The following is a 113442-nucleotide window of genomic DNA, read 5'->3' on the forward strand; positions in this document are numbered from 1 at the left end:
ATCGTCCACTTTTTTCATAAATGAGCCTGTAAATTTGTCTAGCTGCTTAAAAATGACTTCAGGGCTGAATTTACTTACGACATCGTCCACTTTTTTCATAAATGAGCCTGTAAATTTGTCTAGCTGCTTAAAAATGGCTTCAGGACTGAATTTACTTGCGATTTCGTCTACTTTCTTCATAAATGAGCCTGTAAACTTGTCCAGCTGTTTTAGAAGCGTCTCCGGACTGAATTTCGTGGCGATTGCATCCACCTTATTCATGAATGATGTTGTAAACTTATCCAGCTGGGACAAAATTGTTTCTGGACTGAACTTTGCCGCAATTGCATCCACCTTACCCATGAACGATGTTGTAAACTTATCCAGCTGTTCCAGAATCGTTTCTGGACTGAACTTTGTCGCAATTGCATCCACCTTGCTCATGAACGATGTTGTGAACTTATCCAGCTGTCCCAGAATCGTTTCTGGACTGAACTTTGTCGCAATTGCATCCACCTTGCTCATAAATGATGTTGTGAACTTATCCAACTGTGTCAAAATCGTTTCTGGACTGAACTTTGTCGCAATTGCATCCACCTTGCTCATAAATGATGTTGTGAACTTATCCAACTGTGTCAAAATCGTTTCTGGACTGAACTTTGTCGCAATTGCATCCACCTTATTCATGAACGATGTTGTAAATTTATCCAGCTCTGTCAAGATTGTTTCCGGGCTGAATTTTGTGGCGATTTCATCCACTTTTTCCATGAATGATGAAGCAAATTTGTCCAGTGCTGTCAAAATCGTTTCTGGATCAAACATGCTTGCAATATCACCTGTATTTCCTCCAGCTGAAGGGGCTGCTTTATCGGGTGAACCTGAGCTTCTCATGCTGTCAATTCTTTTCTGCAATGAATCCAGCTTATCTGACACCTTGTCATTAATAGCCAGCTCTAATTTGTTGTCTTTTCCTGTTAAGGCATCAATACCTGCTGAAATGCGACCGACTGTTTTCATGACGTGATCAATCACGCGTATCGTAACAGAGTAACCATTTTTAAGTGCAGTTTCCATATAACGCTGTATTTTTTGCACAGCCGGCGAAACTTGATCTTCTGCACTCAACACGATCGTAAAACCTTTAAAACCTGCAACGAGCTCTCTTAATCGTTCAAACCTTTCTGTTGCTTGATCACTAGCGCCGATGTTAATAGATACGGATGCCGGCAATCCTTGCAATTGAGTTTGAACCTGCTGAATGACAGCGCTGGCGTTATCCTCAGCTGAAATGGAAATCATTTGAGAACCAAGCTTTTTCTTTAGAGATTTTTGTATGCGGTCAATAGTTCTTAAAATAGTTTTACTATCTTTTCGTATATCGATAGCGCTTTTTCGCTGCACCATTTTTCTATATTTTTCAAGCGCTCTAAATCCATTTTGTACCTTTCTTAATTTTTTGCTTACACGGTCTTCCATATCAAATCTTGCTGTCAGCTTGGCCAATTACGATGCCCCTCCTTTCTTTGCTTGTTTTTCAAGGAGATCCAGCTTATACCCGATCAGTCCATACAGCAGTGCCTTAAAATTTCTGGGCGCTTCGTAGAGCGCTAATAAATCTGATGGGGAATAGTGAAGCTCGTGCATCGCATAGTAGAGATACACGGCTTCTTTATGCCCATCTTTTATTAGTTTTTTGCTTCTTCTTCCAGGTCTTCTAATTCATCTTCGAATCCATTAATCTCAATCGCTTTGTTGAGCCAGTTTGCGTATTCGCCTCCTACAGACAGGACACGTTTCGCAACTTCTACCGGGTCAGCCGTTTTGTAAGCTTCTCGAAGATCTTTTGAACGGAAGTCAGGGTAAACGGTTGATTCAACTGCGATTCGGGCATAAAAGCGCTGGCTGTCTAAATCCTTTACACGGCCTCTGCCTTTGACATTTTTATACGTTGTTGTTTCTTTTTCCAATTCATCAATGCGCTCCGTCGTAATCGCTTTAAAAATAAATGGCACGACATTCCCTTTTTTATCAACAAAACGCTTTGAGATCGGCACTTTGATTTCCTCAGCTTCAATTGTTTTTCCCGGCATAAAAAAGGAAAGATCATATACGTTTTCGTTCTTCTCGCTCATGTAAAAAACTCCCTTATCTTTTAATTGATTTCATCATGTAAAAAACAGACCTTTCTGAGAAAGGTCTGCGTATGGCTTGTTCAGCTTTGATTAAAACGTGTCAGAAAGTTTTTCAGGCACGTCGAAGTCTTCGAAGGTAAATGGAACTTCTTCCTCTAGCGCTTCTGAATCGACATCAAGGCTTGCGATTTTGGCAGAGTCAAAGTTGACGTCGTACAGCGTGACTCGCTCTGTGCCTCGTCCGGAGGACTTATCATCCAGCACAGCTTGCAGCGTAAAGTAAGGATCACTGCCTTTTTTGACGTAGTCCATCATCAGAATCACGAATTTTGATGTGACTTTATAAAACGTTGCTGTTCCAGTTCCGTTTGCCCCTGTTGTTTTATGGCCTGTCATGCGGCGGCCCATAATGTTTACTTCAGACTTGTTTTTCTCCACATTTGCTTCAAATGTTTTGATATGCGCCATTTCTTCGCCATCGAGAAATAAGCGTCCTTCTTTACCTGAAATCGTGTTTTGTGCTTTTAATGCCATATTAGTTTACCTCCACATTAAAGTAGAATTTTTCTGCTGCGTCGACAGGCTGTACAGCCAGGTCAATCAAGAAACCGTCACGGTCTTCATTCATTGAAATTGTAATATCTTCATCAGAATCAAAGCCAGTGATGCCGCCAGCATCCTGAAGAGTTGTCATGTATTGCGTGATCATCGTTTTCACGTATTGAAGTCCGTCTTCAGACGCCGGAATATCGCTTCCGCTTCCTTTTCTTGATTTAATTAAGGCTTTCAGCTCGCGTGTTAAATCATTATTCACAGCGTCCAGGACACGGACGATTTTGTTTTTCGCAAATTTTTTGTTTTTCTCAGCTGTGAACGTAACGAGTGAGTTAATGTCCTTTTCTACGCTGACAGATTTATCGCGGGCGTCAAATGTGAATAAAAATTCGCCTTTGCCCAGGCGTTCAACTATCGTATCGTGGTCAAGGCGGTGTAACACATCAACGGCGCCTTCGTACTCTACAAATGTAAGTGATTGATTAAAGGTTGCTCCTGCACTCGCTCCAGCTACCCAAGCTGTTGCTTTGTCCGGCGTAACTTCCGTGCCATCTTCCAGCAGTACACCTTCTGTTACGTTGATGATACCTTCATAGTCACCGGCATAATTGGCTGTGACCCCTTGCACTTTTTGTCCTTGGCCGTCGCGAAGGCGCTTAATGAAAGCAGCAAATGTCGCCTTCAGCTGATCACCTTCCGCAACAGGCAGCACAATCACATCAAAGTTCTCCGTTTCAGCCGCGGCTAAGAAATCTGTATAGTCGGAGTTGACAGGAGCTTTATCCGTACCGCCGGATAAACGGATTCCTGCAGATGCATTCAGTGTCTCAGCTGAAGTGTCTCCTTCTGATCCAGTGAGCGGAATCGTTGAGGACAGATCGCCTGTTCCAGTAAAGGTGACATAGCCGTTAGCTGTTAATTCTTCAGCCTTTTTGACAGTTTGTTTATCAACCTCTGATTCATCCATATACGTTGTTACATCAAAAGAAGCAGCATCCAGCACATTTGGATTAATACGAATGATAATGTCATTTCCTTTTGTTCCGCCATATACCGCAGTGGCTTTGACGCCTTCAGCAATATCAGCAGACGCTCGGACACCTTCGGTTAGACGGTACATCAATACCGTTTTCGCATTCTTCTTTGCTTCACGCAAAAGCAATAAAGATGGATCATCAATACTGAGGCCCACTTTTTTGTTGAGATCCTCAACGCTGGAAATGGAGACGAACGTTTTCGCTTCGCCCCAGCTTGATGCGACCGGAAGTGCGACTGTCCCCCGTTCACCGAGCGACACCCGCTCCTGCGCTGTCGTTTTAAAGTTAAAATAAATGCCTGCACGTTCTTTTTCTTTGCCTGTTGTAAATGTTCCGCCATTCATGATGACATGACCTCCTTAGTTAGAAATGTTTGAATCAATTGATTGGCTTCTGATTTCGTCATACGTGTTTGATCCACGCCAAATAAAGCCCCCTGAAGGATATCCGGCTTAACGCCGAACAACTCCTTCGCGTGCTTAATCAAATCCGCTGTATCAAAAAGAGCTTCCCGGCTCTCTGTATGTACAGCCTTCTTCTGTTGTTTGTTCTTTGCCACCGCTTATTTCACCCCACTGTTCATGTCAATATCCTGTAAGACAGGCTGTTCTGTTTTGTGATAATAATATCGGCTGCTCCACCTGATCACCATGACCGCCTCGCCCCTGTCTCCTATCCTTGTCTCAATTCGGGTAATGCGAACCATATCCCCCGTCTTCTCACCGGATTCACTGAGCAGCGGAACCATATTTCTCGCTTCTCTGATAGCATCTGCGAGCCTGTCCGCTTCATCCAGCGCCTGAACGGAGTCATGATGAAACAGCTTCACATTGAGACTGTAGGTTTTTTTAAATGTGGAGACCGTATCTGTTTCCTCGAAAACAGATGGCGATGAGACGTATAACGACGGCACCTGAAACTGATCAGGCAGCTCACGTTCATAAATGGGAACAGACCACCGGCTGTACAAAAACGCCATGATCGATCCTGTTTCGCTGTTCATCCTGCTCCTCCTTTACAGATTCTTCAGCCACTGGCGCAAGTTGCTTTCCAGCGATTTTTCAAACAGCTGTTCATATAAAAGCAGCGCATGATCCCAGTAGCTCGTACCCGGGATCCATTTTCTCTTGAGCGCCATTCCCGTTGAAGCCGCGGGATCATAAATAAACCGCGAGCCTTGGAAATGCCCCGGCACCCATCTCACATCTTGTTTTGACGTCCAATGGCCGTCATTAAGAAATGAGGCGTAATCAAGCTGTGTACCCACCTCAAGCGAAAGCCCGCCGCTTTGCACAATCCAAAGATTGTCTTCTGCGCCTTTCTCGAACGAGCTGAGCAGTTTTTCTGTATCAATCGTTTGTGTGCTGATGAGTTCAGATTGGACGATCTCCAGAAAATCTTGCCCGCACTCCTCAAGCCACCGGGACGCCTGACGTGAAAAGCCGCCTGATGCCGCTTTTTTTAATGACGTGTTTAGCTGTTTCAGACCCGCTATTTTCATAGGCTTTCATCCCTGACCGCGATGACTTCCCAATGATGATGTCTGATCCTTTTCGGCAGCTTTAGTATATATTTATGATTCTCCCACATGATTTTATCGTTCACGCGGATGTCCGCTGACAACGGAAAATGGACGAGAAAGCTGTGATATACAGTTTGATCCGGCTCCTCCTGGATCAGCTGCTGCGTTTTTTCAGAAAAATAGCAAGGGACATCTTGTTCATCGGGTGTGTCCGGATATGAAATCACCGGCTGCAGCTTATCTGCCGGAATCCCGAATCGGCCTGCAGATAGCGCTTGCGCCGCTTCATGAAAAATGTCGCAGCGGTGAATGAGCATCTGCTGATAGCTCATAAAGACCTCACCTTCAGTCTGGAGGATTCAGGGACGTAGCCCGGTATGATAAACTCTTCAAGCAAATGATACACCTCTGGCCGCTGAATGCCGCCTTCTCCGGAAACCGTGTACGAATAATCCCCCATTTTTTCAGACTGGTAGCTTGATGAGGCTGATTCATCGCTATTTACAAGCGCAAAATACTGGGCAAGCTTCAGCAAAGCCAATTTCGCCTTGTCGGGCAGCGGGTCATAAACGCTGTCTTCAAAGCAGTGGCCCGTGATGAGAGCCGCTTCCGCTTCCGCCTCAATGATATCCTGCGCCAGCAGTTCTTCCGGCCTGTTTTTCACCCGATCATAGACCGAATAGGAGGCTACGTCAGTCGGTTCAATGAGCATGAGCTGACCACCCCGTTTCTATTATTCTTTTACGTTAATTAATTTCGCGCAGGCATCCTCTTCCTCAAACTTGCTGTCCAGCTTGGCCGTTAAGACAATAATGAATTTACGGGAGCGGATGTCTTTGTCGACTTCAATTCGGATATTGCGGGAGAAGCCGAGAATGATATTTTTCGGATGTGTGAGAATGATATCAGAAGCGTCATATTGCGCGTCTCCCTCACCGACTGTGTACGGCTGAATATTGGATACCCCTTTAACTGGTACGCCGAATGCTGTTGATAAACCACCCTGAACAGCCAGATCCCCAAGGTTTGTCTGGCGGTCAGCCACACGGTCCTTCCATTCAACTTCTAAGCCGTGAGACGTATAGAATCTGAATTCCTGAGGAATACGCAAATATTTCGGCGGAACAGCTTTTAAGCCTTTCTTGAATGTCGCTCTGGACAGTTCTTCACCGTTCATGTCAACGATGTGGGACACCGCTTGTTTGCGGATGCCGTCCAGCTGCGCCAGATACGGATCAGCTGATGCTGTATCGCCGTTTACAATCAGCTCTTCAATATCAACGGCTGCGCGCTCTGCTAAAATTTGCATGATCGTCTGTTGTAGGCCGTCTTTTTCAATATTGTTTTCAAGTGTGTCATACGTAATGTTGATTTCCGCAATGACTTCTTTCGTGTTCAGCTGGACAGTGCTTGTCGTTGGAACTGTCAGCTCGTCGTTTGACAGTGCTTTACCTTCTTGAGCAGCCCGCAGAATACGCTGGCCGAATCCGATTTTCTCAAATTTTTGCGAGTCATTTTCCATTTGAATCACGCGGGATTCACTGAAAATGGTCGGCGTGTTTTGCACCATGCGGATAAAAGCCGATGCTTGCGCAGGATTCATAAGCCCGCCGCTTTTTAAAGCAGAAAGCGACATTTCCGCTTTCCGAATGATCTCTTGATTTCTCAATTGATTTCCTCCTCTTTGACTGGTTTACAGCAGTCCGCTCCAGATTGATTTTTTAACTTGCTCTGTATTGCCGCCCGCATCGTCCGCTGTCTGCTTAGATGCGCCTCGCGCTTTTTCCAAAGCCTCGATTCGCTCAATCAGCGGGGCGAGCATGTCCTCAACGAGCTTTTTCAGACGCTCGTCATCACCCGTCTGCTCCGGCTTTTCCTCCGTGTCTGTGTTTTTTTCAATCCGCTCAAGCCGTTTGAGCAGAGGGTAAAGCGCATGCTCGAATGATTCTTTCATGTCTTCTTTTCTCATTTCTTCAGTCTCCTTCCCTGTTTTGTCAGCCAGCATCTGCTTGAATACACTGAAAAATCCCGCCTTTTCAACCGGTTCTTCCTCATACACATCGGCAGTGCCCGCCATGCTGTAGCCGGTGATAATTCCAGCCTTGATCTGTTCCCACACCTCGTCAGACGCTCTCGTCACGAGCACCCACGAACCCTTTGCAATCTGCTTTGACCCGATCATAAACTCATCAGGCGCCACATATGACTCGACCACGACGCCAGTTCCGCCCTCAAAGCTGTGATTGATATCAATCTCCCGTGCCTCCGCGAGAAAGCCGTGCGCCGCTTTTTCAATTTCCTCAGCGGTCATAAAATCGCCGTGGGCATCAGGAACATCAGGCTCATACACGATTCCGTACACGAGCTTTTGTTCATCCTGCTCACTTTTTGTAAACAGCCGAACCTTTTTTTCAAATGACGGAGGTCCGGCTGACTTCGTAAAGAAAAATTCTGTCTGGTTAGCCGCCTTGTCCACATAGCTGACAAAGCTGATTTTGGCATTTTTTAATTCCCGCGCCACCTGCTTGATTCACCTCCCTTCAGGACGTTTTGATGTCTTCGATGCTTTCTTTCAGCTCCTGCATGAGCGCAGTCAGGTTTGTCTTTTCCGCATCCTGTCCTGCAGGCCGTTTATAAATTTCCTCAGGCCACTCCTCCAGCGTTTTTCCAAGCACCCGTCCGGCAAGGTCGCGTAAATCATTCGGCGAGACTGCTCCGGCTGTAATAAAAGGACCGAGCACTTTCGCAATCTCAAGCGGATCACGAAAGTCCGGTCCTTTTAATGTCAGCCTGACGTCATGAATATTCAGCTCCGGCAAAAGCAGCGTGTTCAGTTTATTCACGAGCGTTTTTCGCTCCGGCTGAAAGACCTGCTCTTCCGTAATTTTTCTAGCGGTATCAGCTGTCGCCCGGTTGTATTCCTGAGCCTCGCCTGTATACAGCGGCGGGAGGCGGAACGCCGAACGCAGCTTATTTCTGCTTTTTTCATCGTATTCTAGAAACAAGGCGTCGTTTTGCAGAATTTCCGCCAAGGATTTGATTTCCACTGACACCGGCGTAATATCCTCGCCTCCATGGAGATCCTTCTCTTTTGCGATTCCTTCCGCTTCAATCAGAAGAAATTTATGCGCGTTTTCCACGCCTTCAAGATCATTCATGTACTCTTGCAGCTCCCGGTAAGAAGTTTCCGACAGCATCCCGTTTTCCACTGTGATGGCAGCGGGTACGTGACGGCCCTGCTTAAAATACATAAAATTGAGCTCTTCCGCTTTTCGGGCTCCGTATAAGTTGACAATATTGCCGACCCAGCGGGGCACGCCGTATACACCGCTTCCGATTTTGAGGTGAATGGCTTCATTCGCTTGATACTTTTCTGCTAATGTGTTTACATATTCACCAGTGCGCATATCCATTTTTCGCGGATCGCCGTATTCCTTGAAAAATACTTTCTTTCCATTGATCATCTGCACATATTTTCGGAAGCGTTTTTGCCTTTTGATCCTTTTCATTTTCCCATTTTCTTCATATGCAAATGAGACCTCAACAGGTTCACCGGCTCCGCATACACGCATATTTTTCACATCTAAATATTCAATGCCGGCCGGTTTTCCCATCCCGTCGCGAAGCACTTCCATAAAACCGTTGCCTGTTTTTTCTCTGTCTTCGATGGCATAGCCTAAAATCATTTCGGCTGATTCGTCAAAGTGAAGGCATTTATAAAAGGCTTCAAGTCTGGCCCATTCATTTTCCGCTCTTTTCTTTTTCGTCTGATCAACGTCACTTGCGTTAACATCAAACGTGTACTCAACATCGAAACCAAAACCTGTAATATTCACTCTGTACGCATCAATGCATTGCTGAAGAATGGTAGAGTATTCAGCAATGGTTTTGAGCTCGATGATGTTGTAGGGCGGTGCGATAATATCCTCTCCGTACAGCTCAGAAAAGTCATCTTCATAGATTTGCTTTGTCTGAGGAGCGGCGGCATTGGCTTTGAACACAGTCGCTCTGACTGTTTGATTGTGCATCATTTATGACCTTCTCCTTTCCCGGTTCGGCCGGATTCGTTTGTGTGCTGTCTCTTTCATATCAGCAACCTCATAGTCATCAAGCGCATACCAAATGGCAGAAAGCGTATGCGGGTCAATCGTGAATTCATCCTCTATCAGCGCGCCGTTTTTATCTTTAGCATACGTTAGCGTCTTGAGCTCATAGATGACATTTTCACAGCGGTCCGAACAGAAGATCTTTTTGAATCGTTTCACCTTTTTGGTGTATTGAAGTCTGGAGCCGGGAAACTTTCTGGCTCCGACCATCCGAAACCCCTGCTGGCGGAAATATTGGATGCTTTTCGGCTCAGCAGAGTCGGCTTTGATCAATTCTTGTGTGTCAATAAACTCACGAAGCTCCTCAGCCGTCCTGTCATCTGTCATTTTGTTTTGATAATACTCCCAATAAATATAGAGGTATTTTTTTTCAGGGTCGACAGCGAGCCGGACGACGGCATTGTAGGATTCCTCGAATCCAAAATCCATGCCTGTGCGAAATATCGGCTTGCTGATGGCTGCGATGCGTTCTTTTACTTGGCCATGCGGGAGCACCTCGAACTGCGGCAGCACTCTGATCCCATTGACGCCGAATCGCCCTTTCCGGGCAATCCGGTACAGGTCAGGATCATACACCTTGAGCCCGTCGAGCTGTTTCACATAGCTTTTCGGGAGAAAGAGGTTGTCATTTGCTGTGGAATGATGATAATACGTATCCCCCTTAACAATCGTCCTCTTTTCGTAAAGTTCTCTGTCATCAAGCACAAACCGTTTTTTGCGTTCATCCCGAAAAAAATGCCGGTACGTCCAATTGGAGGTGCCGACGGGATTAGTGGTGCAGATCATATGAAGCTTCAGTTCAGGGTGGCGAAGACGTCCGATTAATTCCTTAAAGCCTTCATACTTCACTTCTGAGCACTCTTCTATCCATATTAATGAAATATTATGAACTGATTTCAATTTCGCCGGATTGTCCATTCCTTTGAACATGATCCGGCTGCCGTTTTGAAACCGCAGCTGCAGCGGGGAAGAAAGGGATGCCACAGCCTTTGTGAGGCCGAGCTCTTCGATCACCTCTTGAAACAAGGCAAAGGTCGAATCCCGATGGGTATCGAACACCTCGCGGATGACAAGGGCCGTCCGTTTTTCCTTCAGCAGCTTTAACACGATTTTCAATGCCGTATGATAGCTTTTGGATGAGCCGTAGCCGCCGACGAGAAACTGGTACGTCTGCTCCCAATTGAATACATAATCTTCGAAATGAGGGTTGATTTCTTTTACAATCATGGCTTGGCCTCTTTTCGTTTGATCATGATTTCAATCGGCTCTTGGCTGTCATCTTTCTCCGCTTTTTGTTTGGCAAGCTTTAATTTCTCATTTTCAATTTTTTGTTTCAATTGATCCGGAAACAAATCAAAATATAAGGACAGCTTCTCGAGCGCCTTCATTTTATCGGCAAGCTTGATGGCGATGCCTTCTTTGCCGAGCTTCGCTTCCGTCACAATGGTACCGTCAACGAGCCCGGAATCTTTGACATCGACAAAGCTGATTTCCTTCATAATCGGATTATCATCTTCATCAAACAGTGGTCCCGATTTTCCGACAGCCTGGACCTCTTTTTTTCCGAAAGTCACATAGTCCGTAATATCCGCAAAAGCGATCTTGATATAAACCTGCAGCACGTCCATCGCTTCAATAAACATTTCATTGACCATTTCTTTTTTAATGCGTCTGATTTCAGCAGCGACCTTCTCATTCTTTAACAGCCGGCTGCCCGTCACATGGGCGCTGTCCGGAGAATAGCCCGCTTTGATTGCTGACTGTGTGGCATTGAAGCTTTTGACGTAATACAGGCAAAACAGCCGCTGGCGTTCATTTAATTCCTCATTGTCTATCCTGCGCTGTTTTTGTTCGTTTCTGGTTTCAGAAAACAAGGCTTCTTTCCATTTGTCTTGTTTTTTCCAGATGCCGATTGTTTTCGCGGAAACGCCGATTTTGTCGGCGATCGCCCGATTTGTGATCTTTCCTTGATGTTGTTGATAGATTGCTAATGCTTGTTCGCGCTGTTGTGTTTTCATGCTACGGCATCACCGCCACCTCCAGCATGGATGTCTATTCATAAAAGCGGCTGTTCTTGCCAGCCGCTTATGTGTCATGCTCTATTCACTTATAGGTGGCAAACGTATGACAAGCTTTCAGGCAAGCGATCGATTCATTTCCTCCTGCTGTCTTTGCATCTTTACGATCGCCCGTTTGATGGTCGTTTGCACAGTCGATTTTTTTACACCGAGAAGATCAGCGATTCGTTCATAAGAAAAGCATTCTACCTTATGCAGCAAAAACATTTCTTTTTCTCTGCCCGTTAACAGGGATAACGCTTCTTGGATTCTCTCTCTGTCTTCTTCTGATACCTGTCCGTCCGGCTCAACCATCATCGTGCTGGAAAATGATTCGATGATTCTCGGATCCTTGATCATCAGCCGCTGGTAGGCATCACGCCGGTCAATCGCCCGTCTGATGCCAGGCTGTCTTCCTTTTTCAAGCCATTCTGTTACATATTCAAGATCCGTGATGATATTTCTAATGATCTTTTTATCCTTCAGCTCCTCAGCTGAAAGCACGGATTCATCTGCTTCAGCGAGCGGTTTATATTGTGTTCTTGTTTGTTTTAGCGTGCGTTTATATTCAAAAAGTAAGTCTTGCATTCTATGATCCTCCTCATTTTTGGCAATAAAAAACGGACACCAATCAACGCACAAATGCTGTGCAGTTGATCAGTGTCCGCAGGCTTTCCGTCTTGGACGTATTCAGTTTTCGCTTTAATTTAATTTGTAGCCGATTTCAAATTCCACGCGGGCAAGGTCTCCCTTTCTCGTTTCGACGAGCGTTTTTCCATGCTCCGGCGCTTCTGTGATCCATGCTTCTTGCTTGATGCCATCTACAATGATCACTCGGATTTTTCCGTCCTCCAGCTGGCTCTCCAGCGTGATAGAATCAATATTTAGCAGTTTTTTAGGATTGATCATGTTTCTTTTCCTCCCTTTCCGGTGCAGCGCTTGTTTTGGCTTTTTCTAATAGCTGAATAATGCGCTCCTTTGAATGAACAGAATTCCCTTTCAGAAAATCAAGAGCTGCTTTAGACGCTTCCAGCAGTTCAGGCGCAGCCGCCATCAAAGCGGCATTGCTTCTTTGCGAATAAGAGCTGAGGTCAAATACAGCGGCGATCAGCCGGCCGTTTGAATATGGGAATCTTTCTTTTTCTTCTTCACTGTACGCTGAATAAATATAGATCGGTTTCGTATCCCCGCACGGGACAGCACGCCACGGCGCCGGGCTTTTCTCTGCTTGTTTTGTTTTTGCCAACACTTTCACTTCCCGTCATCCTTATACCATTGTTCAATGTTTTTTTCTGTTCGCTTCGCCCGAAACAGCAAAGCAATTAGAGCAGTCAGCTGTTTAATCATGGACATTCTGCCTCGCTTTTTCCGCTGTCAACATTTGCTCCAGCTTTCGAATAACCGGCGTTAAATCAGTGCCGGACCGGCAGTTCGGACATGGATGAAAAACGGCTCCAATTTCGGTAGGCTCCACAATGACTTTCTTTGTTTGACAAAGCTTGCACATTATCTGACACCCTCCAATCTATGATTCAGCTCGTACGCTGCTCCTTTGATAATCACTAAATAGTCGCTGCACATTTCGTAGATTCTCGTGCCGAGCGCTTCATCGACCCGTACAAGTGTTTCAATCGTCAGCTCGCTCGAAAGCAAAATTGGTTTATGATTTAAGTAGCGGTAGTTAAGTACCGAATACATTTGCTCTAATTGCCAATCTGTGGCGCGCGGTTTGCCATTAACCGGTTTAAACAGATCATCTATGAACAGTACATCTGCCTGCTTCATCCGGCTCAGCTTCGCTTCCAAAAGGTCAAAGTCATTTTTTAGATCGGTAAAGCCTTCCACGAACGGAAAATAAATGACCGGCACATGGCGTGTTCTCATTAATTCATTGGCAACAGCGGTCAAAAGGTGCGTTTTCCCTGATCCGGGCTGTCCTAAAAGGGCAATGCTGTTTTTCCGGCTCTCCTTGATTTGTTCATAATCGGCCACATACTCTTTTGCGCATTCAAACGCGTCTTTTATGGCCTGCGGCTTTCCCTGCGTGCGGAATTCTCTGAAGCCCAGCTGTCTGAAGGCGTGAGTAATCTCGCTGGCACCGAGCAGCCGCTTCACTTTCCGTTCTGCCATGCAGCTGCACATTGTCCAGACTTCCAGGCCGTTCTGCCGGATGAGATAGCCTCCCTGATCCTTGCATCGCGGGCAATCATACCGGCTTGCGTCTGATTCGGCCGGTTTGTCCGCCAGTAATGGACGTCTCCCTCTTCGCAGCTCCTCTAAAATTTGCTCGATTGTTCGTTTTGTCATGTCTTTCCATCCTTTCATGTTGAATTGCGGTATTGTTTTTGGCCTGCTGCGCTAAAAATCGGTCTTCAATGAATTTTGAGCAGTAGCGAAAGGCCTTGATTGTTTCTGAAGCGGCGGTTCGCCGGTTTTCAAAGGCTTGAAAGCATTCCTCAAGCCATTTGATTGTTTGTGTTACAGGAACACCGATGGCGACAATACGGGCGATGGCTTGATAATCTCTGGAGGAAGGATACACGGTGCGTCCTTCTTGAGCCGAACGTAATTGTGTAAACCGCTTCGCAATGTGATCCACTGCATCATCAGCAGCAGTATTTATATTTGTTTTATCTTTATCTGAGCGGACGTCTGTGTCCGGTGCCTGCGGCGAAAATGGCCGTTCCTTTATGCTCCGGTGTGCAGTTTTGTCCGATCTGAAGCTGAATTTTTTGGAATGCTTTACAGAAATCATCAGTCCGTATGGCGCGCGGACAGCTTTTATGTACTCATGGGTTTCGAGAAGTTCCAGCCATCTTCTGACGGTTTTCTCACTCACCCCGAAAACAGCCGCCATTTCTCTCGCTTTTAACGGCTTATGACCGAGTACGATTCCCCAGCTTACGCCGTCTTTTTTAATTTCTTTTGTTGTTGCGCTGATGAACCAGAGAAACAGCCATAGCGCCGGACCAATTTTGTCATAATGTTCTGAATTCAATAACCCTGAATACGTAGGAAAAGGATAGCTTTTATCGGTTTTCATTGTATGCCGCTTCTCCTTTTAACATCATGTATGTTTGAAACTGTTCTTGCGTTTCAAAGTGGAACACCGGAAGTCCGCATGCCGTAAACGAAATGGTGCCGCCAGATTGTCCGAGATGGCGCTGATCTATGGGATTTTCACTAAAAACAATTTGGATGGGATACATGTGATATCACTCTCCTGATCTGTTTTGATACTTTTCGTATCAACTGTTACCAAGTATAAACGATACAAACTGTATCATCAAGTTATTTTTGATACTTTTTTTATCATAACTTTATTTTGATACAGATTGTATCTATAATCATTAGTAACTTAGGGAGTTTAAAAAAGAGAGGTCATAGTATGATAGGCAGCAGATTGAAGAGTCTCAGAGGGAAAAGGACACAGGAAGAAATCGCATCTCATATCGGTGTGTCGCGGGCACGATATTCCCACTATGAAAACGGGCGAAGCGAACCTGATTACGACACACTCCAAAAGCTGGCTGATTACTTTCAAGTAACGACTGATTACTTATTAACAGGGAAAGACAAAAAATCCGATGACGATATGTTCTCAGATCCCGACTTGCAGGTAGCATACCGTGATATGCAGGATTTTTCCCCAGAAAGCAAACAGCAAGCCATTGAATTTATCAACTATTTAAAAGAAAAAGAGAAAAACCGGAAACCGAAAAATAAATAAATATTTCTCTGTTCTCTAAAACATATGAAAAATAGACCGATATAAAGAAAAAAGTGTTTATTTTTTTAAGAAAAGGGAAAGATTTCAACACACTTTCCAGTCCTATTAGGGCTTTTCTTTCTCGCTAAAAACAGAACACACGTTCGAAAGGGAGTATTCAATTGGGCGATTACTTATCACATCTGGAGGAATACGTAAAAAATTTATACAGCCGGCTGGGCATCACCTCCCCCCATCACATTGACATGCTGAAAATCGCAAAGGATCTGGATATTTGGGTTCATTTTGAGGATATGGGGAGCATGATGGTTAAATACGATGGCATGTACAGTATCGTATTGAATCAAAGAAAATCACGAGAAGAGCAATGGGAGGATTTTGGCCATGAACTGTGCCACGTGTTAAAGCACGCAGGCAATCATTTTCAAATGAACAAGCTCTTCAGGGAACTGCAGGAATTTCAGGCGAATCAATTTATGTACCACTTCTGTGTGCCAACCTTTATGCTGTTGCAGATGGAACTGCCGCAATGGAGAAGCCAGGCGCTTGCCACAATCGCGGGGGTATTCCGAGTAACAAAGGAATTTGCTGAAAAAAGGCTTGAAATGTTTGAACGGCGTAAAGCAGGTATTCAATTTCAGAAGCGGCTCGCTTACTTATTATCACACAAGCGGCCAAATGTGTACGAGGAAGACGATCAGCAGCACTTGCAGGTCGCTGAAGAAAAAGCGTTATATCATATCGGCAAATATAGCTGATCAAACACGGGCTGGGAATATAAATCCTCAGCCCGGCAGAAAAACTAACATTTTGACATTGGGGGAACTGTATTATGCACCCACATAGGCGCCGGTTTAAGGTGAGGCGCAGGCCCGAACGCAATCGGAGCGGGAATATACCTGAACTCGCCCCGGCCGTCAAAAGCTTCACCATGAGCCCATCTGCCTTGTGAGCTTTCATCCCCTCTGGAGAAGTTAAACAGGTCATAGGCCACTTCCCGCTTTTCGAGCTCACGCGGGAATGTCGTTGGAACGACAATATCCCGTTCTCTTTCTTCCAGCTCTTTAATGGCCGCATACCACATATTTTGATGATAAGTATCCCTTGCAATCAAAAATGACAGCATATCCCTTACTCCAGGATCATCGGTCATCGCATACAGCCGGGTCACCTGAAGGCGCCCTTGTGATTCCGCATTTAAATTTGCGCGGAAATCCGCCAGCAAATTCCCGCTTGCAATAATGTATTTTGCATTCCATGGATAGCCCTCACTATCTGCTGGCATTGCACCCAAACCGGACACAATCGCATGCTGAGGATTCATTCCTGACATCACTGCTGCAATGGCGGGGTTGCTTTTATAAGCATCCTCCTGTACATCGGCTGGTGCATTATCCAGAAGCCTGGAAATCATCGTCGCCAACATTTCTACGTGTGCAATCTCTTCAGTACCTACGTCACATAACAAATCTTTATATTTGGCGTCCGCCCTGCAGTTAAAGCCTTGAAACAAATATTGCATCATGACACTGATCTCACCGAATTGGCCGCCCAGTATTTCCTGAAGCTTTTTTGCATAAACAGGATCGGGACGTGCTGGCTTTGCTTGATATTGAAGCTCTTTAATATGATAAAACATATTCATTCCTCCCTACACTTTCGCACACCCCCAGCGTATGAAGGAATAGGCCGATCGTGCAGGTCCCGTTATATCTATTCATAAAAGCCAAGCTTAACGGCTTCCACATATCGATAAAACAGATCGTTTTGTGTGTAACTTTCTTCACGGCAGCCAAAATTGCGGAATAACGCCTTTCGCTGTGCCGTGCTTACTTCCAATTGCAGTCCCATTTCCCTCTTCGTCCGATTGACAATATTTTTCGGATGGACACCTGCCAACCGGTCTTTCTCACTGGTGAGCTCGGCGCTAAAGCCCGCTTCATTCAGCTGCTCACAAATGCGCTTGGCTTTTTTACGGTCCGCGCCTCCGACCAATGTATGCGGAGTTTTTGGATCATGATACCCATGAAATGCTAATGCGTAATGGTGGGCATTCACTTTTTCTAAAGCCAGCGGCTCGTCAAAACGAGTGCATGTCAGGTGCAAGGAACGGTTGTTTCGCTGCTTCACACCTTCGAACAAGTAAATGGAACATTGATCGGAAAATGCCCGCACCAGCTCACTGACGCCAGGCTCAATTCTGCCGCCGTGGGGACCGAGGACGATAAACTCACTTTCTTTTTTCTCCTCATAAATAATCCGGTACTCCGATTCAGAAGCAGAAAGGGCTGCAAAGTTGTCATACATATCTTTCATTTTGAATGCTCTCCTTTACCAGTCAGCACCAGTTTACTCTACTCACCTATGTATGAAAACCTTTTTTATAGTATGATTTGATAGAATACGTATTAGGAGGTATATCATGGGATTTATTGATGGATTACTTGGCAATGCGTCAACTCTGTCAACGGCTGCGGTGAAAGAAGAGCTAGGTCATATTTTACTCGATGGTGAGAATGTCGATGCCGCGTTTAAATTGGTTCGCGATTTAATTGTCTTTACTGACAAGCGGCTTATTCTTGTAGATAAGCAGGGAATCACAGGAAAGAAAACGGAATTTCAATCGATTCCGTACAAAAGCATTTCTAGATTCAGCGTGGAGACTGCCGGCCGCTTTGACCTTGATTCAGAGTTGAAAATTTGGATCTCCGGCGCAGAACTTCCCGCTGTCTCAAAGCAGTTTAAAAAAGACGAAAGCATTTATGATATTCAAAAGGTTCTTGCCGCAGTTTGTATGTAAGAAAAAAACGGAAGCTTGGCAGCTTCCGTTTATTGATTACAGCTTTTCCTCTATTTTCGCTTTCGTTTTCGGACCGTAAATGCCATCTGCCGTTAATCCGCTGACAGACTGAAAACGTTTCACGGCATTTGCTGTTTTCGGGCCATAAACGCCGTCAACGCCGTGATTTTTTGCTCCTTTATCAGGGTAAAAATAAAGGGCAGCTAAAGCAGTCTGCACCTGCTTTACGTTTGTCCCTTTCGTTAGCGGGCTTGTCACTTTGATCACTCCCGATGGGAGCGGATAGGAAGACGCGGCATGGCTTTTAGAAGAAGTTGCCGCCTGAGACAGTTTAATCACCTGTCCGACTTTGATGTGATCAGGGTTGGTGATATGATTTATGCTTTGCAGCGTTTTCACACTGACACCATGTGATGCGGCAATCCCCGACAGTGTATCGCCTTTTTTCACATGGTATTCAGACGCCGAAGAAGAGGCTGAAGCCTTTTTCGCTGACACGACTCCGTTTAATTCCTTTTCAATTGCCGCCTTCACTTGATCCCAGCGCCCCTCTGATAAAATACGATGTGGGCAGTACTTTCCGCTCCAGTCCTGATGCTTTCTCACCCGGTCTATTCCCCAGCCGCGCTCTTTCAAAAGCTGAGCGACGAAAGAAATCGCCAAGGCTTCGGCCGCCTCATATTTTGGCCCTCCCGATTTGCTGTAGCAAATCTCAACGCCGATTGATTTGCGGTTTCCTGTACCGTTTGTGCCGTCACCCGTGTGCCAGGCGTTTCGGTTTAGCGGCAGACCCTGAATCACCTCTTTATCATCCACCGCAAAGTGAAAGCTTGTCGAGCTGGTGTTCCCAATCATATAGCTGATTTCATTAGCCGCTGACGCATCGTTTGCCGTGTTGTGAATGGTAATATATTCAGCGGACATTGCATTGGGGCACTTCAGCGCGTATTTTGCTTCAGAAACTAAATTTTTCTTCACTTGAATGCTCACCTATCATCTCTCCTTTTTATTTTTTCATAAATAGGTGGCATTCGTAGGACGAAAAGCTCATATCATCCGTCACCGGTTTATGGATAATTGTGTTAAACTGAAGTTCGATAGGAGGGGGATAAGATGAATACGTACTTAATGCTGACAACGAGAACAGATCAATTCAAACAGAAACATGTAGCCGGCCACTATGAATTTTTGGATCGCTTACAGGCAGAAAAGCGCTTAAAACTGTTCGGGCCATTCAGCGATGCCACAGGCGGAGCCTACGTCATCGAAGCAGGTTCACTGGAAGAAGCGGAGGAAATCGGACATGCAGATCCTCTGGTGACAAGCGGATCTTCTATGCTGACCATAAAAGAATGGAAGCTGAAATAAAAAAGACCCCTGAGGGTCTTTTTTGTCATCATCATGTTTGATTGCGTGCCGCAATGTGGAATGTTTTCCCCTCTGTGTCTGCTGTTTCTCCTGCATGGACCATCACCTGAGTAAAGCTAAACCCGATCGCAACGAGCAACAAACCTGACATCCATTTAGATTTCATATAAACAATCTCCTCTCTGGATTTGTTTTTGTGCGTGCACCATTTTCTCATAAAATGAAAGTGCTTTTTCGGGCTGTCCATTTTCTATATAGAATTGGGCAGCATCATGCGCCAGCTCTTCAATATAAGGATACAGCATATGTTCTTCAAGAAATTGAAAGGTGTGTGAGACTGATTCTGTGTCAATGTTTTTTCCGTATAACGCATGTAAAAATTGAAAAAGCTCCACGAATAATTCATCACTGTATTGACGGGCGATTTCCAATCCTTCACGATACTGTTTTTGCGCTTCGGCATCATTTTTTTGTTTATACAGAACCTGTGTTAAAGAGTAGATAGAATGCGGAAGATTATCGAACTTTTCCGACTTGCAAATAGAAACAGATTTCTCAAAGTATTCGGCTGCCTTTTGCAGTTCACCCATTTTCTCATAGCAGTTGCCGAGGTTGTACAGGGCAGAACTGATCAAGCGGGGATTGCCTTCTTTCTTTGCAAGGTCTAAAGCCAGTTCTAAGTGGGGCAATGCTCTTTCTGGATACTGCATATCATCATAATTTCCTGCAATAACGAATTCACATTGGATTCTGCGGACGGTGTACGTTTCATACATTTGGTACGTTTCTAATGCCTGAACGGCGTAGCTCATCGAAACATAGGTTTGTTTTAAATTGTAAAAAATTTCAGCCATTTTAAAAGCGAACTCGGCCTTCTCAATATCATCCGAGACGAGGGCAAGATTCTTTTCTGCCCGTTTATAATACATCATGGCACTGACAAACATTTTCTGCTTAAATTCATACATTCCTCGAAAAAAATTAAAGTAATACTCAAGAAGCCCTGTCAGCTTGTACTGATTCCCTTCAATGTCTTCTAATAATTCTGAAAACTCTAGCTGCGACGTGTCCTCTCCAAAAGGCTTAATGTAATCCAGCATGACACGATGTCTGAACTCCATTAAAGAATAATACAGCAGCAAATCTTGATCTTCTTCCATATCCTCGATTTCTCTTTCTACTTCGAGCTTGACCCGTTCGGCTTCAGCAACGTGGAACTGCCGGATATGGGTATACCATTCATTAATTTTAAGCCCGACATAAGAGGACGGAATCGTCTGCTTCATCCTCAATTAATCCCCCCTTTTGAGTTACCCGAGATATGTCATATTTTATCATATTTACAAGAAAAAGAAGAACGCAAAAAGACCGCAATTGTCGAATTTCGGCTAACCGCAACAAAAAAGCGCGGGTTTTTCAAAAACCCGTGCTTTCTTTTAGTGAAAACCGACTTTGTTTCTTTCCATCCAGCTTCCCTGCCGGCTTTTTCTTTGCTCTCCTGTCATGTCTTTCACCATGGTTTCAATATGATGATTCCCTTCTTGGTGCCATTGAAGGGCTGAAGATACATATAATTCTCCCAGCTGTGCAAAGGAAAAGCCTTCTGTAAGCTTTGCGGCGTTTTTTATTTCTCCTTCACTCAAAAAGATGTCAAAGCCTCTCATTTTCATATATTCCAGCCGCAGCTCTTCATCCGGAAGCCCAATTTCATAGGCACGGTCAAACCGTCCTGCACGATTCATCAACCCTGGATCGATCTCTTCTGGATAGTTTGTCGTGCCGATGAGAAATAGCCCCTCTTTTGATGTCGCGCCGTCCAAAGTATTGAGAAAAAAGGATCGCACATCCTCCGGCATTGAATCTATATCCTCGATGACCAGAACTGCAGGAGCGAGGCGTCTCGCTGCCTGAATGACTTCTTCTATTGTCTCGCTCGACGTAAATTCAGTAATTTGCCAATAGGCAACAGGTGCATCGATACTGCCTGCGATCGACTTCACTAATGTCGTCTTTCCGTTTCCAGGAGGTCCATATAACAGAATGCCGCGCTTGTAAGGGATGTCATACGTTTGATAAAACGATTTATCACTATGAAAAAACTGATCAATTGATCTGTATATCTCTTTTTTCAATAGCGGATTCATGATTACCTGACTCCGCTGAACCTCTCTGACAATGGCTTCCTGCTCTCTTGAAGTCCCTCCATCTCCATCTGTAAAAACGGTCACTTTCCGTTTGCTTTTTTCCCAGAGACGCGGTCTGACTCCCTCCAGAAAGGCACGCATTTTTTCATCGTTAACCGCAAACAGACAATCAAAACTCATGATGCTCCCATCTTGAAAATATGGAATTCTGGCAAAAGCAACTCCCTTTTCAGGATACGCGTATACACTGTTTCTTATAGACTTATGGACTGTATAATCCGGTTCTTTTTCATCTTCATCGTAAGCAAAGGTTTTCTTTTCAAGCTTTTCAAATATATATGCCACATGCTCAGGCTCCAATGAACCGCTGCGGACATCTTCTACAAGAAGCTCCCAGTATTCCGTGTTCGGGTCATCACTGGCATAGAGCTCATAGAATACACCGTATTGATCATAAAGCGTCTCTTCAATACGTGTGATAAGGTAACCGAAAGTGCTGTAGCCCGCCGCAGCTCTTTCATTCTCTTTTTCTTCGTACTGATAAATGAAAGGTATGTTTGTCATGTTTATACTCCATTTCATGTTTTGTGAACGTTATATATACGATTGACATAGCATTTTGTTTCATCCCACAGCATATTACTTGTGAATTGATAACCGTTGATATAGGATTTCATTGCACCATTAATTTTTTACATATGGAGGAGATCATATTGAGCCAATCCAATCAAATTGTCAGCCATTTTTTATCCCATCGAAACGTGACCAATGAGCTTGCTGAAAAAATCAGCAAAGACCATTACGGCTACAAACCGGCTGAAACGTCAATGTCAGCGGAAGAGCTGGTCAAACACATTCTTACGTCTTTCCACTTGTTCGCAAATGTCATTAAAGAAGGCAATGCTTCACCATTTCAAAACAAGCAGGAAGAAACAGAAACAGATCTCAATGTTCTGGCAAAAACATATACAGAAAAAACGGCCGCTATTCTTGAACAGCTGACTGAAGAGCAACTGGACAGAGAAATTGATCTGACAGCCACTTTCGGCAGAAAAGTCACAGGCAGCTCACTGCTTCAGCTTGCAATGGAACATGAAATTCACCATAAAGGCAACCTATTCGTTTATGTGCGGGAAATGGGCCACACGGAGCTCCCTTTCTATCAGCAGCGCATGTAACACAAACGAGAAAAAAGATACCTGTTTAGGGGTATCTTTTTTTTATGCCTCCGGCTCACTTCCAGATTTCGTCCAGACACTCATTATAGGTCAAATGAATAAAGATATTGAGCAAACCAAAATTTCAAACAGCTAACGTGCAAAAATTCAAAACATTTAATTGATTAACGTGACCTAATCATATATAATCTGATAAAAATAGTCGGGTTTTCAGGAGGCCTTTATCATGAGTGTAAGCATCATATTGATGGGTTTGTTTGTCGGAGCCTTAGTCGGATTGACGGGAGTGGGCGGAGCGGCCTTATTAACTCCTCTTTTAATTGTGCTTGGAATTAATCCTTCCATCGCGGTCGGTACGGATCTTGTATATAACTCGATCACAAAGCTGTTTGGCGTTGCCTCCCATTGGCGGCAGAAAACGATTAACTTTAAATTAGTAAAATACTTAGCCATCGGCAGTATTCCGAGTGCGTCCCTAGCCATTGGCATACTGCATTTGTTCCCCGCCTTTCATCAGCATCAGGAAGAAATTATTAAGCATGCTCTTGGCTATGTGTTAACACTAGTTGCCATTTCAATCATCGTTCGTTTGTTTTTGGATAGAAAACTGCGCCCGAACCGCTGGCAGCTGATGCCGCTTGAAAATAAGCGGGCGCTAACGATTCTCATTGGTATCGTGTTTGGGTTTATCGTTGGATTAACATCAATCGGTTCGGGGTCATTATTTGCAATCGCCATGATTTACTTATTTAACATGAAAGCGTCACAGATTGTCGGAACCGATATCGCGCATGCTTTTCTTCTCGTTACGGCAGCAGGCATTTTGAACGCAAGCTTCGGAAGCGTAGATTATATGCTGGCAGCTAATCTGCTGCTTGGCTCAATTCCCGGTGTGCTGATCGGAAGCCATCTCTCGCCTCGATTCTCTCCGCGTCCGCTGCAATTTATTATGGCGTCCATCATTTTGGTCAGCGGCTTAAAATTGATCTAATGAAAAAGGCTATCCTCCGGAGGATAGCCTTTTTCATTATAACGTCACACCCGATTTAAAAATGGCAAGTTCCCTGAAATCATTTTTTTCATGGTTCACAAGTTGACCGCTAGCCACTTCAATCATATAGTGGATAAATTCCCGCAGCACAAATTCCTCATGCACATCATCCTCAGCTAAAAGACCTGCGTTAAAATCAATCCAATGCGGCTTCGCCTCGTACAGCTGGGTGTTTGTCGCTACCTTCACTGTCGGGACAAAGGTGCCAAACGGCGTGCCTCTCCCCGTTGTAAAGAGGACAATTTGGCAGCCCGCCGCCGCCAATGCGGAGGAAGCGATCAAATCATTTCCTGGCGCGCTCAAAAGCGTCAGCCCTTTTGTCTTGAGCACTTCGCCGTATTTCAAGACATCTGCGACAGGAGAAATCCCCGCTTTCTGCGTGCAGCCCAGCGATTTATCCTCAAGCGTAGAAATGCCGCCTGCTTTATTGCCCGGTGAAGGATTTTCATACACCGGCTGATCATGTTTTATAAAATATTGTTTAAAATCATTGATTAAATGGACAATCTTATGAAACACTTCTTCATTGGCAGCCCGCTGCATCAGGATGGTTTCCGCACCGAACATTTCCGGGACTTCCGTCAGCACCGTGCTCCCTCCCTGTGCGATGATATAATCTGAAAAACGGCCAAGCAGCGGGTTTGCTGTTATGCCGGAAAAACCGTCCGAACCTCCGCATTTCAGCCCGATTTTCAGTTCGGACAGCGGAATATCTTCTCGCCTATCCCCTTTGGCCGATTCATGAATCTCCTTCAGTAAAGCAATGCCTGCCTCCATTTCGTCTGTCACCGACTGGGATTCGAGAAACTTCACCCGATTCAGGTTCACGTCCTGCAGCGCTTCCTTCATTCCTGCCAGCTCGTTGTTTTCACAGCCAAGCCCTAACACCAAGACACCGCCGGCATTTGGATGGCGAATGGCATTCAGCAGGATTTGCTTCGTATTTTCGTGGTCGTCGCCAAGCTGCGAGCATCCGTATTGGTGTTTTAACACGAGCACATTATCGAATGGAGCGATATTCCCCGTTTCTCTGACAAAACGCTGGAGCATTTTTTCAGCTATCCCATTGACACAGCCGACAGTTGGCACAATCCACAATTCATTGCGTACACCGGCATCTCCGTTTTCCCTTCTAAATCCTTTAAACGTCTTGTTCTCATTTGAGTACGGGTTTTCATCAAATCTCGGTGTATAGCTGTATGTTTGGATATCAGACAGGTTTGTTTTTGTATTATGGACATGAATATGCTCTCCGATCGATATATCTTGTGATGCATGCCCGATTGGAAACCCGTATTTGATGATGCTGTCGTTTTCTTTGATAGGCTGAAGCGCAATCTTGTGGCCTCTTTTTATATCATCCTTGACTTCAATCGACATGCCATCCGCATTCAGCCGCTCTCCTTTCTCGATATCTCGCAGAGCAAGAAGGACATTATCTTGTTTATGAATCTTTATACATGACTTCATCGTACCTCTCCCCTTTGTGTACAGCATTGTTCAAGAGCCCGCTGCATGCCCAGTTCATGAATATGATTCAAGTAATCAGCAACTCTCTCACTCAGCCTCGGTATCTCGTTGAGATTTGCCCCCCACAGCCGCTCTTCGCCTAACACCCTTGAGGCGATACGGAGCATGTCTCCATTCTCCTGATTCCACACCTCTTTGAAAAATTGAAGAACAGCCGGATCATCCTGCAATTTCTCGTTTCCCTGATAAAAATACAGAAGAGCGCTGAAAGAAAACACCAAGCGTTCAGGAAGCTGTCCCTTCTGTTCAGCATATTCCTGAATGGTCGGCAGGTTTCTCGTTTTGAATTTGGAAACAGAGTTCAATGCAATGCTTTCTAGATAATGCTTAATATAAGGGTTTTTGAAACGGTTCAGCACATCATCAGCATATTGAGAAAGCCTTTCCATTTTTAAAACAGGAAGAATGTCGTCACTGATCATCTCTCTAATAAACTGCCCTACTTCCGGATGCTCGACAGCATCCCGCACAGTTTTCAATCCGTATAATAAAGCAACTGGCGTCATTGCCGTATGAGCGCCATTTAAAATTCTCACTTTTTTAATCCTGTAAGGGGTCAGGTCGCTGACAATCTTTGTATGGAGCCCGGCAGCTGCAAAAGGCAGTTCTTCCCCAATCCAATCCGGCCCCTCAATAACCCATAAATAATACTGCTCCCCCACAACAATCAGTTCATCCTGATAGCCCAGCTCCGCAGTGATCTCACCAATGCTGTCGACAGGAAAGCCCGGGACAATGCGGTCTACTAAACTATTACAAAACGTGTTGGCATCATGTATCCACTGTGTAAACCCTTCTTCCAGCTTCCATAGATCTGCATAATGAAGAATCGTTGCCTTCAACTTTTCTCCATTATTCTCGATCAGCTCACATGGGATCAAGACACAGCCTTTAGTCTGATCTCCTTTAAAAGCTTTATAGCGAAAGTAGAGAAACGCAGTTAATTTCCCAGGGAATGTTTTTTGAGGCCGATCCTCTAAACGATCTTTTTCATCACATACGATACCGGCCTCTGTGGTGTTGGAAATGATAAACCGCAGCTCTTCGCTTGAAGCCAATTCTTTAAACGCTTCATAATCTGAAAACAGATCAATTCCGCGGCTGATTGAGTTGATAATCATATGCTCGTTTACCGCTTCTCCGTCTTTCATTCCCTGTAAAAAAAGCGTGTACAAACCATCTTGCTGATTTAACCTTTTGATTTTTTCTGACCCTCTTGGCTGTACAACTGCGACGCTCCCATTAAAATCAGTGTGTTGATTCATTTGATCAATCTGCCAATCGACAAACCCTCGCAGAAAGTTTCCTTCACCGAATTGGAGAATTTTTTCCGGATACTGAGTATAGTGATCGTACACGTTTTTATTGAGCTTCTGCACCTTCATTGCCTCCCTCTCTCATTTATGCACACGTTAACATTTTTCCGTATAAAGAATGCCCACTGAAAAACGGGGCATCACTTGGTCAATTGTCTAACTGAATCACGCACCATAAACGCTGTATTTTCCATGATTTTTTCCGCTTTTGTTCCCGGCTCGCTGATCAGCGACAATAGTTTTTGCGCGCCAAGTACGCTGATTTTCTCTACTGGACGCTTCACTGTTGAAAGCCTTGGCGTAATGTATTGCGAAAATCCAATATCATCAAAACCGATCACTGAAATATCATCAGGGACGCGCAGCCCCTTTGCGAATATCGCATTCATCGCTCCGATTGCCATGTCATCATTCGAACAAAAGACAGCAGTTGGAGGATTCGGCAGCGCCAGCAGCCGCTCCATCGCTTGAAAGCCGCTTTCCATATCGTATTGCCCTTTGACACTGTATTCATGTTTGATCGGAATATGATGATGAATCAGTGCGGCTAAGTAGCCTTCCTTACGCTGATGGGAAGATTTAAAGCCTTCGATTCCCTCTATGATGGCGATGTCTTGATGTCCGTTCTTAATGAAGTATTCTACAGCTTCCTGAGAGCCTTCTTTGTCATTGGACAAAATATTCGTAATGCTGCGGTCATCAATATCGCGATTCAGTACCACAAGCGGGATGTTTTTTTCTCGAATATGGTAAATAAAAGAATTATCAATGTCACTTTGGCTCATTAAAATGATGCCGTCATATCTCATCGGCGTAACGGAGTCATAGTTTTTCAGATCATCGATGCCGCGCACATAGAGATTGTAATCCTCACTTATGGCTTGGTTTACGCCTTTGATTGTGTCAGCAAAGAAGCTGTGTGAAGTTCCGTTTGTGATGCTTGTAAAGAAAAGCCCGATCGTATGTGACTTTTGCATCGCCAGGCTTTTCGCGTTTACATTTGGTGTATAGTTGAGCTGTGCTGCGAGCTCCAGTATTTTTTTCTTCGTATGTTCTTTGATATAAGGACTGTTGTTGAGCGCTCTGGAAACGGTTGTGTGAGATACGTTTGCGAGTTTTGCGATATCTTTTATGGTTACCATCTAATTCCCTTCCTTATCATACCGGCTGCGATTATTTACTGTATATTGTATCATCAAACATACCGCCTCTCCCACTATATTTCCAGATTAATAAGACACCGGATTCTCCGCTTCTGTTCCTGCTGGTTTGCCGATAATCGGACGGACAAAACGAATAACAGCTAGTGAAGCGAAGACAGCTAACCCTCCGGCAAGCAAAAATGCTCCAGAAAACGTGCCCGTTCGATCAACAATAAAGCCGGTTAAAGCCGGGCCGATAATTCCTGCCGTATTGGCAAGGAAATGCATAAAGCCGCCTACAGAACCAACATTGTTTTGGTCAACCACATCTTGAATGACAGCCCAATAGATAGCGCCTGTCAAATAGAGAAAGAACACTGATAAAGCGACAAGTGTAACAGCGCTTGCAGTAGTTGTCACAAGCCCGGCCAAACCAATCAGGACCGCTGATGAAAACAAACATGAGACAAGCACAACCTTGCGCGAGAACAGCACACCTTTTCGTGTTGTTTTTTTGTACACATAGTCAGAAACAAATCCCCCCGCTGCAAGGCCGATAAAGCCTAAAATCCACGGAATGACCGTGATGACACTCATCGATTCAACACTTAGTCCCCGCTCTTCAACAAGGTAGCTCGGAAACCACGTCAAAAAGAAGAAGAGGATGTAGTTGTAAGCGAAAAAAGCAAACGCCGTAAACAGGACTGTTTTTTGCTTCAGGTAAAAGGTGAGCGGAATTTTTTCTCCAGGAGGCGTTTCTGCTTTGATTGCCGGTGCATCCCCCATCGCTACTGGCGGCTTCTCTTTGACAAACTTGAACCAGAGCACTGCCCATATTAATCCAATAATCATAATGAGAACGAAGGATACTTTCCAGCTGAACGCGACTGCGATCATGCCGACGATCGGGCCGGAAATGGCTCCCCCGAGCGGCGTTCCGCTGTTGGTCACACCGACAACGGACGCCCGCTGAGTCGGCGGGAACCAGTTATTCACCATTTTGTTGATGGTCGCAGACAGCGGGCCTTCTCCCATTCCGAAGAGGATGCGTATAATCAGCAGGCTGACAAAACCAAAGGCGAGGGCGACTGCTCCGCTAAACAACGACCAAACGACCATAGCGATAAACAAGGTCATCTTTGCCCCGTAGCGGTCAGATGCCACGCCCCCAAGAAAGTTAAAAATGGCATAACCAATCGAAAAACTGCTGAAAATCAAGCCCATTTGCGTGGCAGATAATGTGAGATCATCCTGAATAAAAGGAGCTGCAATGGAAAGCGCCGAGCGATCCAGGTAATTAATCACTCCTGCCAGGAACAAAAAAAGGATAACGGGAAGCTTATCTTTTGAGAACATCTCAACCTCACCCCTATGTTGGTTCAGCTTCTGTTGCGCTGCTTTCGTTACACGCCTGAATAAGCCATAAATCCACCATCGACAGGAACGGTGATCCCGGTGACAAAACCGGAATAGGATTCATCCGCCAGCCAAAGAAGTGTGCCGAGCAGGTCCTCCGGTTTTCCAAAGCGCTTCATCGGTGTTCCCGCAATAATTTTGTTTGAACGTTCGGTTAAGGTTCCGTCTAGATTGATCAGCAGATCATGATTTTGTTTTGTCAGAAAAAAGCCTGGGGCAATCGCATTGACCCGCAGTCCGGTTTCGGCAAAATGAACGGCCATCCACATCGTAAAATTATTGATCGATGCTTTGGCGGCACTGTAAGCAGGAACCTTCGTCATGGGTGAATAAGCACTCATGGAAGAAAGATTAATAATCGCCGGTGAATCAGCCTTCAGCAGCTCTTTTCCAAACACTTGAGAGGCCAGAAACGCACCGGTGAAGTTGGTGGAGAATACAGTTGAAAAGCCCCCCTCATCCATATCAAAAAAGGATTGGCCTTCTCCCGCTTCTTCATATGTCTCCACATCGGTTATCGCGTCAGGATGATTGCCGCCAGCCCCGTTAATTAACAGATCGACAGAGCCAAGTCGGCCAAGGATGTCCTCCTTTGCCTGCACAAGTGAACCCCTGTCCAGCACATCCGCACAAACAGAGCATGCTGTGCCGCCAGCCGCCGTAATCTGCTTCACGACCGCTTGGCCTTTTTCAGCCGTCCGATTCAATATCGCCACCTTCATGCCATGGCGGGCAAGCTCCCGGGCCATCGCTGAACAAAGCACGCCGCTGCCGCCAGTGATGACAGCCGTTTTACCAGCCAGGTTCTCATGCAGCGGGATCATACTTCCACCTCTTTTTTTGCCATTGCTTCATATGCGTCCCACAGTCCATTTAAGTACATGATGCCAAGGGCCCGATCGTATAGACCATAACCCGGGCGGCATTGCTCGCCCCAAAGATGGCGCCCATGATCCGGTCTGACATATCCTTTGTAATCCTGCTTATGCAGTTCTCCCACCACGCCTTGAATGTTGATCGAACCGTCTTTCGTCAGGTGAGATGTTTCAATAAAATCGCCATTCTCAAAAATTTTCACATTGCGAATATGTGAAAATGGAGCAATGCCGGCATACGTCTTAGCGATTTCTACCATGTTGTTAGCCGGACTGGCTCCCATTGAACCTGTACATAAGGTGATGCAATTAGACGGTGAATCTGATATCGCCCTTAGTCTCTTATAACTATCCTCCCCTGTGATAATGCGCGGAAGCCCGAAGATCGGCCAAGGCGGGTCATCCGGATGAATAGCCATTTGAACACCGTGACTTTCTGCAACCGGAAGAATTTCCTTCAAAAAGAATGATAAATTGTCCCATAGCTGTTCTTCATCAACCGTTCTGTAGGCCGCAAACAGCTCTTTGATCCGGGCTAATTTTTCGGGCTCCCACCCCGGCAGTGTCATGTCAGTTGCTTGCTCCATCGTCTGAATCAGCTCTTGGGGCTCAAGGCTCTCCACCTTGGCCTTTTCAAAAAACAGAGCGGTTGATCCATCTTCCAGCGGCCGGAACATATCCGTGCGTGTCCAATCAAAAACCGGCATAAAATTATAACAGATCACTTTCACGCCAAATTCTGCAAGATTGCGGATGGTTTGTTTGTAGTTTTCAATATACCGGCTGCGTTCATCGTTTCCGAGTTTAATCGCTTCATGAACATTCACGCTTTCTACAACTTCAGCATGAAAACCATAGGATTGAATATATTCGGTCTCGGCTCTGATTTCTTCTTTTTCCCACACGTCGCCGACAGGTTTTTGATGGAGAGCCCAGACGATGCCTTTGACTCCGGGAATTTGCTTCACGTGTTCAAGTGTGACTGTATCGTTGCCTCGGCCATACCATCGAAATGTGATATTCATGTGTACACCTCCGGATTCAGTCGATTAATCAAATGTGATAACGGCTTTCCGCACCTGATCTGGATGCTCCTTGATAAACTGAAATGCATGATGGACGTCATCTACGGAAAATGTATGGGTCACCAGCCCGTTATGCGTTAACTGTCCTTTATTCAAAAGCTCTACCACCTTGGGAAACTGATTGGTCTGCAATCTCGATCCGGTTATCGTAACTTCTTTTTTTGTAATCGGCAGCTGAGAAACTTGTGCCGCTCTTTCATCAAATCCAAGCACAACCACATGTCCCGCGGGAGAAACGACCTCAACTGAAAGCTCAAAAGTCGCCGGCAGACAAACAGCATCAATGACCACATTGGCCCCTTCATTCCCAGTCCATTCCCGGACTCGCTCAGCAACATTTTCTGTTTGGGCATTCACGACAGCGTCGGCACCGTTTTCTTTCGCAAATGCCAGCCGCTCGTTGTTCAAGTCAGTCATCATGACGGCAGCTCCCGCCAGCTTAGCCATTTTTAACACACAGATCCCGATGGGCCCCGCTCCCTGGATCAGAACGGCATCACCTTTTTCCACCTGGCCTCTCCACACTGCCTGGGCGCCTATCGTGTAAGGCTCGGCCATGACCGCTTCTTCCCAAGGCAAGTCCTTTGAGACAACGTGAAGCTGCCTTTCCGGAAGCACAATATATTCCCGCATGCCGCCATCCTCATGTACGCCAAACACAGAAAGCTTGGCACAAACATTCGGGCGCCCTTTGCGGCAGGCGTAACACGTTCCGCAATAGGAAATCGGCTCAATCACAACGTGGTCACCGGCTTTTAGGCTCTGCACATTCGCACCAACTTCCTCCACTTGTCCCGTTACCTCGTGTCCGATGACTCTCGGGAGGGTGGCGAGCGGGTTCGTGCCATGATAAATGTGCATATCTGAGCCGCAAATCCCGACTCGCTTGACTTTTACGAGCACTTCATCATCCCTTGAAAGAAGCGGCTTCTTCATCTCCGCAGTCACCAGATCATATGCTTTTCGCACTTGAACCGCTTTCATTTTTCTCACCTGCTTTTTAAGAATTCATACACGCTCCGAGCAATTGATATGCCGTGTACCTTATTTCTTTCTTCATGCAGCTGCTCGATCTCGCCGGGTACATACACTCTCTCGACTCCAGCAGCCGGCGGTGACTGCTGCAATTCATTGAGCATGGCATCCATCTGCTCTAAAAACGCATCCCGGTCGGTAAAAAAGGAAGGATTGATCGCGCAAACGTAATGTCCCAGCTTTCTTTTTTGATCAAGACCGCTGTACATTTTGGCGATATGAGGGCCAAAAGCCGCGCCCGCCAGCAATCCGGAAAACACATCCACCATAATAGATAGTCCATAGCCTTTCGGGCCGCCGAATGTTGAAAGGGAGACGACCTTGTAAGGATCGGTTACTGCTTCTCCGTTTTCATCGACTCCCCATCCCTCAGGAATGTCTTTGCCCTCTTCACGGGCCTGCAAAATCTTCCCAAAGGCCACTTTGGATGTCGCCATATCTAGGATAAATGGTTTTTTATGCTTAGCCGGGACACCGTAAGCAATCGGATTTGTCCCTAAAAAAGGTGACCTCCCCCCAAATGGAACAACGATACTGTCCGTATGCGTCATTGCCATTCCGATCAGCTTTTCTTCAGCTGCTTTTTGCACAAAATAGCTTAGCGCTCCGCAATGGCTGCTGTTTACAGCCGTCACCATGCCGACTCCGTTTTTCTTTGCCATGTCAATTGCACGGTCCATCGCCATATCACAAATCACATGGCCGAAACCATCGTCTCCGTCAAGCACGCCGGTCACAGGCCCCGTTTCTTTAAAAACAGGATGTACTTTAGGATTGATCCCTCCCGCCCTTAGCCTGTTCACATAATGTTCTGTTCGCAGCACACCATGCGAATGTACGCTGCGCAAATCGGCGTGCACGAGGACATCTGCTATTTTTTCAGCGTCTCGTTCATTCAAATGGGCACCGATCAGCTTGACCCGAACGAGCTCCTTTGCTTCTTCAGCCGGTATCGTTACCGTTTTCAATCAAGTGCCTCCTTTCTTTTCAGTTCTTCGGGCACTCCTGAGCGAAAACCCTTACAAATACATCATATTTACAAATTATTTTAAATATTCTTTATATTGCGTTGTCAGCTCTTTTGATGAAGATCCTGAACGATCTGTGCATGCTGCTGGTCTGTGAGTTTATAAAGAAAGCCGATAATGATCATCGCTAATGCCAACGCAATGGCCGGATACAGAAGCAGAAGCGCTTTGATTCCGATTAGCGCCTGTGCTGTCTGGACTGCATTCGGCACATAGCCGATAAGCCCCAAACCGATTCCCGAGAGAAAACCGGACAATGACTGAGCAAGCTTTCTGGAGAAATTAAAAAGTGAATATGTCGTTGCTTCTTTCCGTTCACCGGATTTCCATTCGCCATAGTCAATAATATCGGAGACAAGCGCCCACGTGATGCCATTTGGGATACTGATTCCGATAAAGGCGATACTGGCAAGAATCGTAAACACATAAACGTTTGATGGCAGCATAAAGTTGATCAGATCCGCTGCTACACTGATGCCGAAGCCGATCATTGCCGTTCGTTTCTTTCCAAACATCTTGACGAGCTTTGGCAGAAATACGACGCCCAAAAAGGAAGAACCGATAATAATAAAGTTCATATAAGCCATTAATTCAACGTTGCCCAGGTTATATTGTGCGAAATAGACTAGCATGGCGGATTTAATGTTGTATGCAGAAATTGAAAAAATCGTCATCAGGACAAGGGTTAACAGCGGTTTATTCGTGATAAATGTTTTGACGACAGATGAGAGTGTTAATTTTTCTTTTGGCGCTTCCGATATGACAATGCGCTCTTTGCAGTTGCGGTAGCAAATATAAAACCAAATCACGCCGAGTGCGGCGAACAAGCCCATGACCACCGGGTAGCCGACCTTCGGATTATCAAACTTGACGAGCAGCGGCATTACGGCCACACTTGTGATAAACAAAGCCCCAAGTGATCCGATTTGGCGGAAAGTCGAAATAGAGGTCCGATCCTCAGAGTTTTGAGTCATCGCTGCCCCTAATGAGCCATACGGAATATTCACAAATGAATAGCCGATGCCCCAAATCATATAGGAAGCATATGCATAAATGAGTTTTCCAGTTGTTGATACATTGGGAGACAGAAAAATAAGAACAGTAAGCACCGCAAGCACGATGCTGCCGATTAATAGATAAGGCCTGAATTTCCCCCGTTTGCCGATATTTTTGCGATAATCAATAGATGAGCCGACAATTGGATCTGTTATCGCCGCAAACAGCTTGCTGACTAAAAAAATGCCGCCGGCCATCGCAGCCGGGATTCCCGCTACATCAGTAAAATACTTCAATAAATAAATCTGGCCGAGATCAAACATAAAACCGTTGCCAAAATCACCAAATCCATAGGAAATTTTCTCTTTCAATGAAAGCCTTTTCTCCGTTTCGATCGACACAACCTTATTTGCCAGTTCAGTTCGCATCTTCCACCTCTGTGTCTTAAGAATTTTCGGGTAGTGGTCCGCTCAGGGTGACACTTGATCGCGATGCTGAGCGGACATTTGGTTACACGTTTGCTTTCTCTTCTTGAAATTGAAAGTAGTGTTTCGCATTGTCATAGCAAATTCCCTGCACAATGCTTCCCAGAAGCTCCATATCTCGCGGCACTTCGCCGTTTTCCACCCATTCCCCGATCAAATTGCAGACGATCCGCCTGAAATACTCGTGGCGCGTATAGGAAAGAAAACTTCTGGAATCTGTGAGCATGCCGATAAAGCGGCTGAAAAGCCCGACGTTTGACAACGCTTTCATTTGATCGAGCATCCCGTCTTTTGTATCGTTAAACCACCAGGCTGTGCCGAATTGTATTTTTCCCGGGGTAACACCGTCCTGAAAACTGTTGATCATGCTGGCGATGACATAGTTATCGTTTGGATTAAGTGAATATAAAATCGTTTTCGGCAGCTTGTTCTTCATCTCAACTGAGTTCAGCAGCTTGTATAAAGGCTTAGCAATTTCTTCATCATTCATAGAATCATAGCCTGTATCAGGCCCAAGTCTCTTCATCATTTTTGTATTCGTGTTTCTTAAAGCGTTGATATGAAACTGCATCGCCCAATCGAGCTCCGCATACAACCCGCAAAGAAACTGAAGCGTATACGTCTTAAATTTCTTCTCATCTTCATAGGAAACCTCTGTTCCTTGTAATCTGTCAGAAAAAATCCGTCCCGCTTCCTCTTTTGTCGTTTCGGCAAATACCATCGAATCTATCGCATGATCAGACACTCTGCCGCCGGCTGAGTGGAAGAATCGCACCCGTTTTTCTAACGCCTTTAGAAACTCATCGTAGGTTGTAATTGAAATGGCTGCGGCATCTTCAAGTGCCTGCACCCAATCTGGGAAGCCTTCACGATTGATCTCAAGTCCCTTATCCGGCCGAAATCCGGGCAGCACGCTGACAGGAAAATCTTTGTCTTCTTTTAATAATAGATGGTATTCAAGAGAATCGACAGGATCATCAGTTGTGCAAACGACCTTTACATTTGATTTTACGATTAAATCCCTTGCCCCGAAGCCTGCTCCTTGAAGCAGTTCATTCGTCCGTTTCCATATAGCCGGCGCGGATTGCTCATTTAAAATCTCATAAATTCCAAAAAAACGCTGCAGTTCTAAGTGAGTCCAATTGTAGAGCGGATTGCCGATCGCCATCGGCACGGTTTTCGCCCAAGCCATAAATTTCTCCTCATCAGGCGCATCGCCGGTAATGTATGTCTCTTCAATCCCATTGGCTCTCATGATGCGCCATTTGTAATGGTCTCCATACAACCAGGCTTCTGTGATGTTTTGAAATGTCTTATTTTCATAGATTTCTTTCGGGCTTAAATGGCAGTGGTAATCAATAATCGGCATGTCTTTTGCATAATGGTGATAGAGGCTGACAGCGGTTTCATTTTTCAGCAAAAAATTTTCGCCCATAAAGGGTTCCATGTCCTCACCGTCTTTCATTCTATTTCAAAATGTTAACGTTAACATTTTGATTTATTTTTATTTTACCTTTATATTCTTCTGGGATCAATCTCTTTTTTGAAAATGAAATGTTAACGTTAGCAATAAAAACAAAAAAAGACATTGCCGGAAAGCATCCCGAAAGGAACACTTTTGGCAATGTCCGAGTTCACAAAAAGGATTAGTAAGCCAGGCTGAAAAGTCCTTTAATGTGAGTTAAGTAGCGTACGTTACTTGCTTCTTTCATCAAGGAAGCAGGAAGACCTTTAAGCGGTGTAGAATTTGCACCAATGATGGCAACCGCGTCTTTGCGTCCGAGGCTTGCAAGTGTACCAGAGTTTACTGGCTTGAATGTTTCAAGCGTTTTGCCTTCTAAGTAAGCGAATAGGTTGTAACCGATCAGCTCACCCATTTGCCATGCGATTTGTGCAGTTGGCGGGTATGGACGGCCGTCTGGAGCGAAGTAAACTGCGCTGTCTCCAGCAACGAATACATCTTCGTGAGATGTAGATTGCAGGAAGTCATTTACTGTCGCGCGTCCGCGATTCACTTCAAGACCTGATTCACCGACTAATGGGTTACCTTGTACGCCGCCAGTCCAAACAAATGTGTTGGCAACAACTTTAGATCCGTCTTTTAGATCAATCACGTTTCCTTCTACATTTGTAACAGGAAGACCTGTTAAGAACTCAACGCCGCGTTTTTCAAGGCTTGCAGTCGCACGCTCGATAAGATCATCCGGAAGGACAGGAAGGATTTTCGGACCTGCTTCAACCAGCTTCAATTTGATTTCTTTATGGTCTACGCCGTATTTTTTCGCAAGGTTCGGCATGATATCAGCAAGCTCACCGACAAGCTCAACACCTGTTAAGCCGCCTCCGCCGATAAGGATTGTTGCATCAGCTTCGTTTTTCGTTTGAGAGTACTCGCGCACACGATCTTCAACATGTTGGAAGACTTTGTTCGCATCAGCAGCAGATTTCAATACCATGCTGTTTTCTTCAAGACCTGGGATGCCGAAGTAAGCTGTTACAGAACCAAGACCTACAACAAGCGCATCATAAGTTAATGTAGAACCGTCAGCAAGCGCAACTTCTTTTTTATCAACAGAGAAAGAGCTTACTTCCGCGATTTTAAGATCAATGTCTTTGCCTTTGAAAAGTTTTTCTAATGGCATTGCAACCGCTTTTTCAGACACGTTGCCTGCTGCAAGGCGGTGTAATTCCGTAATGATTTGGTGAGTTGGGTATTTGTTTACCACAGTCACGCGTGCTTGTTCTTTTGTATAATGTTTGCGAACTGTTAAAGCAGAAAGAACTCCGCCATAACCAGCGCCTAGAATGACAATATGTTTTGACATCGTATATCCTCCGTCCTTTATATCAATTTGAATCTAAGATTATTTTTGGTTTTCGCGTTCGTTCATGACTTCAAGGTAGCTGTTAGCAAAACGGAACAGCTTTTGAGCTTGAGGATCTTTCAGCATGCGCAACAGGCCGAAAAGACCAATCGTTTCGTTGCTTGCTTCCGCGCGGTCTTTCGCTTCGATTGCAGTCGCAGCTACTTCTTTCGCTGTTTCTTTTACAGGCTCAAGAATTTCAGTGATCGCACCGACAGTGTCGCTTTTTAGCACTTCGTCAGTTGCTACAGACTGAGCGAAATCATAAGACTTCGTTAAAATATTCACTAACTCAGTCAGCTTTGGAAGCTGGTCAACTAAAACGGTCAGTGATTCTTGAACTTCCGGCTTTAACAGCTGATCAATAAGATCTTGCTGGCTTTGGCTGACAGACGCATTTGTTTGATCGATTGTTTCTGGCATATCCAATTCTCCTTTACTATAAGCAGTTTGCAGATTTTTTGTGGAAAGGGTAGTGCCTCTCCCTGGTCTCATACTTGAAAGCATAAGAATAAGGATTGTGAATTCATGCACAATCATTTACAAAAATAAATGTTTACTACCCAGTTTTTCATCTTGCCATATTCAGTATTATTTTTATCTCAAAAATAAACAATTGAATAAGTCAAAAATCCTTTACTCTCTCTGAAAATAGCAAACACAAAAAACTCCAATTCGATTACCTTCTATATGATAACACTTTTTGAACAAAATTTGAACGTGAATTGCTTCGATTATGAAATTAATTTATATGGAGCCCGTGTCATAACATTTCTGCGGCACTAGTTATTGACAATCCAGCAATTTTCTCCCCTTCACTTTACCCATATTTCCAATAGAGGTTCTCTTTTTCCTGTAATCGGATCTTTCGCTGGCAATGACACATGCTTGATCTGTTTCATCGCTTCCTTCCGTTCACTCTGCTCTCCCGTCTTCATATCATAATGAACGCCTCCCGGATAAGCGCCAATGACGGTAAAATCGGAACTAGCGCTTAGCTTTTTATGGCCAACTCCGGCTGGAATCACGACTGCATCGCCGGATTTGAAAGGAATAGCAGCCCCTTTTTCTCCCCCAAACTGAATCACAGCCTCTCCCCGAACTGCAATCAGGACTTCATGCGTATTGCTGTGATAATGATGGTATGGAAAAACACTCCCCGACCAGCTGTTTGACCAGCCATGCCGGTTGACGATCCGCTCTGCCTGACCGGTGTCCTTGAGTGCGTTTTGATACACAACGAGCGGAAAATCAGGGTGATTCGGAATCCTGCCATCATCCTGAAAAAAGTACGCCTGTGTCTTTGCTTCCATCAATTTCACCTCCATTTTTTGTCTTCCACACATAGCGGTTCGCAAAACATGTTTATTTTCTCACGACTCCATTGATCTGTGCGATATCGAATAGTATAGTATAAAAAAATAATGCCAGAATGAGGGATATCATGAAAGCAATCGTTATCGGAATATTGGCTTCACTCTTTTTCGCCGTTACCTTTATTTTAAACAGAGCGATGGAGTTATCCGGAGGCAGCTGGCTTTGGAGCGCTTCGCTGCGTTTTATTTTTATGGTGCCGTTTTTATGTTTGATTGTCATCATGAGAGGGACATTCACCCCTCTCTTACAAGAGATGCGGAAAAAGCCGATCTTTTGGATCAAATGGAGCTTTGTCGGCTTCGTGCTTTTTTACGCGCCGATCACTTTTGCAGCTGCATACGGTCCAGGTTGGCTCGTAGCCGGGACCTGGCAAATCACAATCGTCGCCGGTGTTCTGTTATCTCCATTTTTCTATGTCAAAAAAGACATGCCGGACGGGCCGCAGCTCGTTAGGCAAAAGGTTCCCCTTGTTTCACTTGGCACTTCCGTGATCATCCTGATCGGAGCGGCACTGATACAGCTTCAGCATGCAGAATCGCTTTCTGGGAAGATGCTACTTTTCAGTGTGCTGCCGGTTGTCATTGCGGCTTTTGCCTATCCGCTAGGAAACCGGAGAATGCTCGAAGAATACGGGGGCCGGCTTGATACATTTCAGCGTGTGCTGGGGATGACCTTGGCAAGCCTTCCATTCTGGCTTATAGTAGCAGCTTACGGCTGGTGGTCAGACGGCCTTCCGACAGCAGGGCAAACCGTTCAATCCTTTATCGTGGCCGTCAGCTCAGGCATCATTGCGACCGTTTTATTTTTCTGGGCCACTGATATGGTAAGAGACAATCCGCAAAAACTCGCAGCCGTTGAAGCAACTCAATCCGGTGAAGTGATTTTCGCGCTGCTTGGTGAAATTGTTCTGCTGTCAGGCGTTTTCCCGTCACCTATTTCATTTGCCGGTTTATTCATTATTATAGCGGGGATGGTGTTACATACCTTCACTTCACAGCCGAGAAATCCGAAAAAGAAAACACAGTCAAATCTGACCGCGTAGCATCTGCCGGAGAACGGGTGAAAGCCTGTTCTCCTTTATTTTTACTACCAAAAGGCATCTGTTTCACGTTATATTTAAATATAGTGTAAGCCTACTTTACTGAAAGGTGATTATTGTAATGGAAGCAATCAATCAAACTCAAAACAAACCAGCCATCTCCTTCAGATCAGTTAGAAAAAGCTATGAACAAGACGGACAAACCTATGATGTACTGCAGGATGTCACCGGAGACATTCAACAGGGCACAATCGTGGCCGTTTTAGGTCCTTCCGGTTCAGGCAAAAGCACTCTCCTGTCCATGTGCAATTTAATGAGAACGCCTGACAGCGGCGAAGTAAATATATGCGGAAAAGAAGTCCGAGAATGGAATGTCAGTGAGCTGAGGCGAACGGCAGCCCTCGCATTTCAATCAGCGCCCGTCCTCGACGGGACAGTGCGTGACAATCTAAGTCTGGTCCAAAGGCTTCACCAATCCCAGCTGTACTCCCCTGAAGAGCTCGCTTCTCTTACAGGGCTCCCGCCAGAGCTGTTAGACAGAAGCGCCAAGGACTTATCGGGCGGACAGCGGCAACGGCTGTCACTAGCCAGAACGCTCGCAAATCCTTCCTCTATTCTATTATTAGACGAAATCACGTCTGCCTTGGACCCTGTTTCTGCTCTTGAGATTGAAGAACTGATCAAACGGCAGCAACAAAACAAAAAACTGACGGTCATGTGGGTGACTCATAATATGGAGCAGGCAAAACGAGTAGCCGATACCATTTGGTTTATGGCGGATGGCCGGCTGCTGGAAACCGCAGAAACGGAGACATTTTTCTCCACCCCGCAGCATGAAGCAGCCAAAGAGTTCTTGAAGGGAGGCACCCGGTAATGGATTACCTTTCTCTCTCTTTAACGATGATCTTTGTTTTGATCGCCTTGTTTTTATCAAAATCCTTTAAAGCCGGCGTAGAAAAAGACATGATCATTGCCACCATCCGGGCAGCGGTACAGCTGCTTATCATCGGTTATGTACTGTCGCTTATTTTTCGCGGAGACCATCCTGTTTTTATCTTGCTGATGGTGCTGTTAATGTTGGCAGTAGCAGCGCAAAATGTTATCAAACGAAAGAAAAATACAATCGGTTCGTTTTGGAGGGTGTTCGCCGCGTTAGCGATTGTAGAAATTGTGACGCAGGGAATTCTGCTGTCTCTTCATATCATCCCGCTTACGGCCCGATATGTCATTCCGATCAGCGGAATGGTCATCGGAAATTCGATGGTGCTTTCCAGTCTATTTTTAAACCGGCTCAGCTCAGAAGTCGAAGTTCGCAAAGAAGAAATTCAATTAATATTGTCTCTTGGAGGCACACCGAAACAATCCATACAGCGCATTCTTACTTCTGCGATGAAAATGAGCATGATCCCGACGCTGGAAAGCCAGAAAACACTGGGGCTTGTCCAGCTTCCCGGCATGATGACAGGCCAGATTCTAGCCGGAGCAGACCCGATTCAGGCAGTGCGCTTCCAGCTCTTAATTGTGTTTACAACGATGTCTTCAGCCGCGCTGACTTGTGTGATCTTAAGCGTGCTGACATACCCGTCATTATTCACCGCGCATCAGCAGCTGAAGCAGAATGGCTGACAGACAAAAGCCGCTTTCCAAGGGAAAAGCGGCTTTTTGTACTGGTTATTCCGTTTCTTCATAATACTTGGACAACTCAACAATCATCGCGCCCATCCGCTCAATCTCCGGCGCAAGCAGTCTCGTGATGCCTTCTTCCCGCAGTGCTTCAGCAGTCACTTTTCCGACAGCCGCAGCGATGGCCCGCTCTTCAAATACAGCCTTCACTTCATCGATATAGCCGCGCGCCTTGGCAAAATCAAACAGGGAACGAACCTGAATTGCCGTTGTAAAACAAACGGCGTCGATCTCACCGTTCATCAGCTCCCGGCATAACCGCTCCACCGTTTCCTCCTCTGGCGGGATGTGCTGATAAGGCAGGATCGGCAGGACAGACGCGCCCTTTTCTTCAAGAAATGCTATGAGGGCCGGCGCATTTTCTCCATGAAGCTGCACCATGACTGTTTTTCCTGAAAAGTCGTAAGGTTCCAAGGAACGGATTAAGCCTCTTGTTGTCCCGTCTTCATCCGAAGCTTCCGGTGTGATCCCAAGCTTTTTCAACGCAGACAGCGTTTTGTATCCTCGGCATGCCGCTTTCGCTTGGCGAATGGCCTGCAGAAACTCGTCTTTCAGACCGATTTTCTCTGCCATATCGACAAGAGTCTCCGTGCCGATGCCTGTCGTGAAAATGACCCAGTCAGCTTTTTCCTCCGCAAACGTCCGCAAATCCGGCTCTACCTGCTTCTCTGCTAGATAAACCGTGCCTTGGAGAGGCCGGATGACAGGAGTTCCGCCCTGTTTTTCAATGATCGTGCTGATTTCTTCCGTTTTTCGGGAGCCCCCGATTGCCACTCGCTTTCCATGTAACCCTTTTCCCATACCCGTTTCTCTCCTCTTTGCATAGGCTTTTTATGTATACAAGTTTAATAAAGCTATTGTGGCGCAAACCAAGGGAGAAATCAAGATAAACCCAAGCCTCTAAAATCCATTTGAATACACCTGAAGCTTGCTGTAATATAAACAGCAGACACGTTTGTTAACGGAGGATCGATCATGGAAACAAAAAAAGAAGAATATGAAACAAAAGGCTACGATACATCGATCGTTTACGAATTCAACGAATATCCGGACGTCCGCAGCGGGCGCTGTGATAATTGTGATTACACACTGTTCAAAAGCTCTGTAAAAGGCGGAAAGTTTCTTAGAGAATGCCGAAGATGCGGGTTGAAAAAAAATATTTAAACAAAAAACCGAAATCGCATTTTGATTTCGGTTTTTGTGATTTATTGCGGTACAGCGGATTTTTTCATAAACGCTTCAATCTCAGCTGCCGCACGCTCCGCTCCGCCTGCTTCTTTTACATCCTTTTGCATACTCTTGACGCGGCTGAGCAGCTCTTGATCACCGGATACGGCCTGAACCGCTTCCTGCAGCTTGGAAACAGTAACTTCTTCTCTTTGCAAATAAACGCCAAGACCTAACTCATCGACACGCTTTGCGGTGAGCTCCTGCTCATACATTTGCGGAATGACGACGAGCGGCACACCGGCATTCATCGCTTCCATCGTACTGTTCATCCCGCCATGAGAAATAAACAAATCGGCTTTCGCTAACACCTCAAGCTGCGGCACGCTTTGGCGAATGGTAAAGTTAGCAGGGGTATCATCCAAGCTTTCAGGATCAATCGATTTCCCGACCGACATGATCACTTGCCATGAAGAATCCCGAAATGCATCGATGCACATCTTGTAAAATTCCGGCCATGCGTTAAATGCCGTTCCCAAAGAAATCAGCATAAGCGGACGATCACCCTTGTCAATCAACAGGCTTTCTTGTTCCGTCCGTTTTCCAAGGGAAGGGCCGACAAAACAGAAACGGTCATCGAACGTCTCATGCTGAATCTGAAAGGATTTCGGCATAAAGACAATATTTAATGCTTCCGGCACAGCTAATTGTTCAAATGAAACAGCCGGCAATTGCTCTTGCTCCAAGTAGGCTTTAAATTCAGCCTCGGCTTCTTTTATCTTTTTCAGCATGTCTTCATTTCCAAGCTGAAAGGATTCATTTTGGGCATATGATGAACAGAGCTTGATGACCGGCACATTAAGTTTATCAGCAAACAATTTTCCCGCAAGTGCGACAAAGTCATAGATGATCAGATCAGGCTGATCATCTTTATATAACTCCTCAAGCTGCGGCAGAATGCTGAGTGATTCTTTCAATAGACTGAGCGTCGCGTCATTCTTTTCCATCATCTCCCTGATTTGCTTAGGATCAATATTCAAGGATGTATGATAAATCAATGCTTCTCCACCGGCTTGCTGAACAGCGGGCGCAAATTCCTCAGTCGTCGCATACGTGACACGATGCCCTTTCTCACAAAGCTTCTCCACTAATGCTAGCGTAGGATTGACATGCCCGTACGCAGGGATATTGATCATCGAAATATGGTGCTTTTTCATGAATCTCCAGTCTCCTTATCTATTAAATGTTAACACGGAAGCTCTTTAATCCGTATATCACGCTGTTTTCAATCGGAGTGATACTGACGCACTCCATATGAGGAAAAGCTGAAATCAAAGACGTTAACGCAATCTTTGCTTCAAGACGGGCAAGCGGTGCCCCAAGACAAAAATGGATGCCGTGTCCAAACGCGATATGCGGATTAGGATGGCGGTGAATATCAAACAGGTGTGCCCTGTCAAACTTCGTTTCATCACGATTTGCAGATGCCACAAAAGCCAGAACCATATCACCTTCTTTAATGAGGTGTCCCCCGATCTCCGTATCCCGTTTGGCAATTCGCCTCAAAACCGGTGCAGGCGCCCTAAAACGCAGGGCCTCCTCGACTGCCTGAGGCGTCAGTTCAGGATGGCTGCGCAGTTCATTGTACACATCCGGCGTTTCTAATATGCTGTACATCGCATTTGAAATCAGGTTTGTTGTGGTTTCATTCCCAGCCACCAGCAGCAGCGTGCAAAACGGAACCAGCTCTTCTCCGGACAGCTTCTCGCCTGTTTCTTCCGCTTCCACTAAAATTGAAATGATGTCCTGTGCCGGTTTGTTCCGCTTTTCTTCAATGATGTTGGCAAAAAACGCGGCCAGTTCTTCCTCGCACTTGTTTCGTTCTTCCAAAAAGGCTTCTTCAGCTTCTTCACTTTTATCCTTCGGCGTACTGACCAGAAGATCAGACCATGTTTTAAACTGATCCATATGCTCCGAAGGCACTCCGAGCAGCTCAGATATCACGATAACCGGGAGCGGATATGAAAAATCGTGAACAAGGTCAAACTCGCTTCGCCCCTGAAATTTTTGAATCAGTTCATCTGTGATTTCCTGAATTCTCGGTTCCCATTGCTTCATCACACGCGGCGTGAAGGCTTTATTCACTACAGAACGGATTTGCGTATGCCTCGGCGGGTCCATGTTAATGATGGAATTTCCAATAGCGCTTGACTGCTGCGGCATATAACTGGAAAACAGCTCTTTATCCCCAATGACTTTTTTGACATCATCATAAAGAAAAACGCTCCACACTTGGTTTTCTTCATCAAAGGAAACAGGCGCATCCTTTCTCATCGATTCGTACCATGGAAACGGATGATAAGCATCCTGTTTGTTTTTTCCATTGAGCAGCGCTCGCTGCAAGGCTTGCCGGCGGTTTAACACACTCATGCATTGTCACTCCTCTTGAAAGAATTCAGCAATTGACGTTCTTCTTCACCTCCCGCTTTCAAAAAAGAGAGGAACAATAAATATAGACAAATCTATAACAGCAGGCAGGCGATCAAGATGTCCGATGCAGGCATCATATATTCCCCCTCGAATTTCGTTCATCTTACCATAATCTTTCAATTTTTTTCTATTCTGCACTGCCGTTTTGGCTCACAACGTGACCTTAGGCATAAGCATGCAAATTCAATATGCATTCAATTGCACCGCTCCGATCAGAAAACACCCCTCTTTCCAACCAATAGCACTAACCTAAAAAAATGACTTTTCCATTATATAAAGCAAGCTGATTCTATGATTAAATAAAGGGTAAAAGGTGAAGGAGAGAACAACATGGCAGCACAGACCAATTTCAAAAAACAAGTTGTCGGCATCCTACTTTCACTGGCATTTGTATTGTTTGTGTTCTCTTTTTCTGAGAGACATGAGAAACCGCTTGTTGAAGGAAAAAATCAGGAAAACTGGCATGCTGTCGTTGACAAAGCTTCTGTAGAGATTTACGGCAGCCGATTAGTTGAAGAAAACAAATTAAAGCAAAAACTCGGCCTTAAACAAGCCGATTCTATTATGACCCTTCTAAAACTAGCCAACGAAAAACATATTGCGCTATAACAAAAAAGAGCCTTCCGGGCTCTTTCTTTGTTTAGTCAAATATTGTGGCCTTTTCTGGATGGCGCATAAAATCAAACAGCATGCCGAGCTGTGAAGGTGTGTTTCGTTTTGGAGAAAGCGGCGGGAGCCTGTCTTCCGGGAAAAAAGCGGCATGGTTCGTCTCAATTCCTGTTTCCCCCTGCCCGCCTGTAATACTGCATTCAATGAAGATTTTATAATAATGATAAGGCTGAGGCGGATGAGGGTGCTTATGGCTGTCTAGCACGGCCAGCAATCGGGACGGTTCAGTATCGTAACCCGACTCTTCTTTGATTTCTTTGATCACATTTTCAGCCGGTGATAAACCAATCTCGCAAAACCCGCCCGGCAGCGACCACAGCTCATCATGCTTCTCCCGAACAAGCAAAATCTGATTCTCTCGAAATACTGCGCCGCGAACATCCGCTTTCGGTGTCGGATAGCCTTTCTCACCCTTCCATAAATCAGTGATGACTTCAATTTCCGTTTGCGAGTAATCCGCCATCATCTCTACGCTGAGCTTCATCAGCTCTTCGTACCTTTCCCTGTCATACACATCCTTGGAAAAAGCGAGCCCCGCCTGTGCGATCGCCTGAATCCGCTGCGCCCGTCCCAGCCATTTGGTTTGCACGATTATCACTCATCCTTTCAAGTTATTTTTCACTATAAAAAATGCACGTTTCCCACTGATGAAAACGTGCTAACGGCAAATTAAGTTCTAATCTAACTTCACCAAATAATCAATATCGTCCTTTACTCTCTCTTCAATATTACTGCTTGTGGTATCAGCGAAAAACGGATTATATACCAGTGTGTAATTTTTCTGTTCACCTTTAGGGATTACATAACTGACTACACCTGTAACCTTTTTTCCTGGCACTAGTGTTCCTCCCATAAGGATCCTGTCCTTCTCTTCTATAGAAAAAACAGGCCGGATTGATTGATCGTTCTTGTCTTTTAAATCAAACCCGATAAAATTGTAGCTTATTGAATCTTTTCCTATGTTTTCTATTGTAACTTCTATAATTAGCCGTTCCTCTTCATTTTTTATTGTTTTTGGCTTCGCGTCTACAGCTCCTCCAACTTCCGTATATTCACCTTTTTGCACTCTATCAACTTTATTCACTGTAAGATTCGTATGTCCTGCTTTAAATGTTTCTCCTATTTTATGTATTTGATCATCTTTTTTAGACTTCGATACATTGCCTTCCTTCAGTTCTTTATCAAGTTCCTTTTCAAGCTCTTCTTGCGTTTTTTCTTTCGGTTTTTCCTTCTCTGACGCATCGCTCGATTGGCTGCATGCGGAAAGCGCAAACCCGATCGTCAGAACAAATAATAGCAATAAGACTTTTTTCATCACTGTTCCCCCATCTAAAGTAATCGATTTCTATTATAATCAGATTTTTCCTTTTCTTAACAGGTAGAAAAGTAATGATTTTTTCTGTCTCATTCATTACAAACTTACTTCTTTCTAGTCTTTGAACATTTTTTACTAGTCCATTAGACCTTTTCACCAAAAAACCCGAGCTGGCAGCAGCCGGCTCGGGCAGGTGATCAATCTCGCTTATTCATTTCCCTTTTCTCTCGGGGTTCCTCATGATGTTTTTGGCGCTCTGGAGGCTGAGTCGTGCGTTCCAGCTCCTTTGTATCTTGTCCCATTCCTTTTAAAAAGGAGAAAAGCAGTGTAACTGCTTTGTTGATTTCCGGGTCTTTGAGCGAACGGATGATATCAAAATAACCTGTTTTCTCTTCGCTGTCCTTCTGTTCCACGGCATTTGCCACACCCGCATTCACTTTCAAAATGAGGGGCTCCAGCTGTTTCACATCCAGCATGCCTAGCGTTCCAACCAGAAGAAGCAGATTTTTCAGCGTATTGGCTGTTTCCTCTGTATCTGCCTTTTTCACTAAGATATCAAGAACTTTATCCCCTTGGCCAAAAAGGCCGCGGAGCAATGGCAAAACACCGCGCTCGTTCATGTGGCCCATCATATGCAGCGTTTCAAGAATGGCTTCCTTATTTTCGACTAATGCATCTTCAATTTCTTTCATATCACGCTGTCGCTGATCCTCTTCGGTTATCTCGATTTTCTGAATTCGTTTGATCGCTTTAGCCATTATGCCCAATCCCCCTTTTCACAGCGTCGCCAGGGAAAATATAGTCTTTTCGCGCCCATTTCTTTTGTACCTGCACACCGATTTGCGGCTGCGGATTGCCGTTGCGGTGATTGATCTTAGGCAGCGGATTGTTTCCATCGCGCTTCAAAATTTCCATCTTGGCTGATGTTTCTTTGTATGCAGGCGTGTCGGTATCCTTATCAGCATGGCTGCCTGTTAACAGGTTGATCGCTGCTTCCCCTGAATCGTTCATTGGCAGATATACTTCCTTCCCTTTGACACGATCAGTGATCAAGCACTTCACTTTGACATTTCCGAAAGGCGATGTGAGTCTGACAAGGGTTCCGTCCTGAATCCCCCGCTCTGCCGCAAGCTCTGGAGAAATTTCTAAGAACACTTCCGGTGTTTTCTTCGAAATCCCTTTTGATTTGTAGGTCAGGTTCCCTTCATGGAAATGCTCCAAAAGCCGGCCATTGTTGACGTGGATATCATATTCCTCACCGAACTCTTCAGGCTCAGTCCACTGAACAGGATAGAGAATGGCTTTGCCGTCTGGGAAAGGGAAGCGCTCAGTAAAAAGTAATGGCGAATCCTTTCCATCTGCGCTTACAGGCCATTGCAGGGAGTTGTAGCCTTCAAGGCGTTCATAGGTGACGCCGGCATAAATCGGCGACAGCATGGCTGCTTCCTCCATAATGTCTCCAGGGTGTTCATAGTGCCAGTCAGCACCGAGCTTATTGGCAACCTCCATAATAATCTGCCAGTCCGGCTTTGAATCGCCCAACGGTTCAAACACCTGATACAGCCGCTGAATACGGCGTTCTGTGTTTGTAAAGGTTCCCTCTTTTTCAAGGCTCGGGCTCGCAGGAAGAACAACATCAGCAAACTCGGCTGTACGTGAAAGGAAAATATCCTGTACCACAAAGAAATCAAGCTTTTCATAGGCGGCGTGTACATGATTGATATTGGAATCGACCAGACCCATTTCTTCACCTTTTACATACATCGCTTTCAGCTGGCCGGAATGGATTTTTTCGATCATTTCGTGGTTGGTCATGCCCGGCTCCTTCGGCAGCGGCACACCCCACGCCCGCTCGTATTTTTGGCGGACTTGTTCGTCCGTCACTTTTTCATAGCCCGGCAGTCTGTCAGGCATGCTTCCGAAGTCACTTGCTCCCTGCACGTTGTTATGGCCGCGCAATGGGTAAGAGCCTGCTCCCGGTTTTCCGTAGTTTCCTGTCACAAGCAGTAGATTAGAAATTGCCGTGCTTGTATCACTTCCGCCAATATGCTGTGTCACGCCCATTGCCCACAATGCGCACACACTGTCAGCCTGACCTATCATCTCTGCCATTTGGATGAGGGTTTCCTGATCAATTCCGGTTTTCTCCTCGGCATATTCAAGGGTATATGGCGTCAGGCTTTTTACATATTCATCTCGTCCGTTCACTTTTTCCTGCAAAAATCGTTCATCGGCCTTGCCGTTTTCAATTAAATATTTGGCGATGGCATTCAGCCAGACGATATCTGATCCGGCACGCGGCTGGACAAATAAATCAGAGCGCTCTGCCATTTCGTGTTTTCTGATATCCGCTACGATCACTTTCTGCCCTCTCAGCTTATGAGCCCGTTTAATGCGAGTGGACAAGACCGGATGCGACTCAGACGTGTTCGAACCGATAATCAACACAAGGTCCGCTTGCGCGATATCTGTAATCGACCCTGAGTCACCGCCATAGCCGACTGTCCGAAACAGGCCGGCAGTCGCGGGAGATTGGCAATAGCGCGAGCAGTTGTCCACATTATTTGTGCCAATGATCCCTCTGGCCAGCTTTTGCATGAGATAGGATTCTTCGTTTGTACATTTAGAAGATGTAATAAAAGCGAGTGAATCCGGGCCAAACTCCTCTTTTAAATCCGTGAACTTGCTGGCGATCAGCGATAACGCTTCCTCCCACTCCGCTTCACGGAAATGGTCGCCTTCGCGGATCAGCGGCTTTGTCAAGCGTTCCTCACTGTTCACGAAATCCCAGCCGAACTTTCCTTTTACACAAGTGGAAATGCCATTGGCCGGCGCTTCCTCCTGCGGCTCGACTTTCAGAATGTCTCTGCCCTTTGTCCAGACATCAAAGGTGCAGCCGACGCCGCAATAGGTACAGACGGTTTTCGTTTTTTTGATTCGCTCATCACGCATGGCGGATTCCATATCGGAAATAGCGAGAATCGAGCCGTAGCCTGTCTCTACGCCTTTTGTGATCTCGATCATCGGACGAAGCGATTCGTGATCAATGCCTGTTAAATATCCAGCTTCCCCCTCCATTCCTTTTTCCATCATCGCGTTACATGGACAGACGGTGGAACAGTGGCCGCATGATACACAAGACGACTCATTGATCGGCACATCGTTATCCCAAATGACGCGCGGGCGTTTCCGCTCCCAGTCAATGGTCAGTGTTTCAGTTACCTGAACATCCTGACACGCTTCGACACAGCGTCCGCACAAAATACATTGATCTGGATCATACCGGTAAAACGGATGAGATTCATCCTTATGGTAAGGCTTCTGGTCAAACGGGATGCTTTGGTGATTGATTTTCATTTCCTTCACCGTATTATGTATTTCGCATCCCCCATTGTTGTAATCGCAAACTGTACAATAAAGCTCATGATTATATAAAATCTTGTCCATCCCGATGACCTGCGCTTTTTTCACATCTGGCGAAAGCGTATCAATAACGTCTCCATCCTTTAATTCAGCAGAGCACGATCTCTTCAGCTCACCATTGATGCTGACGATGCACGTATCGCATGTTTCAATCGGCCCTAAGCTTGGATGATAGCAGACTTGCGGCACTTCAATCGAACTGTTATTCAAAAGCTGAAGCACCGTCTGTTCTTCGGACGCTTCCATTTCAACGCCGTTTATTGTGATGTTTTTCTGTTCAGCCATCTCCATTCCCCTTTCTTGCTTGTGTATATACCGAATTACCCATTTCTGTTCCCTTACAAGGGATCACTAAAACATACAAAGCGCACTCACATGTTTTAGTGCATCATCACCGGGAAACGAGAGGGTAGAATGAAAAAGGAGGGATCAGCATGAAAAAAACAATGTCTGTTCTAACCGCGACAGCAGCACTGACAGGCTCTCTTTCCGGCTTCGGAGCGGCGTCCTTTTCAACACCGGCAAAGGCCATAACTCAAACAACCTCGATCTCTGAAAACACAAACCAATCAGCCGCCGAGCTTGTCAAAAATCTTTACAACACCGCCTACACAGGGGAAATGCCTCAGCAGGTGCAAGGCCTTACCATTAACAAAAGCACGAAAGGCGATGTCCATGCTAAATTAGGGGAACCGGAACGACCGTCCGGAGGAGACAATCGGTTTGATTTATATCACTGGAATATGGGGAACCCGGGCTACGGATTTTCCTATCATAAAGACATGACAATTTCAGAAATCCGCTACTTTGGAACCGGCGTGGAACGGCAGCTGAATTTAGGAGGAGTTACCCCGGAAGTGCTGCGGAATGAAATAGGCCCCGCGAATCGAGTGTTAACCGTCCCGTTTACCGATGAAATCGACTATGTATATGACACAGGCCGATATGAACTTCATTTTGTAATTGGCAAGGACCAGACCGCTGACCATGTAAACCTTAAAGCAAAATAAACCCATCATGCGGCTGTTCAGCCGCTTTTTTATTGGACAAATAGAAGATATATTCCTTACAATACATGGGAGATGAAGCAGAGACGGGGTCATTTTCAATGAAGCGAAATCGATGGATATATGCAGCGTTCACCATACTGATCATAGGTCTGGGGCTGGGAGCTAGAGCATTCTCCAGTGTACTGCCGGATGCCCTCAATACTTACCTGGGGGACTCTCTGTGGGCTGCCATGATCTTTACGGGTTGCGGGTTTCTATTTCGGAAAATGAAAACGATGACGACTGGCCTTATCAGCCTTTCCTTCTGTTTTTTCATTGAAATCAGCCAGCTGTATCATGCCGAATGGATCGACCGGATCAGAGACACTTCTCTTGGCGGACTTGTACTGGGGTACGGATTTTTATGGAGTGATATCGAAGCGTATACACTTGGAGTTGCCTCTTGTGCCGCTATAGAGCTGCTGGCTCTGGGAATCAAAAAGCGCCGCTGTATGTGACGCTTTTTTCATTTGGAAAACAGCCCGCACTGAGAAAGAATGGTCTCCGTATCCAAGAGCGTGGCCTCGCTTATCGTGACTTGATGTTTATCCATAAATGACTGAACGGCATGATATCCAACTGCATAACCCGCAAAAGCCGATAATCCCGCAGGCTCAAAGCCTTGGACTTTCGCAATCGGATCACCAAACATATAACGGCTTACTTCCGAAAAGCCTTTCACATCCAGCACCTCATTGATGACTTCAATGGAATACTGCAAATCTTCTTGATCAAAACGTGTTACCCAAGGACCTAATTGCTCCTCGCCAAACAGCTCTCTGGCAAATGACTCAGCCAACCCTTCAATCACAAGATAATCCCCGACACTCACAGAGCCATGATGAAAATCAACATACGAAAACCGCAAATTATGATGAAACTCATGAGCAATAATTGAAGGTATCCTTGGCAGGTTATAGCTGTCCGGATTCATCCATACATGTATAAAGCCCGGTATCCCGCCAAATCCGCAGTAGCCTTTTTGCAGCTGAAGCTTATTTGGGTCAGCGATGTAAAGGCCGAATTTGATCTCGTCTGCATTCACCCGGAGCTGTTCGCGCTCTGCAAAATCGATACATTGCCGTAGCGCAGATTCAGCTATCTCTGCAGCATATGATTCTTTCAGTATTTGCAGTGCTTTCTGCCCGGCTTCAGCATCACGGACATCCAAATAACCAAGCATTTTCACAGCCATGATTACATCATAGCCGCTTTGCTCCTTCGCTCTCAGCGGAACTTGGATAGCGCTCCACATCTTTTCAAACGGCCTCATCATCGTATACCGAAACTCATCCTCTCTTTTCTCTTCTACCATTGAAAACAGCTTTTCATATTTCTCAAAGGTCTTTTCCATGACAAGATTCATCCTGATTCCCCCCTTGTCAAAAACATACGGTATGCCGCAGCGTAAGGGTCAACAGGGAAAATTAAGCCATTTTTCACCTGTAAAATCATCCAAAGCCGCCGATAGGTAAGGCATAGGAGGTGGAACGATGGATATTCCTGCTTTATCAGTTGCGATGCATCAAGCATCCCTTGCCCAAAATGTTGGTATCGCCTTAACGAAAAAAATGCTGGACACCGCCCAGCAAAATGCCGATCAAACCTTGAAGATGATTCAGCATCCGACGCTTGGACAGACCATTGATGTAAAAGCTTAACCCCAACACCAAAGGCGGCCAATAACTCCATCCTCCCGGCCGCCTTTATTGTTCACAAAAAAGCATGCATGTTTTGATTGTTCCTCCGTATGATTTATTGTTTGCCATATTAAGGAGGTCATAAAGGACATGAAAAAACTGTTTACGAAGGCTTCATTGGTGTTATTCTCAGTTGTATTTGTTTTTGCCGTCAAAGGAGCGCCTGCCAATGCGGAAACCCACGCCTATGATGGAAAAAGCCCTTATTACAATGATTGTGCATCCAGCGGCTCTACAAAAAAATCCTCAAACTTAGTGAATGCCAACAATCAAGTCATCGGAGTAGTCGAGCTTAAATTCAGCAGTACATGTAAAACGGCTTGGGCAAAAATCACGATGAATAACACATTGACGGCAGGCTTTGAAGCAAATGCGGAGATTACCCGGAACACGGACGGAAAGAGATATAATTGTGATTCTGCAGGCGGCAACGGAAAAGCGGTTGCCGGCCAAAAATCTTGTTATACGCCGATGGTATATGATTTAGACCCAAGGACTTCTTACGCTTTCGGCAAGTATTCAGGACCCAACCTGAATGTTTGGGCCACCACAGGCTCTTATTAAAAAGAAAAAAGGCTGTCCGGGCAAAATCCGCGGCAGCCTTTTCGTATTAATTCGCTTCTCTTTGTTTTTTAACCTCTTCAAGCTGAGAGACCGTCACCAATTGATAGCCTTGATCAGTGAGCTTTTTGATCATTTCATCGGCAGCATCAGCAGAGGTGCGGTAAATGTCGTGAATCAAGATGGTTCTTCCATCTCCCGCCTGACTCATGACACGGTCAACGATTGTTTTTTTGTTTCGGTCTTTCCAATCTTCCGGATCAACATCCCATAACGCGACATCCATTTTCAACTGACTCCGCAGCTCATCATTAATGCCGCCGTATGGAGGTCTTACGAGCGTCGGGCGGTATCCGCTTATTTTTTCAATGATATCTTGCGTGTCATTGATTTGCTTTAATGCCTCTTTCACTGAAAGCCTTGTGAGAAGCGGATGACTCCACGAATGGTTCCCCACCTCATTTCCTTCCTTCAGCATTCTTTTAAGCGTTTCCGGGTAATATTGCACCCTGCTCCCGAGAACAAAAAACGTGGCATGCCCCTTATATTTCTTCAAGGAGTCCAGAATCTGATTTGTTGTCGCAGGATTCGGGCCGTCGTCGAAAGTAAGCGCAATGACTTTTTGATTAGGATCAACCGTTTCCTCTTTGGGTAAAGAAATCACTTCATGCTTCGGCTTTTGTTCTTTGATTTTATTTTTGTTTTTTGCTTTATCAATATATTGTTCTTTCACGATGTCTTTCAAAAGGCTTTTCTTAATGGCAATCGATTGCTCTCCAAGATAGCCTGCTGCGACCTGATATGTATCAAAATAAAATTCGATATAATCTTCTTTGATGGCAAAGCGGCTGAAATTATCTTTTTTCGGTGCCGTTCCTTCTCTTAATAGCGCATCGTCTGCAGCAATGTCCTTATCCTTTTTCAGCTCATGATAAGCGATTAATGAAAGCTTATGTAAATAGTCAGCGTCCTCTTTGAAAAGATCATCAATTGAAAGAAAAGCTTGCTTACTAAAATCATAGTTAAACGTTTTTTTCACGGTTTGCCCGTGTGCACCGCCGATATATTTATATTCATTAAATACAATCGCTACAGTCTGCTTGGCATAATGGACAATTTTATAATCAACATTTAATTCGTTGCGCGTTGTCGTATGTGCCTGATCAACGTCTTTTGTTTCCTTCTGAAATTGGCGAACCTCTTTCTCTGCGAAACTCTTTAATACCGAATCCATTTTTTTATTTTTGAAAACGGGATAGTTGACCGCGTAATTGAAGGTTTTCCCGTCATTCACGAGCGTTGCAATCTCCACATTCCCATACTGAGAATCAGTTTTTACTTTATTCATAACCGTTTCTTTTTTTAATGAATTATGAAAAAAGCCGATAAGGCCCGCCACACATACAACTGCTATTAATACATGAAACCATTTGATTCTTTTTGCAAACAACCCAAATTCCTTCTTTCATAACCGTTTCGATTTATTTTTCATCAATTAGAACTGTATCTATTTAGAAATGTTTTTGTAACATTGGAGTAACATTTATTTCACATTTGTAATACTATGAGATTTAGAAGTTCTTGTCAATCCTTTTTTCAGGGATTTCATCATAAAAAAAATCCGATTTCACGAATGTACATACACCCAACCCGCACATCAAGAATATGGTAAAAGGAATAAAAAAACTAGGGAGGTTTTCCTCTTGGATTATCCTTTGAATGAACAGACATTTGAACAAATTATACCTTATGATGAAAGACAGCCTTATTATTCGCGCCCGAGACCGCCATTTTATCCGCCTTATTATTACCCAAGACCGTTCTATCCGTTTTATCCACGTCCGCCTTACTATTACCCGCGCCCACGCCCGCCTTACTACCCTTGGTACGGTTACGGCGGAGGATATGGCGGAGGATACGGCGGAGGATACGGATATTAAACGCCGTTTTACCAAAATGGGGGCAGTCCAGCTCCCCATTTTTTTGTTTTAAAAATGACAATATCATGACAAATATAGGAAATAATTGTAATTCCATAGCCCTCTTGTTACGATAACAAAAGCATGCAGTTGTGAGGGAGGCGTCTATTTTTGGGGAGTACAAGAGATTCTGCAGCTCTATCTGAAACGAAATACATAAAAGCTTCGAACCGGGTAACAGTTTACGATTTTATCAAACTTGCAAAACCCGGCATTATCATATCAAACTCGATAGCAGCTTTCGGCGGATTTTGGATCGCGTTTGCAAGCGCAGAAAAACCATTAACCGGAATGGCTTTTTTGATGACAATGGTGACAGCAATGCTTGGAACCGCGTTTGTCATGGCTTCCGGCACTGTTTATAACAACTTTTTTGATCGGCATATGGACGCAAAAATGGCACGCACCCGCAGCAGGGCCTCAGTCACAGGGAAAATCCCGCCAGCCATGATTTTAACGTATGGCTCTGTTTTAGGAATCGCAGGTCTTGTTATGCTGTATTCCCTTAATCCATTAACTGCCCTTCTCGGACTGGCTGCCTTTATTTTTTATGCGATTATCTATACAGTATGGGTGAAACGAACCTCTGTGTGGAGCACATTTGTCGGGAGTTTTCCGGGCGCTGCGCCTCCATTGATGGGGTATTGTGCCGTAACGGGAGACATCAGTATGACTGCAGTGCTGTTGTACGCGATTATGTTTCTGTGGCAGCCCCCGCATTTTTGGGCGATTGGGATCAGACGTAAAGAGGAATATCGGGCAGCAGGTGTTCCGCTTTTGCCCGTTGTAAAAGGAAATCATGTAACAAAAATAAAAATGATTCAATATATTGCAGTTCTGGTGCCGGTCACGCTATTAGTGCCTTTTTCTCTCGGCACCGGACATATCAGCCCATTTTATTTCTTAGCTGCCCTGGTTCTCGGAGGCATATGGATCAAAAAAAGCATCCAGGGATTCAAAACGGACGATGACGTCAAGTGGGCAAAGGATATGTTTGTCTACTCGCTCATTTATTTTTGCTTGCTGTTTTTGATCATGATGGTTGATTCATTTGTGATGTTTTTGATCAGATGATGTTATGCAAAAAGAGCCACACATTAATGTGACTCTTTTTTGTTTGGAAAAACAGCATCTAATAGAAATGTCACGATCAAAAACACAACCATGCAAATCAAAAATCGGACGATTTCACTCAAAATCCAGCTATCAGCAATACGCATACCATCTGTTTCTCGGAGGGTTGCGCATATTGAAAAAATCATGAATATGTTTTTTAAAGTTTCTTTGTTCATGAAATACCATCGCTTTCTTGAAATGATTACTGAAATGCAAAATAAATGATAAGGTAAAATCCAGCCAGATATAAAACATGTCCGCAACTTTGCATGTTTTATTTAAATGAAATCCTTGTTTTTTTCACCAGCCATTTGCAAAGTTCAGGCAAACAGATGAAAACCGCTTCAGAGAAAAAACAGATCTTTTCCGATAAACTAAGCGGCGGATAGCTCGAACCGTCTGCTGCTGTTCTCTCTCCTAATGAAAATAAGAACATTAGAACATGAAGTAACGGCATGAAAAAAATAAATAGTAATCTTGATAAGTGAATCGGGACATGCACTTTTTTCATAAAGCCAATACAAGAAAAAATAAACCCATAAACGAAAAGACAGTACGTCCCCCAACTTATTATTGGATGTACACTAAAGTATAAAAGTAAAATTGCTAAGAAATACATGTGATTCTCCAATCTATAAACTCGAACTCTTTTTCCACCATCAGGTATTATAAGCCAATAACAAACAAAAAAATAGACTTTTGTCTTTATATGGATGCTAGGCAGTAAAAGAAATTGTACCGACTACCTATATGATAGTTTGCCTATGTTCATAGATTTGGAAATCTACAAACCCGCTGCCAAGGTTGATATCAAGAGAGCGAGCTTGTTGCAGACTTTTTCATTAGAAAACTTACGCTTGTCATTGTTAAGGGTTCATTGAGATGTGGAAAAGAATTTCATGTGTTGCCATTTAAAAAGAAGACATTGAGAAAGTGGACACTTGTAAAGGCCTTATTTCTATTATCAAATTTTACTTTTGCCCTTCACCCATGTTTTCGGAACATCTTTCTTACTCTTACGTATACCTTAATAGGAGGGATCAAACGATGAAAGAGTATGAATTCGTAAGAGTTGAACTGAGCACGATGAGAAGAAGGCCTAAAGAAGACTACCAGCAAATCATCCACGACTACGCGCAAAGAGGCTGGACATTCATTCAGATTTTCGCTCCCAGTATAGATGGGTATGGAGCAGCCGCTTATTTTGAAATCATATTTGAAAGAGAGGTGGAAAAAGCTTAGTCTATGTGCCTAAGCTTTTTCAGTTTATCTTCATTGCGTGCCATCTATACAATTTCTGCAAATGCGGCATCGCATGCTTTCGCTAAATCTTGTGGCGCTAATTTCAGCTGCAGACCGATTTTCCCTGCACTGACAATGATAAAATCCAATGTTTCAGCGGCTGCATCAATATAGGTCGGGAACGATTTTTTCATGCCAATCGGAGAGCAGCCGCCGCGAACATAACCAGTTGCCCCTAATAATTCCTTCATTGCAATCATTTCTATTTTCTTTTCTCCTATTATTTTTGCTGCCTTTTTTACATCTAATTCTTCTGCAACGGGTACAACAAAGACGCAATAATCTTTTGCTCCTGCTGTTGCCACCAATGTTTTATATACATGTTCTGAAGGATAACCGATTTTTTCCGAAACAGAGATGCCATCTACCGGTTGGCCGTCTTCTGTTTTATACCCTAATAACTCATAGGAGATGTTCTGCTGTTCTATCAAACGAACCGCATTTGTTTTTGCCATTTTTTTCGCCATACTTTCACCCCACTATCGAAAAAATCCTAAAGAAATACTGTAATTAATATCTAAATACTATCATCGAAAACAGACATATTCTATTAACCTGCATATTCAAAAGAAAAACCTCTAGAAAGCCAAAACACGAAACAAAAAATGGAATGAACGACATGTAACAACATACAATTTGTATGAATGTAAAATTAAGGAGTGGTTGCTTTGTATCATTATTATTATGGTCCTGCGTTAATTCCTTACTTTACACATAATCTTAACACTCAAAGAAATCCAGACTTTTCAGAAAGACAGCGAAGAAGAGAAATCACACTGAATGTAGATGGCATTATACCGCCATCTTCCTCTGAGGATCTCGGAGACGGCTTTTATTCCTTCGCATGGACTGGCCAACAGGTAATAGATCCTGGTGAATATCTTGTTTGTCATCTTGAAGGAAGAGATATAAAAGTGGTGAATGGCGGGTTTGCTCCACGCGATACTGCTCCATTGTATGCAATCGCAAGCTTTCCAAGGAGAAGAAACCAATGGGTCATAATCATTCATAATCCTGTTCAAACCCAAAGAGCGATATCACTTTACTTAATTGCGAAAAGGTAGTACAAAATGTTTTCAGCAGAAACAGAAAAACGGGTAGGAACGCTTAGATATCAGCGCTTTCCTACCCGTTTTAGATTTATGATATTGCATCTCTCCCCGTCAAGGCAGTGACGAAAGGAGGTTGAACGCCGTAGAAATTCGGGTTCAATAAAACACTTCATTTCAAATTCAACTCATGTTCTTCATCATTCTCTGTTGCCCAAGAATTTTTGCACCGATACATATTTCAATATGTTACCGTTATTACCAGTTAAAAGAAAAGAGGATTAAATATATGGTTCTTCTAGAAACAAATCGGTTACTTTTAAAAACGATTGATATTCCCCTTCTTGACGCTGCATCTAAACAAGATCATCAAGCCATGAAAAACCTAGGTTATGAAACAAATGGTGAATGGCCAAACCCTGATTTTTTTGAAGCCATCCCTTATTTCCGCGAGAAAATCGTTGAAAACAATGGGACAAAAGGATTTGATTCATGGATTATTCTAAAGAAGGACAATCATGAAATTGTGGGAGGAACCGGATTTTTAGGTGACCCGGATACGAATGGCATGATCGAAATCGGTTTTGCAACAAATAAAAGCCATCGCCGCAAAGGTTACTGTGTGGAGGCTGCCCAAAAATTAATAACCTGGGCATTAAGCCCAAGATGTAGTTAACGGTATCACAGCAAGATGTGAACCTGATAATGTTGGTTCGCAACATATTTTGGGAAAGTTAGGATTTACATTGGAGCATAAATCAAAAGACTTTATGCATTGGAGATACGTTACAATGTAAAAGCCTAAAAAGGCTGGCTCCATGTCTGCTTTGTTGAAGCTCGTACAGAGAGTGAAAACCCTCCCTCTAAACTGAGAGCGGGTTTTTCTTCAGACAACGATTTTTGCAGTTTTCCTTACTCATCTTTTCTATCTTTATCGGTATCTTCAGCATCCTCAACTGGATCTTCAGGATCAGGATCATTATCTTTTTCATCATCTTTATTGATGGTATCATCCTCATCGACACCTGGAGCGTTGTTATTGTCAGTATCTTGGTTGTTGCCGTTATGATCTTGATCGTTCTCCTCAACATCTGGAACATTGTTATCGTTATTATTATCATCTTGATCATTATTACAGCCCATTAATATAAAACTGAATAGAAACAACACACTTATGGTTTGCAGCCATTTTTTCATTTCCACCCTCCTTTCTTCTTTTTAATCCCTATAAGTTTGTCCAGCATGTTTACATTAATTCGTTGTATTCTTATATATTCTTTCTCGAATTCCATCTTTATCATTCCGGCATAACAATTCCTCTTTTGCGAAAACTAAGTATCGAAACTAAATAGAAAGTTGCTCTAAAATGAATCATCTCCGGTGGATAACCGCCCTTTTTAAATGTAAAACCCAATACTTAAAAAATGTCAGGCTTTGACTCGGGAATGCGGGTAAGGGACCGAAAAATGAAGGAATCAGATCACTCCTTTCATTGAATCAAAAAAACCCTCCAATTTAAGAAGGGTTTTTCCACACACTTTAGTCTGCTACATTAAACAGTCTGGATCAGCCTGAATTATAGATGAGAGACGATACACTCTGCCTGCCCCTCCAGTTTAAATTCTCCAAAACCGTAAGGCAGCAACATATGATCTCCTTTTTTAAAGCCATTGACATACCCACTGGATATCATACGGCCTTCTCCTTCAATAACACTGATAAGAAGGAATGGTTTTTGCTGTTGTAAGCTTGCTGCTCCTGATATATTCCACTTTTCCACCGAAAAGTAAGCGCATTTAATCAATGTTGTTATAAATAATTCCTCGATTTGTTCATGATGAACTGTTTGCCGATCTAGGATAGATGGAACCTCTATCACTTCTATGCTCTTTTCCAGATGAAGCTTGCGCGTATTGCCTTCTGCATCTTTTCGCTCATAATCATATAATCTGTAGGTTGTATCTGAATTCTGCTGCGTCTCTAAAACGAGAATGCCTTTTCCAATCGCATGAACGGTACCGCTTGGCACATAGAAGAAATCCCCAGGCTTTACCTTTACCCGGCGCAAAAGTTTGTCCCATTCTCCAAGATCAATCATCGAGATCAGCTCTTCCTTTGTTTTTGCGTTGTGGCCGTAAATGATCTCTGCATCTTTTTCGCAATCAATGATGTACCAGCATTCGGTTTTTCCGAGCTCTCCGTTTTCATGAATTTTGGCGAACTCATCGTTCGGATGCACCTGAACGGATAAATCTTGGTCCGCATCTAATATTTTTGTAAGAAGAGGGAAACGATCCCCTTCAAGCTGTCCGAATAAATATCTGTGATGCGCCCATAATTCGCAGAGCGTAAACCCTTTATACATTCCGTTTTGAACAACGCTTTGCCCGTTTTTATGAGCAGCAAAAGCCCAGCACTCCCCTGTTCGTTCTGACGGAATGTGATAGCCGAAAGCCGATAAAGCGGTACCGCCCCAAATCCTCTCTTTGAAAACAGGCTTGAAAAATAACGGTTCTGTCGTCATGAATATCCCCCCGCACTACACGATTTCATCCAGCAGCTTGTATGCTTCTTCTTTTGTTTGCACGGAGAGCAGCTGCTTCCTATAGCTATCATCCATTAGTTTTCGGGATAACATCTGCAATATTTTCAGATGCTGGTTCCCTTCGCTCTCTTTCGGTACAGCAATCATAAAGATTAATTTTGCATCTGATCCATCCAGGCTGTTCCAGCCAACGCCTGATCGTTTGATCCCAAAGGCAACACTCGGCTCCCTGACCGACTCAGATTTCCCGTGCGGAATTGCGATATTCATGCCAATCGCCGTTGTGCCCTGTTGTTCACGATTCAAAATGGCTTGTTTAAACCCGCTCTCGGACAGCAGCATACCTCTCTGTGACAATTTTTGAATCATTTCATCAATAATGTCATCCCTGGTTTCCCCTGATAAATGTGGCTCAATCAGCTCGGGGCTGATGATGTCTGTCAGTTTTTTGATTTCCGCCATCCCGGCTTTTTGGCTTTCAGCTTGAGTCGGCTGCGGTATTTCTTTCGCCGCAGCAGCTTCACTTGGCGGTGTAGTTTCGCTGAGCACAGGGGACGCCGCCGTAATATCCTTTTTTAGAACATTGACGAACAGAGCAGTGACAAGAGATCCTGCAATCACAGCAATAAAAAACATCAAGACATGGTCAACTGCGCCAAGCACTGCAACGATAGGTCCGCCGTGCGCTACTCTGTCTCCCACATTGCCAATCATCGCTATCACCGAACCCGTCATAGAACCCGCCATAATACTGGGAATGACTCGAAGAGGATCCTGTGCCGCAAATGGAATGGCTCCTTCAGTGATGCCGAAGAGCCCCATAGTGAATGCCGCTTTCCCCATCTCTCTTTGCGATGCCTCGAATTTCCTTTTTCCAAAAAACGTTGCAATCCCGAGGCCGATCGGCGGTATACAAATAGCGACGGCAATCGGTCCCATAATTTCATAGTTTCCTTCTCCGATCATGGCCGATCCAAACAGAAATGCCACTTTGTTTACGGGACCGCCCATATCAAATGAAATCATTGCGCCTAAAATCAATGCCAGAAGGATCGAGCTCGAACCTTTCATACCTGCCAGCCATACCGTTAAAGATGTGAAAATTTGAGCTACAGGTGCGCCGATCAAAAACACAAACGCCAAACCTACAATTAGTGATGCAAACACCGGGATAATAATAATCGGCATGATCGGCTGGATTGCTTTTGGAACCTTTAATTTTTTTATCCAAAGGGCAGCATACCCCGCTAAAAATCCGGCAATGATTCCGCCGAGGAAACCGGCGCCGCTTGCGCTGTCATAAAAACTTCCAGTCGCTGCAATATATCCGCCGATCATTCCCGGCACAAGTCCCGGCTTATCAGCGATGCTATAGGCGATATATCCGGCTAATACCGGGATCATGAATGAAAATGAAGCACTGCCGATCTGTTCAATCGTTTTCCAGAAAGAATCATCCGGAATGACTAAGCCTTTAGGTGTTTTTTCGCCCCCAAGCGTTAATGCAACCGCTATCAATAATCCGCCGACGACAATGAAAGGAACCATAAACGAAACGCCGTTCATTAAATGACGGTAAATCGGATTTTGTTTCTTCTCCTGTTGATTGTTTGATTCCGATTTTGAAGCGGAATGGTAGACCGGTATCTCCCCGCTAAGTGCTTTTTGAATCAATTCTTCCGGTTTGCGAATGCCGTCCTGAACCCCGACAGACAGCAGTTTTTTGCCTATAAACCGATCTTTGTTTACCGAGCGGTCTGCCGCAATAATGATCGCGTCCGCTTCCCGAATTTCCTCTATGGTTAGCTCATTTTCTACCCCGATTCCGCCCTGGGTCTCAACTTTGATGGTAACGCCTAATCTGTCAGCAGCTTTTTGCAGATTTTCCGCTGCCATATACGTATGGGCAATTCCGTTCGGACAAGATGTAATCGCTAACAGTTTCATAGGAAACCTCCTTTAAAGTGTGAAAAACAAGATCTTGTCTCAACTGTATACCGAAATCATGCCGTTAAAATCTCTTTTTTTTACCATAAGTTCCGGAAATAAAGGCATTTTTCCATATAAACAAAAAAGCAAGGAATGAACCCTGCTTTTAATAATCCAAATAAGATAAAAATGTCATGACGTTTGTTTCTTTCGTCAGCTTCTGCACGAAGGCCGGCTGCTCACTCAGGTATGAAAGCTCACGAAACAGCTGCTTTGTCATATTTTGATCCTCGTGTTTGACAGCCAGCATAAAAACAAGCGACACTTTCTCATTTCCCCACTCAAGCGGCTCTTTTAATGTGGCAATTGCGATTGCTGATTGTTTGATATATTTAGCGTTTGCATGAGGAATGGCTATGCCTGCCCCAATGTTGGTCGCCGCCATTTTTTCCCTCATCACCGCATGAACCGCATAGTCCTTTTCAACATAGCCTTTCTCAAACAAAGCAATCGCCAGCTGTTCAATTAACTTGTAGCGGTGCTCTGCTTCTTGCTGCAAAAAAACCAAAAAAGGAGTCGTATTGTTCAGCATTTGGAAATTTTGCTTTTGGCAGTGCGATTCATCAAGCTGACGTATAAATTCATTCAATTTTTTCTCATCACCAGGCTCCAAAAGCGGTGATACAACAATATGGGGAATCGTTACATGTCCCAGCGCAATGGTGGAAATGACAAGATCGATATCCTCATGCTGTTTTAAAAAGTCCTTTAGATCGGCTTTTGCGATACAAGCCATTATTGCGATTTGATGACATTTCCGTTCAATTTTTGTCCGTAGCAATTGTGACATCCCAATCCCCATGTGACAAACGATGATCGCCTTTTTGTGTGTCTCGCTGCTGTGATGCATCCTTTCAATCGCTGCCTGAAAATGCAGCGTCAAATATGCTGCCTCTTCCTCAGGGATATAAAGCTCAAACGTTTGATTGATGTCTTCCAGAACGTCAATGATCAGATGAAACAAATAAGGGTACATCATTTTGATTGCATTAAGCATAGGATTTGATACAGAAAGATCATAGCTCAGCCGCTGTAACACTGTATTGAGATGAATATTCAATCCGTTGATCAAATCCTGATCTTTATGAAAATCCAGCATTTTGAGCTCTGAAACACGATTGATTAAATGCCTTACAACCTTTGGAAGCACTGCATTTTCAAGGTCCTTTGTCTCTTCTTTCTCTAATGGATAACGAACTTTCCCGCCCAATATATGTAATGTTAAATACACGGCTTCTTCTTCAGGAAAACGGATTGCAAAAACCGGCTCAAGCCGTTGTAAACAAGCAAAAGTCCATTGATATTCTTTCTTCTTTTTTACTGCCGCCAGTTCTCTTGGAGATATCGAGATCGGCTGCTTCATTTTGATCCGGCGGATCATTAACAATGTATGCAGCAGCAAACTCTCAAACGTCTCATCTGTGAAATAGAGCGAATGCTTTTTTTGTAATGATTTGATTTCTTTCGCCACAAAATTGACTTCGTGACTTAAGAACTTACTTTTAATAAATTGGCTAGTAAACTCCGTGTTATCAATCAAATCAGATATTCTAGCCAATGCTTTTCTTTTATTTTTTTCGTTCCCTTCAACCTTCAAACCAAGCCGCTGCCTAGAAACCAATGTAGGTCAAATCGCTTCAGCCACTCCTCTACCGCACATAAATCCTTTTTAATGGATGATCGATTCACAAAATGCTGAGCAGCTATTTCTTTTGCGGAAACAGGCTTTACATTCATTAATAAGTCATAAGCAATATGCAGCATTCTTTCTTCATCAGTACGCTGCCTAGAATGAACATGTTCTGTATGTAATTGTTGGCTTAACCAGGTCCTTTCCTGTTCTTCTATATGTAAAAAGACGCCTAACCCTGGTTTCCGAATGAGCTGCGCGTGAGAATGCTCATTGAGATAATCCTCGATCACTTTCAAATCATTCCGGATTGTTTTTTCAGAACACTGTACCCTGTCTGCGAAATCTTGCACAACTAAATAGTCATCAGGTTCAGATAACAACAGATACAAAATCTCTTTTTGTCTTGTATTCATGTATTTCATCTGTTTTCTATCCTTCCTGTCAGTATCCACTTGAACAAATTTATAGTATAAGTATACTATAAATGTAACCGTTTACATCATAACGTAAAATCATAGAGTCAAAAGTTTTGTTTTTTACCGAAGGTTCCGGAAAAAGCGATTTTTATGTTATTAGACTGTTCTATGATCCAGTACGATTCCCCGCTTCCCATTCCAATTTAATAGAATAAGAAACGCTCAGACACGGTAATGGTTCACCGCTACCTTGCGCCTTAATACGCCTAAGTCATCGACTAAGTCAACGCAATAAAAAAACGGCTAGAAAGGTTATAACGCTTCTAACCGCCGTGTATGATTCCGAATGGGCTCGAACTAGCGACCTCTACCCTGTCAAGGTAGTGATTACCTTCTGAGCTGTTATTTTTATTCCTGACAAATACCTATCCATCAAGGGATTTCAAAATAGATGTCTGATTCCTTCTGAATAAAAATATTAATTGTTGGCAGGTTTGGGCAACAACTCGCCAACAATTTCCCATTTAAAACCAATAAATAAACCCACAGGCTTACCAGTATTTTCTCCGTTGATAAAGGAACGTTTGTTCCCATATAATTTATTCAAGGAGATGATCGGAATGAGTCAAGGCATTTACGACAAGAGATGGGAACAAAAATTCATATTACCTGAGCAAAGGGCTGCCCTTTTAAACAAAAAGAGAGAAGTCCAGAAGATCGAAAAACCCATTCTTGATGAATACCAGCTGGAGGAAATGGCACGCACTATTTGCGAAGCGATGGAATTCAACTCGGTTCTGCTCATCAGTATATACAGAGATGGTTTTATTGAAGAAGTAACAGGAAATGTTCATTACATAGATGAAGTAAAACAGAAGCTGCATGTGAAGGATTTAAAAGGGGACACAAATTTTATTGCATTTGAGTCTCTTTTAACTGTTGGGGCATATGAAGGGTGAAAACGAAAGTAAATATGTATTATATAAAGCCCGCCTTATGAGACGGGCTTTTCGGGCGAGGTTATTTCTTTTACACTTTCTTAACGCCTCCGTAAACACTTCCTTTTGCAGTAGACCCGATAAACGCCTCAACAAGAGCTGAGTTTAAAACGATCCCGGCCCATTTAAAACCTACAATGGATTCAACATATATACGTGAATAAACCTCTCTATAGGCATATCCTCCATGACTGGCGTCCCGGTCTTGTCCTAATACCCTAGGAGAGATTGCCAAAGCTGTCCCCATCGGGTGGCGCTGATAGTCGCCATCTTTATAAGTAGCCCAAACTTTTTTGCCGTCATATTTAAATCTTCCTTCGGCCCAAAGTGTGAAGAGCTTCGGTCCACCAAGTCCATAAGCAATACCAGTGGTCCTTTCTGTTTTTGTAGTGCCTTGGACGCTTGCATCAGAGTCTGGAGAGTCAGTTAAAGTTTTTTGCTCAAGTATCTGGATATCCCCCAGATCACCTAGATAAACCTTAACCGTACTGTTTTGTGTTTCAAAAGTAAGCACATCCCCATAGGATTTGCTTTTTTCTTGTTCAGCCATAAAGCTGTTCATATTGAAAGCTTTACCGTTGAATTTTTCTAGTTCTGATTTCATTTCTGGGAAAACATCATAAAGTGATATGTCTGGATTACTAAACGCTTCTGGTGCTGGATTGTTTTTGTAGTGATTTGAAATAGTTTTTCCAACTTTTTTCCAAAGAAGAATTTTTAGGTAGATTTTCTAGGTTGGATTTTAACAAAGGAACTGTTTTTTCAACGTAATTTCTAATGTCAGTTATATCTTGCTGTGACTTTTGTTTAGGTACTGCGCTCGCTGCTCCTCCGAAGATACTAAATACCAACGAGAAAGTCAGGCAAAAAAGAAATATTTTTTTCATAATAATCTCCTCCTGTTTATCGTTCACCTCGCCCCTCTATATACATTTATTTACAATTTTACTTTTTCCTGCCATTGTTTTTTTGGGTATAGTGGTATATCAGATAAACAATCAGAAAGACTAATGCAGCTATGGCAATATAATATAACGGCATCGCCAAAAATGGAGCAAAATTCGCTATGACCACCAATATAATGATGGCTATTCCGTACAAACTTATAAAGCGTAGTAAAGCCATATTATCCCCCCTTGCTGTTTCCATCATTTTAACAAAAAAAGTAAGCTACTAAAGGGCTATTTTTTGATACATGATGTCACAATTAGCAAGGGAGGACTATAAGATTATTTCAACAATGCTTCAAGTTTTGCTTTCGTTTTTGGTCCATAAATGCCATCAGCTTTTAGTCCATTCATCAGCTGGAATCGTCTGACGGCATCGGCGGTTTTCGGTCCATAATATCTTATTTCATTCGAAATTTCATTCGATTCGTTTTGTCTGTTTATTTAACACATAAATAAAAGCCCTCTTATTTAGAAGGGCTTTTTAGAAATGATGATGCTTATGTTTGAAGACGATCCGATGTAACTTGGAATGAATTTTGAGTTTGATTTTCTGTTAAGCCGGATCCAAACCCACACACTAAAACGAATGACAACCCCAGGATAAGGCATACCTTCTTTTTAAAAGTCATACTGGCATTCTCCCCTTTGAATTTGTGTTTGAGTTTCAATCATTTTCTGATGATAAACATAAGATGTTTCAAATTCTTTAGAGTTTGCGTAAGCAGCTGCAGTCTCACAGGCAATGTCTTCTACATACGAATAGTTCTTGTTTCTTTCTAAGTATTCTATTGTTTTATTAACACCTTGTTGGTCCACTGCATCGACATAAAGTGCTTTTAAATAACCCTGTAATTTCGTGAAAAGCTCATCGCCTTGATAAATAGCTGCCGACAACCCTTTCTTACTTACTTGGATGGCTTCATTCATTTTTCCTTGTTTGAAAAGGATTTTTGCATAAGAAAATAAAGAATGTGGCAAATTCGTCAACTTTTCTTTTTCAGTAATCTCCACAGCTTGCTTCATGAAAACTTCTGCTTGCTGATAATCCCCTCTGTCCGCAAAATTAGTACCTAAGTTATAAAGTGCGGAACTAATGAGCCTTTTATTATTTAATTCTCTGGATAACTCTAACGCTTTTTCAAGATGTGGCTGACTTTTTTCATAACGCTTAAAATCAATATAATTCCCTGAAATAACAAAGAGACATTGAACTTTCCGTACCTTATACAATTCATATTGATTGTAAACGTCTAATGCTTGTTTAACGTGGTGCATAGATACATGACTTTGCTTCATTCCATAATATGCTTCGGCTAACTTAAAATGAAACTCTGCTCTTTCGATTTCATCAGGAACGTGGATAAGTTCTTTCTCCGCCTCCCTATAATAGGCGATTGCTTTCACATATTGCTTTTGATCAAATTCATACATCCCCCGAAAAAACAGGGAGTAGTAAGACAATAAACCGGATATCCCTTTATTTGACGCCTCAATTTTTTCGAGTAACTCGTCAATAGTTGGTCTTATGCGTGTAGTTACTGGTTCTAAATAGTCTAGCATAAGCTGATGACGGAATTTCATTAATGAGAAATAAATCAGCAAATATTCATCCTCTTCCATCTGATTGATCTCTTGTTCCACCTCAGCTTTTAAAATCTCTGCATCTGGGACACTGAATTGACGAATCATCTTATACCATTCATTGATCTTTACGCCAACTTTAGACGATGGTAAAACTGGATTCACGAGACCCCTCCTCAAACACCTTTTATGTAATATTCTAACATTTCAAAAAATATGTATGTCCGCAAAAAAACCGCAAACTTTTTCGTTGCTAAAGTTCTGTTGTCCTAAATCATACTTGGGTATTTACACCTAATCCTAAAGTTTCATTTTCCATATAAAGAGATTCCTTTCTAATTTTGTCTTATGTCATGTGGTAAAATTTGGTTGCTAATTCCCCATGAATGAAAGGATATGAACATGAAAGTATTTGAAGCCAAATCACTGCTTTCTGAAGCAGATAAACGCGCAAAAGAATACAAAGAATTAAGAAGTCAGATGATCAATCTAAAAAAAGCCTTCAAAGCTGTAGCTGATTTAGATGACAGTGAGTTTTCAGGCAAAGGAGCCGATAACATCAAAGCATTTTATCAAGATCATGCGGGTGTGGCTGACAATTGGATTGATCTAATTGATATGAAAATTGCTTTTTTGACAAGCATTTCAGGCGCTTTAGAGGACGCTAGCTTGTCTGACGCATACATAGAAGAATCCTTCTTAGAACATGAATTGGCTAACGCCTACACAAAATCAAAATCCATTATGTCTGAACAGAAGAAAGCGATGAAAGATATTTTAAATGATATCGACGATATTCTTCCGCTTGATTTGTTCTCGACAGAAGACTTCAAAGACGAACTTGCAGATGCGGAGGACAAACGCAAAAAACAGTCGACAAACTAGGTAGTGTGGACGAAGCACTTGTTACTGAATATGCCCAGTCAGAGCCAAACGAGCAATTCATCAAGAAGGACTTCCAAAAGCTTGAGGAATCCACAGGCAAAGGCAAGAATGCTACACCCCTCCATTACAATGCCAAAGCTTATCGAGAAAGTGATATACATAAGAAAAAAGGCGATATTGAGAAACAAACTGAAGCTTATTTGAAGATCAAGAAAGACGAAGCGAAAGAACGAGAAATCAAAGAGCTAAAGAAGAAACTAGCTGACGGAGTGACGGACCCGGATGAATACTTAGAAATTGCCAAGAAAGTCGGCTATGAGAACCTTACCCCTGAACAGCTTGAATTTGTTTCATTTCTTGAACAGCGTAAAGCTTTCTTAGATAACGGAAAAGAAGTGTTGCAAATCATAGGTGATGGCGCCAAAGGTGCGATTGTTGGTGTATACGATTTTGCCAAGGATACCGGTGAAGGAGCTATTCAACTCGGATGGAATATCGGTTGGACAATTGACAACTTAAACAAGGATCCTCAAAAAGTGTTGGATACAGTTCTGGAATACGACTATCAAGCTGCCTTTCAAAGTATGGTTGACACATTGAAGGATGATTGGGATAAAAAAATGATTCACGGAGATGCATATACACGGATGCACTATGTTACTTATTTTGGCGGAAGTCTCCTGTTGTTGAAAGGTGGAAAGTCCTCTGTCTCAACAGGCTCGAAAGATCTTGCTAAAGTTGGGAAAGGAGCTGGTGGCACAATTAAGAAAGGTGGTCAGTCCGTAAAACAGTTTGTCAAATCTCCTGTCAATCGGTATACTCCTGCATTAGAAGGAATCCTTCAAGATGCTGAGAAAACCATTAACGTGAAAAATACTCCGCTGCTAAAAAGTATTGCGGAAGATAAAAAAGAGAGTGTACTCAGAAGATCTGAAAGTTCTAACAACATGGGTACAGGTAATGTCAAACAAGGTGATAGTACCCCTCTCGCACCTGGCGGCGGATTAGCTGCTCATGAAGCAAGAGGCGGACATTTATTACAAAAACATGTTGGGAAAACAGACAAAGAATTAATAGAAAGACTGAGAACTGATCCTAACCCACATATTACAGCTTCATCTACTTTTAAAGATAGGGCTACCGCTGAGAGAATCGCTAATTCAGTTTTAAACGATCCTAAAAATATAAAGAAAATCGAAAATTGGATTGATGATCCTAAAAAACCTAAATTAATGTTAAGATACAAGGGCGATGGAGAAATAATCGGCAGAAGTGTATCAAGAAATTCAGAACTAGTAGAAAACGTTACAAACGCAAAAATTATACTCAAAAAAGATAACAACGGTAACTTTATTCTTACAGGATATCCAACCAAATAGAAAGAGAGGAATTATCATGGATGAAAGTTATGATTTCTTAGACGAATTAGAAAATTTTTTAGGTGCAACATTTCATCAAGATATCCGATCCCCAGCACACGCATTAGACGAATTTATTGAGGAAATTAGTAAAGAAGGTTTGCTATTTACAGTAAAGTATTGCGAAGAGTTTCTTAATAGCGATCTAACTAAAGAAGAAAAGGAAGACATTATAAAGTGTAATGCTGAAATATATTTCCCGACAATGGGATTACCACCTATAGAATGGTTGAAAAGTGTAATAGAACAACTAAAAGAAGCTATTTAAAAGAAACACTGAAAGGCCCCCATTTTATGAGAGGGCCTTTTTATATTACTTCAACAACGCTTCAATTTTCGCCTTCGTCTTCGGACCATAAATACCATCTGCGGACAGCCCGTACATCAGCTGGAACCGTCTAACTGCATCAGCTGTTTGCGGTCCATAATAGCTATCGATCCCAAAGTTTTTGGCTTTCTTATCCGGATAGAAATGCAGCGCCGCTAACGCTGTTTGAATTTGCTCAACAGCATCGATGTGAATCAATGGGCTCATTACTTTAAAAATACCGGTAGGTAAATTGAAGGATGATTTCTTTTTGCTTGAACTTGATTTTTTCACTGTCTTGGACGAAGTTGTTTTCTTACTTGATGTTTTGCCGCCAAGCGCTTTTAATTCAGCATCAATCGCCGCTTTGACCTCATTCCAGCGTCCTTCCGATAAGGTGCGATGCGGGCAATACTTTCCGCTCCAATCTTGATGCTTACGCACACGATCAATACCCCATCCGCGTTCTTTGAGCAACTGCGCCACAAACTTGATTGCCAACTTTTCAGCAGCGTAGTATTTAGCGCCTCCTGACTTGCTGTAGCAGATTTCAACTCCGATAGCCTTACTACGATTCCCGGTACCGTTTGTGCCGTCTCCTGTGTGCCCTGCATTGCGATTTAACGGCAGTCCTTGAATAACCTCTTTGTCATCAACTGTAAAGTGGAAACTTGATCCTAGAAACCTAGCACAGAAACAGAGCTGGTTTTGAATTCCCCTTCAAAATCAGCTCAAAAAATAATTTCGTCCCCAATTCGTCCCCAACTCGATAAATGATGACAAAATCAATAAACAAGCAAAGTAAAAAACCCTTGCTACGCAAGGGTTTAAGCTATGATTCCGACTGGGCTCGAACCAGCGACCTCTACCCTGTCAAGGTAGCGCTCTCCCAGCTGAGCTACGGAATCATGATATGTATGTGTTGCTGGGTATGTTGTTGTCTTTCTGACAAGTTCTATTATATAACCTTCCCTTCTATTCGTCAACTGCTTTTTCAGAAAAACTTTTTTTCGGACTTGCTGTTCCGTTCCTTGGCCATTATAATATGTCTTAATTTTCTAACAATAGGGGTGATGAGGTTTTGCATTCTTTGATTTCTTCTGATGATGTTTGGGTACTGTGGGGATTTATTGCGGTGTGGGCGGCAGTGAGCATCGGACTGGAGCAGCGCTTTAAGTGGGCGTCCGCTGTGTCCGGAGCTATCATTGCGCTTTTAGGTGCTATGGTGTTTACAAATATAGGAGTGCTTCCTGTTGAGTCGTCTGTATACGATACTGTGTGGTCTTATGTGGTGCCGCTGGCGATTCCTCTTTTGCTGTTTCAGATCAATGTGCGGCAGATTTTTAAGGAAAGCAGGCATTTGCTCTTTATTTTTCTGATTAGCTCCGCTGGCACTGTGCTTGGGAGCATCCTCTCTTTTTTTCTATTCAAACAGCATATTCCTTATCTAGATAAAATCGGCGGAATGATCAGCGCCTCTTATATCGGCGGCGGGATCAACTTTGCGGCGATGGCGGCAAAATTTGAGACGCCGGGGGAATATGTGTCGGCTACCGTTGTGGCAGATCATGTTATGATGGCGCTTTTGTTTTTTATATTAATCAGTATTCCTGCAGTTAAATGGTTTCAGCGGCATTATGCTATGCCGTTTGAAGAAAAAGTAAAAGCCGATGGAAAGAGCGGAAACAGTGCAGAAAGCTATTGGAAACGGAAGGACATTTCCTTAAAGGATATCGCTTTTAATGCCGGTGCTGCTTTTGCGCTTGTTGCGGTTAGTGTGAAGATTTCCGGCTTTTTTAAAAGCCTTTTTTCTCATCCCCTTTTGACCGGAACGCTTGGCGATCAGTATCTGATACTTACGTCTTTAACTGTTCTCATCATTTTTCTTTTCCCGCGTTTTTTTGAAAGGCTTAATGGATCTCAGGAGCTTGGAACCTTTTTGATTTATTTGTTTTTTGTAGTGATTGGCATTCCTGCAGATCTGCGCTTAATCGTTACCAATGCGCCTCTTATTCTATTATTTGTGTTTATCATTGCGATAAGCAACTTAACTATTTCCTTAGCCGTCGGAAAATTGTTCCGCGTGCGGCTTGAGGAAATTCTGCTCGCTGTCAACGCTGCGGTCGGGGGGCCAACGACCGCAGCTGCGATGGCAATTGCCAAGGGTTGGCGGGAGCTTGTCGCCCCGATCATGCTTGTCGGTACGCTCGGCTACTTAATTGGAAACTATGTCGGAACCTTTATGGGAAACTGGTTTTCTTCTTTCTTATAAAAAGGATTTTTGCAGTTTCCTGAGAATAATGTAAGAGGAATGCCAACATGAGAACGGAGAGATCAATGTATGTTAAAAGGAAATACAATTTATGTAAGACCCTTAGAAGTAAAGGATGCGGAAGAAAATCTGCGGCTGCAAAGCGAAAACCAAGATTTTTTCGAACAGTTCTCCATGATACGCGCAGACGATTATTATACGATTGAGGGTCAGAGAAAACGAATTAGAGAGTATCAGCAAAGACTGGAGAAGGATGAAGAGTATCATTTTGGCATTTTTGCAGCGTCAGATGATACATTAATCGGGACAGTTTCGCTCTTTCAAATCATCCGGGGGCGCTGCAAACTGCGTTCATCGGGTATTTTTTAGACAAAGCCCATAATGGAAAGGGCCTTATGACAGAGGCCGTCAAATTGATTGTTGATTTTGCGTTTCACGAATTGAAACTGCACCGTATTGAAGCCGGTGTGATGCCACGCAATCTCGGGTCCATGCGTGTATTGGAAAAAGCGGGATTTCATAAAGAGGGCATCGCCCGAAAAAATGTGAAAATCAACGGCGTTTGGGAGGATCATCAAGTCCTCGCGATTCTGAATCCTGATGATGAACAATAAAAGAAGCCGGGCCATCCCCGGCTTCGTTTTAACGAACCGCCACTGGCGCAATTTCTTTCAGCGCTTGTTCGAAATCACGTTCTAAATCATCTGCATGTTCGACTCCCACGCTAAGGCGAAGCAAGCCGTCTGTGATGCCGCGTTTTTCACGCTCTTCCTTAGGCATTGCCGCGTGTGACATCGTTGCCGGATAGGACAAAATCGATTCCACGGCGCCAAGACTTACAGCAAAGACCGGAAGTGATACATTCTCTACTAATTTCTTAACGGCCTCTTTGCTTTCAAGCTCAAAAGATAGCACGGCGCCCGCTCCCGTTGACTGGCTTTTATGGGTTTCGGCCCCCGGATGATCAGACAGCCCCGGATAATATACGCGTTTCACCGCCGGATGCTTCTGGAAAAATTCAGCAAGCCGCTGCGCTGTTTGGCTCGCTTTCTCTAAACGGACCTGTAATGTTTTTAATCCGCGCAGCACGAGCCAGCAATCTTGCACCCCTAGGACCGCGCCAAACGCGTTTTGCAGCTTATATAACTGCTTCCCAAGCTCATCATCCTTGACAGCAGCCAGGCCTGAGAGCACATCACTGTGTCCGCTCAAGAACTTTGTTGCACTGTGAAGCACAATATCCACGCCGAGATCAAGCGGCCGCTGCAGTGCAGGTGTCATGAATGTATTGTCCAAAAAGGTCAAACAGCCGTTTTCTTTTGCAAGCTGAACCACCGCTTGAATATCAGTAATCCCAAGTGTCGGATTTGAAGGTGTCTCCATATAAATGACCTTTGTATTCGGCTTGATATTCCGCGCCACTTCGTTACTATCCGTCATATCAACAAACGTGTGTTCAATGCCAAACCGGGTCAGCACCTCTGTTACCATGCGGAAGGTTCCTCCGTATACATCTTCTGTCACAAGAACGTGATCGCCCTGTGACAGAAGTAAAAATGCTGTTGAAATCGCAGCCATGCCTGAACTGAAAGCAAATCCTCTCGTTCCGCCTTCCAGTGCGGCAATTGTTTCTTCGAGAGCTGTTCTTGTCGGCGTTCCTGAGCGGCTGTAATCGTATGCGCCAAACTCTTCAAATGAAGATTGGTGAAAAGTCGATGCGTGCTGGATCGGTACACTGACCGCTCCTGTTGCGCCGTCTGTTTTAAATGGATTGTGCACGAGCTGGGTTTCCAGCGTCCAATTGTGATTACTCAAAAGAAACAGCTCCCTCTTTGACCTGACATAACGCTTGTTTTAGGTCTTCTTTTAAATCTTCCGCATGTTCAATTCCGACCGAAAAACGCAGCAAACGATTGCAGACCCCATTTGCGATGCGGATTTCTTCAGGAATATCCATGTGCGTCTGTGTGGCAGGGTATGTAATAAAGCTCTCCACCCCGCCGAGGCTTTCTGCGAAACAAATGGTCTTCAGCGCTTTTAAAAACGGGTTAACCCACTCTTCTTTTTGAAGACGGAAGGACAGCATGCCGCCTTTTCCGGGATACAGTACATCGGCAATTTCCTCCTGCTCTTCTAAAAACGCCGCAAGCCCCTGCGCGTTTGCCTGATGCTGGCGCATTCTGAGGCTCAGCGTTTTCATTCCTCTCATCAGAAGCCACGAATCAAACGGAGGCAGGACGGCGCCGATCGCATTTTGATGTTGAAACATTTCCTCACCAAGCTTTTCATCCTTTACAACGACAAGCCCCGCAAGCAGGTCGTTATGCCCTCCTAAATACTTGGTTGCACTGTGAATTACAATGTCTGCTCCCAGCTCAAGCGGCCGCTGCAAGACCGGTGTATAAAATGTATTATCAACGATCAGCAGAAGACCGTACTCTTTTGTAATCCGGGCGATCTTTTCAATGTCCGCCTCCTGCATAAGCGGATTTGTCGGTGTTTCTACAAACACAGCTTTTGTATTCGGCGTAATCTTAGAGCGTAAACAGTCCTCATCGCTGAAATCATCATAATGAAAGATCAATCCATATTTTTTCCATTCGTTTTCAAACAGACGGTACGTGCCGCCATATAGGTCCGATGAAACGATCAGTTCATCTCCGCTTTTAAACAGCGCCATAATCGTTTGGATGGCAGCCATTCCCGAACTGAAGGCAAGCCCTCTCGCTCCGTTTTCTAAGCTGGCGATCGCGTCCTCAACAAGCTGGCGTGTCGGATTTTTTGTGCGGACATAATCAAATCCGGTAGATTCTCCGATTCCTCTGTGGCGGTATGCTGTTGATAAATAAATAGGAGGACTCACTGTTCCCGTTACTTCGTCGCTTCGGTTCCCAATTTGGGCTAATTTCGTTTCAACGTGCTGTGACATATAGCTGACACCTTCCCTTTTCAAAATAAAAAACCCCTTCTTCATAAGAAGAAGGGGTTTAACGCTTCTTCTTATCTTCCAAGCATAAAAAACGCTTGCTGGATTTAGCACCTTGGCGTTTTGCACACATAGTGCAAAACAAGCCGGTTGCTGAGGTTTCTAAGGGCCAGTCCCTCCACCTCTCACGATAAGAAATATCGATTTCAATTTTCTGATTGTTTTATATTAGCGCAATTTGCAGTTTATTTCAACTCTTTTTTCTTCGAGTTCCGAACAGTTTAAAGAGAGAAATTTCTAATAATTCATGGTACAATAATGGAAAACAGCAAGAAAGTCTAGTGATGTCCTGGAGGAATGTATTATGGTACCGAAAAACGGCACAGTGCAAGAAAAGAAATTCTTTTCAAAAGAGCTTAACGAGGAAATGACATTGCTCGTTTATCTGCCGTCCAACTACTCCCCCCTTTATAAATACCATGTCATTATCGCGCAGGACGGCCACGATTATTTCAGGCTGGGGAGAATCGGCAGACAGGTCGAAGAATTGCTGTCCAAGCGAGAAATAGACCGGAGCATTATTATCGGTGTTCCTTATAAGGATGTAAAAGAGCGCAGAAAAACCTACCATCCGGAAGGCTCAAAATTTTCGGCGTATAAACGGTTCATCGCCCATGAGCTCGTTCCGTTTGCTGATGACGAGTATCCAACCTATCAAGTCGGCTACGGTCGGACGCTGATCGGTGATTCTCTCGGAGCGACCGTTTCTCTTATGACAGCGCTTGATTATCCGAATATGTTCGGAAATATCATCATGCAGTCTCCCTATGTTGACAAACATGTATTGGAAGCTGTGAAGCAGTCAGACGATATCACACACCTCTCTATTTATCACCAAATCGGAACAAAAGAAACTGACGTCCACACGACAGACGGAAACATTCTGGATTTTACAGAACCGAATCAGGAGCTGAAACAGCTGCTGGAGAAGAAGCTTTCCGATTATGATTTTGAACCATTTGACGGAGATCACAAATGGACATATTGGCAGCCTCTCATCACACCGGCGCTGAAAAAAATGCTTTAACACTCTATCATACTTTATTTCCAGGAGGGACATAATATGAAATACGGAATCGTTTTATTTCCATCAAAAAAACTCCAAGACCTTGCGAACTCTTACAGAAAGCGCTATGACCCGAGCTATTCCCTAATCCCGCCCCATTTGACGCTGAGAGCATCGTTTGAATGTGAAGAGGAGAAAGCGGATCAGCTTGTTTCACATCTGAGAAACATCGCAAAGGAGTCCCATCCGGTCGTTCTCAAAATGACAAAATACAGCTCATTTGCGCCTGTCAATAATGTCATTTACATCAAAGCAGAGCCGACGGAAGAATTAAAAACACTCAATGAAAAGTTATACACCGGTGTGTTGGCTGGTGAACAGGAATATAATTTCGTTCCGCATGTGACGGTCGGCCAAAATCTTTCCGACGATGAGCATTCAGATGTGCTGGGACAATTAAAAATGCAGGAAGTGTCGCATGAAGAAATCGTTGATCGTTTCCACTTGCTTTACCAGCTGGAAAATGGATCGTGGACAGTATATGAAACCTTCTTGCTAGGCGGAGGAGAATAATCCTTTGGAAGCAGTTATCGCAAAAAATGAAGAACAAATGAAAGATGCATTTCATGTAAGAGAAGAAGTCTTTGTCAAAGAACAAAACGTACCTGCTGAAGAAGAAATTGACGAACTTGAAAATGAGTCGGAGCATATCGTCGTGTATGACGGCGCAAAGCCTGTCGGCGCCGGAAGATGGCGTATGAAGGACGGCTACGGCAAGTTAGAACGGATTTGCGTATTGAAAAGCCATCGCTCCTCCGGTGTCGGCGGCATCATTATGAAGGCACTCGAAAAAGCGGCGGCAGACGGCGGCGCTTCCGGTTTCATTTTAAACGCGCAAACGCAGGCTGTGCCGTTTTACAAAAAACGCGGGTATCGCGTGCTTTCTGAAAAAGAATTTCTCGATGCCGGCATTCCCCATTTACAAATGATTAAGGACTAAACAGCATCCGGGTCTATCGAGATCCGGATTTTTTCCGCACATTAAAAACCGTTCTCTGTATGTGAACGGTTTTTTATACATATCGATTAATATAAGTACCCATTCCTTTTTCTCGCAATCTCTTATAAAGAGAGCGCTTACGTTTTGTCTCGTTTACTTTTCTTTCAGCGGCCGTTTGATTCTCCTGCTGCTTTTCAAGTTCCTTGTATACCCGCTGAAACGAGACATAGTTGATTTTTTCGGTTCCGGCGTAATCCTGCTTGTGTCCAATCGTTCTATTTGCATATTGAGCGTATTGCTGGTTCTGAATTTGACCTGCATATATCATACGATACCCACCCCTCTGCTGTTCCTTTTCCCTTAAACTTACTTTTTGAAACACGTTTCTTTTGATATGATAGTCTTTGTCTGTAATGAACACCTTTTTTGATTGGGAGGATCCCTTTTTGAAATGCGCCCGACTGAATGATCGAACTATACATTTACATACATATTCGAGAGAACATTACCAATTCCTCTTTGAAGAAGGAATAAAAGGACATTTATTTTGTTCTCATTGCGGAAAACCCGTTTTGTTAAGGCTCAACATTGCCGATCCACCGGAGTTTATCCACCGCCAGCCAGGCCATTTTCCTGCATGTGAGGAGGCCTGTGAAACGAAACCCGCTAACGAAGAGAAAAAAGAAGACTATCAGGAATCCGGTGTCTTTCGTTTGCCCAAGGGAAAAGCGATCGCTGCTGACTCGTCTCCAGCTGTCACGGAATGGAAGCGGCCGAGAAGCATTAAACCCGGAACACCATTTGCACAAAAAACAATAGAACCTGATACGAGTCTTTTTCCGTCTGTCGGCTTGAACACGGATCAGCTCAAAGCTGTCACGGAAACGGAAGGCCCGCTGCTAGTGCTTGCAGGTGCGGGAAGCGGGAAAACACGGGTGCTAACGGCGCGCGCCGCCCACATGATCGAACACTTGGGCATACCGCCGGAACACATGCTGCTTGTCACCTTTACAACAAAAGCTGTCGCTGAAATGAAAGAGCGTATGGCGAAGCAGTACGGATTACAGCCGGCAAAAGTGAGACGACTTGTCACCGGAACATTCCACAGCTTGTTTTATAAAATCTTGTATCACTATGATCCTGCTAAATGGAACGGCGATCATCTGCTGAAAATGGAGTGGCAGCGGGAACAATATATCAAAAAAGCACTCTATGAAGAAGGCATAGATGAGAAAGAGTTCCCCGTTGATCAGGCCTTGCAGCAGATCGGTTTCTGGAAAAACACTTATGTGCCGAATGAACGCATTCCTTTACAAGATGGGTGGGAAAAACAAGTCTATCGTTTGTATGAACATTATGAACGTCAGAAAAAAGAGCACAACCAATTTGATTTTGATGACATGGCTTCAGCCTGCTATGAATTGTTTATCGATCGGTCGGATCTTCTGGAACAATATCAATCTCGGTTTACGTACATCTTAATTGATGAGTTTCAGGACATTAACCCGGTGCAATATAAAATCATGCAAATGCTGGCCAGCCCGGAACAAAACCTGTGCTGCGTCGGTGACGATGACCAGTCCATCTACGCGTTTCGCGGAAGCAACCCGTCTTTTATTCTTGATTTTCAAAAGGATTATCCCGGAGCGAAGACGATCTATTTAACCGCGAACTACAGGTCCACGCACCCGATCGTCTCAAGCGCTGATATCGTCGTGAAAAAGAACAAAAATAGGTATGCCAAAATGCTTGAAGCGGCGCGTGATGACGTCCAGGTCCCTATGCTGTTTTATCCTTATGACGAAGAGGAAGAAGCCACAATGGTCGTTTCCGATATCAAAGAAAAAATTCAAAACGGGGCAAGCCCTGAAGACTTTGCGGTTCTCTACCGCACAAACAGCGGAGGCCGCGCCATATACGAAAGGCTTCATCATTCGTCAATTCCGTATACAGCAGACCGCGGCGTCCAATCGTTTTACAGCAGACGGATCGTCCGCCAGATTCTCGCATACTTGTATGCCAGCCAAAATGAGGATGACACTGAGGCGATGAAGCACTTGCTTCCAGCCTTGTTCTTAAAACAGTCCGCTTTGAACACGCTGAAGGCGCTCTCGATTACCGAGGACTGCTCCATGATTAAAGCGTTGGCCAAACTGCCTGATCTAAAGCCGTTCCAGCTGGACAAAATCAAGAAGATCGTACCGTTTTTCGCAAGCCTCCGCACGATGAAGCCGGTGGAAGCGATCACCTTTGCAGAAGGAAAAATGGGCTTCTCTGAGTATTTAAAAAAACGGGGCAATGAGGGCAATAAGCTGGAAAAAGGATCCGATGACCTGCGTGACATTAAGGTCGTCGCCAAGAAATTCAAAACGATTCCTGACTTTCTCGCCCACGTAGACCATATGAGAGCCGCTGAGAAAAACAAAACGGGTGAAAATGGCGTTCAGCTGATGACCATTCACCGGTCAAAAGGTCTTGAATTTAAAACCGTCTACGTGTTAGGCGCGGTAGATGGCTCGATTCCACACGATTTCTCATTAGAAACAGCGAGAAAAGGAGATGAAGCTCCTCTCGAGGAAGAAAGACGACTTTTATATGTAGCGATGACACGGGCCAAACAGCATTTATATTTGTCTTGTCCCGCAAACAGGCGCGGCAAAACGGCCCACCGTTCAAGATTTTTATATCCCCTTTTACAGCATGCTAGACAGCCCTTGCATAACTAACAGCCCGGCAGTGATCTGCCGGGTTTTTTCTATAAAAAAGGCCCGCTGAAATGAGTCAGCCAGGCCCTCTGCTTATTTATTATCCATCATTTTAGAAATCGTACTAAAATCAAGCTTTTCTTTTCCGCTTGTAATGGACTCAACAATCTTATCTTCTAATTCTTTCGGCACGCGTCTGTTTGCCAGCTGCGCTACGCGCTTAATGACACTGCGGACTGTGTTTTCGTCTTTAAAATTGGCGTTTTGAAGGGAGCCGGCAAGATTCATGACATCCTGCATATTGACACCTGTTTTCTTTTCGATGTTCTTAAAAAATTGATTATCCATAATACGCCTCCTTTTGGCGGAGTGATACGGTATTATATGAACACCCATTGTTCAATGTGCTTTTTCCCAAAATAAAAAATGAACACAAGGCAAGGAAGTACAGGACATCACCCGTACTTCCCTCAATAAACCTTAGAAGTTATAAAAAGATGCACCCACGATGATAAGGAGAATGAACAATACGACTAAAAGAACAAATGTTGAACCATAGCCGCCGCCGTAACCGCCAGCATAACCGCCGCCATAACAGCCGCCGCCGTAGCCGCCTCCGAATCCGTATCCAAAGCCCATAGTTAAGCACCTCCTTTACTCTCTATACACTATGTGTGCAGCCTTAATCGGCTTGGATATTCGCATAGGGCGTTTGCGGATTTATGATTGTTCGTACTGAGCCTTGTGTTTTTTGAGCAAGGCTTCGGTTTTTTCAGCCAGTTCTTCAATTTCCTCTTCAAACGCCAGACCGGCTTCATCAAATGCATCCAAGTCTTTTCTGATTCTGCTCATGATGTCTTCATGCTCTTTTTGCTTTTGTTCGTGAGGTTCATATCTCCCGTCTATCCATTTTTCAAACTCATTCACTGGCATCCCCCCACTCATGATATATGCTGAGCGAGGCTACTCCGTTAAAAAAACAAAAAACCGGAGATCTCCGGTTTCTTTGCCAGACTATTGAGGTTTTTTCTTTTTATTTCCGCACCCGCAGCCTTTCTTTTTGATCTTTTTTGTTTGATACGATGAATCTGTATATGGAGTTTTTTGGGAAGGTTTGTTAAATTGATTCACTTTGATCCCTTCCTTTCCTTATGTCATATATGCTACTTTATGCGGATACTGACAGAAAGTTGCTGGTGGGAATGCCTCATTCCTGCAGCCATTTTGATACAAGGGTTTCAATAATACCGGCCAGCCCTGCGATCGCCAGCAGCAAAACCAGCCACTGGGCCGCCTCTGGAATGAACACCTGGCACAAAATCAAAAAGCCGGCGCACCACACGCCTGTGCACCAATAGCAGCTCAGCAATTCACCGATAAACGCCCTCACACCCGTTCCCTTTATGACGATATACGTTTCAATGTTCCCGTCCGCATCCTGTTCCTCCTTCTCTTCATGAAAAAGGCTGCGAAGCGGCGCCATAATCGTATCAAACACGAAAAGACGCGCGAGCCGGAAGACCGCAAGCGAAAGAAGGAAAAGAGACAGCCAATTGATAACCACTTGTTCACTCCTTTCATCATCCCCTTCACATATATGCAGAAACCCTAGCCTTCATGAATTTGTATCTTGTCCTGTTGAAAATTGGTTATTTTTCTTATTCCGCTCTGCACCTCTTCTGCATTATATACAGTATGGATAAGAAAGGAGTGAAGGTTATGTCATTTGAAGAAAAAGTTGAATCCCTGCATCCTGAAATATTTGAGCAATTATCTAGCGAATTCGAGCAGCAGATCGAAGTCATTGATTGCGCAAATATCACAATAGATACGTCACATATAACATCTGCCCTTTCTATACAAGCCTTGGTCACAACAATGATTATCCTGGCAACACAGCTCGTTATCGCCGACGAGGACTTAGCTGACGCAGTAGCAAGCGACATACTCATTCTCGATAACTCCCAAATCAAAAAAAGAACCATCATTAAAATCATCAACAGCCGAAATATCAAAATTACTTTATCTGCCGACGAAATAATAACCTTTGTACAAATTTTGCTTCAGGTGCTAAACAGCATTCTCAATGAACTTGACGTCCTTTAACCCTTTCTTTTCACAAACTTAAAAGTAGAGGTGAAAACAAATGTCAGATAACGATAAATTCAAAGAAGAGCTTGCAAAGCTGCCGGAAGCTGACCCAATGACGAAAATGCTGGTTCAAAATATCTTTCTTAAACACGGCGTCACGAAAGACAAAATGAAAAAAGTATCAGATGAAGAAAAAGAAATGCTTTTGAATATGGTAAAAGACTTGCAGGCTAAATCAGCTGCATTAGTTGAAAATCAAAAGAAGAAAAAAGAAGAAGCAGCCGCGCAAGAGAAAAAGAACGAAAAACCGCTAAGCCGCAGAGAGCAATTAATTGAGCAACTCAGACAAAGACGTCAAAACAATAACAATTCAAACCAATCATAAAAAATAGGGTTCTTCATCAGGATATATGCCTCAGTCAAAGTAAGAGGCTCGCTCATTTAATAACAGTAAAAGAAAAGGAGGAATAGATATGGAAAGCAGACCATACTCTTGGGTTGCACTTGATCCTGACTGTGACCATCCGTTAGACGAAAAAGATAAAAAAGAAGAAAGAAAATGTAATTGCGATATCTGCTGCAATGGCAATGGATTCGGCGATGACAATGCTTTTATCAATCAAGATCTGGCTCAGGCAAATCTTAACAAACAAGTCTCCGATGAGACAATTATTATCAGAGATTCTTGTGACATCAACGTTACATCAACAGACGTTCAAGCCGTAACATCAGTTGTAACTGCAATTAATGCCGCTGTCGTAACGGCAACTCTCACATCTATTGCAGATGGGGTAATTGCTGAATTAGTCGCACAAGATTTATTGCAGCTTACAGCCAACAAGCAAGTAAACCGCCAAAAACTTCTCATCGAATGCTCCCGCGGCGTAAACGTCTCAACAGTAGATGTCGATATTGCAGCACTTGTCTCTACAGCAACAAACACTCTCATAGCCATCCTAGTTATCACACTCGTCCTCTAGGACCTAAAAGCAGAGCTAAAAACGCTCTGCTTTTTCTTATTTTCCCGCATATGATGAATATATAGACGTTCACCCACACCAAGTGAGGCACGAGTACATATGTTGTTAAGGACTAAAGTCAAATACCCTATAAAGAAGGAGCTGAAATCAATGAGCTGCGGAAAAACCCATGGCCGGCATGAGAACTGTGTATGCGATGCAGTGGAAAAGATTTTAGCAGAGCAGGAGGCAGTGGAAGAACAGTGTCCGACTGGCTGCTATACAAACCTTTTGAATCCGACAATTGCAGGTAAAGACACAATTCCGTTCCTCTTGTTTGATAAAAAAGGCGGATTGTTCTCCACATTCGGAAACGTGGGGGGATTTGTGGATGATATGCAATGCTTTGAGTCCATTTTCTTCCGCGTTGAAAAATTATGCGATTGCTGCGCAACACTGTCTATTTTACGCCCGGTCGATGTCAAATGCGATACTTTAAGTGTTTGCCACCCTTGTGACCCGGATTTCTTCGGGCTAGAAAAAACAGATTTTTGCATCGAAGTGGATCTCGGATGCTTCTGTGCGATTCAATGCCTGTCACCAGAGTTAGTTGACAGAACTTCGCCTCATAAGGATAAAAAGCATCATCACAATGGATAAACACTTGTAAAGAGGAATCCCCTTCCAAACTCTATTACAGGTGCAAATCATTCAGCTGCTTCCAGCGTGAGGCAGCTGACTCTCCAACATTTCGCCAGTCTCAAATTTATAAGGCAGGAGGGATAATATGAGCCAGAAAACATCAAGCTGCGTACGTGAAGCCGTAGAAAATATTGAAGACCTGCAAAACGCTGTTGAAGAGGACTGCCCGACAAGCTGCCATTCAAAGCTTTTGTCACCAACCCATTCGCTGGGCGATACAGTGCCTTTCGTGCTGTTTACATCAAAATCAAATCCTCTGGTCGCTTTTGGAAATGTCGGCGAACTCGATAACGGCCCTTGCTTTAATACAGTATTTTTCAGAGTGGAAAAAGTTCATGACAGCTGCGCAACTCTGTCATTATTAATCGCATTCGACGAACATAAACACATTTTGGACTTTACCGATAAAGATACGGTTTGTGAAGTGTTCCGACTTGAAAAAACGAACTACTGTATTGAAGTAGACTTAGACTGCTTCTGCGCAGTCAACTGCTTAAATCCTCGATTAATCAATCGTACGCACCATCATCATTAATGATAATACTGGAAAGCTTGCAGGCCTGCAGGCTTTTCTCTATGTAAAAAAGCTGTCCGGGAACATCTGCCGGGCAGCTTTTTTCATTTCATTAAAAACCGAGCGGATGCAAAGAGGTAATTTCATCAATCGACAGCTCAGTCGGCGCGCCGTTGCCGGTTGTTCGAAGCAGAACGGAATCATTTCTTCTTCCGACAATCACGCCCCTGTACGTTCTTCCATTGGCTTCAATCAAACAAAGCGCTCTCGGCATGTTATGAGGCAGCTTTGTTAAAAAATCAATTTTTTCATGGATCGTCATCTTGCTCATCGGTTTTTTCACTTTTCTTGCCGGCGGTGCTTTTTCCTCCGCTTTGGCAGCATTATGGACAGCTTCCGGTTCTTTTTCAGGCTTCTGGGCCTCAAGTTCAAGTGCAGGCTCTTCCTTTTTTTCTGCTTTCGGAGGATCGTGTTCGACGGTTTCTTCAACGGCCTTCGGCTCTGCTTTCTCTTCCTGCTGATTCTTTATGTTCTCTGGCTCTCTCACCTCTGGTATTTGCTGACTCACTGGCTCAGCTGGAGGCTTTTGTTCTGCTTGCTGGATATTTTTTGCCACAGCTTCCTCCTGCTGTTTCTCATGGTAAACCGGCTTTTCCTCTGCTTTTGGCGGAGCAGGTTTGTTGGCCTTTTTTTTGATGACAATCTCCTGCATGGATGACCTTGTTGTTTCTGCATAATCCGGCTGAACAATATACATGAGCGGTTTTTTATCCGCGTTTCGTTTCTTATTAGACATCTTCATCCCTCCGATTGTGTCATATTCTATCTATATGACAGAAAGCTGAAAATCAGAAGAAATAAAAAAGCAATCCCTGTTCGGGATTGCTTGACATAGATCCTGCTTAGCGGGCAGTGATATGGAAACCTGAATCAACGTGAAGATTTTCACCTGTAATGCCTCGGGACATATCGCTGAATAAGAACGCAGCTGTATCGCCCACTTCTTCAGGTGTTGTCGTGCGGCGAAGCGGCGCACGCTCTTCGATGTCTTTTAAGATAGAGTTGAAATCGCTGATGCCTTTAGCAGATAATGTTCTAATCGGACCTGCAGAAATGCTGTTAACGCGGATATTTTCTTTTCCTAAGTCAGCAGCTAAGTATTTCACACTTGCATCAAGAGAAGCTTTCGCTACACCCATGACGTTGTAGTTCGGCATCACAAGCTCTCCGCCAAGGTAAGTCAAAGTGACAATGCTTCCGCCTTCAGTCATCATCGGACGTGCCGCTTTCACAACAGCTGTCAGAGAGTATGAGCTGATGTTATGGGCCAAAAGGAAACCGTCACGATTAGTGTTTAAGTATTCGCCGACGAGCTCTTCTTTGTTGGCAAATGCGATACAGTGCGCGATACCGTGGATCACACCGACCTGCTCCTTAATGCTTGCGAAGCAAGTTTCGATTTCCGCGTCGTTTGTTACGTCGCAAGGAAGGATAATGGAATCATTGCGTTCTAACGTTCCGGCAAGCTCATGAACAGATTTCTCAAGGCGTTCTCCTGCGTATGTGAAAATCAAACGTGCACCTGCTTCATGTAAAGAGCGCGCAATTCCCCACGCGATACTGCGTTTGTTGGCTACCCCCATCACAACAATGTTGCGGCCTTCAAGTGAAAAATTCATATGTATAAAGCCTCCTATATTTAATAAAGACATAGTATTAGTACCTGATCTTAATTCCTATCATATCATAACCTTGTCCAGATGAAAAGCGCATACGACAGACAAAGGCGAAAGAGATCACCATCAGTTGGTGATCTCATCGGCTTGTTTTTAAGCTGTTTCGTTTAAAGGCGAAATGGTTTGTCGGCCCGTGGCCCGATCCGATGCCGAGCGTATTTTCCACCGCTTCGCGGACAAAGTTGGCCGCAACCTCGAACGCCTGATGGATACTGTCTCCTTTAGCGGTTTGAGCTGTTAAAGCCGCAGCAAAAGTACAGCCTGTGCCATGCGTATGTTCCGTATCGATATAAGGATGGCTGATTTGCATAAACATATTTCCATCAAAAAGAAGGTCAGTAATGTGATGATCCTCTGGCTGGTGCCCGCCTTTGATAATCACATACTGCGCTCCCATCTTTACGAGCTGCTCCGCCGCTTTTTTTCGGTCATCCAGCGAGCGGATTGTCATTCCTGTCAGCGTTTCTGCTTCCGGAACATTCGGCGTAATCGCGTAGCTCCTCGGAATGAGCAGCTCTTTTAAGGTAGCAACTGATTCATCGTGCAGCAAGGATGCACCACCCTTTGCGATCATAACCGGATCAACAATCACACGGTTAAACCCGTACTCGTCAATTTTTCTCGCCACTTCTTCAATCATTTCGGCATTCCAAAGCATTCCCGTTTTTACGGCGTCCGGTCTCAAATCCTCGGCAACGGCGTCAATTTGCTGTCTTAGTGCCTCTACAGTCAGCGGATATACTCCATGGACGCCAAGCGTATTTTGGGCGGTTACCGCCGTAATCGCAGACATTCCGAAAACATCAAGCTCCTGAAAGGTTTTAATATCGGCCTGTATCCCTGCGCCGCCGCCTGAATCAGAGCCGGCGATTGTCAATGCTTTATATATACTCATTACATTACACTCCTTTTATTACCCAATCCATTTATGATAAATAGATTTTGCCCGGGCAATATCATTCGTTCCATGGATTAATGCTCTGCCGTCCCGGAACAGCACCATTTTCATATCATCCGAGCGGCAGGAAATTAAATACGGATTCGCGGCCACTTCAAGTCCGGCCTGTCTCAACTGACCGGCAAGCACTTCAAGATCCGCTTCTTTTGTAAAGGATGATCTGATTTGCACCGTGTTCCTGCCGCACAATACAGCCGCTTTTGTTTGGTTCTCATATGACAAAAACGGAAAATCCTTTGTGCCGCAGCTTGGGCATGCGTCATGTTTGAGACCCGCCGCTCTTACCTCTGACCGTTCGTTTTTCCACAAGTCAAAGGAGCGCAGCACTGGCTCGCACTCCTCTCCCGTCAGCAGCTTCAGCGCGTCTGTCACCTGAAAGACCGCTACCTGCAAAACAGCCGGACTGATGATGCCAACTGTGTCACATGTCGCTCCGCCAATCGGAAGTGTATCGAGCAAGCAATGCAGACAAGGGGTTGATCCCGGCACTACGGTAAAGGTGAGGCCGTAGCTCCCTACACAGGCACCGTAGAGAAAAGGAATCCCTTCTTTGACCGCAGCATCATTTACGATCAGGCGGGTTTCAAAATTATCAGCCGCATCCACAATGATCGAAGCGCCCTTAATCAGCTCGAAGATATTTTCCGCTGTCACATCCATAACAAGGCCAGTCACATCGACATCGCTGTTAATCGAACGGAGACGATGCTCAGCCGCGGCCGCTTTCGGTATTTCTTTTCTGACATCATCTTCTGTATACAGCTGCTGGCGCTGCAGGTTGCTCCATTCAACGTAATCTCTGTCGGCAATTTTCACAGAGCCAACTCCCGCTCTGACCAGCATTTCAGCACTCGCTGTTCCAAGCGCGCCGGCGCCGATGATCACGGCGCGCGCTTCTTTCAATTTCTTCTGGCCGGCTGGGCCGATCGGAGCAAACAGCTCCTGTCTGGAGTACCTGTCCGTCATACAGGAAGACCTTCTCCCGGACTGCTTGCCGTTCCGTATTGCTTAAGCGGAATGCGACCCGCCTCATAAGAAAGGCGCCCTGCTTCCACCGCGAGCTTCATGGCACGCGCCATTTTCACAGGATCATTCGCGCCTGATACAGCCGTATTGAGAAGTACGCCGTCCGCTCCAAGCTCCATTGCATATGCCGCATCTTTTGGCGATCCAATGCCAGCATCCACGATGACCGGCACTTTCGCCTGTTCAATAATAAATGACAGATTTAAAGGATTTAAGATTCCTTGCCCTGATCCGATCGGAGATGCACCCGGCATGATGGCATGTACGCCAAGCTCCTCCAGTTTCCTTGCCAGTACAACGTCATCCGACGTGTACGGCAGCACAATAAAGCCTTCTTCAAGAAGCTGTTCGGACGCTTTTAATGTCTCAACAGGATCAGGCAGCAAAGAACGGCTGCATCCGATGACTTCGACTTTAATCATGTCACAAAGTCCCGACGCTTTCGCCAGTCTTGCAATCCGGACCGCTTCTTCAGCGGTGCTGGCGCCCGCTGTATTCGGCAGAAGTGTATATTTGGATAAATCAAGCTGTTCCAGAAAATTAGGCTGAGACGCTTCAAAGATGTTCATTCTCCGCACAGCAAATGTTAAAATATCAGACTCGGAAACGGCCACCGCTTCCTTTTGAATTTCAAACGATGGGTATTTCCCCGTGCCCAGCAACAATCTTGATTGAAATGATTTCCCGCCAATTGTTAACATGCTCATCCGCCTCCTACAAAATGGACAATTTCAATAACATCGCGATCACAAAGTTCAACCTCGTGATAATGTTCTTTACCGATAATTTCTTTATTTCTTTCAACAATAACGATTTTATTTTCAAGCTGATAAGACGCCAGCAGGTCTTGAATTGTACCTGTGTCTTTTTCCCACTTCACGTCTTTACCGTTCAGCTGTAGGATCATATCTGAACCGCCTCCTTGCGATCAATTCGGAATGCGTGCAGCCAGTCTTGATTGACCTCTTTATTCATCATGAGATCACCAATCAAAGCGCCCGTTGCTGGAGCAAGCAAAATCCCATTTCTGAAATGGCCCGCCGCAAATAAAATACGGCTGTCCTCAGGGTGTCTGCCAATGTACGGTTTCCCATCCTTTGTTCCCGGCCGCAGTCCTGCCCAAAAACGATCCACCTTCATATTCTGAATGGCCGGAAGCATCGTTTTTGCTTTTTTCATTACCGCTTCCAATCCGCCAAGATCCGGTGTTTCACTCCAGTCACCCGGCTTCATTGTCGCGCCGACAACCAGTCTGCCGCTTTTTCTCGGTACGATATAGCAATGGTCATGGTAAAGTGTTTTTGTCAGCGGTATATCATCATTCCAAACAGACAAGCACTCCCCTTTTACAGGGAAAAATGAATTGTTCAGCCCGAGCTGTTTAAAAAACATTCCGCTCCATACCCCGCTGGCAACCACGACATGATCCGCCCATATGTTGCCATTCGACGTCTCGATGGACAGCGCTTCACCGTCACGTTCAACTTGCAGGACAGGAGTATGCTCAAAAATCTCAGCCCCAAGCGCTCTCGCTGCTTTCGCATATGCCTTACAAACAAAATAAGGCTCAACATGCACATCATCTTGAATGAAGGCTGCCCCGAAAATGTCACCAGCCGTATACGGCTCTTTTTCTAAAACTTCTTCTTTTGTATGCCAGCTGACAGAATCCAAGTCGTCCATCTTCCTCAGCCGCAGCACATCTTCTTCAGAAAACGCAAGCTTAAACATACCGCCGTTATGCTGTCTGATATCAATACCGCTTAACGTGTAAAGCTCTTCTCCAAGACCTTTGTACAGACGCTGGCTGTGCATGGCAAAGTCAAAAAACGCGTCACGTTCCTCGCACTCGGCATGGGCGCCCAGCATTCCGGCAGCAGCACTTGTTGTTCTGCCGCCCATTGTTCCACTTTCAAACAATGCGATGTTTTTGTTTTCCTTTGCTAAATGATAAGCAATCGCGGAACCAATAATTCCGCCTCCAATGACAACTGCATCATAATGCCTTTTCATAGCGCATCTCCTTTAGCTTGCGGGAATATCGTCTGGCAGCTTCCAAAGGGTCAGCGGAAGAAAAAATTCCCGACATGACTGCAATACCTTCTGCTCCTGCTCGTTTTACGTCTCTTAATCTGTCCGGCGTCATTCCGCCGATCGCAATAACCGGGACGGAAATCCGCTGTTTGATATCTGACAGCAATGACACACCTCTGCCTTCAAGACCCTTTTTACAATCCGTTTCAAACACATGGCCGAACAACACGTAGTCTGCGTCTTCCTTTTCTGCTTGAACTGCTTCCTCAAGCGAATGCACCGACCGACCAATATGAAGGTGAGGAAATCTGGCTCTGACCTGCTTCGGCGAAAAGCTGCTGCTCGGCAGCTGTACACGATGAATCGTAGAAAAAAGCGCAATATCCACCCGCCCATTCATGATCAGTTTTCGTTTATCAACACCGCCTTCGGAAATAAGCCCGAGCAGTTTCAAAATGTCGGCCGCCGATTTTGACCGTTCCCGAATGTGTATAAAATCAACTTCATTCCGAATAGCTATGATTGCTCTCGCTAACTCTTCAACCGGCTTGCAGTCATCAGTTATGGCGTGAAGCTCCAAATTCCTCCACCTCTTTTATGCCGCGGTCGGACCAGCCTTCTTTTCGATAGGCCATTCCCCAAAATTGATATTCATAGAAGCTGGAAATAACAAAATTCTCTTTCATCTTGGCCCGCACTTCCTCCGTGCTGTTTTCCGCCAGCTCATCAAAGCGATTGATTTGCTCTTCGACCTGCTGTCTGAACCAGTCACCGCCGTATGTGCCGATCCACTTCTGATAAATCGGATGCCCCGGATCACATTGCAGCAATTTCTCACCAACCTCATAATACAGCCAGTAGCATGGCAGCAGAGCCGCTAATATCTCAGCAAAATTCCCGCCCAAAACCGCACGGTACATATGGGATGTATAAGAGTACGCCGTAGGAGAAGGCTTAAACGCCTTGCTCTCTTCTTCACTGATTTCCAACAGCTCCGCAAACTCGCGATGAAGCGCCATTTCTGCCTCATATGTACCTTGGGCGTGGCTTGCCATCCGTCCCGTTGTATAAAGGTCCTTCGCATAAGCGGCGCCAAACGATTGCACCTTCGCAAAATGCGTTAAATAATAAGAATCCTGAAGCACGTAGTATTTAAAACGATCAATCGGAAGCGTTCCGTCACCGATTCCCTGAACGAACGGATGGACAAAACTCCCCTCCCACCATTCTGCTGCTGCACTGCGGCATTCTTCTGAAAACTTCACACGTCATTCCCCCTGTCTGATAAATAAAAAAACCACTTTCCCGCAAGGAAAAGTGGTTTGGAATTGGCGTAGTAAAATAACACAAATACCGCTCCACTTCCCTACGCAGGTCTGAACCTGTTCAAGTTATGAGGGTCTAAAAGTCACACTTTTATCTCAGCCCTTATGAAGGACACCCCTAGTGGTTATACGAATACATATTGAATTGTTCTGCACCTCTATATTAACACGAATCCCTATTTGGTCAAGGTTTATCCTTCCAATGTTTTCTTAAGCTCCGTTACGTACCCGCGAGATCCGGTAACAATTAAGCGGTCTCCCAGTTTCAGCCTTGTGTCCCCATGTGGAACGATGCTATCCACACCTCTGAAAATCCTGACAAAGATGACGTCGCCTGTTAAAGGGAATTCCCGCAAAATCACACCGTCGTAAGTGCTGTTTTCCATATTAATTTGATACAGCGAAGACTCCTGGTTCGTGAGAAGCCTCATGACTCCAGGCGCTTCTATCAGAGCGCGAAGCAGTGTTTTTGTTGACAACAGAATAGAAAAGATGCTGATTCCCTGCTCCTTCAGAGCTGCTTCATTCTCCGGTGATCCTACGCTGGCAATGATTCTTTCTGTGCCTTTTTCTTTTGCAAGTAATGCAATGTCCGCATTCATGTCTTCATTACCTGTCGCAACAACGAGGATATCCGTATCAAAAATGCCGAGTGATTCAAGCGTCTCGTGTTCATAGTCAGAAATCGTTTCGACGGTAAATACTGATTCTGACAGCTTTTCCTCCGCATTCTCTTGGTAGACGTGTACAACACGCACATCATACTCTTCCTCCGGCAGTTCAAGAGTAACAGGTAATGTCATTTGGTTTGCACCGATAAACGTAATCGTCTTTTTCTCCTCCGGCTGCTCTTCCCGTTTGTACAATTTTTTAAAGAAGACCGGCGAAAAAATACTGGCAATGACGGCTACTAACGTCAGCGCTCCTGACATATTTGCGCTGATCACGTGAAGCTGCTGGCCGATTGTCGCAGCGGCAATCACGAGCGAAAGAGTTGATGTCAGCAGGAAACCAGATGCCAAAACGGTTCGGTTATCATACCACTTCTTCAAGTACAGGACAGGAATGATTTTGCTTACTAACAGCGCCAAAAGCAGAAGTGGAATCATGATTAATATTTTCGGATCTTGGAAAAGGGTCCATATATCCAGCTTCACACCGACCATCACAAAGAAAATCGGAATTAAGAACCCGTAGCCGAATGAATCCAGCTGCTGAACAAGTTCTTTGTTTGGTGAAAGAAGGGAAACGAGAACACCTGCTAAGAAAGCGCCGAGAATATTTTCTGCCCCAAGTGATTCAGACAGGGCAACGAGTACGATAATTAACGTAAAAATCGCGCGCGTTCCGATCTGGATCGTCCCTTTTGACATGGATTGAACAAAAGAGCGATGTTTGAAGATCCGGCCGAAAAAGTAAAGCACCACTCCGGCTGCAAACAGGATCATCAGAAGCCACATGTTTCCGCTATCCTCTCCGTATAAAGAAGAAAAAACAGCAAGAAGAATCATCGTAGCCAAATCAGCAATAACAGCAACGAGCAAAATAATCTGCCCGATATTTGAATTCATGATTCGTTCTTCTTTTAATGTTGGAACGACAACGCCTAATGAAATTGTTGAAATAATAAGCGTCATTAAGAATGCATTTTCGATAAATCCTGCCAAGACGAACCCATAGGACAGCAGCAATGATAAAATAAAAATACCGCCAAAAATGATAGATGCCGCAGCAAACGTATTAGGCGCTTCTTTGCCGTTCGGCATAAGCTGCTTTTTCTTTCCTTTCTCAAACGATGAAAAATCAATTTCAAGCCCGCTTAAAAACATTAAAAAGATAAATCCGAGCATAGAAAGCGTCTGGAGCCATGTGTCACCCTCCACAACTAAATTAAGGCCGCTTTTTCCTATGATCAATCCCATAATGATTTCAGCAACAACAACCGGGATGCTGAGTTTAAACCGATGCAAAAGGATGGGTGTCAAAAATGCAACGATAAGTACAACAACTAAAGATGCGACAGATGTATGCGCCATAATCAGAACCTCCTTTTTAGATCAGGGTTATTCCAGTTCTTAATCAAAGAACAAAACCTCAATTTTTAAAAAAACATAACGCGATTTTAACAAGGGTGATGATAAAAAATAAAGTAATATGGTCTAAATCTTGTTTAGAAAATGATTCTTCTATAATTTGCACATAAAAGCTTGTGATGACTCACAACACTTTGCATCATAATAAATAAAATCATTGGTAAGGAGGATGCCGAATGGCTTACGACATAATCAGCGATATTCATGGCTGCTATGACGAAATGACTGCATTAATCAAAAATCTTGGCTATACGATCAAAAATGGAGTACCTGTCCACGAGGAAGGCAGGGTGCTTGTTTTTGCCGGAGATTTAACCGACAGAGGCCCCAAATCGATAGAGGTCATCCGCTTTGTATCGGGCGCTTACGAAAAAGGCGCTGCACGTTATGTCCCGGGAAATCATTGTAATAAGCTGTACCGCTACTTAAAAGGAAATCCGGTGAAAGTGATGCATGGTCTCGAAACAACAGCGGCAGAGCTTGAAGATCTTTCTAAAGAAGAAAGAACATTAGTCAGCGAACAGTTTATGAAGCTGTATGAAACGGCGCCGCTTTACGACATCTTACATAACGGAGAATTAGTTGTCGCCCATGCTGGCATAAAGGCTGACGATATCGGCAAATATACCCGCAGAGTGAAAGACTTTGTGCTTTATGGTGATGTGACGGGTGAAACGTATCCGGACGGCAGACCTGTCAGACGTGATTGGGCGGCAGCCTATAACGGCAAGGCTTGGGTGGTATACGGCCATACACCTGTGAAAGAGCCCCGGAAGGCCAACCGCACCATCAACATTGATACAGGCTGCGTGTTCGGAAATAAACTGACAGGCTTTCGCTTTCCAGAAATAGAAGCCGTCTCTGTTCCAAGTTCCCTGCCTTATGACGAATCAAGATTTCGTCCCATATAAAAAAGGAGAGAATCAATGATTCTCTCCTTTTATCAGTTCTTTCATATCTTGAGGCAGTGAAGCATGAAACGTCATCTTCTCCTGTGTCAGTGGATGGATAAATGAAAGCTGCTCGCTGTGCAGGGCCTGGCGGCCAATTTCCCGTCTCGTTCCGCCGTACAGTGTATCGCCGCACAGCGGGTGCCCGAGATAGCTCATATGAACACGAATTTGGTGGGTCCGACCAGTCTCAAGCTGCAATGTAACCGAGGTCATATCGTCATTTGCGCATGTGACATAAAAATGAGTAACCGCCTTCTGGCCGTCTGGTGTCACCGTCCGTTCAATAATACTGTCAGGATGTCTGCCAATCGGAGCATCGATTGTTCCCTCCGCCTGTGTCAACCGCCCGTGGACCACTGCCGCATACCGGCGTTTCACAAGCCCGTTTTTTTGCGCTGACGATAAAATGGAGTGGGCAAAGCGATGCTTGGCAACAAGCATGACACCTGATGTATCCCGGTCAAGCCGGGTCACAAGGTGAACTGTCGCCCGCACTCCGTTTTTTTGATAATGATGGATAATTCCATTGGCAATGCTGCCGGATGGGTGCTCTCTCGAAGGGATAGATGACACATACGGCTGCTTATTTATCACAAGTACATGTTCATCCTCATACAGAATATCGAGCGGAACAGGCTCTACCAATAGCGTCTCGCTCACCTGTTCCTCAGGAAACTTGACGACAAGAAGATCTCCCTCTCTCAAAACGTATTTGACCGTCACATGCTCACCATTGATAAGCAGGTCTCCACCGCCAAACTTGATATCGGTCAGCAGACGTTTCGAAATCCCCAGTTCAGCGGCATATTCTTTAAGAGTCATCCCGTTTTCAGCGCAAGTAATGTTCTTTCTGATAAAAAAATGCTCCACGATACGTCCTCTTTCTATTCACCTTTTCCGATAAACGAATCCTGAACTCTTTTCCAAAATGGAAACGGGCGGAATCTCGCAAACCTCACATTTTCGGATGCAACTTGGCAGCGGATTGACTTTACATCCTTATGAAGAAGGGTTAAATGGTCAATCGTCACTTGAAAGTCAACTTCGTTTCTCGGCTTAATCATGCAATCATGATGGGAAGGGAGAAGCAACGGCGATCCGACCGTCCGGAATACGCGGTTATTAATAGAAGCCATTTCCGCAAGCTGGATCGCTCTGATAGACGGATGGATAATCGCTCCGCCCAGCGCCTTATTGTAGGCGGTGCTGCCGGATGGCGTTGACAGGCAGAGGCCGTCGCCCCGGAAGGTTTCAAAGAGCTGTCCCTTGATTTCCACATCAGCCACAAGGCTTCCTTCTATACTTTTAATCGTGCATTCATTCAATGCTAAATATCTTTCTTCCCGCTCGTTTTCGTGATAGGTCACAATCACTTCGAGAAGCGGATATTCGACGGTATGATACGGCGTTTTCGCAATCGCGAGAACAAGTTTTTCAATTTCATGAGGAACCCAGTCGGCATAAAACCCCAGATGACCCGTGTGAACGCCGACAAATGCTGTTTTGTCCAAGCGGTCGCTGTATCTGTGAAAAGCGTACAAAAGCGTTCCGTCGCCCCCAACTGAAATGACGATTTCCGGTTCATTTTCATCCAGTTCCATATCAAAATCCAACAAATACGCCTGTATTTTGCTTTTCAGCGTATCAGAAACTTGATCACCTTTTGATGATACGGCAAATTTCATGCTTTTCTTCCCCTTTACCTATTGTTGCTCGCTTCCTTTTTTCTTTCTTGAAAAGGCAGCTTGAGCTTCCTGTACTTCACCCCTGATCTCCGACATCTCTTCATCAAGCCGGGACGCCGCTTCAGAAGCACGCTGAAGCCTTAATTTTACTTTTTCAGGAATGTTTCCGCTGTATTTATAATTCAATGAATGCTCAATGGTCGCCCAAAAATTCATCGCCAGCGTACGGATTTGTATTTCCACAAGAACATGCTTTTCTCCGGACACCGTCTGTAAAGGATATAGCACGACAAGATGATATGACCGGTACCCACTCTCTTTATGTTCCGCAATATAATCCCTCTGATCCACAACGGTGAAATCTTTTCTGGCAAACAGCATGTCTTTTACGATTTGGATGTCATCGACAAATTGGCACATGATTCTAAGGCCTGCGATATCCTGCATGGTTTCAATTTCATGTAACGGTATGCTTTTCCGTCTCGCTTTTTCTAGTATGCTCGCAACAGGTTTGACGCGCCCGGTCACAAATTCAACCGGAGAATGGTCATCCTCGTATTCATATAGTGTGCGGATCCCCTTGAGCTTCACTTTCAACTCTTCGACAGCCTGGCGGTACGGCACTAAAAAACGCTCCCATTGTTTGTCATCCATCATACATCCCCCAATTCCGAACCAGTTTCTATAAAAACACGCGTTTCACTTTTTCTTCCATTTCTCCGTAGTTTGCATTATCTTTAATATTTTCTAAAAGATACTCCAGTTCCTCATGCAGGCCTGCCAGTTCAATGGTTTTGTCTCCGGCCTCTAAAACAACCGGAATTCTTTGTGCATGGGCCTGCTTCAGTTCCGGCCACACATGTTCCTTTATAATGACATATTCAAAAGAATCAGCTAATTCAAGTATGTATACAAAAGCATAGTGGTCAGAATCAACAAGCATTTGACCTGACGGCTTGCGTTCCGCTTCGTCTCCTTCTGTCTCACAGGCAAGGCGAAGCTGATCATCCGATAATGTTGCGTTCAAAATTTCGATTCTGTTTTGCATAATGCTCTCCTTTTTAAACAAAGTACAGATTCATTTTATCATATCAAGCTGGATATTGATAAACCTAACATCTAAAGAGATAATAGTAAAAATAAGATTTACAGGGCGGAAAGGAAGAGCATCATGAGCCAAGAAATTGAAATAGAATTTAAAAACATGCTGACCAAACAAGAATTTGAAACGATAACAGCCGCACTCCAGCTGACAGAAAAAGATTTTATAGATCAAAAGAATCATTATTTTGACACAGGCAGCTTTGCGCTGAAACAAAAACACGCTGCGCTTCGAATCCGCAGAAAAAACGGAGAATATGTCCTGACGTTAAAAGAACCGGCAGATGTAGGGCTTCTGGAAACGCACCAGCAGCTTTCAGAGGTATCAGACCTTGCTGAATTTTCAGTTCCGAAAGGTCCTGTGAAGGACCAACTGCACAAGCTTCAGATCGATACAGACGCCATTCAATACTTTGGATCATTAGCAACAAACCGTGCGGAAAAAGAAACAGAAAAAGGCTTAATAGTTTTAGACCACAGCCGATATTTAAATAAAGAGGACTATGAAATCGAATTTGAGGCAGCAGACTGGCATGAGGGCAAACAAGCCTTTGAGAAGCTGCTTCAGCAATTCAGCATTCCTCAGCGCGAAACCAAAAATAAAATTCTGCGATTTTATGAGGAAAAACGAAAGTCTATATAAGGTGGAATGACATTGTGAATGTAACGAATTGGGCAGCTTTACTTCAGCTTCAGGCTTTACAGTCCATATCTAATGCACGCAGCACAAGCACTCAAAATGATGCGGAAAGCCCGCTCTCAAGCTTCAGCTCTTTGCTTAGCCAATATACAAACGGTCTGACGACTCATCAACCAACAGCATCTTCTGCAACATCAAGCCCGCTTAGTCTGCTGAACAGCGCTTCTTCAACAGCGCCGCCACTGCTTTCAGCTTATGGGCTTAACTCATATACAAATAGCAATTCAGGTTATATCACAAAAACGGCAGAAAGCACCGAAACAGCTGCTGCAGATTTATCTTCAAACAAGCGTGAAATAAAACAGATCAGTTCAGGGGACTTCTCCATTGACAGTGCTATAAAAAAAGCAGCTGATAAATATGGCGTCGATGAAAAACTAATCCGTGCCGTCATCAAACAGGAATCAGGCTTTAATGCAAAAGCGGTCAGCGGAGCAGGTGCGATGGGCCTCATGCAGCTCATGCCGTCAACGGCAAGCTCACTTGGCGTTTCTAATCCGCTGGATCCGCAGCAAAATGTGGAGGGCGGAACGAAATATTTAAAACAAATGCTGAATAAATACGACGGCAATGTATCTATGGCATTAGCGGCTTACAACGCCGGACCGGGAAATGTTGACCGATACGGAGGTATTCCTCCTTTCCAAGAAACGCAAAACTATGTAAAAAAAATAACTTCAGCTTATTACGCGTAACCAGAGCGGCTTCTGCCCTCTGGTTTTTTTGCGAAGTGAAATCTTACGCATTCCTGATTTTTATGTGATATGATATGAAATACAAACCCTGGCTTACAGCCGAAACTTGTCATCAAACGCATAAAAGGCAGTTTGTTTGTAGAAATGATGCCTTGTTGCTAAAATAAATTTAGATGAAATGTTGAAATACAGAAAATTACTTTTTGCAATAGGATTTATGATTCCTATTAGCCATATTTAAAGGAGTAGTCAACATGGGACAATCGTTTAACGCACCTTATGAAGCGATTGGAGAGGAACTTCTATCGCAACTTGTTGATACTTTTTATGAGCGTGTCGCGTCTCATCCTTTGCTGAAGCCAATTTTTCCGAGCGATTTAACAGAAACCGCCAGGAAACAGAAGCAATTTTTGACTCAGTATTTAGGCGGGCCTCCGCTTTATACTGAGGAACACGGCCACCCCATGCTCAGAGCAAGGCATCTTCCCTTTCCAATTACAAACGAGAGAGCTGATGCGTGGCTCAGCTGTATGAAGGACGCAATGGACCATGTAGGGCTGGAGGGCGATATTCGTGAGTTTTTGTTTGGCCGGCTGGAATTAACAGCAAGGCATATGGTGAATCAAACGGAAGCGGAGGATCGATCATCTTGACAAACTATCAGCATGAGCAATACTTCGCCCATTGCCACGGCCATCCAAAAAAACCGCTTGAAATCTACATGTTTGTAGACCCTTTATGTCCTGAATGCTGGTCCTTAGAGCCCGTTATTAAAAAGCTGAAAATTAGATACGGACGCTTTTTCACATTACGCATTATAGCTTCTGCAAGCCTTACCGTGTTAAACAAGAAACGGAAAAAGCATCTTCTCGCAGAAGCATGGGAAAAGATCGCGAGCCGCTCCGGCATGTCGTGTGATGGCAATGTCTGGTTCGAGCAAGATCAGCCGCTTTCATCACCTTATATGGCTGCTCTCGCTTTTAAAGCAGCCGAACTGCAAGGAAGAAAAGCCGGTATGCAATTTCTCAGAAATATGCAGGAAAGTCTGTTTGTTTCAAAGAAAAATATTACGGATGAAAACGTGCTTTTGGAAATCGCGGAAAAAACGAGTCTCGATCTTGAAGAGTTCAAAAATGATCTGCATTCTCAAAGCGCGGTCAAGGCGCTTCAATGTGACATGAGAATTGCCGCTGAGATGGATGTTTCCGTCAATCCGACGCTGACGTTTTTCAATACACAGCACGAGGACGAAGGACTTAAAGTACCCGGCAGCTATTCATATGATGTATATGAAGAAATCTTATTTGAGATGCTTGGCGACGAGCCGAAGCCGTCGGAAACACCGCCTCTGGAATGTTTTATTGAATATTTCCGCTTCGTTGCCTCTAAGGAAATTGCTCTAGTTTATGACCTGAGCCTTGAAGAGGTAGAAAAAGAAATGAAAAAATTGGCGTTTGCTAAAAAGGTTGCCAAAGTGGAAGCCAAACACGGAATGTTTTGGAAGTCTCTCAGCACTTATTCTGATGAATATCAATCATGTGAAAAATAGCCGCAAGCGTGTATATGCTTGAGGCTGTTTTTTTACACCAATATCAAACATACGTTCTGTTCATAACACTAAAGAAACCGCGCCGGGATAAGCGCGGTTTCATATGTCTTAACGACAACAAAGGGGATGGGAGAAATTTTTCACGGTCAAACAAAGGGGTAATGTTTGTTTGTGATCAATTTCACATCCTTATGATAACAAAAGATGTCGACTGTTGACAACCTCTATGCTTAATGTTCATATTTTTGTCACAAAACATAACGAAGTGCATTCACTCATATCCTAATAAGGAAAAAGGACGAGGGGGACCGACATGATGTATACTGTGATCTCAATTGTGTGCATTGCCGTTTTTTTCTGTTTGAATATATTAGGCATGATGCATATGCTGCCGCTTTATATTACCTCTCCTCTGCTGTTTCTGTCTATTTTGTTTACCCTCTATCGCCTGAACCACCGGAAAACCTTTAAAGGGTTTTAAAAAAGCCTGTGCGTCATTTTTGCACAGGCTTTCTTTTTTAGGACTGCTTGACTTTCATCAGCAGCTCTTCCATTTCATCAAGTTTCTCTTCAAACATTTTGCACGCAGCTTCGATCGGCTCTGGAGACGTCATATCAACGCCCGCTTTTTTCAGGACATCAATCGGGTATTGTGAGCTTCCCGCTTTCAGGAAGTCAATATAACGGTCAACCGCCGGCTTTCCTTCTTTCAAAATTTGGCTGCTTAACGCTTGGGCAGCACTGTACCCTGTCGCATACTGATACACATAGTAATTGTAATAGAAGTGCGGAATGCGTGACCATTCAAGGCCGATTTCCTTATCAATCACCATGCCGTCTCCGAAATACTTTTTATTCAGATCGTAATAGACATTTGTCAAAAGCTCAGGTGTAAGCGGCTCCCCTTCTTGCGCCTTTGTATGGATCAGGTGTTCAAATTCAGCAAACATCGTTTGTCTAAAGACCGTTCCTCTGAAGCCCTCAAGCATATGGTTGAGGATATATAAGCGCTGTTTTTCATCATCTAAGTTGTTCAGCAGGTATTCGCCAAGAAGCGCTTCGTTTGTCGTAGACGCAACTTCCGCGACAAAGATACTGTAATTGCCGTATGGATATGGCTGATGCTTTCTCGTATAGTAGCTGTGTACGGAATGTCCAAACTCGTGCACAAGCGTAAAGAGATTATTGACGTTATCATGCCAGTTCATCAAGATATACGGATTCGTGCCGTAAGCTCCTGATGAATAAGCGCCATTGCGTTTTCCTTTATTTTCATAAACGTCTACCCAGCGGTTTTCCAGCCCTTCTTTTAAGATGGAGGCGTATTCTTCCCCTAAAGGTGCCAGACCTTTCAGCATGTAATCTTTGGCTTCCTCGTACGTGACCTTCATCCCCGCATCCTTCACAAGCGGTGTATACAGATCATAGATATGCACCTCATCAAGCTCTAGCACTTTCTTTCTCAGCGCGATATAGCGGTGCAGGAGCGGCAAATGCTTATTAATCGTTTTGACAAGGTTGTCGTATACTTCCTCAGGAATACTGTTGTTAGAAAGCGCCGCTTCACGTGCTGATTTGTATTTTTTCACTCTTGCGTAGAAGTTGTCCTTTTTCACAGTGCCGCTTAGTGTCGTGGCCATTGTGTTTTTATATTGACCGTATGTTTTATATACTGCATCAAAGGCATTTTTGCGGACTTCACGGTTTTCACTTTCTAAGAAATTAATAAAATTCCCGTGAGTGATCTGTTTTTCATTCCCCTCTTCATCTTTAATGGACGGGAATGTAATCTCGGCGTTATTTAACACGCTGAACGTATTGGAAGATGAACCCAGCACATCAGAAGCTTCAGCAAGCAGCGCCTCTTCCTTCTCGCTCAGCACGTGCGGGCGTTCCTTTGTAATCTCCTCAATCGCATGAGAGTACAGTTTCAGCTCTTCTTTTTCAAGAATAAACTGCTGCAGTTTGTCTTCTTCTATGGATAAAATTTCTGGAACCAAATAAGCTGTCGCGCTTGCGGCCTGTGTATATAGGTTTCCCGCCTTGTCATTCAGCCCCTGATAAAAAGAGTTCCCGGTATCTTGGTCAGAGCGCATATGCGCATATGTGTACAGCCTGCCCAGCCGCTCCATCACTTTATCTTGGAACGTAAGAGCTTCGTATAAATGGTCAGCTGAATCTGCCAGCTTTCCTTTATACTTAGATAAATTCGGAATTAATTCTTTTACAGCTTGAAATTCTTTATTCCAGGCTTCATCACTAGGAAAAATATCCTCAAGTCTCCATGTGTCTTCTGCCTTTACCTCACTTCTGTCAGGCAGTTGGTTTGCTTTTTTTTCCTCAGCCATGGTGATCCCCCTCGTTTTCTTTGATTCAAGCCAATTGAAAAAACCGCTGTTTCTCAATAAACTTGTGTTGTGAATATCTTCCGGTTTTTCACTGCCTTTTGTCAAATCATATGCAGTAATGAAGAGAACGAATGCCAAAAAAGCAGTAAAAACACGAAAAACCTTTTCTTTTGTGCCTTTCATAGCCAGCCCACCACCTTTGTCTTAGGGTGAGCCAAATGAGACAAACTCATTCTATAAAACAGCTGCGGTCACTTTCTATGAGATCCTGTAATGAGCGTACGCCCTCTGCAGGCTGATTCAGCACATATACTTCTTTCTGAGTCTCCCTTAAAAATCCCTTCTTGCACAAAAAATCAATGTACTGTTTCACCGCTTCAGAAAGACAATCTTCGCTGCATTTGTATCTGAGCGAAATGTTCTTTTTATGAATGTGCAGTTTGCACTGCTGTAAAACGGCTGAAAAGCGAATTGGCGCACGTTTATATCCCAGATCCGTAATAAACAGATATAGAAACCCCTGCCACACAAAAACCGGGCTATTAAAAACAGCCCCTTTTATAACAGGGACAAACACTTCCGTCGGAAGAAAAGAAAGGGGCGTCTGCCGCTTTTCATAAAACAGCAGCCTGAGGCGATTTGTTTCCTTGGAGATAAATCGATGGGGTTTATGGCGAAAACGGTGAATCGCTTTCGTCCAGCCAGAATATTGAAATGCGGGCGTCGGTTCAGTAAAAAAAAGATCGTTTGCAGCAGCCCGATGGATAGGGATCGTTTGAACAGAGGAATAAGAATGGTTTGTGTAAAACGGAATGATGTGGCTGAGCCGGCGGAAAGAACGTGTTTCCGGGCAATAACATATCAGTTCCCTGTATGAACTTGCATTGATAAACTGCCAATGGAAAGCAGAAAGCTGATAAAAGGATGGAGCAGAGCGTTTTAAGCGGCTGCGTCCCACAATCCACTGCGGGATGATTCCTGCTTGTTTGAAGCCCTCTGTCCGTTTTTGAAAGACATCTGGAGCAAGAGTGGCACATTGATACTCAACAGCAAGCATGCGCCCCTTGATCTTTGCCATGATGTCCGGTCTTTGATTGATGTTTTTGATATACGGTTCTAATATCGGGGAAGCCTGTTGCGTTTTCAGCCATACATACAGTTGTCTCTTTCCTTCTAAGTGGTAGGCGCTTTCCGGTTCTATGTCTATCGAACAGGATTTGTTCTGTTTATGGGCGAAATGCGGTGCTTTTTGGAGACCGAGCTTCACAGCAAGCTCACCTCCGCACACCGGGCAGAAGAATCGTCTTCCCTTTAATTTCCGGCTTTGCCGAGCGCCTAGAAGGTGAAATATTTGGCCGTCTTCAGTCACAGCACTAAACAATTGTCATCTCTCCTTTCCAGATGAGGTATACTTTCTGGAAAAGATGATCAACTCCTGTTCCCCGAATTTTCTCATGTAAGTAGGTTTTTGATTTTTCACGTCTCAAACATGGCATTTCACTGCATAAAAAAAACCGATTTCCGGAAAGAAATCGGTTTGCTATGATGCAAAGTGTTTTTTTATCGTTTCTAGAGCATGCTCTGAAATAATCAGCTTGCCGTACTCTTCAAGACGGTGTATGCTGATTGAGGATTCATTTGCGTACTCCAACAGGATGCTTAGCTGATTTTCAACCTCTTCATCAGTCATATCGCAAAAATCTACATATAAATAATATCGGTTCTCAAACGAATATAAAGTCGTTTTGCTTCCGTTAACGTTCAATTTAGATAGAGAAATAACATCCTCAAAATCGCCAAACCGCAAGACAAATTGAAGCTTTTGCTCCTTCTCTTCCTGATTGACGGCTTGCTCTTCTTTCTGGAAATCATCCAGCAAGGCGTCAAGATCCTCAGATGCTGGTTCTTGCTTTTTATCCTCAGGAATCGGCAGTTCGAGCTTTTGTCCGTCTTTGGAAAGCTGGGCTTTTGTGACGATGATTTCTAATCCTTTGTCGAGTGCCTGAACTTGAATCCAAAGAGGGCCTTCCACAGCAAATTCCTCTTCCTCATGAACTTCATCCATGACTTCCCAGAAAAGTTCTTCACTGCGCTCACGGTTATACCAAATTTCTTCTCTGTCAAAACCGCGATCTTCAATATCTCCGTAAGACATATAAAATTTTACTGTATGCTCGTTAATTCTTTCAATTTCCATTTGCCAACCTTCCCTTCTATATAAGATGTTGAAGGGACATCTAAGCTCCCGATTAATAGTACTTTACTACACTTTACCCATTCCGTCCACATCTTAACCTTGATGCAAGGCAGTGTGAATTCCTTTGTATTTCTATTTTATGATAAAACAGTCACAAAAGAAATAAAAATGCACCTTCACCTAAAAAACGGCAGATCTGCGGCTCATATCATAAAATATGACCTGTCTCATATAGTAGTAGTACAAGCGATGGAACGAAAGCGAGGTGCCGATTCATGGAGCATGACTATCTGATTTCTCTGCTTGTTATTGTTGGGATCGACCTGATCCTCGGCGGAGATAATGCGGTCGTCATTGCCATGGCCAGCAGAAATTTGCCGGACAAGCAAAGACAGCAAGCCATTATTCTCGGAACATTTATCGCCGTTGCCATGAGAATCGGATTAACAAGCGCAGCGGTATACCTTTTGAACATTCCGTTCTTGCAGTGCGCCGGCGGAATTTTCCTGCTGTATTTAGGATATCAGCTGCTGATTGAAAAAAAAGACACGCAGCACATCAAAAGCAGCACCTCCCTATGGAGAGCGATACGAACGATTGTGCTTGCAGATCTCTTTATGTCGCTGGACAACGTCATAGCAGTTGCGGGAGCGTCACACGGTGAGTTTTCTCTCGTAGTCATAGGTTTGTGTGTATCGGTGCCGGTTATTATTTGGGGCAGCAAACTGATTCACATCGCACTTGAGAAAATACCGGTTCTGATTTACGCGGGAAGCGGTCTGCTTGCTTATACAGGCGGAGAAATGATTGTCAGGGACAAAAAGCTGTCTTTTTTCATGGCGCAGCACGGCGCAGTCGAAACGCTCCTCCCCATTTTAACGGTCGCGTTTGTCATTCTTGCGAGTATTTATTATCAGCAGGTGGAAAAATAAAAGAAGGCTGATCACTCAGCCTTCTTTTGATGATACGATCTATTAGTTTGCCAAACGCTGTGCTTCTCTTAATTGGAAAGAGCGGACTTTTCTTGGCAGGAAACGTCTGATTTCGTCTTCGTTGTACCCGACCTGCAAACGTTTTTCGTCGATGATGATCGGACGGCGAAGCAAACCTGGGTGCTCGTTGATCAAGCGGTACAAATCTTGCAGCGGCATAGATTCAACGTTCACATTCAGTTTTTGGAATACTTTTGAACGGGTTGAGATAATTTCATCTGTTCCGTCCTCAGTCATTCGAAGAATTTGTTTTATTTCATCAATTGATAAAGGTTCAGAGAAAATGTTTCTTTCTTCAAATGGAATCTCGTGCTCCTCGAGCCACGCTCTCGCCTTTCTGCATGAAGTACAGCTTGGTGATGTGTATAGTGTAACCATTCATCTTCACTCCTCTAATTAGTAGGATGAACATCTATTTTATTCTTAAATTGAAATTACTCTAAAAAAGGAATCTTTATAGGTATTATACTATAAAAAAGTAAGTGTGAACAGTATCCTAAGAAAAAAATGTGTCAATCCGGCAAATTTTTAATTTTAATGATATGTTCTAATTCTCAATTAGCTTAACTGATCGAAAATATTTTTTTGTTTTTCTTCATCAATGAGTTTCAAGACCTCATCTGTTTTTTCGTACGATTCTCCGTACCATTTCTCATCTTTATAAGTATGAATGTTTTCATATGTCTGTTTCATGGCTTCAAGAATTTCTTCTTCTGATTCTGTTTTTGGTGACCAGTACAGAATCTCCATCTTGTTTACTTCATTCGTAGCCAATGACCGGCGCCGGTACCCAATTGACTGAGCATGTTTGAAATGCTCTCTTTGATAAAACCTCAGGCGTTTTTCTGTATCAGTATCATCTTCATCCACAGGCTCCACCTCGAGCAATATCGGCTTATTTTTCTTTTTCAGCTTCGCGATCAATTTGCCGCCAAGCCCCTGCCCTCTTGCATCCTTAGACACATATAGATAATCAACGAAGATAAAAGAATCGAATTCCGCAAACATTAAAATATGATGTTTGCCTTCATCTTTATGATAAATATCGCTCCGCTCTTTCAGAAGAGCTTCCATATGCGCTTTTGATTTCATTTCTTCAATTGGAAAGTACTCGCTAAGCTTTTCATACCAGTTCATTGATTTGCTCCTTATGAGTTCATTGTCTTCATACTTTTAGATATACCCCATTTCATATTGTTTAAACAGCTTTACATCTATAAAGACGTACTAACTTCCGCCATGGTTTCATTTTTTTTCAGCAAAAAACGGAGCCAGATGCTCCGTTCATTTTGAAGTGTATGTAAAAAGCCCTCATTAAGCTTGACTTTCCTGCTTGTAATGAAGCAAGAGGGGCTGTGCCAATGCAATAAAAAACGTCATGATATATAATGCAGCTGCCGCGATAAAAGCTGTTTTCGCACCAGCAGCATCAGCCACAAGCCCCATAATGGAGTAGGTGACGCCTGACCAAGGAGTTAAAATCGCATTTTTGGCAGCCATGATCCCGATACGTTTCTGCTCGGGGATAACCTCCTGTAGCATGGTTTCCTGGCAAATATCACGCACCTGATAAAAAGGCCCCATTGCAGCACAAGCCAGAGCGCATAAAAACGGAATTGGAGAAAATGAGAACAAAAGGGTCAGCGCCGACATCACAAGCGAGCAAAAAATAATTGCGTAGCCCATGTTCTGCTCAAAAAAAGCAGAAAAACGAATGGCAATCACACTGCCGACAATGGCACCTATAAAATAAGAAGCGTTAAATATCCCCCACCACATCTCTGTTTCATGCAAAACAGCCACAGTAAATGCGAGAAGAATAGCAGACGACCAAACAGAACCCGCCAAAGCTTCTATCATGTCCATTAGAGTAATGTTTCTTACAATAGGGATAATCATTACATCCTTCCATATACTTCTGGCAGATGCTTTTTCAGCTGTTCCATCAGTCGTTTTTTCATTTATATGAAGCACATTGAGGGAAGCTCCCGAAAGAACAAACAGGCAAATGGCTGCACCGACAACAAGTTCAAAAGGTACGGCATACGTCAGAAGGCCGCCAAGGCCCCAGCCTGCTGTTAAAAACAATTGATTCGAGAGGGAGACCACACCGTTCGCTTTCACATATTGCTCTTTTGGAACAATAATCGGCAGCAGCGCGAATCTTGCCGGCTGAAAAAAGGCGCCCGCGAAGGAAAAACAGAAGACAAACAGCAGCGTTATCCAAATGAAATCCTGTTCGTGATGACTGACGCTAATAGCCATCAATATTGTAAAGACCGCTCTCAGCAGATTTGCGCCCACAAGCACCTTTTTAAAACCGAGATTGCTCAGCACTGGGGAGATGCAAAAACTTGCCGCTATACTCGCAAACGACATGAACGATAAAACAAGACCCGCCAAAAAGACGGAGTCGGTCATTTGATAGACCCTGACCATTAAAACGATTGTGACAAGGACTCCTGCTAAAGATTGAAGAGATTGAGACAGCAATATCGCAAAAACATTTTTGTTATGCAGAAATTGAATCGGATTTCGCCTCCACTTTTTCCTCTAATTGTAAATGTTATCACTCTCACTTTCTATGATCATGAAAAAAATCCTTCAAGAGAAATCTCTTGAAGGATTTATGATTCATGAATAACCTTTAAATTCTGCCTCCGTACACATCACAAAATGTCCCGGTTTGACTTCACGGAATTCCATCGTTTCCCCATCTTTTAATTGATGGACGGACGGATCGTATTTCTGGCGGACGCGATTTCTCTCATAGTCCGGATCAGGAAGCGGAATCGCTGAAAGCAATGACTTTGTATATGGGTGAAGCGGATTTTCATAAAGCTCATCTGCCGGCGCAAGCTCAACCAGTTTCCCAAAATACATGACTCCAATCCGGTCGCTGATGTATTTGACCATCGATAAATCGTGGGCAATAAACAGGTATGTGAGCCCTTTTTCTTTTTGCAGTTCTTTCATTAAATTCACGACCTGCGCTTGAATGGATACATCCAAAGCGGAAATTGGCTCATCTGCGATAATGAATTCCGGATCTACAGCGAGAGCTCTGGCAATCCCGATTCTTTGACGCTGACCACCGGAAAACTCATGCGGATAGCGGTTCGCGTGTTCCTTGTTTAAACCGACTGTTTCCAAGAGCTCGTGGACCCGCTGCATCCGCTCTTTTTTCGTTTTCGCCAGCTTATGAATATCGAGACCCTCAGCAATAATATCAGCAACTGTCATTCTCGGATTCAGGGATGCATATGGATCTTGGAAAATCATCTGCATTTTGCGGTTGAATTCCAGCAGTTTTTTCCGCGATTTTTTCCCGTGCACATTTTCGCCGTTGAACAGCACCTCACCATCAGTCGCTTCGTATAGCCGAATAATACTTCGGCCTGTTGTCGATTTACCGCAGCCAGATTCACCAACCAGCCCTAATGTTTCACCTTTATAGATATCAAATGATAAATCGTCTACAGCCTTAACCGTACCTTTTGGCGTGACAAAGTGCTGTTTTAAATGTTTGATTTCTAATAGTTTCTCACTCAACTCATTCACCTTCTCTCACTAAGACAGGTTTTTCATAGGTATTTGCCAGTTGACGCAATTTCGCTTTTACCGCTTCAGGCGGCTCTACCTTTGGTGCGTCCGGATGAAGCAACCACGATTTTACATAATGCGTATCAGACACTTTAAACATTGGCGGCTCCTGTTCAAAATCGATTTTCATCGCGTAAGAGCTCCGCAGTGCAAAAGCATCTCCTTTTGGCGGGTTTGTCAAATCAGGCGGCGTGCCAGGGATTGCAGTCAGCTGTTCCTCTCCTGAACTTTCCAGTGTCGGCATAGATGCCAGAAGCCCCCACGTATACGGATGTCTCGGATCGTAGAAAATCTCGTCTACCGTACCGGTTTCTACAATCTGTCCCGCATACATGACAGCGACCCGATCAGCAACGTTAGCCACAACACCAAGATCGTGTGTGATAAAGATGATGGACGTATCAATTTTCTTTTGCAAATCCTTCATCAATTCCAGAATTTGTGCTTGAATTGTTACATCAAGAGCAGTGGTCGGCTCATCGGCGATCAGAAGCTTCGGATTCGCCGCAAGTGCCATAGCAATGACAACCCGCTGTCTCATCCCGCCTGAAAATTCGTGCGGAAATTGGTTAACCCGCTTTTCCGGCATCGGGATACCGACTAATTCCAACAGTTCAACCGCGCGTTTTTTCGCCGCTTCCTTTGAAATTTTCTCGTGTTTAAAAAGCACTTCCGTAATTTGTTTGCCGACCTTCATTGTCGGATTTAAAGAGGTCATCGGATCCTGGAATATCATCCCGATCTCTTTTCCCCGGACGTTTTGCATCTCTTTTTCGGAAAGCGGCACCAGATCCTTTCCTTCAAACAAGATCTCACCGCGTTTGAAATAACCCGGCGGCATTGGAATCAGCTTCATGATCGCTTGAGAGGTCACACTTTTTCCGGAACCTGATTCTCCGACGATTGCCAGCGTTTCTCCTTTATCCAGATGGAAATTCACTCCGCGGATCGCCTGAACCTCTCCGCCATATGTTTTAAATGAAATCGCTAAATCTTTTACTTCTAATAGGCGTGTCACCCGTATCACTCCCTTATTTACGTAACTTAGGATCCAATGCGTCTCTTAATCCGTCGCCGACAACGTTAAAGCCAAACATCGTAATGCAGATGAAACCGGCAGGGAAGAATAGACGCCACGGATAATAGGTCAATGCAGGCAATCCGTCAGAAGCCATCGTTCCCCAGCTTGCCAGCGGAGCCGGAACACCAAGTCCCAAATAGCTTAAAAAGGCTTCTGTGAAAATCGCAGTCGGAACTGTCAATGTCATCGTGACCAAAATGGAACCCATTGCGTTTGGCACGATATGTTTAAACAGCAGACGGGATGTTTTTGCACCAAGTGTCTGTGAAGCAAGCACATACTCCTGATTCTTCAGCTGCAGCACTTGTCCACGCACGATTCTGGCCATATTAATCCAGCCCGTAATTGTCATGGCAATAATAATCGTAAATAGCCCTTTCGGAAGAACAACCATCAGTAAGATGACCATTAATAATGAAGGAACTGCCCAAAGGATATCAGCGATACGCATCATAATTTCATCCGTTCTGCCTCCGCGGAATCCTGAAATGCTTCCCCAAATGACGCCGATCAGCAAATCAAGAACAGCGGCTGCAACACCGATAAAGATTGAAATTCGCGCCCCTACCCATGTACGGACGAAGATGTCCCTTCCAAGATCATCTGTTCCGAACCAGTGATCTTTTGAAGGCGGCTTATCCGCATTTAAGAGATTAGTAGTTGAATAATCGTATCTTGAGAACATTGGCGCAAAAATTGCCATAAGGATAATGAGCACAATAATAACAAGCCCGACCATTGCAAGCTTATTGCTGCGGAAGCGAAGCATCGCATCTTTCCAGAGGGAAAGGCTCTTTTTACTTATTTTTTCTGCATCGCCGGCATTTGCTGCGGCTGGTTCAAACAGGTTTTTTGGAATGTTCTGCATGGCCTAGGCTCCTTTCTTTGCTTTGGAAAGCTTGATTCTTGGATCAATAATGCCGTATAGCACATCTACGATTAATACACACAATAGAAGGATTACACTGAAGAACACCGTTACACCCATAATGACTGTATAATCACGGTTTGTAATACTGTTTACGAAGTGTGCACCAAGTCCCGGGATCCCAAAAATGG

At 44.2% G+C, this 113442-nt stretch carries 126 protein-coding genes, 1 tRNA gene, 8 pseudogenes and 2 riboswitches (1 of these 137 only partly in view); of the genes and pseudogenes, 42 read left to right on the forward strand and 93 right to left on the reverse strand.

Annotation, left to right across the window (positions count from 1 at the left end):
- The 22 genes and pseudogenes from Q5C82_RS05690 to Q5C82_RS05795 all read right to left on the reverse strand — a co-directional run.
- Positions 1–1482, reverse strand: a pseudogene (locus Q5C82_RS05690) (phage portal protein); the annotation flags it as partial.
- Complete coding sequence (locus Q5C82_RS05695; RefSeq protein ID WP_003220596.1) at positions 1483–1623, reverse strand: hypothetical protein; 141 nt, start codon at positions 1621–1623, stop codon at positions 1483–1485.
- Between the two features lie 41 nt (positions 1624–1664).
- The gene (locus Q5C82_RS05700) at positions 1665–2111 is read right to left on the reverse strand and encodes a phage portal protein (protein ID WP_003220594.1); all 447 of its coding nucleotides are present in this window, start codon (positions 2109–2111) and stop codon (positions 1665–1667) included.
- A gap of 90 nt (positions 2112–2201) precedes the next feature.
- On the reverse strand, positions 2202–2645 hold the full coding sequence (locus tag Q5C82_RS05705) for a phage tail tube protein (RefSeq protein WP_003220592.1): 444 nt from the start codon (positions 2643–2645) through the stop codon (positions 2202–2204).
- A gap of 1 nt (position 2646) precedes the next feature.
- Positions 2647–4047, reverse strand: a complete 1401-nt coding sequence (locus tag Q5C82_RS05710; protein ID WP_003220591.1) for a phage tail sheath family protein — start codon at positions 4045–4047, stop codon at positions 2647–2649.
- Positions 4044–4262 carry a hypothetical protein gene (locus tag Q5C82_RS05715; RefSeq protein ID WP_003220589.1) on the reverse strand — a complete coding sequence of 73 codons (219 nt, stop codon included), beginning with the start codon at positions 4260–4262 and terminating at the stop codon, positions 4044–4046. The genes Q5C82_RS05710 and Q5C82_RS05715 overlap by 4 nt, the downstream gene beginning before the upstream one ends.
- 3 nt (positions 4263–4265) lie before the next feature.
- A complete protein-coding gene (locus Q5C82_RS05720) occupies positions 4266–4706 on the reverse strand; it encodes a DUF6838 family protein (RefSeq protein WP_003220587.1) in 441 nt (146 codons plus the stop codon).
- Positions 4707–4718: 12 nt separating this feature from the next.
- Positions 4719–5204: an HK97 gp10 family phage protein gene (locus Q5C82_RS05725; RefSeq protein ID WP_003220585.1), complete on the reverse strand. Its 486-nt coding sequence runs from the start codon at positions 5202–5204 to the stop codon at positions 4719–4721.
- Positions 5201–5557, reverse strand: a complete 357-nt coding sequence (locus Q5C82_RS05730) for a YqbH/XkdH family protein (protein ID WP_003220584.1) — start codon at positions 5555–5557, stop codon at positions 5201–5203. Before Q5C82_RS05730 ends, Q5C82_RS05725 begins: the two co-directional genes overlap by 4 nt.
- Positions 5554–5937 carry a DUF3199 family protein gene (locus tag Q5C82_RS05735; protein ID WP_003220581.1) on the reverse strand — a complete coding sequence of 128 codons (384 nt, stop codon included), beginning with the start codon at positions 5935–5937 and terminating at the stop codon, positions 5554–5556. The genes Q5C82_RS05730 and Q5C82_RS05735 overlap by 4 nt, the downstream gene beginning before the upstream one ends.
- A 21-nt stretch (positions 5938–5958) precedes the next feature.
- On the reverse strand, positions 5959–6894 hold the full coding sequence (locus Q5C82_RS05740; protein ID WP_003220578.1) for a phage major capsid protein: 936 nt from the start codon (positions 6892–6894) through the stop codon (positions 5959–5961).
- Between the two features lie 24 nt (positions 6895–6918).
- On the reverse strand, positions 6919–7746 hold the full coding sequence (locus Q5C82_RS05745) for an XkdF-like putative serine protease domain-containing protein (protein WP_003220576.1): 828 nt from the start codon (positions 7744–7746) through the stop codon (positions 6919–6921).
- 19 nt (positions 7747–7765) lie between these two features.
- Positions 7766–9253: a phage portal protein gene (locus tag Q5C82_RS05750; RefSeq protein ID WP_079996578.1), complete on the reverse strand. Its 1488-nt coding sequence runs from the start codon at positions 9251–9253 to the stop codon at positions 7766–7768.
- A gap of 3 nt (positions 9254–9256) precedes the next feature.
- Positions 9257–10558, reverse strand: a complete 1302-nt coding sequence (locus Q5C82_RS05755) for a PBSX family phage terminase large subunit (protein WP_003220571.1) — start codon at positions 10556–10558, stop codon at positions 9257–9259.
- Positions 10555–11349: a phage terminase small subunit gene (gene xtmA / locus Q5C82_RS05760; RefSeq protein ID WP_003220569.1), complete on the reverse strand. Its 795-nt coding sequence runs from the start codon at positions 11347–11349 to the stop codon at positions 10555–10557. The genes Q5C82_RS05755 and xtmA overlap by 4 nt, the downstream gene beginning before the upstream one ends.
- 117 nt (positions 11350–11466) lie before the next feature.
- Entirely contained in the window at positions 11467–11976 is a 510-nt protein-coding gene (locus tag Q5C82_RS05765) for a sigma-70 family RNA polymerase sigma factor (RefSeq protein ID WP_003220567.1), read from the reverse strand.
- A gap of 114 nt (positions 11977–12090) precedes the next feature.
- Positions 12091–12297 carry a phage-like element PBSX protein XtrA gene (gene xtrA, locus Q5C82_RS05770; protein ID WP_003220566.1) on the reverse strand — a complete coding sequence of 69 codons (207 nt, stop codon included), beginning with the start codon at positions 12295–12297 and terminating at the stop codon, positions 12091–12093.
- Positions 12284–12643 (reverse strand): hypothetical protein, encoded by a 360-nt coding sequence (locus Q5C82_RS05775; protein ID WP_003220565.1) that lies wholly within the window; start codon positions 12641–12643, stop codon positions 12284–12286. Before Q5C82_RS05775 ends, xtrA begins: the two co-directional genes overlap by 14 nt.
- Positions 12644–12727: 84 nt before the next feature.
- The gene (locus Q5C82_RS05780; RefSeq protein ID WP_003220561.1) at positions 12728–12895 is read right to left on the reverse strand and encodes a hypothetical protein; all 168 of its coding nucleotides are present in this window, start codon (positions 12893–12895) and stop codon (positions 12728–12730) included.
- Positions 12895–13695: an ATP-binding protein gene (locus Q5C82_RS05785; protein WP_079996342.1), complete on the reverse strand. Its 801-nt coding sequence runs from the start codon at positions 13693–13695 to the stop codon at positions 12895–12897. The genes Q5C82_RS05780 and Q5C82_RS05785 overlap by 1 nt, the downstream gene beginning before the upstream one ends.
- On the reverse strand, positions 13595–14431 hold the full coding sequence (locus Q5C82_RS05790; RefSeq protein ID WP_003220558.1) for a hypothetical protein: 837 nt from the start codon (positions 14429–14431) through the stop codon (positions 13595–13597). The genes Q5C82_RS05785 and Q5C82_RS05790 overlap by 101 nt, the downstream gene beginning before the upstream one ends.
- The gene (locus Q5C82_RS05795; RefSeq protein WP_003220557.1) at positions 14418–14597 is read right to left on the reverse strand and encodes a hypothetical protein; all 180 of its coding nucleotides are present in this window, start codon (positions 14595–14597) and stop codon (positions 14418–14420) included. The genes Q5C82_RS05790 and Q5C82_RS05795 overlap by 14 nt, the downstream gene beginning before the upstream one ends.
- 179 nt (positions 14598–14776) lie before the next feature.
- Here Q5C82_RS05795 and xre point away from each other — a divergent pair, with 179 nt between their 5' ends.
- Together xre and Q5C82_RS05805 are read left to right on the forward strand one after the other, a co-directional pair.
- Positions 14777–15118 carry an HTH-type transcriptional regulator Xre gene (xre, locus tag Q5C82_RS05800; protein WP_003220555.1) on the forward strand — a complete coding sequence of 114 codons (342 nt, stop codon included), beginning with the start codon at positions 14777–14779 and terminating at the stop codon, positions 15116–15118.
- 161 nt (positions 15119–15279) lie between these two features.
- Complete coding sequence (locus Q5C82_RS05805) at positions 15280–15876, forward strand: ImmA/IrrE family metallo-endopeptidase (protein WP_003220554.1); 597 nt, start codon at positions 15280–15282, stop codon at positions 15874–15876.
- A 44-nt stretch (positions 15877–15920) separates the two neighbouring features.
- Here Q5C82_RS05805 and Q5C82_RS05810 read toward each other — a convergent pair whose 3' ends face one another.
- Positions 15921–16757 (reverse strand): manganese catalase family protein, encoded by an 837-nt coding sequence (locus Q5C82_RS05810; protein WP_003220552.1) that lies wholly within the window; start codon positions 16755–16757, stop codon positions 15921–15923.
- Between the two features lie 74 nt (positions 16758–16831).
- Positions 16832–17434 carry a poly-gamma-glutamate hydrolase family protein gene (locus Q5C82_RS05815; protein WP_003220550.1) on the reverse strand — a complete coding sequence of 201 codons (603 nt, stop codon included), beginning with the start codon at positions 17432–17434 and terminating at the stop codon, positions 16832–16834.
- Positions 17435–17540: 106 nt separating this feature from the next.
- Between Q5C82_RS05815 and Q5C82_RS05820 the strand changes: the two genes are divergently transcribed.
- Complete coding sequence (locus tag Q5C82_RS05820; RefSeq protein WP_003220548.1) at positions 17541–17918, forward strand: PH domain-containing protein; 378 nt, start codon at positions 17541–17543, stop codon at positions 17916–17918.
- Between the two features lie 36 nt (positions 17919–17954).
- On the opposite strand, the gene Q5C82_RS05825 is transcribed toward Q5C82_RS05820, so the two are convergent.
- Positions 17955–18908 carry an N-acetylmuramoyl-L-alanine amidase gene (locus Q5C82_RS05825; RefSeq protein WP_003220547.1) on the reverse strand — a complete coding sequence of 318 codons (954 nt, stop codon included), beginning with the start codon at positions 18906–18908 and terminating at the stop codon, positions 17955–17957.
- Between the two features lie 123 nt (positions 18909–19031).
- On the opposite strand from Q5C82_RS05825, the gene Q5C82_RS05830 reads away from it, so the two are divergent.
- Positions 19032–19286, forward strand: coding sequence for a YciI family protein (locus tag Q5C82_RS05830; protein WP_003220545.1), 255 nt, complete (start codon positions 19032–19034; stop codon positions 19284–19286).
- Between the two features lie 31 nt (positions 19287–19317).
- On the opposite strand, the gene phrA is transcribed toward Q5C82_RS05830, so the two are convergent.
- The 3 genes from phrA to yjoB all read right to left on the reverse strand — a co-directional run bounded on the left by phrA (position 19318) and on the right by yjoB (position 21994).
- Entirely contained in the window at positions 19318–19452 is a 135-nt protein-coding gene (gene phrA / locus Q5C82_RS05835; protein WP_003220543.1) for a phosphatase RapA inhibitor PhrA, read from the reverse strand.
- Entirely contained in the window at positions 19442–20578 is a 1137-nt protein-coding gene (rapA, locus tag Q5C82_RS05840; RefSeq protein WP_079288553.1) for a response regulator aspartate phosphatase RapA, read from the reverse strand. Before rapA ends, phrA begins: the two co-directional genes overlap by 11 nt.
- A 144-nt stretch (positions 20579–20722) precedes the next feature.
- The gene (yjoB, locus tag Q5C82_RS05845) at positions 20723–21994 is read right to left on the reverse strand and encodes an ATPase YjoB (RefSeq protein WP_013307962.1); all 1272 of its coding nucleotides are present in this window, start codon (positions 21992–21994) and stop codon (positions 20723–20725) included.
- Positions 21995–22143: 149 nt separating this feature from the next.
- Here yjoB and Q5C82_RS05850 point away from each other — a divergent pair, with 149 nt between their 5' ends.
- Both Q5C82_RS05850 and Q5C82_RS05855 read left to right on the forward strand, forming a co-directional pair.
- Positions 22144–22608, forward strand: coding sequence for a DinB family protein (locus Q5C82_RS05850; RefSeq protein ID WP_003220539.1), 465 nt, complete (start codon positions 22144–22146; stop codon positions 22606–22608).
- A gap of 226 nt (positions 22609–22834) precedes the next feature.
- On the forward strand, positions 22835–23599 hold the full coding sequence (locus Q5C82_RS05855) for a sulfite exporter TauE/SafE family protein (RefSeq protein WP_003220538.1): 765 nt from the start codon (positions 22835–22837) through the stop codon (positions 23597–23599).
- A 36-nt stretch (positions 23600–23635) separates the two neighbouring features.
- Here the strand turns inward: Q5C82_RS05855 and Q5C82_RS05860 are convergent, their stop codons facing one another.
- The 13 genes from Q5C82_RS05860 to Q5C82_RS05920 all read right to left on the reverse strand — a co-directional run bounded on the left by Q5C82_RS05860 (position 23636) and on the right by Q5C82_RS05920 (position 38744).
- Positions 23636–25129: a UxaA family hydrolase gene (locus Q5C82_RS05860; RefSeq protein ID WP_003220535.1), complete on the reverse strand. Its 1494-nt coding sequence runs from the start codon at positions 25127–25129 to the stop codon at positions 23636–23638.
- Positions 25126–26568, reverse strand: a complete 1443-nt coding sequence (locus Q5C82_RS05865) for a tagaturonate reductase (RefSeq protein ID WP_003220533.1) — start codon at positions 26566–26568, stop codon at positions 25126–25128. Before Q5C82_RS05865 ends, Q5C82_RS05860 begins: the two co-directional genes overlap by 4 nt.
- Before the next feature lie 77 nt (positions 26569–26645).
- A complete protein-coding gene (locus tag Q5C82_RS05870; RefSeq protein WP_003220531.1) occupies positions 26646–27647 on the reverse strand; it encodes a LacI family DNA-binding transcriptional regulator in 1002 nt (333 codons plus the stop codon).
- A gap of 87 nt (positions 27648–27734) precedes the next feature.
- Positions 27735–29003, reverse strand: coding sequence for an MFS transporter (locus Q5C82_RS05875; RefSeq protein ID WP_003220529.1), 1269 nt, complete (start codon positions 29001–29003; stop codon positions 27735–27737).
- A gap of 47 nt (positions 29004–29050) precedes the next feature.
- Positions 29051–29887: an SDR family oxidoreductase gene (locus Q5C82_RS05880; RefSeq protein ID WP_003220527.1), complete on the reverse strand. Its 837-nt coding sequence runs from the start codon at positions 29885–29887 to the stop codon at positions 29051–29053.
- Positions 29884–30963: a mannonate dehydratase gene (gene uxuA / locus Q5C82_RS05885; RefSeq protein ID WP_003220525.1), complete on the reverse strand. Its 1080-nt coding sequence runs from the start codon at positions 30961–30963 to the stop codon at positions 29884–29886. Before uxuA ends, Q5C82_RS05880 begins: the two co-directional genes overlap by 4 nt.
- 24 nt (positions 30964–30987) lie before the next feature.
- Positions 30988–32007, reverse strand: a complete 1020-nt coding sequence (locus Q5C82_RS05890; RefSeq protein ID WP_003220523.1) for a zinc-binding alcohol dehydrogenase family protein — start codon at positions 32005–32007, stop codon at positions 30988–30990.
- Positions 32008–32012: 5 nt separating this feature from the next.
- Positions 32013–33026: an ureidoglycolate dehydrogenase gene (gene allD / locus Q5C82_RS05895; RefSeq protein WP_003220521.1), complete on the reverse strand. Its 1014-nt coding sequence runs from the start codon at positions 33024–33026 to the stop codon at positions 32013–32015.
- A gap of 104 nt (positions 33027–33130) precedes the next feature.
- Positions 33131–34510: an MFS transporter gene (locus Q5C82_RS05900; RefSeq protein ID WP_003220519.1), complete on the reverse strand. Its 1380-nt coding sequence runs from the start codon at positions 34508–34510 to the stop codon at positions 33131–33133.
- Positions 34511–34592: 82 nt separating this feature from the next.
- On the reverse strand, positions 34593–36014 hold the full coding sequence (gene uxaC, locus Q5C82_RS05905) for a glucuronate isomerase (protein ID WP_032727337.1): 1422 nt from the start codon (positions 36012–36014) through the stop codon (positions 34593–34595).
- Positions 36015–36213: 199 nt separating this feature from the next.
- The gene (locus Q5C82_RS05910; protein WP_003220513.1) at positions 36214–37392 is read right to left on the reverse strand and encodes an NAD(P)/FAD-dependent oxidoreductase; all 1179 of its coding nucleotides are present in this window, start codon (positions 37390–37392) and stop codon (positions 36214–36216) included.
- A gap of 39 nt (positions 37393–37431) precedes the next feature.
- Positions 37432–37854 (reverse strand): DUF1641 domain-containing protein, encoded by a 423-nt coding sequence (locus Q5C82_RS05915; RefSeq protein WP_003220510.1) that lies wholly within the window; start codon positions 37852–37854, stop codon positions 37432–37434.
- A 392-nt stretch (positions 37855–38246) separates the two neighbouring features.
- The gene (locus Q5C82_RS05920) at positions 38247–38744 is read right to left on the reverse strand and encodes a cupin domain-containing protein (protein WP_003220502.1); all 498 of its coding nucleotides are present in this window, start codon (positions 38742–38744) and stop codon (positions 38247–38249) included.
- Between the two features lie 131 nt (positions 38745–38875).
- On the opposite strand from Q5C82_RS05920, the gene Q5C82_RS05925 reads away from it, so the two are divergent.
- From Q5C82_RS05925 to fetB, 3 genes are all read left to right on the forward strand, one after another.
- A complete protein-coding gene (locus Q5C82_RS05925; RefSeq protein ID WP_003220500.1) occupies positions 38876–39850 on the forward strand; it encodes a multidrug resistance efflux transporter family protein in 975 nt (324 codons plus the stop codon).
- A 118-nt stretch (positions 39851–39968) separates the two neighbouring features.
- The gene (locus Q5C82_RS05930; protein ID WP_003220498.1) at positions 39969–40721 is read left to right on the forward strand and encodes a phosphate ABC transporter ATP-binding protein; all 753 of its coding nucleotides are present in this window, start codon (positions 39969–39971) and stop codon (positions 40719–40721) included.
- Complete coding sequence (gene fetB / locus Q5C82_RS05935) at positions 40721–41473, forward strand: iron export ABC transporter permease subunit FetB (protein WP_003220496.1); 753 nt, start codon at positions 40721–40723, stop codon at positions 41471–41473. The genes Q5C82_RS05930 and fetB overlap by 1 nt, the downstream gene beginning before the upstream one ends.
- 45 nt (positions 41474–41518) lie before the next feature.
- On the opposite strand, the gene Q5C82_RS05940 is transcribed toward fetB, so the two are convergent.
- Complete coding sequence (locus Q5C82_RS05940) at positions 41519–42331, reverse strand: uroporphyrinogen-III synthase (RefSeq protein WP_003220494.1); 813 nt, start codon at positions 42329–42331, stop codon at positions 41519–41521.
- A 174-nt stretch (positions 42332–42505) separates the two neighbouring features.
- Between Q5C82_RS05940 and Q5C82_RS05945 the strand changes: the two genes are divergently transcribed.
- Entirely contained in the window at positions 42506–42694 is a 189-nt protein-coding gene (locus tag Q5C82_RS05945; RefSeq protein ID WP_003220492.1) for a hypothetical protein, read from the forward strand.
- Between the two features lie 41 nt (positions 42695–42735).
- Here the strand turns inward: Q5C82_RS05945 and Q5C82_RS05950 are convergent, their stop codons facing one another.
- Positions 42736–43914: a glycosyltransferase gene (locus Q5C82_RS05950; protein WP_003220489.1), complete on the reverse strand. Its 1179-nt coding sequence runs from the start codon at positions 43912–43914 to the stop codon at positions 42736–42738.
- Between the two features lie 22 nt (positions 43915–43936).
- A complete protein-coding gene (locus Q5C82_RS05955; protein WP_003220487.1) occupies positions 43937–45127 on the reverse strand; it encodes a cytochrome P450 in 1191 nt (396 codons plus the stop codon).
- Positions 45128–45517: 390 nt separating this feature from the next.
- On the opposite strand from Q5C82_RS05955, the gene Q5C82_RS05960 reads away from it, so the two are divergent.
- On the forward strand, positions 45518–45796 hold the full coding sequence (locus tag Q5C82_RS05960) for a hypothetical protein (RefSeq protein ID WP_003220485.1): 279 nt from the start codon (positions 45518–45520) through the stop codon (positions 45794–45796).
- A 31-nt stretch (positions 45797–45827) separates the two neighbouring features.
- On the opposite strand, the gene Q5C82_RS05965 is transcribed toward Q5C82_RS05960, so the two are convergent.
- From Q5C82_RS05965 to fdhF, 4 genes are all read right to left on the reverse strand, one after another.
- Positions 45828–46454: an NUDIX hydrolase gene (locus Q5C82_RS05965; RefSeq protein WP_079996340.1), complete on the reverse strand. Its 627-nt coding sequence runs from the start codon at positions 46452–46454 to the stop codon at positions 45828–45830.
- Between the two features lie 78 nt (positions 46455–46532).
- Positions 46533–47171: a DUF4352 domain-containing protein gene (locus tag Q5C82_RS05970; protein WP_003220481.1), complete on the reverse strand. Its 639-nt coding sequence runs from the start codon at positions 47169–47171 to the stop codon at positions 46533–46535.
- 197 nt (positions 47172–47368) lie between these two features.
- On the reverse strand, positions 47369–47929 hold the full coding sequence (locus Q5C82_RS05975) for a DUF1641 domain-containing protein (RefSeq protein ID WP_003220480.1): 561 nt from the start codon (positions 47927–47929) through the stop codon (positions 47369–47371).
- On the reverse strand, positions 47922–50879 hold the full coding sequence (gene fdhF / locus Q5C82_RS05980; protein WP_003220478.1) for a formate dehydrogenase subunit alpha: 2958 nt from the start codon (positions 50877–50879) through the stop codon (positions 47922–47924). The genes Q5C82_RS05975 and fdhF overlap by 8 nt, the downstream gene beginning before the upstream one ends.
- Positions 50880–51028: 149 nt before the next feature.
- Here fdhF and Q5C82_RS05985 point away from each other — a divergent pair, with 149 nt between their 5' ends.
- Both Q5C82_RS05985 and Q5C82_RS05990 read left to right on the forward strand, forming a co-directional pair.
- Positions 51029–51604: a YjgB family protein gene (locus Q5C82_RS05985; RefSeq protein ID WP_003220475.1), complete on the forward strand. Its 576-nt coding sequence runs from the start codon at positions 51029–51031 to the stop codon at positions 51602–51604.
- Positions 51605–51702: 98 nt separating this feature from the next.
- Positions 51703–52101 (forward strand): DUF2809 domain-containing protein, encoded by a 399-nt coding sequence (locus tag Q5C82_RS05990; protein WP_003220473.1) that lies wholly within the window; start codon positions 51703–51705, stop codon positions 52099–52101.
- Positions 52102–52109: 8 nt separating this feature from the next.
- Here Q5C82_RS05990 and Q5C82_RS05995 read toward each other — a convergent pair whose 3' ends face one another.
- On the reverse strand, positions 52110–53009 hold the full coding sequence (locus Q5C82_RS05995; protein ID WP_003220472.1) for a DUF2268 domain-containing protein: 900 nt from the start codon (positions 53007–53009) through the stop codon (positions 52110–52112).
- A gap of 127 nt (positions 53010–53136) precedes the next feature.
- On the opposite strand from Q5C82_RS05995, the gene Q5C82_RS06000 reads away from it, so the two are divergent.
- Positions 53137–53304 (forward strand): YjfB family protein, encoded by a 168-nt coding sequence (locus Q5C82_RS06000; RefSeq protein ID WP_003220470.1) that lies wholly within the window; start codon positions 53137–53139, stop codon positions 53302–53304.
- A 129-nt stretch (positions 53305–53433) separates the two neighbouring features.
- The gene (locus Q5C82_RS06005; protein WP_003220468.1) at positions 53434–53907 is read left to right on the forward strand and encodes a YjfA family protein; all 474 of its coding nucleotides are present in this window, start codon (positions 53434–53436) and stop codon (positions 53905–53907) included.
- Between the two features lie 46 nt (positions 53908–53953).
- Here Q5C82_RS06005 and pdaC read toward each other — a convergent pair whose 3' ends face one another.
- A complete protein-coding gene (pdaC, locus tag Q5C82_RS06010; protein ID WP_013307961.1) occupies positions 53954–55354 on the reverse strand; it encodes a peptidoglycan-N-acetylmuramic acid deacetylase PdaC in 1401 nt (466 codons plus the stop codon).
- Between the two features lie 253 nt (positions 55355–55607).
- Between pdaC and cotT the strand changes: the two genes are divergently transcribed.
- The 3 genes from cotT to Q5C82_RS06025 all read left to right on the forward strand — a co-directional run bounded on the left by cotT (position 55608) and on the right by Q5C82_RS06025 (position 58241).
- Positions 55608–55844, forward strand: coding sequence for a spore coat protein CotT (cotT, locus tag Q5C82_RS06015; protein ID WP_032727220.1), 237 nt, complete (start codon positions 55608–55610; stop codon positions 55842–55844).
- Between the two features lie 150 nt (positions 55845–55994).
- On the forward strand, positions 55995–56957 hold the full coding sequence (gene cyoE / locus Q5C82_RS06020; protein ID WP_003224725.1) for a heme o synthase: 963 nt from the start codon (positions 55995–55997) through the stop codon (positions 56955–56957).
- A 1089-nt stretch (positions 56958–58046) separates the two neighbouring features.
- Entirely contained in the window at positions 58047–58241 is a 195-nt protein-coding gene (locus tag Q5C82_RS06025; protein ID WP_003224719.1) for a DUF4177 domain-containing protein, read from the forward strand.
- 44 nt (positions 58242–58285) lie between these two features.
- On the opposite strand, the gene ybaK is transcribed toward Q5C82_RS06025, so the two are convergent.
- The gene (gene ybaK / locus Q5C82_RS06030) at positions 58286–58768 is read right to left on the reverse strand and encodes a Cys-tRNA(Pro) deacylase (protein ID WP_003224718.1); all 483 of its coding nucleotides are present in this window, start codon (positions 58766–58768) and stop codon (positions 58286–58288) included.
- 201 nt (positions 58769–58969) lie between these two features.
- Between ybaK and Q5C82_RS06035 the strand changes: the two genes are divergently transcribed.
- Complete coding sequence (locus Q5C82_RS06035) at positions 58970–59365, forward strand: hypothetical protein (RefSeq protein ID WP_003224716.1); 396 nt, start codon at positions 58970–58972, stop codon at positions 59363–59365.
- A 274-nt stretch (positions 59366–59639) separates the two neighbouring features.
- Positions 59640–60147: pseudogene (locus Q5C82_RS06040) on the forward strand (GNAT family N-acetyltransferase).
- A gap of 115 nt (positions 60148–60262) precedes the next feature.
- On the opposite strand, the gene Q5C82_RS06045 reads toward Q5C82_RS06040, so the two are convergent.
- From Q5C82_RS06045 to Q5C82_RS06060, 4 genes and pseudogenes are all read right to left on the reverse strand, one after another.
- The gene (locus Q5C82_RS06045; protein ID WP_003224712.1) at positions 60263–60547 is read right to left on the reverse strand and encodes a hypothetical protein; all 285 of its coding nucleotides are present in this window, start codon (positions 60545–60547) and stop codon (positions 60263–60265) included.
- 379 nt (positions 60548–60926) lie between these two features.
- On the reverse strand, positions 60927–61874 hold the full coding sequence (gene manA / locus Q5C82_RS06050) for a mannose-6-phosphate isomerase, class I (RefSeq protein WP_003224708.1): 948 nt from the start codon (positions 61872–61874) through the stop codon (positions 60927–60929).
- Positions 61875–61889: 15 nt separating this feature from the next.
- A complete protein-coding gene (gene manP / locus Q5C82_RS06055) occupies positions 61890–63842 on the reverse strand; it encodes a PTS mannose transporter subunit IIABC (protein ID WP_003224704.1) in 1953 nt (650 codons plus the stop codon).
- 148 nt (positions 63843–63990) lie between these two features.
- Positions 63991–65939, reverse strand: a pseudogene (locus tag Q5C82_RS06060) (transcription antiterminator).
- Positions 65940–66553: 614 nt separating this feature from the next.
- On the opposite strand from Q5C82_RS06060, the gene Q5C82_RS06065 reads away from it, so the two are divergent.
- Entirely contained in the window at positions 66554–66892 is a 339-nt protein-coding gene (locus Q5C82_RS06065) for a YolD-like family protein (RefSeq protein WP_003224701.1), read from the forward strand.
- A 70-nt stretch (positions 66893–66962) separates the two neighbouring features.
- Here the strand turns inward: Q5C82_RS06065 and Q5C82_RS06070 are convergent, their stop codons facing one another.
- The 4 genes and pseudogenes from Q5C82_RS06070 to Q5C82_RS06085 all read right to left on the reverse strand — a co-directional run bounded on the left by Q5C82_RS06070 (position 66963) and on the right by Q5C82_RS06085 (position 69627).
- Entirely contained in the window at positions 66963–67535 is a 573-nt protein-coding gene (locus Q5C82_RS06070) for a hypothetical protein (RefSeq protein ID WP_003224699.1), read from the reverse strand.
- A 37-nt stretch (positions 67536–67572) separates the two neighbouring features.
- Entirely contained in the window at positions 67573–67818 is a 246-nt protein-coding gene (locus Q5C82_RS06075; protein WP_003224696.1) for a hypothetical protein, read from the reverse strand.
- A gap of 342 nt (positions 67819–68160) precedes the next feature.
- A pseudogene (locus Q5C82_RS06080) lies at positions 68161–68274 on the reverse strand (peptidoglycan-binding protein); the annotation flags it as partial.
- Positions 68275–68499: 225 nt separating this feature from the next.
- Positions 68500–69627, reverse strand: coding sequence for a Rap family tetratricopeptide repeat protein (locus Q5C82_RS06085; protein WP_003224692.1), 1128 nt, complete (start codon positions 69625–69627; stop codon positions 68500–68502).
- A 237-nt stretch (positions 69628–69864) separates the two neighbouring features.
- On the opposite strand from Q5C82_RS06085, the pseudogene Q5C82_RS06090 reads away from it, so the two are divergent.
- Together Q5C82_RS06090 and Q5C82_RS06095 are read left to right on the forward strand one after the other, a co-directional pair.
- Positions 69865–71726: pseudogene (locus tag Q5C82_RS06090) on the forward strand (ribonuclease YeeF family protein).
- A gap of 16 nt (positions 71727–71742) precedes the next feature.
- The gene (locus Q5C82_RS06095; protein WP_003224686.1) at positions 71743–72033 is read left to right on the forward strand and encodes a contact-dependent growth inhibition system immunity protein; all 291 of its coding nucleotides are present in this window, start codon (positions 71743–71745) and stop codon (positions 72031–72033) included.
- A 45-nt stretch (positions 72034–72078) separates the two neighbouring features.
- Here the strand turns inward: Q5C82_RS06095 and Q5C82_RS06100 are convergent.
- Positions 72079–72744: pseudogene (locus tag Q5C82_RS06100) on the reverse strand (N-acetylmuramoyl-L-alanine amidase); the annotation flags it as partial.
- A 163-nt stretch (positions 72745–72907) separates the two neighbouring features.
- Positions 72908–72980 (reverse strand) — tRNA-Val (locus Q5C82_RS06105).
- Positions 72981–73153: 173 nt separating this feature from the next.
- On the opposite strand from Q5C82_RS06105, the gene Q5C82_RS06110 reads away from it, so the two are divergent.
- Both Q5C82_RS06110 and Q5C82_RS06115 read left to right on the forward strand, forming a co-directional pair.
- Positions 73154–74344: a DUF819 family protein gene (locus Q5C82_RS06110; protein ID WP_003224683.1), complete on the forward strand. Its 1191-nt coding sequence runs from the start codon at positions 73154–73156 to the stop codon at positions 74342–74344.
- A 69-nt stretch (positions 74345–74413) separates the two neighbouring features.
- A pseudogene (locus tag Q5C82_RS06115) lies at positions 74414–74958 on the forward strand (GNAT family N-acetyltransferase).
- Positions 74959–74986: 28 nt separating this feature from the next.
- On the opposite strand, the gene metC reads toward Q5C82_RS06115, so the two are convergent.
- Positions 74987–76159 (reverse strand): cystathionine beta-lyase, encoded by a 1173-nt coding sequence (gene metC, locus Q5C82_RS06120; protein ID WP_003224681.1) that lies wholly within the window; start codon positions 76157–76159, stop codon positions 74987–74989.
- Complete coding sequence (gene metI, locus Q5C82_RS06125; RefSeq protein WP_032727339.1) at positions 76152–77273, reverse strand: cystathionine gamma-synthase/O-acetylhomoserine thiolyase; 1122 nt, start codon at positions 77271–77273, stop codon at positions 76152–76154. Before metI ends, metC begins: the two co-directional genes overlap by 8 nt.
- Before the next feature lie 68 nt (positions 77274–77341).
- Positions 77342–77467, reverse strand: a riboswitch (SAM riboswitch).
- A gap of 167 nt (positions 77468–77634) precedes the next feature.
- On the opposite strand from metI, the gene Q5C82_RS06130 reads away from it, so the two are divergent.
- Genes Q5C82_RS06130 through Q5C82_RS06140 form a run of 3 tightly spaced genes read left to right on the forward strand, consistent with a single transcriptional unit; the run spans position 77635 to position 79336 of the window.
- A complete protein-coding gene (locus Q5C82_RS06130) occupies positions 77635–78357 on the forward strand; it encodes an esterase family protein (protein WP_003224677.1) in 723 nt (240 codons plus the stop codon).
- A gap of 36 nt (positions 78358–78393) precedes the next feature.
- Complete coding sequence (locus tag Q5C82_RS06135; RefSeq protein WP_003224675.1) at positions 78394–78909, forward strand: YjcG family protein; 516 nt, start codon at positions 78394–78396, stop codon at positions 78907–78909.
- Positions 78910–78913: 4 nt separating this feature from the next.
- Positions 78914–79336: a GNAT family N-acetyltransferase gene (locus Q5C82_RS06140; protein WP_003224673.1), complete on the forward strand. Its 423-nt coding sequence runs from the start codon at positions 78914–78916 to the stop codon at positions 79334–79336.
- 73 nt (positions 79337–79409) lie between these two features.
- Here Q5C82_RS06140 and Q5C82_RS06145 read toward each other — a convergent pair whose 3' ends face one another.
- Complete coding sequence (locus tag Q5C82_RS06145; RefSeq protein ID WP_003224670.1) at positions 79410–79664, reverse strand: hypothetical protein; 255 nt, start codon at positions 79662–79664, stop codon at positions 79410–79412.
- Positions 79665–79782: 118 nt separating this feature from the next.
- On the opposite strand from Q5C82_RS06145, the gene Q5C82_RS06150 reads away from it, so the two are divergent.
- Positions 79783–82062, forward strand: coding sequence for an ATP-dependent helicase (locus Q5C82_RS06150; RefSeq protein ID WP_003224668.1), 2280 nt, complete (start codon positions 79783–79785; stop codon positions 82060–82062).
- Between the two features lie 72 nt (positions 82063–82134).
- Here Q5C82_RS06150 and spoVIF read toward each other — a convergent pair whose 3' ends face one another.
- The 4 genes from spoVIF to Q5C82_RS06170 all read right to left on the reverse strand — a co-directional run bounded on the left by spoVIF (position 82135) and on the right by Q5C82_RS06170 (position 83605).
- Positions 82135–82389, reverse strand: coding sequence for a sporulation-specific transcription regulator SopVIF (gene spoVIF, locus Q5C82_RS06155; protein WP_003224666.1), 255 nt, complete (start codon positions 82387–82389; stop codon positions 82135–82137).
- A 132-nt stretch (positions 82390–82521) separates the two neighbouring features.
- Positions 82522–82680 carry a sporulation protein YjcZ gene (gene yjcZ / locus Q5C82_RS06160; protein ID WP_003224664.1) on the reverse strand — a complete coding sequence of 53 codons (159 nt, stop codon included), beginning with the start codon at positions 82678–82680 and terminating at the stop codon, positions 82522–82524.
- A gap of 81 nt (positions 82681–82761) precedes the next feature.
- Positions 82762–82968, reverse strand: a complete 207-nt coding sequence (locus Q5C82_RS06165; protein WP_003224663.1) for a hypothetical protein — start codon at positions 82966–82968, stop codon at positions 82762–82764.
- A gap of 280 nt (positions 82969–83248) precedes the next feature.
- A complete protein-coding gene (locus Q5C82_RS06170; protein ID WP_003224659.1) occupies positions 83249–83605 on the reverse strand; it encodes a DUF1360 domain-containing protein in 357 nt (118 codons plus the stop codon).
- 155 nt (positions 83606–83760) lie between these two features.
- Between Q5C82_RS06170 and cotV the strand changes: the two genes are divergently transcribed.
- The 5 genes from cotV to cotZ all read left to right on the forward strand — a co-directional run bounded on the left by cotV (position 83761) and on the right by cotZ (position 86328).
- Positions 83761–84147 carry a spore coat protein CotV gene (cotV, locus tag Q5C82_RS06175; protein WP_003224656.1) on the forward strand — a complete coding sequence of 129 codons (387 nt, stop codon included), beginning with the start codon at positions 83761–83763 and terminating at the stop codon, positions 84145–84147.
- A gap of 40 nt (positions 84148–84187) precedes the next feature.
- Positions 84188–84517 carry a spore coat protein CotW gene (cotW, locus tag Q5C82_RS06180; protein WP_003224654.1) on the forward strand — a complete coding sequence of 110 codons (330 nt, stop codon included), beginning with the start codon at positions 84188–84190 and terminating at the stop codon, positions 84515–84517.
- Between the two features lie 88 nt (positions 84518–84605).
- Complete coding sequence (cotX, locus tag Q5C82_RS06185; RefSeq protein ID WP_003224652.1) at positions 84606–85112, forward strand: spore coat protein CotX; 507 nt, start codon at positions 84606–84608, stop codon at positions 85110–85112.
- A gap of 150 nt (positions 85113–85262) precedes the next feature.
- Entirely contained in the window at positions 85263–85751 is a 489-nt protein-coding gene (gene cotY, locus Q5C82_RS06190; RefSeq protein ID WP_003224650.1) for a spore coat protein CotY, read from the forward strand.
- A 127-nt stretch (positions 85752–85878) separates the two neighbouring features.
- Entirely contained in the window at positions 85879–86328 is a 450-nt protein-coding gene (gene cotZ, locus Q5C82_RS06195) for a spore coat protein CotZ (protein WP_003224647.1), read from the forward strand.
- A 91-nt stretch (positions 86329–86419) separates the two neighbouring features.
- On the opposite strand, the gene cotO is transcribed toward cotZ, so the two are convergent.
- The 10 genes from cotO to Q5C82_RS06245 all read right to left on the reverse strand — a co-directional run bounded on the left by cotO (position 86420) and on the right by Q5C82_RS06245 (position 95422).
- Positions 86420–87109: a spore coat protein CotO gene (gene cotO, locus Q5C82_RS06200; RefSeq protein WP_079996336.1), complete on the reverse strand. Its 690-nt coding sequence runs from the start codon at positions 87107–87109 to the stop codon at positions 86420–86422.
- Positions 87110–87209: 100 nt separating this feature from the next.
- Positions 87210–87986 (reverse strand): enoyl-ACP reductase FabI, encoded by a 777-nt coding sequence (gene fabI / locus Q5C82_RS06205; RefSeq protein WP_003224643.1) that lies wholly within the window; start codon positions 87984–87986, stop codon positions 87210–87212.
- Between the two features lie 136 nt (positions 87987–88122).
- Complete coding sequence (gene thiD / locus Q5C82_RS06210) at positions 88123–88938, reverse strand: bifunctional hydroxymethylpyrimidine kinase/phosphomethylpyrimidine kinase (RefSeq protein WP_003224641.1); 816 nt, start codon at positions 88936–88938, stop codon at positions 88123–88125.
- Between the two features lie 18 nt (positions 88939–88956).
- Positions 88957–89967 (reverse strand): thiazole biosynthesis adenylyltransferase ThiF, encoded by a 1011-nt coding sequence (gene thiF / locus Q5C82_RS06215; protein WP_003224639.1) that lies wholly within the window; start codon positions 89965–89967, stop codon positions 88957–88959.
- On the reverse strand, positions 89964–90734 hold the full coding sequence (gene thiG, locus Q5C82_RS06220; protein ID WP_072566102.1) for a thiazole synthase: 771 nt from the start codon (positions 90732–90734) through the stop codon (positions 89964–89966). The genes thiF and thiG overlap by 4 nt, the downstream gene beginning before the upstream one ends.
- A complete protein-coding gene (gene thiS / locus Q5C82_RS06225; protein WP_072182824.1) occupies positions 90731–90931 on the reverse strand; it encodes a sulfur carrier protein ThiS in 201 nt (66 codons plus the stop codon). The genes thiG and thiS overlap by 4 nt, the downstream gene beginning before the upstream one ends.
- On the reverse strand, positions 90931–92040 hold the full coding sequence (thiO, locus tag Q5C82_RS06230; RefSeq protein WP_003224633.1) for a glycine oxidase ThiO: 1110 nt from the start codon (positions 92038–92040) through the stop codon (positions 90931–90933). The genes thiS and thiO overlap by 1 nt, the downstream gene beginning before the upstream one ends.
- Positions 92024–92641, reverse strand: coding sequence for a thiazole tautomerase TenI (gene tenI, locus Q5C82_RS06235; RefSeq protein WP_013307959.1), 618 nt, complete (start codon positions 92639–92641; stop codon positions 92024–92026). Before tenI ends, thiO begins: the two co-directional genes overlap by 17 nt.
- Entirely contained in the window at positions 92619–93326 is a 708-nt protein-coding gene (gene tenA, locus Q5C82_RS06240; RefSeq protein ID WP_003224629.1) for a thiaminase II, read from the reverse strand. Before tenA ends, tenI begins: the two co-directional genes overlap by 23 nt.
- Positions 93327–93407: 81 nt before the next feature.
- Positions 93408–93516, reverse strand: a riboswitch (TPP riboswitch).
- Between the two features lie 61 nt (positions 93517–93577).
- Positions 93578–95422 (reverse strand): monovalent cation:proton antiporter family protein, encoded by a 1845-nt coding sequence (locus tag Q5C82_RS06245; RefSeq protein WP_003224627.1) that lies wholly within the window; start codon positions 95420–95422, stop codon positions 93578–93580.
- Positions 95423–95655: 233 nt separating this feature from the next.
- Here Q5C82_RS06245 and prpE point away from each other — a divergent pair, with 233 nt between their 5' ends.
- Complete coding sequence (prpE, locus tag Q5C82_RS06250) at positions 95656–96390, forward strand: bis(5'-nucleosyl)-tetraphosphatase PrpE (RefSeq protein WP_003224625.1); 735 nt, start codon at positions 95656–95658, stop codon at positions 96388–96390.
- A gap of 12 nt (positions 96391–96402) precedes the next feature.
- On the opposite strand, the gene Q5C82_RS06255 is transcribed toward prpE, so the two are convergent.
- From Q5C82_RS06255 to Q5C82_RS06270, 4 genes are read right to left on the reverse strand one after another with little or no spacing between them, the layout of a single operon-like run.
- The gene (locus tag Q5C82_RS06255) at positions 96403–97302 is read right to left on the reverse strand and encodes an RluA family pseudouridine synthase (RefSeq protein WP_003224624.1); all 900 of its coding nucleotides are present in this window, start codon (positions 97300–97302) and stop codon (positions 96403–96405) included.
- A 14-nt stretch (positions 97303–97316) separates the two neighbouring features.
- Positions 97317–98117 carry an NAD kinase gene (locus tag Q5C82_RS06260; protein ID WP_003224622.1) on the reverse strand — a complete coding sequence of 267 codons (801 nt, stop codon included), beginning with the start codon at positions 98115–98117 and terminating at the stop codon, positions 97317–97319.
- 18 nt (positions 98118–98135) lie between these two features.
- Entirely contained in the window at positions 98136–98771 is a 636-nt protein-coding gene (yjbM, locus tag Q5C82_RS06265; protein ID WP_003224620.1) for a GTP diphosphokinase, read from the reverse strand.
- Positions 98772–98799: 28 nt separating this feature from the next.
- Positions 98800–99165, reverse strand: a complete 366-nt coding sequence (locus tag Q5C82_RS06270; RefSeq protein WP_003224618.1) for a hypothetical protein — start codon at positions 99163–99165, stop codon at positions 98800–98802.
- Positions 99166–99288: 123 nt separating this feature from the next.
- Here Q5C82_RS06270 and Q5C82_RS06275 point away from each other — a divergent pair, with 123 nt between their 5' ends.
- From Q5C82_RS06275 to Q5C82_RS06295, 5 genes are all read left to right on the forward strand, one after another.
- Positions 99289–99861, forward strand: coding sequence for a CYTH domain-containing protein (locus Q5C82_RS06275; protein ID WP_003224616.1), 573 nt, complete (start codon positions 99289–99291; stop codon positions 99859–99861).
- A gap of 14 nt (positions 99862–99875) precedes the next feature.
- Positions 99876–100613 carry a lytic transglycosylase domain-containing protein gene (locus Q5C82_RS06280; RefSeq protein ID WP_003224614.1) on the forward strand — a complete coding sequence of 246 codons (738 nt, stop codon included), beginning with the start codon at positions 99876–99878 and terminating at the stop codon, positions 100611–100613.
- Between the two features lie 254 nt (positions 100614–100867).
- Positions 100868–101266: a group 2 truncated hemoglobin YjbI gene (locus Q5C82_RS06285; protein WP_003224612.1), complete on the forward strand. Its 399-nt coding sequence runs from the start codon at positions 100868–100870 to the stop codon at positions 101264–101266.
- Entirely contained in the window at positions 101263–102162 is a 900-nt protein-coding gene (gene spxH, locus Q5C82_RS06290; RefSeq protein ID WP_003224611.1) for a protease adaptor protein SpxH, read from the forward strand. The genes Q5C82_RS06285 and spxH overlap by 4 nt, the downstream gene beginning before the upstream one ends.
- A 313-nt stretch (positions 102163–102475) precedes the next feature.
- Positions 102476–102643, forward strand: a complete 168-nt coding sequence (locus Q5C82_RS06295; protein ID WP_019713977.1) for a hypothetical protein — start codon at positions 102476–102478, stop codon at positions 102641–102643.
- A 37-nt stretch (positions 102644–102680) separates the two neighbouring features.
- Here the strand turns inward: Q5C82_RS06295 and pepF are convergent, their stop codons facing one another.
- Both pepF and Q5C82_RS06305 read right to left on the reverse strand, forming a co-directional pair.
- Positions 102681–104510, reverse strand: a complete 1830-nt coding sequence (gene pepF / locus Q5C82_RS06300) for an oligoendopeptidase F (protein WP_171017002.1) — start codon at positions 104508–104510, stop codon at positions 102681–102683.
- A 229-nt stretch (positions 104511–104739) separates the two neighbouring features.
- Positions 104740–105891 carry a competence protein CoiA gene (locus tag Q5C82_RS06305; protein WP_003224605.1) on the reverse strand — a complete coding sequence of 384 codons (1152 nt, stop codon included), beginning with the start codon at positions 105889–105891 and terminating at the stop codon, positions 104740–104742.
- A gap of 43 nt (positions 105892–105934) precedes the next feature.
- Between Q5C82_RS06305 and Q5C82_RS06310 the strand changes: the two are divergent.
- Positions 105935–106056 (forward strand): annotated as a pseudogene (locus Q5C82_RS06310) (hypothetical protein).
- On the opposite strand, the gene mecA reads toward Q5C82_RS06310, so the two are convergent.
- The gene (mecA, locus tag Q5C82_RS06315; protein WP_003224603.1) at positions 106051–106707 is read right to left on the reverse strand and encodes an adaptor protein MecA; all 657 of its coding nucleotides are present in this window, start codon (positions 106705–106707) and stop codon (positions 106051–106053) included. The pseudogene Q5C82_RS06310 and the gene mecA sit on opposite strands and share 6 nt — an antisense overlap.
- Entirely contained in the window at positions 106674–106799 is a 126-nt protein-coding gene (locus Q5C82_RS06320) for a hypothetical protein (protein ID WP_120698858.1), read from the reverse strand. Before Q5C82_RS06320 ends, mecA begins: the two co-directional genes overlap by 34 nt.
- A gap of 183 nt (positions 106800–106982) precedes the next feature.
- Here Q5C82_RS06320 and Q5C82_RS06325 point away from each other — a divergent pair, with 183 nt between their 5' ends.
- Entirely contained in the window at positions 106983–107639 is a 657-nt protein-coding gene (locus Q5C82_RS06325) for a TerC family protein (protein ID WP_003224601.1), read from the forward strand.
- A 42-nt stretch (positions 107640–107681) separates the two neighbouring features.
- Here Q5C82_RS06325 and spx read toward each other — a convergent pair whose 3' ends face one another.
- The 7 genes from spx to oppB all read right to left on the reverse strand — a co-directional run.
- A complete protein-coding gene (gene spx / locus Q5C82_RS06330) occupies positions 107682–108077 on the reverse strand; it encodes a transcriptional regulator Spx (protein ID WP_003224599.1) in 396 nt (131 codons plus the stop codon).
- Between the two features lie 180 nt (positions 108078–108257).
- Positions 108258–108836: a GNAT family N-acetyltransferase gene (locus Q5C82_RS06335; protein ID WP_003224597.1), complete on the reverse strand. Its 579-nt coding sequence runs from the start codon at positions 108834–108836 to the stop codon at positions 108258–108260.
- A 177-nt stretch (positions 108837–109013) separates the two neighbouring features.
- Positions 109014–110228 (reverse strand): MFS transporter, encoded by a 1215-nt coding sequence (locus Q5C82_RS06340; protein WP_079996334.1) that lies wholly within the window; start codon positions 110226–110228, stop codon positions 109014–109016.
- A 105-nt stretch (positions 110229–110333) separates the two neighbouring features.
- Entirely contained in the window at positions 110334–111251 is a 918-nt protein-coding gene (oppF, locus tag Q5C82_RS06345) for an oligopeptide ABC transporter ATP-binding protein OppF (protein ID WP_003224591.1), read from the reverse strand.
- Between the two features lies 1 nt (position 111252).
- Positions 111253–112329, reverse strand: coding sequence for an oligopeptide ABC transporter ATP-binding protein OppD (gene oppD / locus Q5C82_RS06350; protein ID WP_079996332.1), 1077 nt, complete (start codon positions 112327–112329; stop codon positions 111253–111255).
- A gap of 4 nt (positions 112330–112333) precedes the next feature.
- Entirely contained in the window at positions 112334–113251 is a 918-nt protein-coding gene (gene oppC, locus Q5C82_RS06355; RefSeq protein ID WP_003224586.1) for an oligopeptide ABC transporter permease OppC, read from the reverse strand.
- A 3-nt stretch (positions 113252–113254) separates the two neighbouring features.
- Positions 113255–113442, reverse strand: partial view of an oligopeptide ABC transporter permease OppB gene (oppB, locus tag Q5C82_RS06360; protein ID WP_003224585.1) — the 3' end only. 748 nt of this gene lie beyond the right edge of the window; only the last 188 of its 936 coding nucleotides appear in the window; the start codon falls outside the window, past its right edge; it ends in the stop codon at positions 113255–113257.

The organism is uncultured Bacillus sp. (assembly GCF_958411575.1).
Lineage (GTDB): Bacteria > Bacillota > Bacilli > Bacillales > Bacillaceae > Bacillus > Bacillus spizizenii.

Excerpts from the sequence above, each read along its gene's own strand:
- thiG (WP_072566102.1), bottom strand. The coding sequence starts at position 90,734 with ATGAGCATGTTAACAATTGGCGGGAAATCATTTCAATCAAGATTGTTG.
- Q5C82_RS06145 (WP_003224670.1), bottom strand. The coding sequence starts at position 79,664 with ATGATATATGCAGGTCAAATTCAGAACCAGCAATACGCTCAATATGCA.
- Q5C82_RS05860 (WP_003220535.1), bottom strand. The coding sequence starts at position 25,129 with ATGAAGTCATGTATAAAGATTCATAAACAAGATAATGTCCTTCTTGCT.
- Q5C82_RS06260 (WP_003224622.1), bottom strand. The coding sequence starts at position 98,117 with ATGAAATTTGCCGTATCATCAAAAGGTGATCAAGTTTCTGATACGCTG.
- Q5C82_RS05785 (WP_079996342.1), bottom strand. The coding sequence starts at position 13,695 with ATGACAAAACGAACAATCGAGCAAATTTTAGAGGAGCTGCGAAGAGGG.
- Q5C82_RS06025 (WP_003224719.1), top strand. The coding sequence starts at position 58,047 with ATGAAAGAGTATGAATTCGTAAGAGTTGAACTGAGCACGATGAGAAGA.
- yjbM (WP_003224620.1), bottom strand. The coding sequence starts at position 98,771 with ATGGATGACAAACAATGGGAGCGTTTTTTAGTGCCGTACCGCCAGGCT.
- Q5C82_RS06000 (WP_003220470.1), top strand. The coding sequence starts at position 53,137 with ATGGATATTCCTGCTTTATCAGTTGCGATGCATCAAGCATCCCTTGCC.
- phrA (WP_003220543.1), bottom strand. The coding sequence starts at position 19,452 with ATGAAATCTAAATGGATGTCAGGTTTGTTGCTCGTTGCGATCGGGTTT.
- prpE (WP_003224625.1), top strand. The coding sequence starts at position 95,656 with ATGGCTTACGACATAATCAGCGATATTCATGGCTGCTATGACGAAATG.
- cotY (WP_003224650.1), top strand. The coding sequence starts at position 85,263 with ATGAGCTGCGGAAAAACCCATGGCCGGCATGAGAACTGTGTATGCGAT.
- Q5C82_RS05830 (WP_003220545.1), top strand. The coding sequence starts at position 19,032 with ATGAATACGTACTTAATGCTGACAACGAGAACAGATCAATTCAAACAG.
- Q5C82_RS05890 (WP_003220523.1), bottom strand. The coding sequence starts at position 32,007 with ATGAAAGCGGTTCAAGTGCGAAAAGCATATGATCTGGTGACTGCGGAG.
- Q5C82_RS05875 (WP_003220529.1), bottom strand. The coding sequence starts at position 29,003 with ATGTTCTCAAAAGATAAGCTTCCCGTTATCCTTTTTTTGTTCCTGGCA.
- yjcZ (WP_003224664.1), bottom strand. The coding sequence starts at position 82,680 with ATGGGCTTTGGATACGGATTCGGAGGCGGCTACGGCGGCGGCTGTTAT.
- Q5C82_RS05795 (WP_003220557.1), bottom strand. The coding sequence starts at position 14,597 with ATGTATCCCATCCAAATTGTTTTTAGTGAAAATCCCATAGATCAGCGC.
- Q5C82_RS05995 (WP_003220472.1), bottom strand. The coding sequence starts at position 53,009 with ATGAATCTTGTCATGGAAAAGACCTTTGAGAAATATGAAAAGCTGTTT.
- Q5C82_RS05925 (WP_003220500.1), top strand. The coding sequence starts at position 38,876 with ATGAAAGCAATCGTTATCGGAATATTGGCTTCACTCTTTTTCGCCGTT.
- Q5C82_RS05950 (WP_003220489.1), bottom strand. The coding sequence starts at position 43,914 with ATGAAAAAGCACCATATTTCGATGATCAATATCCCTGCGTACGGGCAT.
- Q5C82_RS05820 (WP_003220548.1), top strand. The coding sequence starts at position 17,541 with ATGGGATTTATTGATGGATTACTTGGCAATGCGTCAACTCTGTCAACG.
- Q5C82_RS05755 (WP_003220571.1), bottom strand. The coding sequence starts at position 10,558 with ATGATTGTAAAAGAAATCAACCCTCATTTCGAAGATTATGTATTCAAT.
- uxaC (WP_032727337.1), bottom strand. The coding sequence starts at position 36,014 with ATGGAACCCTTTATGGGCGAAAATTTTTTGCTGAAAAATGAAACCGCT.
- Q5C82_RS05725 (WP_003220585.1), bottom strand. The coding sequence starts at position 5,204 with ATGAAAATAGCGGGTCTGAAACAGCTAAACACGTCATTAAAAAAAGCG.
- cotW (WP_003224654.1), top strand. The coding sequence starts at position 84,188 with ATGTCAGATAACGATAAATTCAAAGAAGAGCTTGCAAAGCTGCCGGAA.
- pepF (WP_171017002.1), bottom strand. The coding sequence starts at position 104,510 with ATGGCTGAGGAAAAAAAAGCAAACCAACTGCCTGACAGAAGTGAGGTA.
- Q5C82_RS05700 (WP_003220594.1), bottom strand. The coding sequence starts at position 2,111 with ATGAGCGAGAAGAACGAAAACGTATATGATCTTTCCTTTTTTATGCCG.
- Q5C82_RS05960 (WP_003220485.1), top strand. The coding sequence starts at position 45,518 with ATGGCAGCACAGACCAATTTCAAAAAACAAGTTGTCGGCATCCTACTT.
- manA (WP_003224708.1), bottom strand. The coding sequence starts at position 61,874 with ATGACGACAGAACCGTTATTTTTCAAGCCTGTTTTCAAAGAGAGGATT.
- Q5C82_RS05790 (WP_003220558.1), bottom strand. The coding sequence starts at position 14,431 with ATGAAAACCGATAAAAGCTATCCTTTTCCTACGTATTCAGGGTTATTG.
- Q5C82_RS05940 (WP_003220494.1), bottom strand. The coding sequence starts at position 42,331 with ATGGGAAAAGGGTTACATGGAAAGCGAGTGGCAATCGGGGGCTCCCGA.
- cotZ (WP_003224647.1), top strand. The coding sequence starts at position 85,879 with ATGAGCCAGAAAACATCAAGCTGCGTACGTGAAGCCGTAGAAAATATT.
- yjoB (WP_013307962.1), bottom strand. The coding sequence starts at position 21,994 with ATGACAAACATACCTTTCATTTATCAGTACGAAGAAAAAGAGAATGAA.
- fdhF (WP_003220478.1), bottom strand. The coding sequence starts at position 50,879 with ATGGCTGAACAGAAAAACATCACAATAAACGGCGTTGAAATGGAAGCG.
- fabI (WP_003224643.1), bottom strand. The coding sequence starts at position 87,986 with ATGAATTTTTCACTTGAAGGCCGCAACATTGTTGTGATGGGGGTAGCC.
- Q5C82_RS05815 (WP_003220550.1), bottom strand. The coding sequence starts at position 17,434 with ATGAAAGATATGTATGACAACTTTGCAGCCCTTTCTGCTTCTGAATCG.
- Q5C82_RS05915 (WP_003220510.1), bottom strand. The coding sequence starts at position 37,854 with ATGCCAGAAACAATCGATCAAACAAATGCGTCTGTCAGCCAAAGCCAG.
- Q5C82_RS06270 (WP_003224618.1), bottom strand. The coding sequence starts at position 99,165 with ATGCAAAACAGAATCGAAATTTTGAACGCAACATTATCGGATGATCAG.
- Q5C82_RS05710 (WP_003220591.1), bottom strand. The coding sequence starts at position 4,047 with ATGAATGGCGGAACATTTACAACAGGCAAAGAAAAAGAACGTGCAGGC.
- cotO (WP_079996336.1), bottom strand. The coding sequence starts at position 87,109 with ATGAAGATGTCTAATAAGAAACGAAACGCGGATAAAAAACCGCTCATG.
- Q5C82_RS05985 (WP_003220475.1), top strand. The coding sequence starts at position 51,029 with ATGAAAAAAACAATGTCTGTTCTAACCGCGACAGCAGCACTGACAGGC.
- metI (WP_032727339.1), bottom strand. The coding sequence starts at position 77,273 with ATGTCACAGCACGTTGAAACGAAATTAGCCCAAATTGGGAACCGAAGC.
- manP (WP_003224704.1), bottom strand. The coding sequence starts at position 63,842 with ATGAAACTGTTAGCGATTACATCTTGTCCGAACGGAATTGCCCATACG.
- Q5C82_RS06045 (WP_003224712.1), bottom strand. The coding sequence starts at position 60,547 with ATGAAAAAATGGCTGCAAACCATAAGTGTGTTGTTTCTATTCAGTTTT.
- xtrA (WP_003220566.1), bottom strand. The coding sequence starts at position 12,297 with ATGATCAATCCTAAAAAACTGCTAAATATTGATTCTATCACGCTGGAG.
- Q5C82_RS05695 (WP_003220596.1), bottom strand. The coding sequence starts at position 1,623 with ATGCACGAGCTTCACTATTCCCCATCAGATTTATTAGCGCTCTACGAA.
- thiO (WP_003224633.1), bottom strand. The coding sequence starts at position 92,040 with ATGAAAAGGCATTATGATGCAGTTGTCATTGGAGGCGGAATTATTGGT.
- Q5C82_RS06320 (WP_120698858.1), bottom strand. The coding sequence starts at position 106,799 with ATGTGGACGGAATGGGTAAAGTGTAGTAAAGTACTATTAATCGGGAGC.
- Q5C82_RS05750 (WP_079996578.1), bottom strand. The coding sequence starts at position 9,253 with ATGCACAATCAAACAGTCAGAGCGACTGTGTTCAAAGCCAATGCCGCC.
- Q5C82_RS05930 (WP_003220498.1), top strand. The coding sequence starts at position 39,969 with ATGGAAGCAATCAATCAAACTCAAAACAAACCAGCCATCTCCTTCAGA.
- fetB (WP_003220496.1), top strand. The coding sequence starts at position 40,721 with ATGGATTACCTTTCTCTCTCTTTAACGATGATCTTTGTTTTGATCGCC.
- Q5C82_RS06075 (WP_003224696.1), bottom strand. The coding sequence starts at position 67,818 with ATGAAAAAAATATTTCTTTTTTGCCTGACTTTCTCGTTGGTATTTAGT.
- mecA (WP_003224603.1), bottom strand. The coding sequence starts at position 106,707 with ATGGAAATTGAAAGAATTAACGAGCATACAGTAAAATTTTATATGTCT.
- thiD (WP_003224641.1), bottom strand. The coding sequence starts at position 88,938 with ATGAGTATATATAAAGCATTGACAATCGCCGGCTCTGATTCAGGCGGC.
- Q5C82_RS05945 (WP_003220492.1), top strand. The coding sequence starts at position 42,506 with ATGGAAACAAAAAAAGAAGAATATGAAACAAAAGGCTACGATACATCG.
- Q5C82_RS05730 (WP_003220584.1), bottom strand. The coding sequence starts at position 5,557 with ATGAGCTATCAGCAGATGCTCATTCACCGCTGCGACATTTTTCATGAA.
- Q5C82_RS05990 (WP_003220473.1), top strand. The coding sequence starts at position 51,703 with ATGAAGCGAAATCGATGGATATATGCAGCGTTCACCATACTGATCATA.
- Q5C82_RS06325 (WP_003224601.1), top strand. The coding sequence starts at position 106,983 with ATGGAGCATGACTATCTGATTTCTCTGCTTGTTATTGTTGGGATCGAC.
- Q5C82_RS05870 (WP_003220531.1), bottom strand. The coding sequence starts at position 27,647 with ATGGTAACCATAAAAGATATCGCAAAACTCGCAAACGTATCTCACACA.
- Q5C82_RS05880 (WP_003220527.1), bottom strand. The coding sequence starts at position 29,887 with ATGATCCCGCTGCATGAGAACCTGGCTGGTAAAACGGCTGTCATCACT.
- Q5C82_RS06095 (WP_003224686.1), top strand. The coding sequence starts at position 71,743 with ATGGATGAAAGTTATGATTTCTTAGACGAATTAGAAAATTTTTTAGGT.
- Q5C82_RS05765 (WP_003220567.1), bottom strand. The coding sequence starts at position 11,976 with ATGCAAGACTTACTTTTTGAATATAAACGCACGCTAAAACAAACAAGA.
- Q5C82_RS05920 (WP_003220502.1), bottom strand. The coding sequence starts at position 38,744 with ATGGAAGCAAAGACACAGGCGTACTTTTTTCAGGATGATGGCAGGATT.
- Q5C82_RS06275 (WP_003224616.1), top strand. The coding sequence starts at position 99,289 with ATGAGCCAAGAAATTGAAATAGAATTTAAAAACATGCTGACCAAACAA.
- Q5C82_RS05955 (WP_003220487.1), bottom strand. The coding sequence starts at position 45,127 with ATGAGTGTGTTAAACCGCCGGCAAGCCTTGCAGCGAGCGCTGCTCAAT.
- ybaK (WP_003224718.1), bottom strand. The coding sequence starts at position 58,768 with ATGGCGAAAAAAATGGCAAAAACAAATGCGGTTCGTTTGATAGAACAG.
- Q5C82_RS06135 (WP_003224675.1), top strand. The coding sequence starts at position 78,394 with ATGAAATACGGAATCGTTTTATTTCCATCAAAAAAACTCCAAGACCTT.
- xre (WP_003220555.1), top strand. The coding sequence starts at position 14,777 with ATGATAGGCAGCAGATTGAAGAGTCTCAGAGGGAAAAGGACACAGGAA.
- uxuA (WP_003220525.1), bottom strand. The coding sequence starts at position 30,963 with ATGAATATCACATTTCGATGGTATGGCCGAGGCAACGATACAGTCACA.
- xtmA (WP_003220569.1), bottom strand. The coding sequence starts at position 11,349 with ATGAAAACACAACAGCGCGAACAAGCATTAGCAATCTATCAACAACAT.
- Q5C82_RS05970 (WP_003220481.1), bottom strand. The coding sequence starts at position 47,171 with ATGAAAAAAGTCTTATTGCTATTATTTGTTCTGACGATCGGGTTTGCG.
- Q5C82_RS06070 (WP_003224699.1), bottom strand. The coding sequence starts at position 67,535 with ATGAAATCAGAACTAGAAAAATTCAACGGTAAAGCTTTCAATATGAAC.
- Q5C82_RS06335 (WP_003224597.1), bottom strand. The coding sequence starts at position 108,836 with ATGAACTGGTATGAAAAGCTTAGCGAGTACTTTCCAATTGAAGAAATG.
- Q5C82_RS06005 (WP_003220468.1), top strand. The coding sequence starts at position 53,434 with ATGAAAAAACTGTTTACGAAGGCTTCATTGGTGTTATTCTCAGTTGTA.
- thiF (WP_003224639.1), bottom strand. The coding sequence starts at position 89,967 with ATGACGGACAGGTACTCCAGACAGGAGCTGTTTGCTCCGATCGGCCCA.
- cotX (WP_003224652.1), top strand. The coding sequence starts at position 84,606 with ATGGAAAGCAGACCATACTCTTGGGTTGCACTTGATCCTGACTGTGAC.
- spoVIF (WP_003224666.1), bottom strand. The coding sequence starts at position 82,389 with ATGGATAATCAATTTTTTAAGAACATCGAAAAGAAAACAGGTGTCAAT.
- Q5C82_RS05910 (WP_003220513.1), bottom strand. The coding sequence starts at position 37,392 with ATGTCAAAACATATTGTCATTCTAGGCGCTGGTTATGGCGGAGTTCTT.
- cotV (WP_003224656.1), top strand. The coding sequence starts at position 83,761 with ATGTCATTTGAAGAAAAAGTTGAATCCCTGCATCCTGAAATATTTGAG.
- Q5C82_RS06065 (WP_003224701.1), top strand. The coding sequence starts at position 66,554 with ATGAGTCAAGGCATTTACGACAAGAGATGGGAACAAAAATTCATATTA.
- oppC (WP_003224586.1), bottom strand. The coding sequence starts at position 113,251 with ATGCAGAACATTCCAAAAAACCTGTTTGAACCAGCCGCAGCAAATGCC.
- Q5C82_RS05705 (WP_003220592.1), bottom strand. The coding sequence starts at position 2,645 with ATGGCATTAAAAGCACAAAACACGATTTCAGGTAAAGAAGGACGCTTA.
- Q5C82_RS05855 (WP_003220538.1), top strand. The coding sequence starts at position 22,835 with ATGAGTGTAAGCATCATATTGATGGGTTTGTTTGTCGGAGCCTTAGTC.
- Q5C82_RS06130 (WP_003224677.1), top strand. The coding sequence starts at position 77,635 with ATGGTACCGAAAAACGGCACAGTGCAAGAAAAGAAATTCTTTTCAAAA.
- Q5C82_RS05720 (WP_003220587.1), bottom strand. The coding sequence starts at position 4,706 with ATGAACAGCGAAACAGGATCGATCATGGCGTTTTTGTACAGCCGGTGG.
- Q5C82_RS05735 (WP_003220581.1), bottom strand. The coding sequence starts at position 5,937 with ATGCTCATTGAACCGACTGACGTAGCCTCCTATTCGGTCTATGATCGG.
- Q5C82_RS05900 (WP_003220519.1), bottom strand. The coding sequence starts at position 34,510 with ATGCGAACTGAACTGGCAAATAAGGTTGTGTCGATCGAAACGGAGAAA.
- Q5C82_RS05780 (WP_003220561.1), bottom strand. The coding sequence starts at position 12,895 with ATGTGCAAGCTTTGTCAAACAAAGAAAGTCATTGTGGAGCCTACCGAA.
- Q5C82_RS06245 (WP_003224627.1), bottom strand. The coding sequence starts at position 95,422 with ATGGCGCATACATCTGTCGCATCTTTAGTTGTTGTACTTATCGTTGCA.
- Q5C82_RS06295 (WP_019713977.1), top strand. The coding sequence starts at position 102,476 with ATGATGTATACTGTGATCTCAATTGTGTGCATTGCCGTTTTTTTCTGT.
- spx (WP_003224599.1), bottom strand. The coding sequence starts at position 108,077 with ATGGTTACACTATACACATCACCAAGCTGTACTTCATGCAGAAAGGCG.
- Q5C82_RS05975 (WP_003220480.1), bottom strand. The coding sequence starts at position 47,929 with ATGGCTAAAGCGATCAAACGAATTCAGAAAATCGAGATAACCGAAGAG.
- Q5C82_RS05810 (WP_003220552.1), bottom strand. The coding sequence starts at position 16,757 with ATGTTTTATCATATTAAAGAGCTTCAATATCAAGCAAAGCCAGCACGT.
- Q5C82_RS06285 (WP_003224612.1), top strand. The coding sequence starts at position 100,868 with ATGGGACAATCGTTTAACGCACCTTATGAAGCGATTGGAGAGGAACTT.